The organism is Paenibacillus timonensis (genome assembly GCF_022427145.1).
In the GTDB taxonomy this organism is placed as follows: domain Bacteria; phylum Bacillota; class Bacilli; order Paenibacillales; family Paenibacillaceae; genus Fontibacillus; species Fontibacillus timonensis.
This window is the reverse complement of the sequence record NZ_JAKSXN010000002.1, coordinates 1-115,343: the sequence shown is the minus strand read 5'-3', so window position 1 is coordinate 115,343 and position 115,343 is coordinate 1. Positions and strand designations below refer to the sequence as shown.

Sequence of the window (115,343 nt, the reverse complement as noted above, 5' to 3'; positions counted from 1 at the left end):
AGCCGATGGCCGGACCGATCAGCAGTCGCAGGGCTACGCTGACGTAAACGTCGATCCGATCGAGCCGAAGCGGATATTTCACGATTTGCGCGCCAAGCGTCAGCAGCGCGATGGCGACCATCGAATCGGCGATGTAACCCAGCGGCTTGGCTACGAAATAAGGAAGCGGCCATCCGAGCAGGTGCAGCGCCATCCCGAGCACCAAGGCGTAAGGCACGGGCATCTTCATAAAACCGATCAGAGCGGCTTTCAGCGTACCGCCGGATTTGGCCCGTTGGACGGACATCACGCCGTAGGTGAACGTGACCAGACTCTGGAACGTCATCACCAGCGCTTGTACCGAGGCGGCCAACGGATCGCCTTTAAACGCCAGTTGGTTGATCGGCAGCCCGTAATTGCCGGAGTTGTCGAGAATCAGACTGTTAGTGAAGGCGGCCCGCATGCCCGGCCCGAACTTCAGGCGCTGGCTGACGAGCAGGCTGACCCCGTAGAGCAGCAGGACGTATAAAATATAAAATCCCGTAACGCTTCCCAGCAGTTCGGCGGACATCTCCGATTCGTACATGCTGACGAATACGACCGCGGGCGTCACGAAGTAGAAGTTAATCTTGGCGAGCGTGTACAAATCCAAATTAAAAGCCCGTTGCATCAATGCGCCTAATCCAATCAAGACAAAAATGGGCAAAACGACGTCCAGTACAATATCGCCGATCATCTCTGGCTGTTCACTTCTTTCTTATAGAGGTAGTTCAAAAACATGTACTTATACGCATATATTGAATACCGTTCGCAGGCAGTCGCTTGTTATTATAACACGCCCGCCGCCGCATAGAAGATGCAAAATGCATGATGCCGCCGAGTGTGCTAAAATGACTTCACAGATTAAACCGGACTTGGGGAATAAACCAACCGCGCAGCGCGCATAAGGAGCGAAAGCATATGAAAAAAAACACCCCGCAGAGCCATCCCGTCCTTCGCGACGTGGAGCGGATGATACACCTGGAGACGGAGTTGACGAGGTTCAATAACGAGCGTTCTCTGCAATTGGCGGAATCCCGTCTTACCGTGACGCCAATCGGCGGGACGACGCTGCTGTCGGACGAGCTGTCGCCGCAGTCGAGCTACTATAATCGCGTGATCGGCTTTGGGCCGTCGGATTTGGATCGGCTGCCCGAGATTCTCGGGATCTACGAGGCGGCGGGCATTGACCCGTGTTTCGACATGAGCCCGGACCGACAAACCGGCGAAGTGGCTGAAGCTTTGGCCGCGCAGGGGTTCGTGCCGAGGCTGCAGCTCGCTTTTCTCAAAAATGAACGTAACGGGGAGGACATGGGCAGGGATCTTTCGGAAGGGTTCCCCTCGCTAACGAAAATCGAAATTTCTCTGATCAGCAACGAGGAGGAAGCCATCTCTTTTATCCGGTTGATCGAGCGGTCGCGCGGCGAAGATTCTCCTGCTTTGGACGAGGCGATCGTGCAACAAAAAAGCCGGTATTTCTACCGGGAGGATTTTCGCAATTTCGTGGCCTTTATCGGGGGAGAACCAGTGGGCATGGGGTCGATGTTCATTCGCGGCGATACCGGTTATTTGGCCAACGACTTCACGTTCCCGGGTTACCGGAGGCGCGGCGTGCAAACGGCAATGATCCGGCACCGGCTGCAAGCGGCGGCGGCGCTTGGACTGAAGCGGGTTTACACCGATGTGGAGTTTGCTTCGGCCAGCCATGCGAACATGCTGAAATCCGGGTTCGAACTGGTTTATATGAACGCATTCTGGATGAAATCGGCGCTTCCGCAGTAAGCGGATCGGCGCCGATTTTTATTTTGCCGTTCGCCCGCGGAGGCGCCGCGGCACCCGCCGGATGAGGAGCTGGCCCAGCACCTCGGACAAGACGAGCCCGATCGCGATCGAGCCGGAGAGGAGGAAGGCTCTGGCGGCGAGCTCGACAGCCAGGTCGTATTCGTTCTCCACGAAGCGGCGCATGGCGTCATAGGCCAGGCCGCCGGGGACCAGCGGGATGATGCCGGCCACGCTGAAGATAATGACGGGCTTCTTGTAGATTCGAGCAAACAACTGGCTTAGCACGCCAACCAGAAAAGTCGCGGCAACGGTCGAAAATACGCTCTCCATCCGCGGCTCCAGCAGGATATAGACCATCCAGCCGACCATGCCGGACAGGCCACATTGGAGCAGCGTTCGTTTCGGGGCGTTAAAGAGGATGCCAAAGGCTCCCGAAGCGATAAAGCTAGCCAGTAAATGAACCAAGATAACCATTGGACAGCTTCGTCTCCTTCCGGTCCAGTCAAATCAAAGTAAACACGACGGCGATTCCGGCTCCGATGGCAAAGGCGGTGAGAAAGGCCTCCGCCCCGCGCGACAACCCGGACACCAGGTGCCCGGCCATCAGATCCCGGACCGCATTCGTAATCAGCAAGCCCGGGACGAGGGGCATCACGGAGCCGATAATGATCTTATCCAACTCCCGGCCCATGGATAACTGCACGAAACCGAGAGCGAGCAGGCCGATCAGCAGCGCCGCGGTAAATTCAGCGAAAAATTTCACTTTCACCAGCCGATGGAACAGCAGGTATGCGGCAAACCCTAGGCCGCCGCACAACAAGCCCGGCAGGAAATCGGCCAGTGTGCCGCGGAACATCAGGGTGAAGCAGCCGCTCGACAAGGCGGCGGCCGCCATTTGCAGCGGCATCGGATAAGCGTGCTTCACCGTCTCGATTTCAAGCAGCATCGCGTAAGCCTCCGCGGTCGTCAATTCCCCGCTGCCCAGCTTCCGGGAGATATCGTTCACCGCCGATACCTTCTGCAGATCGGTCGTCCGCTCCACGATGCGGATCAGCTTGGCCGATTCCGCTTCGCCGGATTGAAAGACGATCCCCGTCGGCGTTACATAACTATGCGAGCCGGAGAGCCCCAGTGCATCAGCCATCCGGGTCATCGTATCCTCCACGCGGTAAGTCTCCGCACCGCTTTGCAGCATGATTTTTCCCGCCAACAGGCAGACCTGTACAGGCTCGTGTCCTCGGACCGCAGCCGTGCTACTCATCACCGTCACCCTTTCATGAATCTGACGCCATTATAACACGGGAAAGAAGGCAGAGAAATTGATTCGACAATGTGTGTCGCAATATGTCGAATATAATCGAAAAATTAGCAAAAATATCTTATTTTTGTCGTTCTATTATGGTATGCTATCACTACTTGCGTCTCACAGTTTATAACTGTACCGACCATCAGAGAGGGACATTCAATGCTGCAAAGCCTATTCAATAATTTCACGTTGCTGACGACGGTGATTTTTTTTGGATATATGATTAAGAACAAAATACAGGATCGCCCGAAAAAAAACCGGACCACCCGCATGCTGCTTGGCTTTGGGCTAGGTTTGCTAGGCGTGATGCTGATGTATTACAACTTTCCGATCTCCGGGCATGCGGTGGCCGACTTCGGTCAGTTGCCCATCCTGATTTCGACGCTCATGGGGGGAGGCGTTTCGGGCATCATCGCTACCCTATTGATTGCGCTTTACCGCCTGCTGTTCCTGCACGGTTTCGGCATGCATTCCGTGATCGCCGCGATCAATTCGCCCGTGACGCTGCTGATCGGGTTATGGTTGCTGCGCGAGCGGAAAACCACGGTCCGGCGTTTAGTTCTCGCATTGGCGCTGAGCGCGTCCAGCACGGCGGTTTTTATGACGATTCTGAGCAATGGCCGTCCCTTCAAGGAGATCGGCCTTTTTATCCCCTTGCTTGTTGCGGCCGGCCTATTTACGTTTGCGATGCTGCGCTATTTGCGCAATAAGGACGATTCCATCCGCATCATGCGGGAAGCGGCGAATCGCGATTTTTTGACGAGCTTGTACAATTCTCGGGCGTTCGAAGCAAAAATGCAGCAAAAGATCGCCGCTGCGAAGCAGGACAAAATTCCGTTCACGTTGCTGATCGTCGATATCGACCATTTCAAGCTGGTAAACGATAGTCATGGCCACCCGGCCGGAGACGCGGTACTGCTGCAGATCGCCGACGTGATGAGGGAAACGTTCCGGCCGGGAGACCATATTGCCCGTAAGGGCGGCGAGGAGTTCGTGATCCTGGTCGATCATTGCGATGCGGAGCAAATCAAGGTTATTGCCGAGCGTTTGCGCAGCAACGTGGAAAACCATACCTTTATTTTGCCGGATGGAGGTGAGCTTAAGCTGACCATTTCGGCGGGGAGCGCGACGTACCCGAACGTCCATGAGGAGGAGCTGGTCGTTAAGGCGGACCAGGCGCTTTATCAAGCAAAGGAAGCGGGAAGAAACCGCGTGTATCGCTCGGATGGCTTGAATCTCGAATCAGAATTTGACATAAAACATTCATAATTTAAGAAACAACACCATTATTCGACATTGATCGACAAAACCCACAGAGATTATGTTAAGCGTGTAGTCGATATTTGCAGGTTTTAGGAGGATGCTTATGGGCCAAAGAAAAGCGTTATCTATTCGTCAAAAGCTGATTATTACGTTTGTCGTTATCCTGTTGGTTCCCAGTTTGATCATCGCCGGGACAACTTATTTGACGGCGAGTAATCGCATCGAACATGAGCTAATGTCAAGCGCGCAAGAGAGCGTGGACACTGCCGATACAGTGGTTACCAATAATATTGGGAACATGATTTCGGATCTCGATTACTTTGCCGAACAGTTGGGGACGGAGAGTGTCGATGCGGAACTGGCTTCGGGGGGAAGTTCGGTCAAAGAACGTCTCGAGCAATATTTAGTTTTACATAAAGACGTCTTGAATCTGTATGTGGGTACAAGCAAAGGTGGGACCTTGCTTGGGGTGGACCAGGAGCTGCCGCCCGACTTTGACCCGAGGACCCGGGATTGGTACGTGCTGGCGTTGAAAACTCCGAACGCGGTCGTTTCCCCGGTTTACCTCTCCGTCGATGGGAGTCCGGTCGTATCCATTTCCAAGGTGTTGAAGGATGGACAAGGGGTCGTTGCGCTCGACCTGGATTTATCGGGCATCTCCAAAATGACGGAGATGAAAGTAGGAGAAGAAGGATACATCCTGATACTCGACAATGCCAAGAAGAGGGTCGTAAATCCGGCAGGGGGAGTCGGCGAGGAGGCGAAGGAAAGCTACGTAGCTTCGATGTTTGCGGGGGACGGAGGAACCTACGACTACACCAATAATGGCCATAAATACAAGATGGCTTACACCAAAAACGAACTGACCGGATGGCGGATCGGCGGGACGATGAGTCAAAACGAGGTGCTGCGCGAAACGTCGGCAATCCGCAACACGGCCATCTTCGTCGTTTTGCTTTCGCTTGTCGGGGGAGCGATCCTGGTGATCTTGAATATCCGTTCCATTCTCATCCCGATTGGTAAATTGAAACGCGCGACCGCCATTCTCGGCCAAGGCGACCTGACGGAGAGACTGGACGGCTTTAAACGCGATGAAATCGGCGAGCTTGCCGGTAATTTCCAAGTGATGGTCGATAATTTGCGGGAGATGATCGAAGGGGTTCGGGAAATGACCGAAAACGTATCGGCTTCGGCCGAACAGCTATCCGCCGGATCGGAGCAGACCACGAAAGCGATCGAGCACGTAACGGTCGCGATTCAGGACGTTGCCGTCGGCAGCGAACAGCAGCTGCACAGCGTGGAAAGCGGCGCGGCCAGCGTCGACACGATGGCCCGGCAGGTGGAACACGTATCCGGCAACATGCAGCTCATTACCCGGACGATGTCCGAGACGGCGGATTCCGCCCAAGAAGGCACCCAGCTGGTTGCCGGCGCCGAACAGAAAATCCGCGGCGTCGAAGGGACGGTTGCAGAGCTGGCATCCGTGATCGGCTCGCTGCATCAACGGGCGGAGCAAATTGGCGGCATCGCTGCCTTGATGGCGGGCATCGCTCAGAAGACGAACAAGCTGTCGCTGAACGCTTCGATCGAGGCATCCCGGGCTGGCGAGGAAGGGCGAGGATTCGCGGTGGTTGCCGGCGAAATCCGGAAGCTGGCCGAAGGCTCGAGCCATTCCGCAGCCCAAATCCGGGATTTGATCGGGGACATCCAGGACGAAATGAATCGGGCGGCGGCCGCGATGGAAGACGTTCAAGTCAAAGTCTCGGAAGGCAGGGAAGCCGTCGACTTATCCGGTCAATCGTTTGTTACGATCAGCCAGTCGGTGGTAGAAGCGGCGGAAGCGATCGAAGCTGCCGCGGGGACGATGCAGGAGGTAACGGGAGAAACGAACGCGGCACGCGCGGCGATCGAACGTATTCGCCAGCTCTCCGAGGAGACGGCAGGCAACACCCAAACCATCTCCGCTGCGGCGGAGGAACAGCTCGCTTCCGTGGAGGAGATCGCTTCGTCTTCGGCGGATCTAAGCCGGATGGCCGAGCAGTTGCAAGCCCTGGTCGGCAAGTTTAAAGTATATAAGGACTAAATGTCCCCAACCTAAAGAAGCCTTTCGCGCCATCGGGTGCGGAAGGCTTCTTTCTTTCCTGACGGGTTATTCGGTTTCGTCGCCGTCAAAACCGTTAAGCAAATCGGTGCCGTGCATGGCATCCGGATCGGGAGCGACGGGATCGACCGGGCTGTCTTTCTGGATCGCGTCCGCATCCGGCACGTCGGGAAGCGGATCATCCCGGCCGACGGATGAGGCGTCTTGTTCACTGATGCCTTGGGCGATCCGTGTATCGTGAGGCAGCAGGTCATCGTCGGGAATATCGTTCTCCGGGCGATGTTCCTTGAGCAGCTCGTACCGCTCATATTCGAAGTCCGCGGAAGTTTTGTCGTCAAGTACGTCCACGTCAGGTCGGCTCCTTTCCTGGGATATGGGGATTGGGTGCACCTGCAGTTTGCCCCAAATCATACGTTCAAATCCAGAACCGGTGTTGACTTCCGGCAGGCCTGCGGCTACAATGGCCTGTGAATCCCGGTACGAGCGGTCTGGATCCGGGCAGAGGAGATGAGAAGTTGATTACGATTTACGATATCGCGCAAATGACCGGTTTTTCGCCGACGACGGTATCCAAGGTGTTTAACGGGTACTCTGACGTCAGCGAGAAAACGCGCCGCAAAATCCTGGACGCCGCCGATGAACTCGGCTATGTGCCGAATGCTCATGCCCGTTCTCTGACGACCAAACGTTCTTGGACGATCGGCGTGCTGTTTATCGAACCTTCCGGCGCAGGTATCCTCCATCCGTATTTCGGCGGCGTCATCGAAGGCTTCAAGCAAGTCGCCACCTCCAAAGGGTATGACCTGATGTTTATTTCCAAGGATATCGGCGGCAAGAAAAGTACCTACCTGGAGCACTGCAAGATCCGCGGCATCGACGGCGTCGTGGTGGTGTTGCCGGATGCGTCCGATCCATATTTCCAGGAGCTTCTGGATTCGGACATCCCCTGCGTATTGCTGGACCAGGAGTCTACCCTAAAGAGTACCGTATACTCGGATAATGCGGAGGGAGTCCGGCTAGCCGTCACCTATTTGCATTCCATCGGGCACCGGAAAATCGCGCATATCGGCGGCGGTCCGACGTTTGCCGGGGAGCAGCGGTTGAACGGATACCGGCAAGCGATGCAAGAGCTTGGATTGGCGATCAATCCGCAGCATATCGTGCAGGGGAGCTACGATTATACGGTAGAAAGCGGCAGCAAAGCGATGGAAGAGCTGTTGAAAGCGGACGAAAAGCCTACGGCCGTGTTTGCGGCCGGCGATAATTTGGCGGTCGGGGCCATGATGGCCATGAAACGGCATGGGCTGCGCGTTCCCGAAGACATCTCGCTGGTCGGCTTCGACGACATCGAAATGGCGAAATTTTTAACGCCCGCCTTAACGACGGTACGACAAAACACATATGTACTTGGCAGCAGGGCGGCCGACATGTTAATCTATTCGATAGAAGGCGGGGAAGACGTGCAAAAGGGCGTTATCCCGGTGGAGCTGGTCATTCGCGATTCTTGCCGATCGCTGTAGGCCGCTCGGCCTCTATTTTTTTGCAAGAGATCGAAACCGGTTTCGATGCCCGCCATTCTTCGAAGGTTGGAGGTCCGGCGCATTCCGCCGGCACTGCTCCTGCATGAATTGTAATCGATTACAGCAACATTATTTCAGGAAACCAAGGAGAGGATTTACGATGGCAAAATGGGTAAAAGTGCTCACTTCGCGCGATTCGGCCGACCGTCTGCAGACGCAGGGGGAACTGGCGGTTCAATCCGGCGCCGGCGCCGGAACGGGGCTGAAGTTGAAGGTTCTGCCGGAACAAACCTACCAAACGCTGATGGGGTTCGGCGGGGCCTTTACGGAAGCGGCCGCTTATACGTTATCCCGGATCAGCCCGCAGAAACGGGACGAAGTGATCCGCCGGTATTTCGATCCGCAGGAGGGGCTCGGCTATACATTGGGGCGCGTGCACATCCACAGCTGCGACTTCGCGCTCGAGAACTACACGTATATCGAGGACGGAGACGTTGAGTTGAAAACGTTCGATATTTCCCGCGATCACAAGTGGGTGATTCCGTTCGTTCACGATGCGGCTAGAACGGCCGGGAAGGATATCACCATGCTGGCCTCTCCTTGGAGCCCGCCGGCTTGGATGAAAACCAACGGGGACATGAACCACGGCGGCCAGTTGAAACCGGAATACCGCGAGACCTGGGCGCAATATTATACGAAGTTCATTAAAGCGTACCGCGAAGCGGGGATTCCGATCTGGGGCATCACGGTGCAAAACGAACCGGCGGCGGTGCAAACCTGGGATTCTTGCATTTACAGCGGCGAGGAGGAACGCGATTTCGTTCGCGATCACCTAGGGCCGACGATGCACCGGGAAGGTCTGGCGGACGTGGAGATCCTGATCTGGGACCACAATCGGGACATTATGATCGAACGGGCTTCCGCCGTACTGAGCGATCCCGAAGCGGCCAAATACGTTTGGGGCACCGGCTTCCACTGGTACGTCAGCGAAGCGTTCGAGAACGTCGGCAAAGTCCATGAGCTGTTCCCCGACAAGCATCTCCTGTTTACGGAGGGCTGCCAGGAAGGCGGCGTGAAGCTTGGCGAATGGTTCACCGGCGAGCGTTACGGCCGTAATATCATCGGCGACCTGAACAATTGGAACGAAGGCTTCCTGGATTGGAACCTGGTGCTGGACGAAACGGGCGGCCCGAACCATGTGGGCAACCTGTGCGACGCGCCGATCATCGCCGATACTACGACGGATACGATTCATTACAACAGCTCTTATTACTACATCGGACATTTCAGCAAATACATCAAACCGGGGGCGATTCGCCTCGGCTTGGAAACCGAGATCCCGTCGCTGCTCGCTACGGCGTTCCGCAATCCGGACGGCAGCGTCGCGGTGGTTGTGCAAAACGAAAGCGATGAAGCGCAGCCGTTTGCCCTGGAACTCGGCGGTGAAGCTGTCGGCGAGACGCTGCCGGCCCATTCGATCGCAACGTACATCATCCAAGCCTAAACATCACTTTTTACTTAACGGAGGGATAGGCCTTATGCCTAATTATGCTTTTGAGGAAAATGCGTTCGTTATAGAACAATTTGACCGGGCGAAGCCGTTCTCGAGCTTTCTCCCGGGCCTTGCCGGCTTGAAGGGGATTCCGATGTGGACGTTCTATGTGAACCGGGGGCAGGCGGTTTGCAGCTTCGGGATCCGGGACAAAAACAGCCCGATCATGGAATTCTCCCCGGCGAGCATTACGTACCAATCGGTCGCGATGAAAGGCTTCCGGACGTTTATTAAAGCCGCGGGGAAAACCGGGATCTACGAGCCCTTTCAAAGCGCCTTCCCCGATCCGTCCGCCGTTCGCCGCATGCAGATCCTGGCCAACGAGCTGACGATCGAGGAAACCAACGAAGCGCAGGGGCTTCGGGTTAAAGTGAGTTATTTTCAAGTGCCAAACGACGATTATGCGGCTCTGGTGCGCCAGGTGGAGGTCACGAATCTTTCCGGAGCTCCGCTGCAGCTGGAGATGTTGGACGGCATGCCGGAGATTCTTCCATACGGGGTGGAGAACGCCGGCTATAAAGAAATCGGCAACCTCCTGCGCAGCTGGATGGAGGTCGAAAATCTGGAGAAGGGGATCCCGTTTTACCGGGTCCGCTCCAGCACCCACGATGAGGCCGAAGTCAGCGAGGTGCAAAGCGGCCATTTCTACCTGACCTTCGGCGAGGACGGCAAACTGCTGAAGACGATTGCCGACTTTGCCGTCATTTTCGGCGACAATACGTCACTGGCCTATCCGGATCGCTTTGCCGAGCATCCGCTGACGGCGCTGACCGCTGAACCTCAATATTGCACCAATAAGGTGCCATGCGGGTTTTCGGCTTTGGCTGCCGAGCTGGCCCCGGGGGAAAGCCGCCGCATCTTTACGCTGATCGGACATATCGACAGCGTCGAACGGTTGAACCGCAAAGCTGCCGAGATCGCCAGCCCGGCCTACGTTGCCCGTAAACACGCGGAAGCCGGTCAACTGACCGAGGAGCTGACCGCGGACATCGCTACGAAAACGGCGCTGCCGCTGTTTGATGCCTACTGCCGGCAAAGTTATCTGGACAATTTTCTGCGCGGCGGGTATCCGTTTATTTTCGAAAACGGCCGGGAAGGGTTTGTCGTCCATCTTTATTCCCGTAAGCACGGGGATCTGGAGCGGGATTACAATTTCTTCTCCATCGCCCCGGAATTTTATTCGCAGGGCAACGGCAACTTCCGGGACGCCAACCAAAACCGGCGCAGCGACGTGTATTTCAATCCGCGGGTCGGAACGTTTAATATCCGCACGTTCTTCAGCCTAATCCAGGCCGACGGCTACAATCCGCTTGGCGTGGAGGGAACGACCTTCCGGGTTCCGGCCGAGCGGGCTGCGGAGCTATCCGCATTCCTGGAGAAAGTCGCCGCCGATCATCGGGAGGAGTTGGCCGCACTTTGCCGGGGTTCGTTTACTCCGGGGAAACTCATTTCGCTGGTCACCCACCGCGGCATTCGGCTTCTCGTGGAGGAGAACGAGCTGTTGACCGGCGTGCTGTCGCTTGCCGAGCAGCAAATCGAAGCGTCCTTCGGGGAAGGCTACTGGTCGGATCACTGGACGTACAATATGGACCTGATCGACAGCTATCTGGATATTTTCCCGGATCGCAAGGAGCAGTTGCTGTTCGGAGAGCGGGAGTATGCGTACTTCGACAGTCCGGCCCGCGTACTGCCGCGCAGTGAGAAATACGTGATCAGCGGCGGGCAGGTTCGCCAATATGGGGCATTGGTTCATGACGAAGAGAAAATGGCTAAGCAAGGGCTGACGCTGAAGAGCACCAACTGGCTGAAAACCGGGCACGGAAATGGAGAAATCTACCGGACGACCTTGTTCGTCAAGCTGCTGTCGTTAGGCCTGGTCAAGTTCGCCACCCTGGATCCGTTCGGAATGGGCGTGGAAATGGAAGGAAACAAACCGGGCTGGAACGATGCAATGAACGGACTGCCTGGATTGTTCGGCTCGGGCATGAGCGAAACGTTCGAATTAAAGCGGCTTCTGCGTTTCGTTCAAGAGGCTTGCGCCGAAGCCGCCGGCGACGGACGGGAAGTGTCCGTGCCGGAAGAAATCGCGGCCCTGCTCCGCGAAGTCGGGACGCTGCTGGATGCCCGCTTGGCGGGGAACCTGGAGCCGTTCGACTATTGGGATCGGGTGGCTGCGGCGCGCGAGAACTACCGGGAAGCCATTCGTTTCGGAATCAGCGGGACGGAGACCGCGCTGGAGGTCGGTGCCGTCGGCAAGCTGGCGACACGCATGCTGGAGCAAATCGAGCAGGGCGTTCAGGAAGCCATCAAGCTGGGCGACGGCGTAACGCCGACGTATTTCGCCTTCGAGGCGGTGGAATTTGAGCCGGTGACGGATGCGCAAGGCAAGCCGGTCATCAGCGGTTACGGCCTGCCGAAGGCAGTCGTGAAGAAATTTGCCGTTCGTCCGCTGCCGCATTTCCTGGAAGGCCCGGCCCGTTGGTTGAAGACGGTGGAGGATCGGGAGGAAGCCAAGCGGACGTACGAGCAAATTCGCCGCAGCGACCTATTCGACGCCCGGCTTCAAATGTACAAAACCTCCGTCAGTTTGGACGCGGAGACCCATGAAATCGGCCGGATCCGCGCCTTTACGCCAGGGTGGCTGGAACGGGAATCGGTGTTCCTGCATATGAGCTACAAGTACTTGCTGGCGCTGCTTAAGAGCGGCTTAACCGAGGAGTTCTTCTCCGAGCTTCGCACCTCGTTGATTCCGTTCCTCGATCCGGCCGTGTATGGCCGCAGCACGCTGGAGAACTCGTCCTTTATCGCCACGAGCGTGAATCCGGACCCGGATACGCATGGCCGCGGTTATGTCGCCCGTCTTAGCGGATCCACCGCCGAATTCCTCAGCATGTGGATGACGATGATGGCCGGGAAACGGATATTCCGCCTGCACGAAGGCAAGCTTCGGCTGGTGCTCCATCCGCTGCTGCCCGGGTGGCTCTTTGATGAGCGGGGCGAGGTGTCGTTCCGCTTCCTGGGCACGACCGAAGTCGTCTACCGGAATCCGCAGAAGAAAGACACGTACGGCCCGAATGCTGCGTCGATCCGCCGGCTGGTGGTACTAAGGCAGGATGGTTCAGAGCAAGTCGTCGACGGCTCCGTCATCGAGGGTCAGCTGGCGGAGGAGATCCGCAGCGGAGCGGTGCGGCGGATTGAAGCGGAGTTGGCTTAACGCTACGTAATCTGCGTCAAAATCTGCGTCACCAAAGCACTTGGAATAATACTCCGGATAGGTACCGTGCAGCGATGCCGGGTCCCTACCGGAGTTTTTTCGCTTGTGCAAAGGTCCCCTGTGGAGCGAACTGTCAGGAGTTACCGGCAGCCTCTGCTTCTAAACCGAACATATGTTTGGTATAATAAATGTCAAACAAGGTTCACGGGCCCTCGGCCCGGCTAGAGGAGGGAAAAGGATGCCGGAAACCCGTTTCGAACGAGTCCGCACCAAAGCTGCTTTAAATCGGGTAAAGGAGGAGATGATGCCCTTCGAATGGTCCATCAATCCTTATCGGGGCTGCGGGCACGGATGCCGTTTCTGTTATGCCCGGGCGTTTCAGACGTTTCTCGGAAAAAGCGCCGAGGACGAGTTTCAATTTCGGATTTCCGTCAAGGAGAATGCTCCGGAAGCGCTGGAGAAGCAACTGTCGGCCCTGGCGAGGAAATACGCCTTTGATATCGAGGCCGTAAGCCGGCAGGTTGGACGCGTTGCGATCGGCACCGCGACGGACCCTTACCAGCCGGTTGAGGCGAAGGAGCAACTGACGCGGGAGTGTCTCAAGCTGTTGGCCAAGTACCGGATCAGCACCAGCATAACCACGCGTTCCCCGCTCGTGATGCGCGATCTGGATATCCTGCGCGAAATGCGGGATGTGACCGTGAACGTCAGCATCAACACGCTGGACGCGGAACTGGTCCGCAAGCTGGAGCCGGCTTCGCCGCATCCGGCCAAACGGCTTGAAACCGTGAGCTTTTTGGCGGATCACGGGGTACGTACCGGCATTTTCGCGGCACCGGCGCTGCCTTTCCTGACCGATTCGGAGGAAGCCTTAGACGCGTTGCTTCAGGCTGCTAAGGACAGCGGCGCCCGGTTTGCCATGATCTCGCTGCTGCGCTTGTCCCCGGACGTGAAGACCGTATTCCTGCGCACGCTGCAGGAACACGCTCCCGGGCTGGTTCCGAAGTATCGCGCCCTGTATTCGGACGGGGCTTACGCCGACCGGCGCTACCGCGACGCGTTCAGCCGGTTGTCTGGCGCGCTGCTGGCCAAGCACCGGCTCACCGGCTCCGCGAAGGAATGGGAGGCCGAACGCGGGCTGGCCGCCAAATCGTCGGGAATCGTTCCGCAGCCGATCCGTCCGCTTTCCATGCGGGAAGTGACGCCGGAGATCGAGCAGCTTTCTTTTCCTATTTGAAATAGGAAATAACGTAGATTTCCCTTTAAGGGCGGAAGATACCGAAACGCAGGAGAAGATCCTGCGTTTTTTTTGATAGAAAAAGCAAACTATTCATAGATAAAACAAGATATACACGGTAAAATATCTGTTGTACTCCCATTCTAAAAATATTTATCACTATTTCCATATAATTGAAGGTTTTTGCGGCAAGGATATCGAAATGTGTATTGTTCATTCTATTTCCTGCACGAGTTCTCTTAATCATAATTGCAGAGGTGCTATATGAAGGCTTTGACAAAAAGCGTTATTGTGTTTTTTTTGCTGCTCCTTGCGGTACTTTGCTTCTTTTTATTCAAAGGTTACGATGATCCCGGTTCGGATACCATTCAAATAGATCATTGGCAAATCAATTGGACGGATCAGTTCGATCCGCAAATAAGCTTGGAGAATCTGAAGTCGCTTCATGCTTGGCAGGACGTGAAAGCAAATGACGTAATACCTGAGAAACCGAGTACCGGGATGTCACAGTGGAGCAGGTTTCAGCTCCCTGAATTGACGGACAATTCTCAAATTCTGTTTATCGATAAAATCAATGCAAGTCATGTTGTGGTTATGATTGACGGGGAACGCGTATACGAGTCCAAACGGCTATTTAATTATGCCATCAACAACATTGTGATTCCGATCACTGCCGAAAATTCCAATCAAACGGTTTATATCGGGTCAACTTCGGCGACTTATAAAATTGGTCTGTTTGCTCCAATTAAGATCGGCGATTATCAGGGGTTAATGAAAAAATTCGTTAGAGATAACGTTCCGGATCTGGTGTTGGGCAGCACTTTGATCTTTATTGCCGCGATTATGCTGGTCTGCGCGCTTTTCTTAAAACATGTACACATCCCGATGTGGTTCTCGTTATGCGGAGTCATTTTTTCAAGCGGACTCCTCGTGCTTACCTATACGTCCTTCGTCTATTGGCTGTTTGACTTTGTGATTGCCGGCAGGTTGCTCATGCTATTGTTTGACTTGGCCTTATTTAGTTTGCTTCCAGCCCTTACTTATTTCTTTGAACAAACCTTCGGTTCGGGATATAAAGGTTTAATACGGCGGTCGCGAAAGGTTGTGTTTGCGTACTCGATTCTTTGCGCTCTGATGCTGATACTTAATGAGATCTCCCCCGACCTATTCAATACGCTATACACCATCATTACCGTTCAATTCATGGGTTACATCATGGTGGCTCAATTCGTGATATTGGCAGGTACCTTAACCATTAATGTGTTTAAGGGGAATAAAGAAGCTGTCATTCTATTAGGCGGATTCTTAATTTTTGCCTTCCTCTGCGTAGGCGAATTGCTTTGGTATTACTATAATGACGGGTATTATACGTTATTCCTGTGGAAATTGGGAATTATCGGGTTTCTCGGTTCATTGATCATTATCTTAAGCCGGAGATTTGTCGCAAACCATGAACAGGTCGTTGAATATTCCAAGCAATTAGAGATGTTTAACAATGAATTGCAACGTTCGGAGAAGATGGAGATCATCAGTGAGCTTGCCGCTTCAGTCGCCCACGAGGTACGCAACCCGTTGCAGGTTACCCGCGGATTTCTGCAGTTGCTGGTCGAGAAGCAGCAGCAGGCTGATAAAGTCTATTTAAGTATGGCGTTGGAGGAGCTTGACCGCGCGTCTGGGATTATTACTGATTTTCTGACCTTTGCTAAGCCGGAAGGTGGGAAAATTACCGAATTGAACGTGCTTGATGAATTTATTCATATTGAAGGCATCCTAGTTCCGCTCGCCAATTTGCAAGGCGGGAAAATTACGACACATATCCCCAAAGACCTTTATGTAAAAGGAAATTCGTCTAAATTCAAACAAGCTTTCATCAATATTATCAAGAATAGCATCGAAGCGCTTAGGGGGGAAGGAGATATTCAAATCTGGAGTTACGAGAAAGATAACCAAGTGGTCATTCATATTAAAGATGACGGGGAAGGGATGGATGAAGATGTGCTGGCCCGACTAGGCGAACCTTACTTCTCAAACAAAACGAAGGGGACCGGTTTGGGGTTGATGGTGACATTTCGAATCATAGAGGTGATGAACGGCGAGATCCACTTTACCAGCAAAAAAGGAGCAGGAACGGAAGCGGTCATCCGGTTTCCTTCCTCGAAATAGGAGGAAGTTGTCCGGTTCCATTGCTCCTCGTGTCCTGCCCTTTCGGCTTTAACCTCTTCGCGATGTTGAGGTCGTCTTCAAAGGTTAGAACCAAGCTCCAGCTGGTTTCACTTCACTTTTCACTGCTTTTTCCGGCTGAGGTGGAAGCACAACGTAGAACTCGTCAGAGCTTTCTTCCACGGTTTTAATCTTGATGTGATCCGGGAGAATTACACCCAGTGCCTCCTGGATAGCAGCTTTAGGGTCGGCAAGCAACTTAGCTTTAAAGCTTGGGTCTTGCCATGCTTTCTCAACGACTTGCGATTGAAGGAGAGCTCCTGATGTCATAAGATCACCCTTTCTAAAAATAGTATAATTTCCCTATTACTATAACATGTTATTCGACATAACGCTAGGCGTGTGTTTGATTTTTCAACAGCCAATAGAACAAACCACCCTGTGCCAACAGTTCTCTCTCCTCTCTCAGGCTTTGTGCCCCCTGCTTGAGACTCTGCCGGAGGTATTCATGAAACTCTATCAAATGCGTAAGCATCGGTGCGGCTTGATCAAGCGCGGCAGCGTTATGATCTGTCCGTTCGGCATAGGCGAATAGGATATCGCGCACATGCAAAGCGTGTTTGATCTCCTCCGGATTCGGCCTGCGGTCCCGGGGAATTTGCAGCTCGCGCTGCACTTCGGAGATAAGGGCGTTGTAGCTGCCCTCGCGAAGATCCTTCTCCCAATCCTCCCAATCATCTAACATTTGCAGCGTAACTAATACTAGGTCTACCGCTTTTTCGAATGCAGGCAGCAGACCTTCTTGGCCGTTCAGCATCAGCATACCGGCTACCGTCAGCTTCACCGGGGAAGCCTTATGGGCAATCCGAACCGGGTCCTCCTGGAAGAAATCGGATTGGTTCTCAAAAGCCACCGCCTCCGCCCATTCCGCCGTATACTTTCGATAACTGTCCCAAAAAGGGGAGGAGGCCGGATAATAACCGCTGTAAATCTTCCAAAACTCCAGCTGCAGCAGATTCGCTAGCGGCAACTTCCTCTTATCTCCCATTTCCGGATCATCCATCACTTCGTCGATCAGATGGTAATGCATCATAACGAAAATCATGGCTACGGTAAATCGCCGGCTGTCTTCCGGTTTGGCCTTCGCGGTTTCCTGCAGCCAATAAGCCAGCAGGTAGCAAATATAATTTGTTGAACCGGCTTTGTTTAAGATGCGAAACCGATCCAGGTAATCGGCCGCTTGATTCCGGAATGTCTCCGGCATCTCTGCTATTAGGCGTTCGGCATCATCGAATGCAACGCTCAAATCCTGCTCAAAACGGGTTAACCAATTCATATAGGATGACCTCCTTTATCTGGGTCCATCCTCTTCATTATATAGGAGAATTTGTAGATAAGGTAGGTTGCTAGAAGAGCTGGTGGATGCCGATCAGGATTAGCAGCAAACCGGAAATGACGGTAGCCCGGTTTCCGAATTTTTCCGCGGCCACTTTTTCTCCGAATCCGGCGCATGCGGCCAGCAGCAAATAGCTGAACAAACCGACGGACAGCGAAGTATACCAGACGTTCAACTGGGTGATTCCGGCGTTAAAGCCGCCGGCCAACGCATTCATGGCCAAGGCGATTCCCAGGATGACCGATTCGCCGAGGCTGATGGATTTGGAACTGTCCTTGTCCGCTTCTTCAGGATTGCGCAGCAGGCGGGTCAGCGGATTCACGTCATCATCCTGAACGGAGGTGTCCTTCTTCTCCAGAAACGGCTGCAGCAACACCCAAACGCCTACCCCGACGATCACGACCGTTCCCAGCAATTGCCCGATCCAAGGATGGATCCACGAGGATAACCAGCTTCCGAAAAATCCCGACACCAGAGTGGCCAAAAAGGAGATGGTGGCGATGGCCAGATTGGAATACCATGGAATGCGGATTTTTCGTACCCCGTAAGCAATGCCGACTCCCGCATTATCCAGGTTGGACGCGAGTCCAATGGCGATGACAGCCAACAGACTGTAAGAACCCATGATGTTCGCTCCTTTGCAATACAAGATGACACAGCATATGCCCAGAGAAAGGAATTGGTTTATGGGCCAACCGGTCAACATGTCCGCAGAAAAGCCGGAACTGCCGATAAAGGGTTTCCATTACATCCAATAAAGTAGTATAATGACCACAAAGATAACGTTTGGGAGTGATAAATGTGCTTGAAAATTTGTTGCGTCCGTCCCATTTGCTGCTTCTCGTGATCGCGGCGCTTTTGCTATTTGGTCCCAGCAAGCTTCCGGAACTGGGGCGCAGTTTCGGCACGATGCTCAAGGAATTTAAGAGAGGTGCCCGCGGGGATATCCTCGAAGACGAGAAGCCGAAGGCGGCGGAAATCCAGCCTGCCGCAGAGACGAATAAATCTTCTTGACGCCAGTAGATAAGACGCCTTCGGGGGTCTTTTTTTTAGGCTTCGACGAAAAAAAAACGCGTGCTTCCGGGAAAACCCGTGCACGCGCTTTTGGCTTGAACGGCCTGGAGGCCGTTCCTTATACTTGGAGCAACAAAAGAATGATGGATGATAATCCCAGGCAAGTGCTGATCAGATACAGGAACATGACGACTTGCTTCTGATTCAACCCCGCCCGAAGGAGCCGGTAATGCACCTGGCTGGCATCCGCCACGTAAGGCGATTTGCCTTGCAGCATCCGCCGGATGACGACGAACAGATTATCGAAAATCGGTACGCCAAGGGCAAGTACCGGGATAAACAGGGACAAGACCGTCGCCTGCTTGAAGGCACCGTCCAATGCAATCACGGCCAACATAAACCCTAGGAAGGTCGCCCCGGCATCTCCCATAAATACCTTAGCCGGCGGCTTGTTGTACCGCAAGTAGGCCAGCGTCACTCCGATGAGGGCGATCGACAGCATCGCGGAGTTGGTTTGCCCTTTGGTCAAAGCCACCACAAATAACGTGACTGCAGAAATGGCGGACAATCCCCCGGCCAAGCCATCCAAGCCGTCCGAGAAGTTGATCACGGTAGTAACGCCAAAGATCCACAGGATCGTCAATACGAATTGGAGCCATGCCGGAAGCAGGACGTAATCGCCGCTAAACGGATTCACGAAGCCGCTAAAGGTGATGCCTGCCGCATAGACCAGGACAGCCGCAGATACCTGTACGATCAGCTTAGGCAGCGCCGGAAAATCCTTGCCTTTCGTTTTGTACCAGTCATCAATCGTACCGATGGCCAGCAGCAGTACACCGCCGGCAAACAACGCGCCTGTCTCCCAGGAGAAGTTACGCGTGAACAGCAGATACGAAGCGAAGAACCCGATAAATATGGCATAGCTTGCCGTCAGCGGGATCGGCTGGCGATGGATTTTGCGCTCGACGTCCGCGCGGGGTTTGTCCACGAAGTCGAGGCGGAAAGCCAACTTACCGAGCGGCGGAATCAGAAAATACACGATCAGGAACGATAACAGAAAAGTTAATAAGTATAAAATGCTACTCACCACCAGATGTTAGACTCAGCTAATGACTATTATAGAAAGAAATTCGGACATTGTCGAATACATGAATCACTCGCAGCATACCGTGAAGATGAACGGAAGGCCAAAAATGTGGTACATTATAGAAGATACGATTGCTTTTGCAAAGAAAATGCGTTTTATAACCTTTTTAGGCAGGTACGGAGGGATTTGGAATGCAAGATGAATACGCGCGCAAACTGGAGGATCAAAAAAGCCTGTTTCGGCAGCTAGGGATCAAACTGGATGCGCTCTCCATTCACGAAAAAGATTTCGACGCCAAAATGCGGGGCTACGATAAGGAGGAAGTCGACCGGTTCCTGGATGACATTATCGTCGATTACGAGCGCTTCTACGATATCATTACCGATCTGCTGGACAAATATAAAGAAATCCAGCGCCGGCAAGCTTATTGGGAAGAAGAGAAGAAAGCCCTGGCAACCCGCAAGCCGCAATTTGACTTGGAAAATGCGGTGGACCGCAGGCTGGTGGAGGACGGCATTCGTCAAATGGAACGAAGCCTGGAGCAGTTTAAGCTGCATATCCGCGGCGAGCGGTAACCCGAAAGAACCGAACCGGACGATGGAGCGCCGATTCGGTTCTTTGCATATGGAGGACGGATGAGGTGCAGAATAGAGCTGATGAAATTTGGATTTTCATAAGATGTTCATGAAGCAAATGGTTGCATCTCTGAAAGCGGAGTGGTATGATATAAACAAGATTTAGATTTAGTCTAAATTTAAGGTAATTCACTCATGAGGCATTAGACAGATAGCTTTTTCTAAATTTTGATATGGTGAATGGAGGAAATAACGATGGCAAACCAAACAATGACCCAAGCGGATCAAGAACTGCAAAAACAACTGAACCTGCAAATCGCAAACTGGACGGTGTTGTACACGAAACTGCACAATTTCCACTGGTTCGTGAAAGGCCCGAACTTCTTTACGCTTCACGAGAAATTTGAAGCTTTCTACGACGAAGCGGCAGGTTATATTGACGATATCGCCGAACGCCTGCTGACGATTGGCGGGACGCCGGTGGCAAGCCTGCGCGAAGCCCTTGCGCTTGCCAGCATTTCCGAAGCCAGCGGCAAGGAAACCGCCGATGAGATGGTAGCTGCGGTCATCGCCGATTTCGAGAAATTGGACGGCGAGCTGAAGGACGGCATGGAAGCGGCGGCTAGAGCGGAAGACGAAGCGACCAGCGACCTGCTGCTTGGCATCGTTTCCTCGCTCGAGAAACATCGCTGGATGCTGAATGCCTATCTTGGCAAATAAGGTTATCCCCGGATAAATGAGAAAGACCTTGCCCGAAGCAGAAGGGACTGACCCCCGTTTGTGAGACAGAGATCAAAACACCTTATTTACTTAAGCAGCCAGTTGCCGATATTCAATCGGTGACTGGTTGTTTAGTTTCGCTTGAATACGAATTGAGTTATAGTAATGGATGTACTCTTGTACCGTTTGTACAACGATTGCAGTCGTTGTACAAGTGAGGTTTTCTAGGTAGAACGTTTCTGACTTTAGCGTGGAATGAAACGATTCGATGAGGGCATTATCAGCGGGTGTTCCCTTACGGGACATACTCATGGTAATGCCCTTTTCCTTGATTGCCTTTTGATAATCGTTTGATGTGTAAACGGAGCCTTGATCGCTATGTAGCATCGATCCGTTCACGTCAGGCAGTTGATTTAGCGTGTCTAAGACAAACTGGACATCCTGCTTATCTCCAATACTGTAGGCGACAACTTCGCCGTTGTACAGGTCTAAAATGCTCGACAAATACATCATGGTGCTGCCGTAAGGTAGATACGTAATATCTGTGACTAGCTTTTGCAAAGGCTGTTCCGCATGAAATTGCCGCTTCAGTAAATGCTCTGCTACGTGTGCAGGTTGTCCGGTTTGCTTCCGTTTCTTTACCTTCACTCGGCATTGCCAACCGTACTGTTGCATGATCTTCTGCACTCGCTTGTGATTGACGGTCTCATGACGCCGTAATTCAGAGGTGATCTTGCGATACCCGTAACGAAAACGATGCTTCTGACACAGCTCCTGGACGCGTGAGACAAGCGAGTCGGGCGTTGTAGGGAGTCCTTGCTTTTTCCAGCGATAGTACGTTGACCGCGGCAAGCCGATCCATGCACAGGCCTGTTGTACCGTGGCCATGTTTTGAATACTCTCCATCCATGGAATTACAACTTCAGGCGACAGCTCCTCTCCAACTCCTTGAACTTTTTTAGCACTTCTACCTGCTGCTTAAGGAAACGATTTTCTAATTGTAATCTCTCAATTTCAGATTCGTACTTCGGTCCTTTACCATAACTGTATTGCTTACCTACAGGCTGCTCAAGACGGTGTAATTCACCCGCTCGATACCAGCGCATCCAAGTTTTCAGTTGCGTCTCGTTCTTTATGTTAAGTTGCTCCATGACCTCCCTTACCGGCACATTTTCTAATCTCATCTCGATAGCTTTCATTTTGATTTCAACTGGGTAACTTACTCTTGTTGCCAACGCAAAAACACCTCCAAAGTTGTCCCTAACATCTTACGATGTTTTTGGATTCTCTTGAAGGTGTTTTGATTTGTCTCACGTTACGGGGTCAGTCCCGAAGAAGTGCTTATCGGGCAAGGTCTTTTTTTATTAGCTGCATCAAACGACTTTGAATCGCTCAATCAGGGCGTGAAGCTTCTCCGACAAGCCGGACAGGAAGCTGGCCGAAGCGTCGACCTCCTGCATGGCGGCCAACTGTTCCTCGGAGGACGCCGACATGTTCTGTGCGCTGATCGCCGTATCGCCAGCAAACCGGACGATTTCATCGATGGACTGGACCAGCCTCTGCGAGCTGTCGGATAAAAGCCGGACCCCCTCGCTGACATCGGCAATCGACTCCGCCGTGAATTGCGCCGAGGCTTTGATCTCCGCAAAGGAAGCTCCGGCGCTCCGCACCAGCTCGGCCCCCCGTTTCGTTTCGCGGACGGTCTCGTCCATTGCATTGCCGGTGAGATCCACCTGCCCGACAATGAGGGCGACGAGCTCGCCGATCTGCTGCGCCGAAGCAGCGGAACGTTCCGCCAGCTTGCGGACCGAGGAAGCAACGACGGCAAAACCGCTGCCGTATTCTCCGGCACGCGCCGCTTCGATCGAAGCGTTTAACGCAAGCAGATTCGTCTCGGCAGCGATGTCGGTCATAATGTCAAGGATGCTCTGCACTTCCTTGGAATGGCTGCCCAGTTCCTCGATGATGGCGGAGAGGCGGACGATTTGGGCCTCCATGGTTGCCATCTGTTCCACGCCGGACTCGATGGCTTGTCCCCCTTGGATCGATGCAGCGGAAACCTGCTGCGCCGATGCGGAGACGCCTTCGGCATGGCGGGCAATACGTTCGATTCGTTCAGACATGTCGCGAAGCATCGATGATCCGGATTCCAGGTTTTGCAGCTGCTGCTCCGCCCCTTCGGCTAGGGATAAGGTAATTTCCACGGTCTGTTCGCTAGCCTTTCCGGTTTGCTGCGCGCTGGCGGACAGCTCCTGCGAAGAGGAAGCAACCTGCATCGACGTGTCGTTCACTTCGGCGATCAATTGCCGTAAGTTATCCACCATCTTCGCGAAATTGCGCGTCAGTTTGCCGATCTCGTCCTGGCTGTTAATGAGACCCGTCTGAACGGTCAAATCGCCGAGTGCTACCCGCTCGACCTGATTGGACAACGTTTCCAGCGGACGAATCATCCGGTGGATGAAGAAATATACGAACACGACTGCGGCGATCAGAACGCCGGCTCCGATGATGAAAGGCACGAGCAGGATGTCGCGCGTTCTTTCCCCGATAATGGAAGCGTCGAAGTTGATGACCATCAAACCGATGATTTCTTGATTCGGATCGTGATTTTTATAAATCGGGCCATATCCGCTGAGCAGCTTGGCTCCGTCAAACGAATATACCTTCGTATACACGGAATGTTTCATTTGGAGAATCATGTCCCGATCCTGCTCACTGAAGTAAAATGCGTCTCCGGCTTTGTATCCCCGGCTCTGGAGGTTCTGGTCGGCGGCGAGAATGGTGCCGTCCAGCGACATCAGGAACACTTCTTTAAACAACGGCTTGTGCTCGACCGTCCAGTTCAATCGCTTCTCGAGCTCCGCAAGGCTCGAATGATCCCCTTCGGCGAGCCGTGCGACGGCTTCCGGGTCAACGAGCCCGGTCGTGATATTGGCGCAGCCCACCGTTTCGATCCCCACGGATTTCTCGACCTGGCGATACGTCATCTGATAACCAAATAACCCGATCAGCGAACCGACCAGGATGAGTAATCCAATCAGTACGGAGGTAATTTTTTGTGCAAAGCTCATATTCCATCTCCCGTCAATTAGGTTTGATGACTGTATATGTAAGTAGCACTAAGACACATTATATAGAGAATAGATTAGCGGGATGTAATCAATCGCACTTCATATTGTCGAAAAAAATGAATAAATAGAGAAAAATATCACAGGAGATGACGGCGAATGTCAGAAAATGATGGGAAATGGCGATTGTTTATCGCGGTACCTCTTCCTCAAGAGGTCAAACAAAAGCTGGAGGCCTGGTGCAGGGAGCAGAAGGCAACGCTGCCATTCAAAAAATGGGTACATGCCGAGGATTATCATATTACCGTGCAGTTTCTGGGAGACACCTCGCCGAAACGCCTGGAGGATTTGACGGCTTCGCTGGAGCGGGCGGCGATGGGGATGGCTCCGTTTGGCTTGGAAGCGGCAGGGGTCGGTACCTTCGGACGTCCGGCGAGTCCCAGCGTGCTTTGGGCCGGCATCCGCGGTGAAGTGGCCGGGCTGGAAGGACTGCATCAGCGCGTGACAACGGAGAACCGCGACCTAGGCTTTGTACCGGAAGAGCGGCGATTTAGCCCGCATATTACGCTGGCCCGGAAGTACCCGGAAGGGGCAAGGTTGGATCCTCAGGCGCTGAAGACCATGCCGGAATTCGGCGCCTGGACGGCCGACCGCCTGGTCATCTATCGGACGCATATGCATGAGCGCCCGATGTACGAGGTGGTCGGTTCGGCGATGCTGACCTAGTTGGCCCGCTGCTCGGCCGGGCCGGCCGTCTGCAGGCGCACGCGGGCCGGTGCGGCTGAAGGATGAAGCAAGCTGATGACGGCGCCTGCGCATCGGTCGGGCCGATAGCCGTCTTGCCGGGCTGCCGGCTCCGGATCGGCCTGGCTGACGGCAGCGTGCCGGCCGTGAATGATATCAAACCAGTCGTCCAGCACGTCCGGCGAATCCAAATTCGCGCCAAAGCCGCGCTGGACGAAATATTCGCGGTTTTTCTCCTCCTGGCCGGGGATCGATTCGAAGAACAACATCGGAATGCCTTTGGCCATCCCTTCGGTGCAGGTCATCCCTCCGGGTTTAGTGATGAGAAGGTCGGAGGCATCCATCCATTTGCCGATCTCCCGCGTAAAACCGATCACTTTGATATTCGGATGCTGCAGGGCCGGGTGGGCTCGCAATTTAACGGCGAGCTTCTCGTTGCTGCCCATGCAGCAGACGATCTGAATCTTCTCGCGCCAAGCCGCCAATTTGGCCAGCAGCTCCTCGCTAATCAGCAAACCCCAGCCGCCGCCCATGACGAGGGCGGTTGGCATCTGTTTCAGCCCCAAATCTTCCCGGGCGGACGTCTTCTCCTGCTTGCTCCAAAAATCCGGGTGCACGGGAATACCCGTAACCTGTACCTTGGAAGGGGACACGCCTCGCTGTACGAGCAGGGCTTTGACTTCGGGCGCGGAGACGAGATACCGGTCCACCCCGGGACTCATCCAAGAACCGTGGGCGTCGTAGTCCGTGATGAGCGTGCACAGCGGCACGTCCAAACCTGCTGCAAGCTTCAAGTACGACACGATGGCGCTTGGGATCGGGTGCGTGCAGACGATCAGGTCGGGCTTGAGCTGTGCGATGACTTCGGCTGCGTGCTGGTAGAACATTTTATGCAGAGCCAAGCGGGCCAACCGGCCAACCGGTTTCTCGTACTTGCGCCGATAAAACAGGCCCACCAAAGCGGGACTGGCGTTCACCGTCATCCGGTACGCGGAAAGGATCAGCGGCGCCACGGTTGGATTCAGAAAAGAACCCAGTTCCAACACCTTCGTCCGGATTTGCGGGTTTTTCCGTTTTAACCCGGCCGCTAGCGCATGTCCGGCTTGCGTATGTCCGCTTCCGAAACCTTCCGATAAAATCAACACTCTTCGTTTTCGCATGATTTTTTCACCTGCTCCCAAGGATCGTTCCGTTTCATTGCTCCTGATACTAAGTTTATGTTGTTTATATGCCGGCTTAAAGAGGCTGGGGACGGGTGCGCCGACTGGACTTAGGTCGGGGAGCAGCAAGGTGCGGCGAGGCCTGGAACAAGCTAGTGAAAAAGAATGAAAAATCCTGAAAAAACATCTTGCATTTCGGATGCGGGAGGAGTAAAGTAGGGAATGACCAAATGACCGAAATTGAATTTTAGTCATTTTCGGCCGGAATGTTTATCGATGATTCCAACGCAGGGAGGTGAAAAGGATGGCTGTGGTAGATCGCCGTAAACTCGTAGTCGAAGCAGCGGAGAAGTCCTTTGCCCTATTCGGCTACAAAGCGACGACGATGGACCATGTGGCGAAAATTGCGAATGTGGCTAAAGGAACGATCTACACCTTCTTCACGAACAAAGAGGAGCTGTTCGATGAAATTTTGCGTTCCGTGATCACGGAGATGAAGCGGGTCATCGAACCGGAGATTGACGAAGAGAAGCCTTTCTTCGAGAACTTGCATCGGGCGATGGACGCGCTGCTGGAGTTCCGCAGTGAGCATGAGCTCTTGATCAAGTTGTCCCAGGAAGTGCGCGACTTCGGCACCCCCAAAGCTCGGGAGGGCCTGGAGCAGATCGAAAACGCGATACTGGAATATCTGGAGCGCCATCTGTCCCGTTCCGCCGGGAGGAAGGAGATCCGCCCGTTTGATCCGAAGCTGGTTGCCTTTGTCGTGTTTAAGCTGTATATCGCGTTAACGTCGGACTGGAACAAAAACAATAAGCCACTAAGCAAAGAACAGATCAAGGAGTTTATCCGCGATTTTCTGGCGGGAGGTTTGCTTCTTCCGCCGGAAGTTTAAACGACTTCGAACCAAAGAATAGAGAAAGAAGCCACCAAGGGGAGAGAAAGCAAAAATGAAATCATTAAGCGTATTTTTCAAGGATATGGGAGCTACCTTCAAGAATCCTAAAGTGTTTATCCCGATTCTTGTCGTGCTGTTCATTCCCGTTCTGTACAGCGGCATGTTCCTGACGGCCTTCTGGGATCCGTACGGGAAGATGAACGAGCTGCCGGTCGCGGTGGTGAACGAGGATCTGGGAGCGCAGTATGAGGGCAAGGATCTCAAAGTTGGCGAGGATCTCGTGACCGAGCTGAAGAAGAGCGACGATTTCCAATGGAAATTCGTGACCCGCGAGCAAGCGGAAACCGGGATGAAGAACAACGATTATTACATGACCATCGTCATTCCGGACAATTTCTCGTCGCAGGCGACCACGCTGATGGATGAGAATCCGTCGCCGGCACAGCTGATCTTCGAGCCGAACGAAGGATATAACTTCCTAGCTGCGCAAATCGGCGGCACGGCGGTGAAGGAGATCAAATCGAAAGTGTCCGCCAAAGTGACGGAAGCTTATACGGAAACCTTGTTCGACCAAGTGGAAAAGATCTCCGGCGGCCTCAGCGATGCCGGCAGCGGAGCCAGCACCCTGAACGACGGGGCGGCGAAGCTTGATGACGGGACGAAGAAGCTGAAGGAAAATCTGGCCAAACTGGTCGACGGCACGATGAAACTGGAGAATGGCGTTGCGCCGCTGGAGAAGGGCACGCAGTCGCTGTACCAAGGCATCAATGAGGTCAAAGCCGGGGCCGGCAGCTTGGCTGGCGGCTTGACGCAGCTGGAAGCGGCAAATCAGCAGCTGGAGAATGGGGCAAAAGAGGCGCATCAAGGCGGTACGAAGCTGCAGGCCGGCCTTCAATCGTCGCTGGAAGGCGCGAAGAAGCTGCAAGCCGGCTTAGAGGCGTCCGAGCAAGGCAGCGCCCAGCTGCAAACCGGATTGGAATCGTCGGTCCAAGGCAGCGCGAAAGTGGCCGCAGGGGCAACCGGCGTGGCGCAAGGGCTGGAGCAGCTTGCCCAAGCCAATCCGGAGCTGGCGAAGAATGCTGCGGTTCAGCAATTGATCGCCGCCAGCAAAGCGGTGGCCCAAGGCAGCGAGCAGCTGCACCAAGGGAACCAGCAACTGCTGCAAGGCAGCCAAAACCTGCATAACGCCCAGCAGCAGTTGGTCCAAGGAGGACAGCAATTGACGGCGGGCCAAGAGCAGTTGCTGCAAGGCGCGACGCAGCTGAATGCGGGCCAGGAGCAACTGGCAAGCGGCCTTGAGCTCTTCGGCGGCAAGCTGTCGGAAGCGGCAGCCGGCGGACAGAAGCTCGCGAGCGGTGCCGGTCAGCTTAGCGCCGGCGCCAAACAACTGCTTGGCGGCGTCGAGCAATTGTCTGGCGGTGTTGGCACGCTGGCTGACGGCTCGAAGCAGCTGAATGCAGGTGCGGGCGAGCTGAAGAACGGCATGGATCAACTGACGGAAGGTTTGGGCGAATTGGCCTCGAAGCTGACCGATGCGGCCGAACAAACGTCCGGCGTGAAGAAGACCGACGCGCTCGTGAACATGTATGCCGAGCCGATCGAAATCAACGAGCAAAAGGTTAACGAGGTGCCTAACTACGGCACAGGCTTTGCCCCTTACTTCTTGTCGCTTGGCCTGTTCGTCGGGGCATTGATCTCGACGCTGGTTGTACCGGTTCGGGGAACCTCGGTAGCGGAAGCCAGCGGCTGGAACCGTTTCGTCAGCCGTTCGATGGCTTTTGCGGGCATGAGCTTGATCCAGTCCTTGCTGGCGGTTGTGCTGGTTCTGTACGGACTTGGGCTTGAGGTCAAGAGCGTTCCGCTCTTCTATCTATTCGCCTTTATCACCAGCTTGTGTTACATGTTCATCATTCAAGCCCTGGTGACCTGGCTGGAGAACCCGGGACGGTTCCTGGCGATCCTGATGCTGATCTTCCAGTTGACGACCAGCGCCGGGACCTTCCCGCTTGAGCTGATTCCGAACTGGATGAAAGCCTTCAACCCGATCTTGCCGATGACGTACAGCGTCAAAGGCTTCAAAGCGGTCATCTCGACCGGCGATATGCCGATCGCTTGGGAAAACATCGGCCTCCTGGCCGCGTTCGGCGTCGTATTCCTGGCGATTACGCTGGTGTACTTCCTGCGCCACGAACGCAGCGCGGACGTCAGTCCCGAAGCCAGCCTGAGCGTCCAGTCGCATTAATCGCCTTCTTGAATAGATCTACAAGAACCGCTCTCCGAGTATCCGGAGGGCGGTTCTTTTTTTGCATCAGGCATGCTGTCCCCCAGGTAACGTTCCTGATCTTGCACCCTTAATGAAAGGGATAATGGTGCAAAGAGCCAAGCAGGACAACGGCGCCTTTTCATATGGTGACGCTTTCGTGGCAAAACCTCCCCAAGCGGGCCTAAAATTTCTAATCAATAGTGCAAAATAAAGAGAATATAATGCAAAAACAGATATGACATTTTCCGTTAGAATAGTAAGAAAGATTTGATCCGGGCTTATCCGGCATCGCGACAAGGCATGGGGACTGATCCATTTATATTTCGCTAATGAAGTTTTGAACTACCTCTAAATAGAAAGGTTGCGTCAGATGATGAAACATACCGTTATACCTCCCAAGCAGGGACTTTACGATCCCGCTTTCGAAAAAGATGCTTGCGGCATGGGCTTCGTCGCCCACATCAAAGGGAAAGCCTCCCATGAGATCGTCAGCCAGGCGCTGACCATGCTGGCGAACATGGAACACCGGGGTGGTCAGGGCAGCGAACCGAACTCGGGGGACGGCGCAGGTATTTTACTGCAAATTCCGCATCGGTTTTTTGCCGCCGAAGCGACAAAGCTTGGATTCGCTCTGCCGGATGCGGGACAGTATGGCGTCGGTATGCTGTTCCTGCCGCATGACGAATCGGCCCGAGCCGAGCAAGAGGAGGAGCTCGTACGCATCGCCGAGGCGGAAGGACAACGCGTTCTCGGTTTCCGCACAGTGCCTACTCGCGATGACATGCTGGGCCAATCGGCCAAAGCGGCGAAGCCGTTCGTCCGCCAGGTATTCATCGGACGCTCCGCGGATCTGAAGGAAGATTTGGACTTTGAACGCAAGCTGTACGTGATCCGGCGCCGGGCCGAACTCGCGATCCGCTACAGCGGCGGGGAGCATGGGGATGCTTTTTACGTATCCAGCCTGTCTTGCCGCAAGGTCGTATATAAAGGGATGCTGACCACGGAGCAGGTGGGTCAGTTCTACCTGGATTTGCGCGACGAGAAGTTGGAGTCGGCCATTGCGATGGTGCATTCGCGCTTCAGCACGAATACGTTCCCGAGCTGGGAGCGGGCGCATCCGTACCGCTTCATGATTCATAACGGCGAGATCAATACGCTGCGCGGCAACGTGAACTGGATGCATGCGCGCCAGTCGATGTTCCAGAGCGAAGCGTTTGGCGACGATTTGGAGAAGGTTAAGCCGGTGATCAATCCGGACGGCTCGGATACGGCCATGTTCGACAACACCTTCGAATTCCTGTACTTGAGCGGACGCTCCTTGCCGCATGTGGCCATGATGATGGTGCCCGAGCCATGGGTCGGCCGAGAAGACATGGCCCCCGAGAAACAAGCGTTCTACGAATATCACAGCACGATGATGGAGCCATGGGACGGGCCTGCGGCGATGGGCTTTACCGACGGGATCCAGATCGGGGCCATCCTGGACCGGAACGGCTTGCGTCCGTCGCGTTACTATGTGACGAAAGACGACTTGATCGTCCTCTCCTCGGAGGTCGGCGTCCTCGACATTCCGGCGGAGGACGTGCTTTACAAGGATCGGCTGCGCCCGGGCCGGATGCTGCTCGTCGATACGCGGGAAGGCCGGATCATTTCCGACGAGGAAGTGAAATCGGCGATCGCTAAGGAGCATCCTTACCGCGAGTGGCTGAACGAACATCTCGTCGAGTTGGAGGACCTGCCGGAAGCCAAAGAGTTGCCGCCGGAAAGCCATGAAGACATTGCCCGCCGCCAAATGGCGTTTGGTTATACGTATGAAGATCTGCGGAAGGTGCTGGAACCGATGGCCGTGACCGGCCAGGAAAATATCGCTTCGATGGGCTACGACGCGCCGCTCGCTGTATTATCGGAGCAGCCGCAGCGCTTGTACAACTACTTCAAGCAGATGTTTGCGCAGGTCACCAACCCGCCGATCGATGCGATCCGCGAGGAGTTGGTCACCTCGACCGCAACGACGATCGGGCCGGAGCGCAACCTGCTTCAGCCGGAGCCGGAGAGCTGCCGGCAAATCCGATTGGATTCGCCTATCCTGTCCAATGAGGATTTCGCGAAAATCCGCCACCTGCATCGGCCAGGCTTTAAAGCGATCACGATCCCGATTTTGTTCCCGGCTGCCGAAGGGGCGGAAGGGCTGCGCAAAGCGCTGGATACGCTATGCGAAGCGGCCGATCGGGTGATTGCCAAAGGCCATAACATCCTGATCTTGTCCGACCGCGGCATGGACGCGGAGAACGCCGCCATCCCGGCACTGTTGGCCGTGTCTTGCCTGCATCACCATCTCATCCGCGAGGAGACGCGGACCAAGGTCAGCCTCCTGCTGGAGTCGGGCGAACCGCGAGAGGTGCACCACTTTGCGCTGCTGCTCGGCTACGGCGTCAGCGCGGTCAATCCGTATCTTGCGTTCGAAACGCTGAAGGATATGATCGCCCAGCGGATGCTGCAGGGAGTTTCGCATGAGAAGGCGGTGTACAACTTCATCAAAGCGGCGACCAAAGGAGTCGTCAAAACGTTATCCAAAATGGGCATCTCGACGATCCAATCGTACCGCGGGGCGCAAATTTTCGAAGCGGTTGGCCTAGAGCCGGCGTTCGTGGACCGCTATTTCACCTGGACGCCGTCGCGGATCGGGGGCATCGGCCTGAAGGAAGTGGCGGCAGAAACGCTGGCCCATCATTTCCGGGCGTACACCGACAAGGACGGCAGCGACAAGGTGCTGGATTCCATCGGGGAATACCAGTGGCGCAGCGGCGGGGAAGAGCATCTGTTCAACCCGCAGACGGTGCATGTGCTGCAGCAGGCGGTCCGGACGGGGGATTACCCGCTGTATAAGAAGTTCGCCGCGCTTGTCCAAGGCGAACACAATAAGCATTTAACCCTGCGCTCCTTGCTGGAGCTGAAGCCGGTCGGACCGAAAGTGCCGCTTGAGGAAGTGGAATCGGCGGCGTCGATCATGCGCCGTTTCAAGACCGGGGCGATGTCCTTCGGATCGATCAGCAAGGAAGCGCACGAGACGATCGCGATCGCGATGAACCGCATCGGCGGCAAGAGCAACACCGGTGAAGGCGGCGAGGATCCGGCGCGCTACGTGCCGGACGCGAACGGCGATCTGCGCCGCAGCGCGATCAAGCAGGTGGCGTCGGGACGCTTTGGCGTCACGTCGAATTATCTGGTGAATGCCGACGAAATCCAGATCAAGATGGCGCAGGGGGCTAAACCGGGCGAAGGCGGCCAACTGCCGGGCCGCAAGGTGTATCCTTGGGTCGCGGAAGTTCGCGGATCCACGCCGGGGGTTGGCTTGATATCGCCGCCTCCGCACCATGACATCTATTCGATCGAGGACCTGGCGGAGCTGATTTACGACTTGAAGAACGCCAACCCGCGGGCCCGCATCAACGTGAAGCTGGTCTCGGAGGCCGGCGTCGGAACGATCGCTGCCGGCGTGGCCAAAGGCCGTGCGGATGTCATCCTGGTCAGCGGTTATGACGGGGGAACCGGGGCCTCGCCGCAAAGCTCGATCCGCCACGCGGGTCTGCCTTGGGAGCTGGGGCTGGCCGAAACGCATCAAACGCTGATGCTGAACAACCTGCGCGACCGCGTCGTGCTGGAAACCGACGGCAAGATCCTGAACGGCCGCGACCTCGCCGTTGCCGCTCTGCTCGGTGCCGAGGAGTACGGCTTCTCGACCGCGCCGCTGGTGGCGGTAGGCTGCATCATGATGCGCGTCTGCCAGCTGGATACCTGCCCGGTCGGCGTTGCGACGCAAAATCCGGAACTGCGCAAAAACTTCACCGGCGATCCGCAGCACGTCGTCAACTTTATGACGTTCGTGGCGGAGGACCTGCGCGAATGGATGGCGGAGCTTGGCTTCCGCACCTTGGAAGAGATGATCGGACGTACCGATTGCCTGGACACGGTCAAGGCAATCGATCATTGGAAAAAGTCGGGCGTCGATCTCAGCTCGCTGTTGCATACGCCGGAGTTACCGGAGGGCAGCAGCCGCTACTGCACGAAACAACAGAACCATGGGCTGGAAGAGACGCTGGATATGACGCAGCTGCTGAGCCTGGCTCGTCCTGCGCTGGAGCGCGGCGAAGCCGTCAGCGCCCGGCTGCCGATCTGCAACGTGAACCGGGCGACCGGGACGATCGTGGGCAGCGAAGTCACCCGCCGTTATGGGCAGCAGGGGTTGCCTGAAGATACGATTACGTTCCATTTCGAAGGCTCGGCGGGTCAAAGCTTCGGCGCCTTCGTGCCGAAGGGCATGACGCTCACCGTCGAAGGCGATGCGAACGACTACACCGGTAAAGGGCTGTCCGGCGGCAAGGTTATCGTGAAGCCGTCGCCGCGCGCCACGTTTGCCGCAGAGGAGAACATCATCATCGGCAATACGTCGTTTTACGGCGCGACGAGCGGGGAGGCTTACATCCGCGGGATCGCCGGGGAACGGTTTGCGGTGCGCAACTCCGGTGCCAACGTCGTCGTGGAAGGCGTCGGCGACCACGGATGCGAATATATGACCGGCGGACGCGTCGTCGTCCTGGGCGGAACGGGCCGGAACTTTGCGGCCGGGATGTCCGGAGGGATTGCGTACGTGCTCGACGAGAGCGGGGACTTCGCCAGCCGTTGCAACCTGGAAATGGTGCTGCTGGAAAAGGTGGAGGAGCCGGCGGAAGCGGATCAGCTGCGGACGTTCATCAGCCGTCACATCCTCTACACGGACAGTACGGTCGGACGCCGGGTGCTGGACCGGTGGAACGAGTACCTGCCGAAGTTCGTCCGCGTCATTCCGAAGGACTACAAGCGGATGCTGGAGCAAATCCGCAAAGTGGAAGACGAAGGTTTGAAGGGCGAAGCCGCGCTGTTGGCCGCCTTTGAGGCAAACGCGCGCGAGCTGGCCCGTGCCGGCAACAATTAAATTTTTATAGCGATAGCGACCGAATGAAGGAAAAGGCCGCCCCGTATGTCTTGTCAAGACAACGGGGCGGTTTTTGCATGAAATAAACGGCTTGTACGAACATATGTTTTTGTATAAAATGATTTGGAGAATATTAGTAACCGGACGTGACAGGAGGGGGTTGGCCCTTGGCAGAACAAGCTTATACGCCGCAAGGCGGCAAACGAAGGACGAGGTCGCTGGGGCATTACCGCGAGATGCTGGAGAAATACGTGTTCACGCAGCGGAAGCTGCTGTTCAAAATGACCGCGTTGCTGTTGATCTCGATTACCTTGCAACTGATCAACCCGCAGGTCATTCGTTATTTTATCGATACCGCCCAGGGGGAAGGAAGTCTGAAGCCCTTGTATATCGCGGCGGGACTCTTCATCGGCTTCTCCCTGGCGCAGCAGCTCGTATCGGTCTGCGCGTCCTACTTCAGCGAGAACCTGGGCTGGACCACGACGAACAAGCTGCGGGCGGATCTCGTCAAACATTGCCTGTCGCTGGATATGTCGTTCCATAAGTCGAACACCTCCGGCGCGTTGATCGAAAGGGTGGACGGCGACGTAAACGCGCTTGCCCATTTTTTCTCGAGCTTCTTGATCCATCTGCTGGGCAATCTGCTGTTAATGACGGGCATCCTGGTGCTGCTGTTCCGCGAGAGCGTCTGGATCGGCACGGCGATGAGTTTGTTCGTCGTTGGCGCGATCTTTATCATCCGCAAGATTCGCCAGTTTACCGTTCCGGTCTGGACCAAATGGCGGGCCCAAAATGCCGAGCTTTACGGGTTTATCGGTGAGCAGTTGGAAGGCACCGAGGATACCCGGGCGAACGGAGCCGCCGGCTATGTGCTGGAACGTTTCTATGCGATGGCCCGGCGGATGCTGCCGGTACGCATTCGCGCTTCGCTGGGCTTCGGCATGATGTGGGGGACAACGATACTGGTGTTCGCCCTGGGCAATGCCGCCGCCTTCCTGGTTTGCGCTTGGTTGTGGAGAAGGGGCGAGCTGACCATCGGTTCGATTTATCTGGTGTTCTATTATACGGAGCTGCTGGCCCAGCCGATCGAGAAGATCCGTACCCAACTGGACGATCTGCAAAAAGCCGACGCCAGCCTGATCCGCGTCCGGGACCTGCTGAACACGAAGCCGCGGATCACCGACGGTCCGGGTGCGCCGTTGCCGCCGGGAGCGTTATCCGTGAAGTTCGACCGGATGACGTTCTCCTACGAGGAAGACGGGGAGCCGACGCTGCATGATCTCGATTTGATGCTGAAGCCGGGGGAAACGCTGGGCCTGCTGGGCCGCACCGGCAGCGGCAAATCGACGCTGGCGCGGCTGCTGCTGCGCTTCTACGATCCCCAACAAGGCAAGATCGAGCTGTCTGGAGTCGACATCCGCCGCTGCAAGCTGCAGGAGCTGCGCAGCGGGGTAGCGATGGTGACCCAAAACATCGAGATTATGGAAGGCACCGTCCGCGATAATCTGGCTTTGTTTGATGAAAGCATTCGGGATGAGGACATTATCGCCGTGCTGAAGGAGTTGGGGTTGCAGGAGTGGTACGCCGCGTTGCCTGACGGGCTGGATACGGTGCTTTCCTCCGGAGGGGGCAGCCTGTCGGCCGGCGAAGCGCAGCTGCTTGCGTTCGCCCGGGTATTCCTGACCAACCCGGGGTTGGTCATTCTGGATGAAGCCAGCTCGCGTCTCGACCCGCTGACCGAAAACCGGATCGAGACGGCCATTAGCCGGCTGCTGGAGTCGCGAACGTGCATCATGATCGCGCACCGTTTATCAACCGTGCAGCGCGCCGATCAGATCCTGATTCTGGAGAACGGCCGAATCGTGGAATACGGACCGCGCAAAGAGCTGGCTGCCGACCCGGGGTCGCGGTTCAGCCGAATGCTGTCCGTCGGCCTGGAGGAGGTGTTGGCATGAATACGCGGCATTTCTTTTGGAAGCTGCTAATGTATCGTCCGGCTTATTATTTCGCGAACCTGCTCTCCTGGGCGGTCATCCACATGGTTCCGCTGCTTCCGGGGCTGATTACGAAGGCGTTTTTCGATGATTTGGAAGGCACCGCCGACTTCCCGTACGGAGTCGAGGGGCTGATGGCGCTGTTCATCGGCGTAGCGCTGGCGCGTATCATGCTGATCGCCGTAGGCTGCTGGACGGACGGCGGTTACCGCTTCCGGATCAGCATGCTGCTGCGTCGGAATATGCTGGCCCATGTACTCAGGGAACCCGGCGCCAAAGCGATTCCTTGTTCGCCGGGGGAAGCGATCAGCAATTTCCGCGACGATGTGGACCAAACCGAGGAAGCGATGAGCTGGTCGGTCGATATGTTTGGCCTGATCGGTTTTGTCGCCGTCTCCTGTTATATCCTGATTTCGATCGATGCGCAGCTGACGTTTTTCGTTTTTGGGCCGCTGATTCTGGTCGTCACGGCGGCGCAAATCGCCACGGCGCGCATCCAGAAGTACCGGGCCGCCAGCCGGGCGGCCACGGCCAAGGTCACCGGCTCGATCAGCGAGATGTTCGCGAACGTTCAGGCGATTCAGGTCGCGGGAGCGGAAGGGCGGATCGTGCGCCGGTTCGAACGCCTGAGCGACGAACGCCGGAAGATGATGGTCAAAGACAAGCTGATCACCGAGTCGCTGTCTTCCGTGTTTACGAACTCCGTCAACCTCGGAACCGGGCTGATCCTGGTGCTGGCTGGGTATAAGATGCGCAGCGGATCGTTTTCCGTCGGAGACTTGTCGCTGTTCATCTATTATTTGACCTTCGTCACCCAGTTGATTTCGAACGTCGGTAACTTTATGACGTTTTATAAGCAGATGGCCATCAGCTTCACCCGCTTGAAGCAAATGCTTCAGGGCGCGCCGGCCAAGCTGCTGACGCTTCCGGCGTACATCGGGATCGGCAAGCGCCGGGAGACGGATTCCGATCACGCGCCGAATGCCTCGTCCACCGCGGCCGACGCCATGGAACCGGAGCGACTGGGGCTCTCGGGCAGCAACCTTCCGGCGGAGCCGCTTCGTTTGCTGGAGGCGAAGGGACTGACGTACCGCTATCCGGAGACCGGCCGGGGCATCGAGAACGTCAGCCTGCGCCTCCCGCGCGGCTCGTTTACGGTCGTGACCGGCATGATCGGCTCCGGCAAGACCACGCTGCTCCGGGCGCTTCTCGGCCTGCTGCCGGCGGAAGCCGGCGAGATCCGCTGGAACGGCCGCCCCGTCCGCACGCCGGCCGACTTCTTCGTTCCGCCGCAAAGCGCGTATACGGCGCAAATTCCGCGCCTGTACAGCGACAAGCTGCGGAACAATATCCTGCTCGGGCTGCCCGAGACAGGGGACAGCCTGACGCAGGCGCTGCACGTCGCCGTCATGGAGGACGACGTGGCGCATCTGGCGCACGGCCTCGACACGATGGTCGGGCCGCGCGGGGTGAAGCTTTCCGGCGGCCAGGTCCAGCGGACCGCGGCCGCCCGGATGCTCGTGCGCGAGGCACAGCTGTACGTGTTCGACGACCTGTCAAGCGCGCTCGACGTCGAAACCGAACGTAAGCTGTGGGAGCGGTTGTTCCAAACCCGAGGTCAGGCAACCTGCCTCGTGGTATCCCACCGCAAGGCCGCGCTCTCGCACGCGGACCATATTATCGTGCTGAAGGACGGCACGATTGAAGCCGAAGGCACGGCGGACCAGCTGCTCGCCTCTAGCGCCAGCTTCCGCCAGCTCTGGTACGGCGAAGAGTCACAGGCCGGCGGAGCGTAAAACGTTAGGACGCGGCCTTTAACCAATCGCTGCGAAACTGGAGCTGGGCCGTCGCTTCGGCTCCTAGAACCGAAACCGCCCTCGGCAACTCCGGGGGCGGTTTCATGCAATCCGCGGACCCAATCGGCCCAACCCGCAGCATGAAGTAAAGATCAAGCCGGCATTTATCAGCCCTTCATCAGTTCCTCATCACTTCCGGAAGCTTTAGCCGGCGGGTGCCTTATGATAGAATAGGATAAATTATCCTGACTAAACGGGATACAGATTCAAGAGAGTGGGGAGTACCAATGGAGATAACGCAGGAACCGGTCGTGCGCATGCGGGACGTCAGCAAGCGCATCGGCGGAAAAACGCTGATCGACCGCTTAACGCTGGACATCCCGAGGGGACAGGTTTACGGCTTCCTGGGGCCGAACGGGGCCGGGAAAACGACGACGATTCGGATGATGGTCGGACTGATGTCCATTTCGGAAGGCGACATCCTGATCGAAGGCGCCAGCATCAAGGACCGTTTTGAAGAAGCGATTTCGCATGTCGGCGCCATCGTGGAGAATCCGGAGATGTACAAGTTCCTGACCGGGTATCAGAATCTGCTGCATTACGCCCGCATGTCCCCGGGGGTCACGAAACAGCGGATCTGGGAGGCGGTCGAGCGGGTCGGCATGCAGAACCGCATTCATGACAAAGTCAAAACCTATTCGCTGGGCATGCGCCAGCGGTTGGGGGTAGCGCAGGCCATCCTGCATCGGCCGAAGCTGCTGGTGCTGGACGAGCCGACCAATGGGCTCGACCCGCAGGGCATCCGCGAGCTCCGCGATTACCTGCGGGTGCTGGCGCGGGAGGAAGGCACGACCGTGTTCGTCTCCAGCCATTTGCTGTCGGAAATGGAGCTGATGTGCGACACGGTCGCGGTGATCCAGCAGGGACGGCTCGTGGACGTCAAGTCCCTGCATCCGGAGACGGAAGAAGGCCGCGAGCAGGAGATGGCCTTCGAGGTAAGCGATCCGCGGCGCGCGGCGGAGCTCGTTGGAGGCGGCCGCATCGAAGGCGACCGGCTGATCGTGTCCGCCGACCGGCAAGCCGCGGCGGGGATCAACGCGAAGCTGGTCATGGCGGGCATCGACGTGTACGCCATCCAGGCGGTGACGCGTTCGCTGGAGGATCAATTCCTGGAGCTGACGGGAGGGAAGGACATTGAATAGTTTTCTCGCGCTGGTTCAAAACGAAAACATGAAAATCTACCGGCGGGTCCGCACCTGGATTATGTTCGGGCTGCTCGTTCTGCTAACGATCCTGTTCGGGGTGCTGTTTTCGCTCGACGGGGGCAGCCGCAGAATGAGTGCCTGGGATGCCCTGGATCAATTAAGCTTCCTGTATTATCTCGTCAGCATCTATGCCGCCGTCATCGCCGCCGACATCGTGGCCGGCGAATTCACCTGGGGGACGATCAAGCTCTTGCTGATCCGTCCCTGGACGCGCACGAAGGTGCTGCTGTCCAAGCTGCTGGCGGTGCTGCTGTTTACGCTGGCGATGAGCGCGGTATTTTTCGCCGCAGCCTGGGCCGTCGCGTTCCTTATTTTCCCGAATATGCCGTCGCAAATCTTCCTGCCGGGGGATAGCCCGCTAAGCCGGATCCTGGAAAGCCTGCTATACAGCTATATCGACCTGCTGGTCATTGCGGCGTTTTCGTTTATGCTATCCACGGTCTTTCGCTCCAGCGGGATCGCGATCGGGTTGTCGATCTTTATCCTGTTTGCGGGCAACATCTTTACGATGCTGTTTAACCCCGTCCGTTATCCTTGGGCCAAATATCTGCTGTTCGCCAACATGGACCTGGGCCAATACCGCGGCGGTCAAGTCGGCCCGGCCGGCATGACGTTGGGCTTCTCCGTCACGGTGCTGACGGCGTACGTGCTGCTGTTTCTGGCGGTGGCCTGGCTGGTATTCAAGAGAAGGGACGTCGCGGCCTAAATCAACGCAAAAAAATAAAGTTCCCGTTTGCCTCGTCAGGCGGGAACTTTTTTGACTTTATTTCGCCTTACCCCGCTTCGGGGCGTGCCGCTTTCTTCATCTTTCCTTTGCCGGATGAGGCCGATGGGGTGGGGGCAGGCGCGATTCGCTCCATTTTGCTCGACCCGTTCAGCAGGCCGCCTTCGACGATAATCAGCTTGGCAACATCCACGTTGCCGTCAACCTGGCCGCTCGCGGTAATCGTTAATTTGCCGGCCGTCGATACGTCTCCGACGACTTTACCGGCGACGATGACCTCGGCGCCTTTAATGTTGGACATGGCTTCGCCCGTTTCGCCGATGATCACCTGGCCCTGGCAATCGATCTCTCCATGGATCTGGCCCTCCAGGCGCAGGTTGGACTTGCACTCGAGCTTTCCTTCGATCAGGCTGCCTTGGCCGATCAGGGTGTCGGTCAGGCGGGGGGCTTTTTTGTTGTCTTTGAACATAGCGGTTCATCCTCCTCCTTCCAAGTCTGAATTACTTCAAATAAGGCAGCGGATCAATGGCTTTGCCGCCTTTGACGATCTCGAAATGCAGATGGGGTCCGGTGCTGCGCCCGGTATTGCCCAGATTGCCGATGCTGTCGCCTTTCTTCACCTCGTCGCCGGCGGAGACGTCGATATCGCTCAGATGCATGTACCAGCTATGCAGGCCGCCCGGATGCTCGATCACGATGTACTTCCCATGAGAGCCGTCCCGTTCCGCGGTAACGACCTTGCCTGCCGCCGCGGCATAAATGGGATCTCCCACTTTGCCGGCAATGTCGATCCCCGCATGGAAGGCGGCCCGGCCGGTGAACGGATCGGTCCGGTAACCGAAATTGGAGGTCAGCCGCGTGGACAACGTGGGCCATTCCGACGGGGTGCCGGAGAGGGAATACTGCGTCTGCCTGGCCTTTTTCAAGGTGAGCGGAACGTTCTTCTCCATCTCGTCCAGCATGTCGTTCATCGCGGCAAAATCGTCCCGCGTATCCTCCGCAAGCGCCTCGATTTCGTTCTCGTGGACTGCGATAAACTCGCCGCCAACTCCGCTGTCCCCGAGGGAGTCCAGCGGATCGTCCCAGGACAACGAAGACAGCTTGCCCAGGTTCTTCGCATCGCCGTCTCCGTATTTATCGATAAATTTCTGAAGCTCCGCTTCGAGTTCGGCAACCCGTTCCATCCGATCCATCATATCCTTGGATTGGCTTGACAAGGCGATCACTTCATTCTGCAAGCGCTGAATCGCTTCGTCCTTGTTGGTCACTACCGCTTCAAAGGCCAGGGTTTGCTGTTCTAACTGATGTTCCAGGCGGGAAACAGTCTGATCCGAATGAACCTGCAGGCTGACGATCAACCCGGAAATGGACAGCAGCGCCAGCAAAGGCACGGCAACGACAAGCGGCTTGGACACTTGCACCTGTTTGACGGGCCGGCCGGCATCCCGAAGGACAAGCAGCGTCATCCGATTGGGATTCGGTACGCTTACGCTCCTCATGGCATCCCCTCCCTACGCTTCGTTGGTTCTATAATTTATCTATTCCTATGATTCTTAAATCATGTCAAAAAACTGGTCCTGTCTGATATAAATGACGGTCTGCCGCGCTTGAACCGGAGTGATGAAATGAATAAACCGCCGCCCGGATGGTTAATGATGAAAGCAGGGGAGGGTGGAAGTCATGATCTGGATGATCGGCATTTTGCTTATTTTTATCGTACATCTCGCACTGATCCTGCTGCTCGAATTCCGCAATCCCGGCAAAGCCGTCGCCTGGATGTTCATTTTGCTTCTCTGCCCCCCTTTGGGGCCGGTCCTCTATTATTTCATGGCGCGCGATTATAAGAAACGCAAGCGGCTGCTGCACCGGGGCCCCGTCCCGTTCCGAAGCCTCCGGGCATTGCTGCGCTCCCAGTCGGAAACCGCGGATACCTTGGAGGGGATGGGTAACCCCGAATTTGCGGGGCAGGAGCGGCTTTTCAGGCTGCTGACGCATCAGGCGGCCAACCCGATCACGGGCGGAAACCGGACGGAAGTGTATACCTCCGGGGAAATGGCCTTTGGCGCGATGCTGGAGCGAATGGAGCAAGCGAGGGAGCATATCCATCTTGAATTCTATATTTTCCGCAGCGATATGATCGGATCGGCTTTCGGAGAAGTGATGATCCGCAAAGCAAGGGAAGGGGTCAAGGTGCGGATGATCTGCGATGGGCTCGGGAGCATCAAGCTGGAGCATTCGTTTATCGATCGGCTGAGGGAAGCCGGGGTGGAGGTCTATTTCTTTCTCCCGCCGCGGGTCGCCGTGCGGAATCGCCGGGTCAATTACCGCAATCATCGCAAAATCGTCGTGGTCGATGGACGGGTCGGGTTCGTGGGGGGATTAAATGTAGGCGACGACTACCTTGGCCTCTATGAGAAAATGGGGTTTTGGCGTGATACGCATCTGCAGCTGGAAGGAGATTCCGTTCATTACCTGCAGCTCGCCTTCCTGGAGGATTGGCTGCTGGCATCGGGTCAGGATCTCGGGGATCCCGCCTTGTTTCCGGCCCGCGAGGGGCTTGGACGGGAGCAAGTGCAGATCCTGACCAGCGGCCCGAATATGCCGCGTAACACGATTCAGGAAATGTGCTTTAATTCTATCGCGGTGGCGAAGCGCCGGATCTGGATCGCTTCGCCTTATTTCATTCCGGACCCTAGCGTGCATTCGGCCCTCAAAACGGCGGCGCTGAGCGGGGTCGAAGTGATCGTCGTCATGCCCTACCATTCGGATAGCCGTCTGGTCAAGCTGGCCTCGTTATCTTACGTTGAAGAGCTGCTGCAGGCCGGGGTGAAGTTTGTTCAATATACGAAGGGCTTTATTCATGCCAAAGTGATGTTAATCGACGGCCTGCTTGCTTCGGTGGGGACGGCGAATATGGATATGCGCAGTTTTTTTTATAACTTCGAAATGACCGCGTTGTTGTTTGATCCGGAAACGATCGCTAGGCTGGAGAGCGATTTCGAGCAGGATTTGGCCGATTCGGTGCCGATCCTGCCGGAGGAGTTCGCCGGGCGTCCGCGGTGGCAGAAAGGGTTGGAGCTGCTGGCGCGGCTGCTGTCCCCGCTATTGTAGCGGACCTTAGCTTTTGGCGCGGACCGGAGCTTTCAAATGCTGCAAAATCAGCTTCAAGGATTGCGGGGGCACCTTCTCCAGCAAATCCCCGCGATCCTTCAGCCGCTGGCCGATATTCAGCAGGTGATAATCGGCGGGCTTGGGATTCTTCCGCACCTCGTCCCAGGTAAGCGGGGTCGACACGCTTGCCGCCGTACGGGCCCGCGGGGTATAAGGGGCTGCCAGCGTTTTGCCGCCGTAATGCTGCAAATAGTCGAAATAAATTTTGTCGCCGCGGTCTTTTTTTAACCGTTCGATGGTGAACAGGTTCGGATGCTTCTCGGTGACGTATCGGGCGACGAAATGGCCGACCATCCGCAGCTCGTCGAAGGTCACGCCGTATTCAATCGGCACGATGATCTGCACGCCGGTAGCGCCGGACGTCTTCGGCACGGATCGCAGGCCCAGCGTGGTCAAGATGTCGCCGACCAAAGCGGCGGCCTCCATGATCCGCGGCTCTTCTTCCAGCGTCGGATCGAGATCGATCATCCATTCGCACGGCAGCTGCTCCCCGACATAATGCAGGGAGGGGTGGAATTCGATGCAGGCGAGGTTGCCGAGCCACAGCAGCACCGGCAGTCGGTCGAGCACGACATAGTTGATGTTTTCGTGGAGAGCCGTGCGGACGAACGAGGGCAGCGGATCGGGCGCGTTTTTCTGGTAAAAAAACTTGCCGTGAATGCCCCCGGGATAACGAATCGTCGTCAGCAACCGGTTGCGGCAGGATTTCAGCAGATAAGGCGAGAGCTCAGCCAGCTTCTCCAAATACATCTGCTTGGTGATGCCGGCTTCGGGCCACAGCAGCTTATCGGGGTTGGAGACAGACACCTCTTCGCCTTCGACGGTGATCGTCCCTTTGATCGTTTTGGGCATGGCTGCTCCTCCTTTCGGGATCGGATTGTCGTTTCTAGGCTTGCCTGGGGACCGGGAAACTATGAGCGGCGGGATGGATGCCGGAATGGTTCGCGGGAGCCGGGGGCAAACTTGGGGGAAAGCAATGGAGCCAAGGAGGAGGCAAGCGATCGACATGGACTTGAAACCGGTCGCGCCGTTTGAACCGATTCGCAGCGATACGATTCCGCAAGGCGAAGAATGGGTGGCCCAGGTGAAGTGGGACGGCGTGCGAATGCTGACGTATAGCGACGGCCGCGAGGTCAAGCTGATCAACCGCAAGGGGAACGACCGGACGTTGCAGTACCCGGAGTTTCAGAATGTGGGGGCCTACTGCCGGTCCGAATCGGTTATTCTCGACGGGGAAATGATCGCCCTCTCGGGCGGCAAGCCGTCGTTCCACGAGATCATGCGCCGCGACAGCCTGCGCCGGGAGCAGGAGATCCGCTTTGCGGCAGGGCGGATTCATGCGATTTATATGATCTTCGACATCCTGTATCAAGACGGCATGTGGGTGACAGGGGAGCCGTTAGCGAGCCGCCAGCGGCTGCTGAAGGAGCTGGTGGTTCCCTCCGAACGGGTGCAGATCGTCCCTAACGTGGCGGACGGAGAGTTGCTGTTCGGCTTGATGAAGGAACGAGGCTGGGAAGGCATCGTCTCGAAACGGCTCGACAGTACTTATGCTATTGGAGGCAAGGATGGCCGCTGGGTCAAAAAGAAATTGGCCCGCGATCTGTACGCCGCCATCGGCGGGGTGACGTACCGCGACGGCGGGGTCAACGCCATTTTGCTGGGATTGTACGACCCGGAGGGGCGGTTCATCTATATCGGCCATGCGGGCAGCGGCAAATGGAAGGTGTCCGACTGGCGCGACCTGACGGAGAACGTGAAGCCGCTGATCGTGCCGAACCGTCCGTTCGCCAACGTCCCCGAACGCATCAAAGGGGCCGTCTGGATTCAGCCGGCCCTGACCGTAAAAATTCAGTTCCTGGAATGGACGCCCGGCGGAACGATGCGCCATCCGATCATCCAGGGATGGGCAAATGTTCCGCCCGAGGCGTGCGACATGGGGCAAAGCATGTAGGGAGAACCGGAAGGAGGGGGCCAACTGGAGCGGTGTGGCGTCCCTCTACTTGGCCTCCGGCTTGGCGGCGGTGCGGCGCTTGGGTTTCGGCTTGACCGCGACGGTTGGCGTCACGGCGCCGGCACCTGCCGTATCCGCGGCGGGAGCGGCTTCGGGCTCGGCCTTCGCTTTTTTGGCCGCCGGCTTGCGCGTGCGCTTTGCCGGGGAGGCTGCCGCGGGACCCGGGTCGGTGGCGACCGGCTTGACCGCCTCGATGCTCGCCTGCAGCGCCGCCATCAGGTCGATGACGTTGGTCTCCGGTTTGGCCGGCGCCAAGCTGATTTCTTCGCCGGCTACCTTTTGCTCGATCAAGTGGAGCAGCCCCTCGCGATAATCGTCGGTGTATTTCTCCGGCTCGAACGGGGTGGACAGCTGCTCGATCAGCATCTTCGCCATCGTCAGCTCCTTGTCGTTCACCTGAATGTTCTCCGGCAGGTTCGGCACTTGGGTAATCGGCCGGATTTCGTCGGGGTAAAAAATCGTTTCGATCGCCAGGCACCCTTCCATCACGCGGATGGCCGCCAAGCTGCTTTTGGAGCGGATGGCGATTTTGGCGATGCCGATTTTGCCCGATTGGCGCATCGCTTCCAGCAAGAGCTGGTACGCGTTCCCGCCGGCCTGGTCCGGGGACAGGTAATACGTCTTTTGAAAATAAATCGGATCGATCTCTTGCAAATCCACGAAATCGATGATGTTGATCGTTTTTTCGGCGTGGGCGGACAGCTGCTCCAGCTCGTCTTTTTCAAAGAGCACGTATTTGCCCTTCTCGTATTCGTAACCGCGCGAGATTTCCTCCCAGTTTACGTCCACCTCGCAGGCCGGGCAGCGCCGCACGTACGAAATCGGACTGCCGCATACTTGATGGATGTATTTCATGGAGATGTCCTTGTCTTCGGTGGCCGAAAACATTTTGACCGGAACATGGACCAGCCCGAAACTGATGGCTCCCTTCCAGACGGTATGCATGATGTAAACCCCTTTCTTCCTTCGGCTACTCGCCTGCAAATTTGCTATTAATTCGTAGTATGGTTTTAAACCTGGTTTCTAATTACGTGGATTCCGCTCGCTTTCATGAAAGACCGTTCCGGTGTTCTCCGGTTGCGGGGGGTGCGGCGGACCGATATAATGAGGACAGTGCCTAGCAAGTACCCTGGCGAATAATGAGCGCGCTGTTCTGGACACCAGAGGCGTTATGCGTCCGCAGATGGGGGTTCAGGTGTGGTGACGGACCGGAAAGGCCTTATTTGCCTGTATTGGGGTGTTTTTTCTGCTAGTACGGCGGAATAACGTCTCCTGAGTCCGTTAGCACGGGAAATGTCCGGGAAATGGGCGGATAAGGTCATCTCGGTCCGTTAGCGAAACTTAGTGGGATGATGCAGCGAAACTTAGCGGTACGTGGCGGGAATTAGCGGTACGTAGCAGAAATAGTGGCACGCGGGTACATAGCCGATGTTTGATTGGAACCGCGATAAAGGTGGTAAGTTAGCGTGAGTATGGATAAAGATAAGGGCAATCCCCCTGCGCAGTGGGTATACGAAGCCGAGGACCTGAAAGGGACGGAGCGGCTGGCGGCCGCTTTGGCGAAGCTGGCGCAGCCGGGAACGGTGATCGCCCTGGACGGGGATCTCGGCGCGGGGAAAACGGCGTTTTCCCAGCTGTTCGCGAAGCACCTCGGCGTGAAGGACACGGTGAACAGTCCGACCTTTACTTTGATCAAGGAATATGAAGGCAGGCTGCCTTTTTATCATATGGACGTCTACCGGCTATCGCTGGATGAGGCCGACGAGCTGGGGTTGGACGAGTATTTCTATGGAAACGGCGTCACGTTGGTGGAGTGGGCCAGCTTGATCGATGAGCTGCTTCCCGAGGGCGTGCTGCGCATCTATGTAGAGACGGTGTCGGCGACGGGGCGGCGCATGCATATCAATGGTCAGGGCGGTATCTATGAAGCGTGGGTGTCGGCCCTGAAAGAGAATGGAGTATCCTGAAAATGAACGAATACGAAAACATACGGCCACCGCAGCGGCTGCTGGCGTTTGATACCGCCACTTCCTCGCTGGCGGTGGCGGTGACGGAGGGCGGCCGCGTGCTGGCCGAACGAAATATCCATGCCGAACGGAACCATTCGGCATATCTGGTAACGGCGATCGGGGAATGCCTGGAGGCGGCAGGACTCGCCAAGCAGGATGTAGACGGGATCGCCGTCGGGATCGGGCCAGGCTCCTACACCGGGATCCGGATTGCTGTCACGACCGCCAAGACGTTGGCTTGGTCGCTTCGGCTTCCGGTCTACGGCGTTTCGAGCCTGGCCGCCTTGGCGCTGGGCGGCTGGGCCGGCGCCAGCGGGCAAGCCGCCGCCGCGCTGGGCGAGCTCGCCGCGCGGCCGGCCGCGGAAGGCCGCAGCGCTACCGCCGGCGGCCACTGGATCGCGCCGCTGATCGACGCGCGGCGCGGCCAGGCCTATTCGGCGCTGTTTGGCGTGCCAGCGCCGGGCGGATGGCCGGAGCGTCTCGAACCCGACGCGATCCGGCTCATGGACGGGTGGGCCGACGAGCTGATGCGGCAGCTGGAGCAGCTGCCGCCGGACGAACGGCCGGCCCGCCTCTGGTTCGTGGGCGAGACCGAGAAGCATGAAGCGGCGATCGCGCCGCTGATCGCCGCCTTCGGCGAGCTCGTCCAGCTCGTGCCTTACGAGCTGGAAGGCGCATGGATGGGCATCGCCGGCCTGGCGCGTACGTGTCTGCCGGCGGACGACGTTCATGCGCTGGAGCCGAATTATACGCAGCTGGCCGAAGCCGAAGCCAAGCGGCTACGGAACGCGTAAGGCGAGGGGGCGGCGAGGCTGGAACAGGATATCGTATTCCGTAACATGACGCTTGCGGATCTGCCGGACGTCATGGTGATCGAACATGAATCGTTTTCGCTCCCATGGAGCGAAGAGGCGTTTCGCAACGAGTTGACGCATAATCATTTTGCCCGTTATCAAATCATGGAAATTCAGGGCCGGCCGATCGGGTACGCAGGGATGTGGACGATCCTCGACGAGGCACACGTCACGAACATCGCCGTTCGTACCGCTTACCGCGGACGTCATCTGGGGGAGAAGCTGCTGCGCCGGATGATGGAGTGGGCGGCGGAGCTGGGGATGGTCCGGATGACGCTGGAGGTGCGGGTGTCCAATACGGTGGCCCGCGCGCTTTACGAGAAAATGGGCTTCGCCCCGGCGGGCGTGCGAAAAGGGTATTATTCCGATAATCATGAAGATGCAATCATAATGTGGTGCGAGCTGCCAAGGTCGCAGTCGGAAACCGGGGAAGGAAGCGAAAGCTTGTGGTAAAGCAAGAGCAGGATGTGTATATTTTGGCGGTGGAAACGAGCTGCGACGAAACCTCGGCCGCCGTGGTGAAGAACGGGACGGAGGTGCTGTCCAACCTGATCGCCAGCCAGATCGAAACGCATCGGGCGTTTGGCGGCGTCGTGCCGGAGGTCGCTTCGCGCAAGCATGTCGAGAGCATCACGCGGATGCTGGAGGAAGCGGTGCAGGAGGCCGGGATTCCGCCGGAATCGTTGTCGGCGATCGCCGTGACGGAGGGGCCCGGATTGGTCGGCGCGCTGCTCGTCGGGATTATGGCGGCCAAAAGCCTCGCTTTCGCGCTGGACAAGCCGTTGATCGGCGTTCATCATATCGCCGGCCATATCTACGCCAATCGCTTGGAGGCGGAGATGCTGTATCCGTCCATGGCGTTGGTCGTCTCGGGCGGCCATACGGAGTTGGTGCTGATGGAGCGGGAGGGGAGCTTTCACCTGCTCGGCCGGACACGCGACGATGCCGTCGGCGAGGCATACGACAAGGTAGCCCGAGCGCTTGGTTTCCCTTATCCCGGCGGCCCCTTCGTAGACAAGCTGGCTGCGGAGGCGGCGGAAGCCGAAGAATTGCCGCGGGCATGGCTGGAGCCGGATTCGTACGACTTCAGCTTGAGCGGACTCAAATCGGCCGTTCTGAACGCGGTGAACCAGCATAAGATGCGGGGCGAGGATGGCTACCAGCCGGCAATTGCCCGCGGGTTCCAGGAATCGGTGATCGAGGTGTTGGTGGAAAAGGCGGTCCGCGCCGTCAAGGCAACCGGCTCCCGCCAGCTGCTGCTCTGCGGCGGCGTGGCGGCCAATCGCGGTTTGCGCGCGGCGCTTGCTGAACGCTGTGAACGCGAAGGGATCGCGCTGCTGATTCCGCCGCTGAAGTACTGCACCGATAACGCCGCAATGATCGGCGCAGCCGCCTATTTGAAGTGGCGCAGCGGCGAATTTTCCAGCCTGGAGCTGAAAGCCGAACCTTCGTTGTCGCTGGAGGGTTGGTCTGTCGGCCAGGGTTAATTCCTTGCGATTTAAGGAAGCGGAAGCTTCGAAACTTATACTTTCTTAAATTTTAACAAAAGGCCGGACGATTTGTCCGGCCTTTTGTCTATGGCTCGTATCACCACGTTTTATAAACGGCATCGTTTTCCTGCTTGGCGTTGTTTTTGGCAGGAGGCGTCTCGTCGGCGGCGGCCGCCGTCTCTTTCAAAGCGGCGTTGTCGGCTTTGTCCGGGCCGCCCATTTTGCTGGTGCCTTCGAATACGCTGCCTTCTTCAATGGAGAGGGAAGCCGCAACCATGTTCCCGTATAGCTTGCCTTTGGATGTGATCGACAGCTTGTTTTTGGCGTTCACGTTGCCGTTGACGGTACCGGCGATAATGATGTTGCGCGCCAGAATGTTGGAATGGACCACGCCTTTCTCCCCGACCGTTACGTCGCCTTCGCATTCGATGTCGCCGGTAATTTGCCCTTCGATGCGCACGCCGGCGTCCGAGCGGATTTTCCCTTCGAAAATGCTGCCTTCCCCGATCAAGGTGTCGGTGGTGTTCGGGTCCAGCTTGACGGGTTTTGCATTATTCCTTAATTTCATGAATTACTCTTCCTCTCCGGGTTTTCTAAGGTAGTTGGCCGGGTCGACCGTGCTGCCGTTCCTCACGACCTCGATGTGGAGATGGGGTCCGGTGCTGCGGCCGGTGGAGCCTAACTCCGCAATGGTATCGCCTTGCTTGACGGTTTCGCCAACCTTCGTCAAAATTTCGTTCAAATGCATATAGTTCGTTTTCAATCCCGAGGGATGGGAAATCGTGATATAGTTGCCGCGCGCGCTGGTGTAACCGGTATCGACGACCTTGCCGTTGGCCGCCGCATAGACGGGATCGCCGACGCTCCCCCCGATATCCATTCCGGCGTGTTTGGTCAGCCGCCCGTTAAACGGGTCTTCCCGTTCGCCGTAGTCGGACGTGACCCTGGTGGAATCCGTTGGCCAAAAGGTCGGCAAGACGGCCATCAGCGCTTTATACTCCTGGATCGAAACTTTGGTTTGCTCCAGCCGTTGCTGCAATTCGGGCATCTCCTGCAGCGAGGAGGTGATGCTCTCTTTCGTCTCTTTGACCAGCTGCGCCACGTCCTGTTCGCTGAGCGGGATGGATTCTCCGCCAACCCCGCCTTCGGAAGCGAGGGAGTCCATCGCGGCATTTTTGTCAACGGCTGCGGTGTTGTCCTTCGCTTTGCCCGATCCGCCGTCCGTAATCGATTTCAGCTCGGCCTCGAGCTGCTCCAGCTCGCTCATCTTGGACTCGATGGTTTTCGACTTCTTCGACAGCTCCATCAGCTCGTTTAGCAGCCGGTCGATTTCCTGTTCCTTGTTCACGACGGTGTTCCTGAACTGGTCGGACGAATCGGACAGCTGCGCTTCAAGCGTCCCGATCCGGCTCGTATGGGTACGGTTGAGGGCAAATAGGATCAGCACGGAGCAGAGCAGCACGGCCGCGGTGACCAGGATGGCCAACAAATAGGAAAAGCGGAATTTAAAGCGAAACACCGGGCTGGTGCCCTCCGGCACGATCAGCAGCGTATATCGCCGGTTGACGTTTTTTTTGAATCTGAGCTTCATGACTTCCTCCTGATCATCTTGAGTTGAACATGCATTATGTAGGACCAAGGTCATTTCCTTGCAACTTGCCAATACAACTATTTCGGCAAATTGTGGCAAATCCCTTTTTCATTTAAAAAAATTTTGTAACTATTTTCACTCCTTAAGCAGGAATTTGTCGAAGGGAAGCGAAATGAGAAATAATTGGAAAAGTGTCTTCTTTCCTAATGTAAGGAGGTTATTATGATCAGAATTGCCGGAATCGACGTTGGCAACGACAGCGTCAAGGTAGTGGTAGACGGTTCACAACGACCGATCATTATTCCGAGTATCGTTTCTCCCGGATATGATAGACATGTGCTGCAAGAGGAGGACTCTCCGCTGAAGGCGCTGGATGTTCGGGTCTATAGCCCTAAATTAAAGAGAAATAACCAGCGGTATTTCGTAGGCCTGCTGGCGATGGAGGATCAGGACAATTCCGAGCTGGAGGAAACGGACAACAAGGCCACCAGCGATCAGTCCCTGGTCGTTGCGCTGACGGCGCTGGCTTATGCAGCCCTTTCCGGACAAGCGTATCCGACGACGGGAGCCGGGGTCGAAGAGGTTGAATACATAATTGGGACCGGACTGCCGGTCCGCACTTACGTGGCATTTCATCAAGCGTTCGAGGAGCGGCTGACCGGCGAGCACGAAGTGACGTTCCTGTCCACCCCGGAGCTGCGCGGGCGCACGGTACGCCTCCACATCCGCCGTACGATCGTGTCGGTGGAAGGCGCGGCCGCCCTGTTCCATTTGGCGACGAACGATACGCTGCAGGTACGGAACGAAGAACTGCATAACGGCTGTATCGGCATTTGCGAGATCGGCGCCTTGACCACCGATTTTCCGGTGGTCAAGCGGATGAACATCGATAACCAGTTCAGCACCGGCGAGCAGTTTGGGCTCGCAACCTATTTGGATTCGATTATCCGCGATGTAGAGGACCAATTCGGATACCGCTTCCCGAGCCGCACGAAGTTGATTGGGCGCATCCGCAACCGGGAATTCGTCATCCAGCGCGTGGGTGAAGGACAAGCGGACATTCGGCCGATCGTCGATATGTATTTCAGCCGGGCCGCGCAGAAGCTGGTTGACCTGATCCGCAAGCGGTGGAAGAAGTACCCGGATATCGAATGCTTCTACGTGCTTGGCGGCGGGGCCGCGGCGCTGAAATCGTATCTGATCGATGCGGCCGGCCCGATGCGTTTGCGGTTTGAAGAGAATAGCGAGATCTTGAACGTGCAGGGTTACTTGAAGCTGGCCAAGAATAAAGCTGGCCAACAACCGAACCCGGCGTAAAGCGTCCGAATGATCGTTCCGGCGGTGAATGCACCGCCGGTTTTTTTATGAGTTTAGAACAGGGCGTAACGTATACGAAAAACCGAATACAATGGGGCAATTTCGGCGTTTCCAACGAAATATAGATGAAATTTCATATATATGTGGCCATCAGGAGAGTGTAATTCTAGAATCTGTATGAAATATCGAATAGATTTCGGATTTTTCGGCTTCGGCACCGTTTTCTATGCGAAATATCGAATATAATGGGGCGGGCAAAGGCGATATTCTTTAAATTTAAAGGATCAGGTATAATAAGGAAAAAAGTGAAGGAGGCCGGGAGTCGTGAGCTACAAAAATACGTTTATTCGCGTATCGACCGATTGTCCTGTCGATCGTGCGATCGTTCCGGTGTCGACGAGATCCGCGAAGCCAGCGCATATCATTCAATACGAGCTGCTCTCGCAAGCTCCGTACCGGTACAATCATGAGGAGTTGTTATTCGAGGTATATATTCGCCACAAGCAAATCCCGGAGGAAGTGGTGCAGGAACGCCGGCAGGAGCTCTGGGAGGAGTTGTTCAGCAAACCGCACCCTTGCTTGCGGGCTTCGGCCCTTCCGAAGAAGTATGGATGGGGCGTGCATTATGACGAGCAGGGGAAAATCGCCATTTACGGCATGGATTCGCCGGAATATCAGCGGTTTACCGCATCTTCGGACGTCCAACTGCTTCATGCGATGAGGACTAGCCGCAAGAACAATTAGTTTGGCTGAAGGCTTATTCAATTAGGGAGGGATAGACTTGGGGAAAATGTTCGATTCGTTGCTGCCGGAGCATGAGGCTTTTATACGCCGGCAGCATCTCTTTTTTGTTGGCTCGGCGCCGTTAAGCGCAGAGGGGCATGTCAATCTTTCGCCGAAGGGTTACGATGCGCTGCGGATCCTCTCGCCAAACGAGGTCGCTTACCTGGATTTGACGGGCAGCGGCAATGAAACGGCAGCGCATCTCGAAGAGAATGGCCGAATCACGGTCATGTTCGCCGCCTTCGAAGGGCAGCCATTGATCCTGCGCCTGTATGGGAAAGGCCAAGTTATTCTGCCGGGATCGGCGGATTGGGAGCGGCTCGAAGGGTTGTTTCCCAAGCTGAGCGGGGCGCGACAAATCATTCTCGTCACTGTCCATGGCGTGCAGACGTCCTGCGGTTTCGGCGTCCCTTTGTACAGTTATGAGGGGGATCGCGAGACCTTGGTCAAATGGGCCGAAAATAAAGGCGATTCGGGCCTGAAGGAGTACCGCCGTCAGAAAAACGCCGTAAGCCTGGACGGATTACCGTCGTCGTACGCGGAGTAGAGAAAGTAGGGGAGATCGAAGGATGATGGACGAAATTCAAGGGGAATTGTACACGGTAGAAACATTGCAGAGAGATTTGGTGACTTTAGGGGTCCAGGAAGGGTCGATACTGCTCGTCCATTCGTCGTTTAAGTCGCTGGGTTCATGGGTTTGCGGAGGCCCATCGGCGGTCGTCTTAGCTTTGGAGGCGGCGCTGGGCGAGCAAGGCACCTTGGTGATGCCTACCCATTCGGGCGATGTTGGGGATCCGGCCAGATGGCAAAATCCGCCGGTGCCCAAGGAATGGTGGGACACCATTCGCGAGCAGATGCCGGTCTATGATCCCGAGTTGACGTCGTTATGGTACATGGGCGTGATTCCGGACACGTTCCGCAGGCAGCAGGGGACCTTGCGCAGTGGACATCCGCAGGTATCGTTTGCGGCCAGAGGACCAGAAGCCAAGATCATTACGGCGGATCACGGCCTGGGATTCGGGCTAGGCGAGCGATCTCCGCTTGCGCGAATTTACGAGTTGCGTGGGGATGTTTTGCTGCTTGGCGTGGGTCACGGCAACAATACGTCGATGCATTTGGCGGAGTGCCGTGCGGACTATCCGGGGAAGGAATATTATACTTCAAGGGCGCCGATGCTGGTGAACGGGGAAAGACAGTGGGTGGAATTTCCCGAACTCGAATACGATTCGGAGGATTTTGAACAACTGGGGGCCGACTTTGCACGGGAGACCGGCTTGGTGAAACAGGGACAAGTCGCCGGGGCAACCGCGCTGCTGATGCCCCAACGAGAATTGGTCGATTATGCAGTGAGATGGTTGGAACGCCACCGTAATCGGCAAGGTCATCTTACCGTCTGATAAACGAGACCGATGGCTCCAGTGTCAAAGGTCTTGTTTTCGATCAGTTGAATACGGATCTTCTCCTTGAGACCTTATACTCATCGGTTAATTCAAGCCAATATCCATTTCACCATTTGGACCTTCTGCAAAACCGTCAAGCGATGCGTGCAGAAAAAGAACGAGTTTTCTTATATTCTGTTCCCCTTTGTTTTCTTAACGAGAGGAATCGTCCTCCGGCCCGGACGTTACCTCGAGGTCCCAGCCAAGCATGCCGCCGAGGAAATTGTGGACCCGTCCAAAACCTTGCGCTTGCAGGTATCGAGCGACTTCGTAACTTCGGGAGCCGCTGCGGCACACCAATACGTATTCCTGCTCCGGGTCGAGCTCTTCGAGCCGGTAGGGGATTTCGCCCATCGGGATCAGCGGAACCCCGGGAATATGCGCAGCTTCGTATTCAAACGGCTCGCGGACGTCGATGACGACGGTTTCGTTGGCGGGATCCTGAAGCAAGGCGTGCAGCTCGGCCTTATCGATATGGGAGATGCCTCCGATCATTTGGGGCATGGTATCATTCCTCTTTTCCATGAGTAGTTTGGTTAACTTCTTTCGTTTATCCTTCTGCGCCTGTCGGCTCGTCAAAAATGCCCATGCTCAGGTACCTCTCTCCGGTGTCCGGCGCGATACATAATACGCGTTTGCCGGGGCCTAACCGCCGGGCCAGCTGGATTGCCGCCCAGACCGAGGCTCCGGACGACGGTCCTACCAATAATCCCTCTAGAGCAGCCAAGCGCCGCGTCGTTTCCAGTGCGGCCTCATCGCCGACTTGGACGATTTCGTCATAGACGGCGGTATTCAGCACCGGCGGGATAAAACCGGGGCTCGTGCCCACCAGCTTATGCGGGCCCGGTTCCCCGCCGGAGAGCACCGGGGAGCCCTGCGGCTCGACGACGGTGATGTGGAGGTTCGGGATCGCGCCGCGCAGATATTCGCCGGTGCCGGTCATCGTGCCGCCCGTGCCCGCCGTGGCGACAAACCCGTCGAGCCGGCCTTCCATTTGCCGCACGATTTCCGGCCCGGTTGTAAGCCGGTGAATTTCCGGGTTGGCCGGGTTCTGGAACTGCTGCGGCATAAAGCTGCCGGGAATTTCGGCCAGCAGATCCCGGGCTTTGGCAATCGCGCCGGGCATGCGCAATGCGGCCGGCGTCAACACGACCTCGGCGCCGTAGGCACGCAGCAGGATGATACGCTCTTTAGTCATGTTGTCCGGCATGACCAGGATGATCCGATATCCTTTGGCGGCGGCGTTCATGGCTAGCCCGATCCCGGTATTCCCGCTCGTCGGCTCGATGATCGTGGCCCCCGGAGCGAGGAGACCCGCCCGTTCCGCCGTCTCGAGCATATGCGCGGCGGCCCGGTCCTTAACGCTTCCGCTCGGATTGGCAAACTCCAGTTTGACGTATACGTCCGCGTCCTGCTGCGAGGCCAGCCGATTTAATTTGACGACCGGGGTTTCGCCTATTAGGTCGGTGACGCGTTGGACCGCTTTACGAGTCATGGCGGTTCGGCTCCTCTCTCTAAAATTTAAAGTTTTTATCTATTCTACTCGGGATCCTCCTATTCTTTCAAGCCGCGCCTTCCATTCGACATTTAACCGTTTCCAACCCGGGCTTCCTATGATAAAGTAGCAGTAACAACGAAGATGAGCCGAAATAGGTCTCGTCTTCTTTTTTTATGTAAATGGGTGAATTGAATCACAAATAGGATGGCGCAGAACGCAAAAGGGGTTGTTGGAATGATGAAAAAGAAAGGAAGACCGACGGCATGCGTGCTATTGATAGGATTGCAAGGGTTGCTGGGAATCGGCGCGGTATTCGGCGGGGGAGCGTTGATGCTGGACCCGTCGGGCAGCCTGCTGGGGATGCCGACGGATTTGATGCAGCTGCCGCTGTTCCCGGATTATTTGATTCCGGGACTAATCCTGTTGCTGGTCTTTGGCGTGCTTCCGCTCACGGTAACGGCCGCCCTGGTCTGGAGATGGGATTGGAGCTGGGGAGAGAAGCTGAATTTATTTAAGGACCGGCATTGGTCCTGGGCCTTTTCCTTGTATATCGGCTTTGGCTTAATCATCTGGCTTACGGTCCAAATCTACATTCTTGGCGGTTCCTCCGTCGTGCATTTGGTTTATATGGCTTGGGGATTGGCGATCCAAGCCATGACCGTGCTGCCGGTGGTTGCAGGCTACTATCGGAAGCCGTTCGGCGACAACGCCTAGGAGGGGAAACATGAGAGATAAACTAAAGCCGGACACCCCTACGCGGGGGCCCGGCGGAATACGGCTGCTTCTTGGTCTTCTGTGCGCAGTGGCGCTGCTGGCCGTTTTGGGCGGCTGCAGCCTGGCTACGGAGCGGCAAAAGAAGCTTTACGACGACGAGGCGGAGCTTGCCCAGGAAGGCGACACCTTTACTTACGTGAAGCGGGCTAGCTCTACGAACAATGAGTCGTCCACGTTTTCTTTTGCTTCTTTCTACGGGATGGAAACGATATGGACCATCCACGTCTCGGCGAAAGGCCAAGTGACCTTCCTGCATCGGCAGGAGATCGACGGAGGCCGGTTCAAGCTGGTGGCCATCGGCCCGGATCGCCAGGTGACAACCCTTGCCGAGGGAAATAGTGAAGGCAAGATGGAACTCAAGGTCAGACCGGGAACCTATCGAATCAAATTCGTAGGGAACAACGCCAAAGGCCGGGTGCAGACGGAGATTCAAGCGGATACGGGCATCCGCATCGCCTCCGCCGACGATTGATCCAGGTTACCAGCTTGATAACGCCGTCCGTTTCCAGGTGTCCTTGGCCACGCAGACGTAAATGTAGTTGTCATCCCAGGCGATGTCGCCGGGATTTCCGGGAGCCTTCGAGGACGCCGGCGTGCGGGATTCGCGGATGCGGATTCCGTCCCCGTTGATGTCCAGCGCGCTTTGCGGGTCCTCGGCTCCGATGCCAACTTGCCCGTTGTCGCGTCGGATCGTCAGGGCGCTGTCGATCGCTTCTCCTTCATCCGAGTAACGGATCAGGTTAAAATCCGCCCCGGCATTGCTGCCTTTGAGCTCCGCGCTGTTGGCGCGCAGGCTCCAAAGCGGGCTCGTAGCGTTATCCTTGCCGGTGTTGGCCAACTGCACGTCCCGATTGCCTTCGCCGGCGACCCGCAAAATGCCGTCCATGACGTTGAAGTTGGACGAATGGGTGCGAATTTCGGCAACATCGGTGTCGTAGGGAATCTCCAAACGGGTAAATAATTGATCCTTATACTCTCCGGTTGGCGACATCGTCGTTTCAATCGAAATATGCTTGTGGTCATGTTGTTCCGGATTATTCGCTTTATCATGTGAAATAATCGCCGTTTTGTCCTTTCCTTGCTCATCGGCCCAAGCGATCGCCGGTTTGGCTCGGTCTGCCGTCCATTGCAGGCGGATCAGATCGGATAAATGCCCTTCGCTTTCGATCCACTGCTTATCGGTGGACAGGTGGAGCCGTTCATTCTGAGGGAGGGCCAGCCCTCCGCCCGGCAGCTTGGATTCCGTAAAAGGGGAAGTCGTGGATGAAGCGTCTTTGGATGAGCCGAACATCTGGCATCCTCCCACGAAAATGAGGCTGACGCCTAATGCGACGATTGAAGCGTTTTTGACAAATTTCATTCCATTCTCTCCTTTTCGGTGCGTATTTGACGGCTTATCTGTTTTTCTGCCGCGGTTCTATAGAGATCATATAGATTTTAAAAAGGGCAGGGCAATAGGCATTTCGGATGGTTTAAGCGGGCGGGAGGCAGACGGAGGTACGAAATGGAAGGAAATTGGGAAAGAAGCATCATACGAGATCAAGGAGGAACCAACGATGAGTGAAGCCCCCTCTTATGAGGAGTTTACGAGGTACGTGATTCTGCTCTCCTTAAATCCGGGTCGACGTTTGGAGAAGGATTTAATCCGCGAGCACGTCGCTCATTTAAGGGAACTGGACCGGAACGGCCAGCTTGTCATGTGCGGCCCGTTCACGGATTACAAAGGCGGAATGGTCATCATTCAAGCGGCTAGTCTGGAGGAGGCGCGGGAGATCGCGGAGCGCGATCCGTTCGTGAAATCGGGAGCGGAGAACTATGAGCTTCGAACCTGGGCGATTTCCTGTGAAGAGAATCAGCATTTGGGAGCGGGTTGAGGAGTTGGACCTAAGACTAAGGTTTTGTCAAGCTGTGGACAAGGTTATCCACAGCTTGTTGGCTATCTTCATGAAAAAAGGATGAAAGCTTGTGTGCCAGCGTATGAAGCAAGGTCGGGGAAAATGGGTGTCGTGTTTTCAGAAAACTGTGGATAATGTGAATAAGTTGGTGGATAAAACGGGGTTTTGACAAAAAACGACGATATCCCCGCGAAAAAACGGCCTTGCGGGCCGTTTTTAGGTCGAATTTATTCTGCATAATGGGGATAAAACTGTGCATAACCGTGCCGGTAAAGCGAGGGGAAGTAAAAAAATATTTTGTGAATTTTATCCTTCCGCCAAAGATTCCCATTCTTCGTAGGCGGTGGATAACTGTTCTTTCCGGCGGTCGATTCCGTCCTGGCGCTCCTGAACCGCGGTATAGTCCTGATATACCTCGGGGAGGGTCAGTTCGGCTTCCAATTGGGCGATTTCGTCTTCAAGCCCAGAGATCAACTCCTCCAACTGCTCCATCCGGCGTTGACGGTTCCGTTCTTCGCGTTTCGCCTGTTTATCGGCTTCATAGGAAGCCGCCCCGGATTTAGCGGCTGCCGTGGCTTCGGGCTCGGGCAGCTTGCCCGCTGTGCTTGCGGATGCCTTTACCGCTCCGGCGTTCGTCTGCTCAGCGGCGAGTTCGGCAAGCTCCTGTTTTTTCGCCAAATAATCGTCATAATTACCCAGGAAATGATCCGCGCCGGTCGGATGCAGCTCGACGATCCGCTCCGCCATCTTGTTCAAGAAGTAACGGTCATGGGAAATGAACAGCAACGTGCCGTCGTATTCGATCAAAGCGGACTCCAGCACTTCCTTGCTGAACAAGTCCAAATGGTTGGTCGGTTCGTCCAGGATCAGCACGTTGGCTTTTTGCAGCATCAGCTTCGCCAGGGCAACCCGGGCTTTCTCTCCGCCGCTTAACGCCGCGACCTTCTTAAGTACGTCCTCGCCGCTGAACAGGAAATTGCCCAGCACGCTACGGATCCGGGCTTCCTCGATGTGAGGGAAAGCGCCCCATACTTCCTCGAGCACGGTGTTGGCTGCGTTCAGATGCGTTTGCTCCTGGTCGTAGTAGCCGACCTTCACCTTGGCCCCCCATTGAATCGTTCCTTCCGACGGCCGCAAATCTCCGGTCAGCATTTTCAGCAAAGTTGATTTACCGATCCCGTTAGGACCGATTAAGGCCACCGTTTCGCCACGGTACAGGTCGAAGTTGACGTTTTGGAATAACGGTTTTGGTTTGTCCGCGAACGTGTAGGAGAGACCGCCCACGTGCAGCACCTCTTTGCCGGTCATGACCTCGGCCTCGAAAGAGAAGGTTGCCCGTTTCAGGTCGCCGAGCGGACGGTCCAGGACCTCCATCTTCTCCAGCGCCTTGCGCCGGCTTTGCGCCCGTTTCGTTGTGGAAGCCCGAACGATGTTTTTCTGGATAAACGCCTCCATTCGGGCGATTTCATCCTGCTGTTTTTCGTATTGCTTCAACTGGCTTTCGTATTCCGCCGCCTTTAGCTCAATGAACCGGCTGTAGTTGCCAGTGTAACGGCGCGATTGATGGCGTTCGATCTCCACGATGGCCGTAACGAGCCGGTCCAGGAAGTAACGGTCATGGGAGACGACCAGCAAGGCCCCGGAATAATTGCGCAAATAGTCCTCGAGCCAGGTCAACGTTTCAATATCAAGATGGTTTGTGGGTTCGTCTAGCATCAGCAGATCTGGGGCCTGCAGCAAAATGCGGGCGAGTGCAAGCCGGGTTTTCTGACCGCCGCTTAACGTCGCGATGGGGGTGTCCGGCGCAAAATCGCCAAATCCCATACCGTGCAGCACCATGCGGATGCGGGTTTCCATCTCATATCCGCCGTGGTCTTTGAACCAGTCGGATTTCAGCGCATAGCGGTCGAGCAGTTCTTGGTGCGCTTTCTCGTCCCGGGCCAACTCCGGATCGGCGATCTGTTCTTCCATCCGCCGCAGCTCGCGCTCCGTTTCGATCAGCGGCGCGAATACGGCGAGCATCTCTTCCCAAATGGTGCGGTCCGATTGCAATCCGCTATTTTGCGCCAGGTAACCGATCGTCGTCTCTTTGGCTTTGAAGATTTGCCCTCCGTCGTAGGAGAGTTCTCCGGCCAAAATTTGCAGAAACGTCGATTTGCCCGCGCCGTTGACGCCCACGAGGCCGATCCGGTCCCGCTCGAGCACCTGCAGGTTAATCCCTTCCAGCACGGGGGTCACGCCGTATAATTTCGTAATGTTCGAAGCTTGAAGCAGCATAACCGATTCGATCCTCCATAAAAAGATTTGCAGTCTGTGCATGATAAAAGTAATAGTTCAGTGAACCGCGTACCTTCAGTTTACATGAAACCAAGGCGAAATGCATCGCTGAATGCTTGGAAAGCCGGGTTTTGCAAACCGGGTGCTTTGGTTTTCATTTTTATATAACAATGATACACTAAGGAGGAGATCAGCCGGATTCGTCCAAGCCTCGGAACGAGATCCGGCAAACGCGAGACGGGAGCGGAAGGGGAGAACGGCATGGAGCCAGCGGAGGCCAAAAGAGAGCTGAGACAGCAGATGCAGTTGGTTCGCGCCCGAATACCGGAAGCTTCCCGTGCGGAGCAATCGCTGGCCGCCAGTCGTATTGCGGAACGAGAGGTGCTGGGACCCTTGCGGGAGCGGCGCGGCGGAAGGCTGAACCTGTTCAGCTATGTTTCGTTCCGGGACGAGCCGGATACTCGGCCATTGCTGGCAAGCTGCCTGGCCCAAGGGGATCGGCTGCTCGCGCCGAAGATCGGAGCGCAGCGGAGCCTTACTTTGCACGAGCTGTCCGGAACTGCGGACCTCGTCCCCGGCACCTGGGGGATCCCGGAGCCGGCGGAGCATACGGCCGTCTGGCCTCCGGAGCGCTACCCCGAAATCGACGTCATTGTCGTTCCGGGGCTGGCGTTCGACCTGAACGGGGGGCGCATCGGATTCGGCGCAGGGTATTACGATCGTCTGATCGATGAATTGGCCCGCCGCAGCGGTGGCACCCGGCAAGTCGTCCTAGGGGCGCTCGCCCTGGAGGAACTGATCCGGGCGGATGCGATTCCGATGGAACCGCATGATTTCCGGATCGACCTGCTGTTTACGGCAAAAGGAACGATATATATGAAGGAAAGTAGTGATAAGCTTGGCGAACTCGGAATCGGGTCAAGGAATGACGCATTTTAATGAACAAGGCCGCGCCCGAATGGTGGACATTTCCGGGAAATCGGCAACTGTTCGTGTGGCGGTAGCGGAGACGAAGGTTTCCATGCTTCCGTCGACCCTTGAAGCGATCAAGGAAGGACGGATTGGCAAAGGCGATGTGCTTGCCGTGGCTCAGGTTGCGGGAATCCAGGGAGCCAAACGGACGTCCGATTGGATTCCGATGTGCCATCCGCTTGCGCTGACCGGCGTCAACATTACGTTTGGCGACAACGGTCGGGACGAGCTCTATATTGAAGCAACGGTGAAGACGGAAGGCAAAACCGGCGTGGAGATGGAGGCGCTCACCGCGGTGTCCGCCGCGGCGCTGACCGTGTACGACATGTGCAAGGCGCTGCAAAAGGACATGGTCATCGGCCCGACGCAGCTGCGCTCGAAGTCGGGCGGCAAAAGCGGGGATTACGTGCGCTCGTAACATTTGCGGCGGCTACTGGATTTTGATATAGATAAAGAAGGTAGTTTTCTATTGAATTCAGCATGAATCGACATGATCCGGCATTACGTTGGACTCCAAAGGGAGTTCCTATATGGATGAGGAGGGTGACTTCATGGTTTGGAAAACAGCGATTCTTACCGCCAGCGACAAAGGAGCCAGGGGAGAACGTGAAGATACGAGTGCCCAAGTGATCCGCGAGCTGGTGGAAGAGGAATTGGGCGGCGAAATCGTGGAATACCGCATTGTCCCCGATGAACCGGATGAAATTATCGCCGCATTGATCGAAATGACCGATTATTTTCACGCCGATTTGGTGCTTACCACCGGGGGGACGGAGCTGGCCATCCGTGACGTGACGCCGGAAGCGACTCGACGGGTCATCGAGCGCGAAGTGCCGGGCATGGCGGAAGCGATGCGGTACCGCTTGATGCAGAAGAACCCTGCGGCGATGCTGTTTCGGGGAATCGTCGGCATTCGCGGGCGGACGCTGATCGTGAATTTGCCGGGAACGCCCAAAGGCGTGCACGAAAATTTGGCGGCGATCATGGATCAGCTGCCGGAAGCGTTGCTCATGGTTACGGGTCAATTTCGTTTATAACGCGATCTCTTTTATCGGGCCTTTTTTCTCTATTTCTTTGTTAAGTTGTAAAATAAATAGACTGTAACTGTGATATTCGTTATGGTATGATGTGGGCGAGTGGATTTGTCGATTCGGATTACCCTGGTCTATTTATTTGCCGTAACGAAAGGAGAATCAACCATGAGCGCAGGCGGATTTTTGTTGATCGTCATCGCGGCGTTGCTGTTGTTTGGTCCGAATAAATTACCTGATCTGGGGCGGGCGGTTGGACGCACGTTCCGTGAATTCAAGGAGGCCACCCGGGATATCGTCGACGATCAGCCGGAAGCCAGAAGAACGGAAACCGCACCGCAGCCGCAGGTAGAGGGCCCCAAACCGGACGACCGCCGTCTTCCCGAATAAACGGTAGCGGCAGAGTCAGTTGCATAGGCGAAACCTTGATCCCTTCCTTTGCGGAGGGATTTTGCTTGAGATGGGACGGAAAGCCCGGCGGGGAAAGGAGAACCTGAGATGTCGGAGAAAGACAATGCGCAAAGTCTCGTGGATCATTTGACGGAGCTGCGGCGGCGATTGGTGGCCGTCTGCGTCGTGTTCGTCGCCGTGCTGGTGGCGGCCTTTTTCGTGGTCGATCCGATCTACCACTATTTGACGAAAAACGCCATTTCCGGCGTGACCATCGAATTAAACGCTTTTTCGTTTTGGGACGGCGTTGGCGTGTATATGAAAATCGCGATGTTGGTCGCGCTAGGGATCACGCTGCCGTTTACGTTGTACCAGGTATGGGCGTTTGTCAGCCCCGGCCTGAAGGCGCAGGAACGCAGGGCGACCGCGAGGTATATCCCGTACGTGTTCGTTTTTTTCCTGGCGGGCCTGGCCTTCGGTTATTACGTGGTGTTTCCGCTTGCAATGACGTTTACCGGTTCGCTCAACAAGGAGCTGGGACTCGTCGAGACCTACGGAATGGCCGACTATTTCAAGTTTCTGACCAATATCGTCTTGCCGATTTCGTTATTGTTCGAGCTGCCGCTGGTCATTTTGTTTTTGACGCAGCTGCGGATCTTAACGCCGCTTCGGCTCAAGAAGATGCGCCGGGTCGCGTATTTCGCGCTGGTGGTCGTGTCGGTGATGATTACGCCGGCCGACTTCTTCTCCGCCTTCCTGGTGCTGGTCCCGCTCGTTCTGCTTTATGAGCTGAGCGTGCTGCTGTCCAAGCGGGTTTATGCGAAGCAGCAGGCGGCGGACGCGGTGCGGGCGGAAATGTATAAATGAGGGAACGCGCCTTGGCGGAAGCGGGGCGCGTTTTTCTTTTGCTCGCTGGGGCTGGGCTTGGCGCGGGGGTGCCGGGGTGCAGGGTGAGCCGCATCGGGAGGGGGAATCGCCGATCAGCCGCTGTTGTCCGCCCTTTGCCCTGATTGGAACGAAGTGAAGGAGGAGGCAAAGGGCTCCCAAAGGCGGACGTAAACTCTGCCCGGCGATCTCCCCCTCTTTATGCGGCCCACGTCCCCCGGCGCCAAAGCAGCGCAAGGCTGCCCGCCCATGCCCAGCCGCGGCGAAGAAGCCGCGGGGCCCGCTTCCGCGCAAGGCGCGTTGGGGGGGGCGGCGGGGAAGGGGCTGGGCCTGGCGCGGGGGTGCCGAGGTGCAGGGTGGGCCGCAACGGGAGGGGGAATCGCCGATCAGCCGCTGTTGGCCGCCCTTTGCCCTGATTGGAACGAAGTGAAGGAGGAGGCAAAGGGCTCCCAAAGGCGGACGTAAACTCTGCCCGGCGATCTCCCCCTCTTTATGCGGCCCACGTCCCCCCGCGCCAAAGCAGCGCAAGGCTGCCCGCCCATGCCCAGCCGCGGCCGAAGAAGCCGCGGGGCCCGCTTCCGCGCAAGGCGCGTTGGGAGGTGGCGGGGAAGGGGCGGGCCTGGCGTGGCCTTGGCGGGCGGGGGTGCCGAGGTGCAGGGTGGGCCGCATCGGGAGGGGGAATCGCCGATCAGCCGCTGTTGTCCGCCCTTTGCCCTGATTGGAACGAAGTGAAGGAGGAGGCAAAGGGCTCCCAAAGGCGGACGTAAACTCTGCCCGGCGACCTCCCCCTCTTTATGAGGCCCACGTCCCCCGGCGCCAAAGCAGCGCAAGGCTGCCCGCCCATGCCCAGCCGCGCGGCCCGCTTCCGCGCAAGGCGCGTTAGGGAGGTGGCGGGGAAGGGGCTGGGCCTGGCGCGGGGGTGCCGGGGTGCCGGGGTGCCGGGGTGCGAAGTGGCGCACCGTGAGGGGGCAACCGGCTGCTTATCCGCTGCCCCTGCCTGCACATAAATGTTGTATTTCCTACAACATTTCGGGCTCGCCTCCGCCTGAGGAGCGCGAAATGTTGCATTTAGTACAACAATTGGAGCTTGATTGGCCCGTTTATCCGGAAAATGTTGCACTTTATGCAACATTTCTGCCCTACACGGGCCAAACACCGCGAAAATGTTGTACAAAATGCAGGATTTGCTGCCCCTCCCACGGTCGGTACGGCCAAAGCGGGTTAACCGATCGACGAAACGGAGGAACGTTCGCCCATGTACAAGCGGACCGGACTAGCCGGCTTTGCCGTACTCCCCATACTGCACGTACTCCCCATACTGCACGTACTCCCCATACTGCACGTACTCCCCATACTCCACATACTCCCCATACTCCACATACTCCACATACTCCACATACTCCACATACTCCACATACTCCCCGTCCATCTTCCCCGGAATATTTATCCAAGCGCAAGGATACAATGGGAAGGGCGCGGGGTAAGCCCAATGAAACAAAGAAAAAAATTTGTACAAAGGAACTTGAAATCTACTCGCAACTTGAGTAATATAAAAGTGGTTGTTAGCACTTGAGTAGATCGAGTGCTAATACATATGACAAACATCTACCCATAACACCACATATTTAAAGGAGGCTGTTTTTTCATGATCAAACCTTTAGGTGAACGCGTTCTCGTGCAACCGATCGAGCAAGAGGAGACAACGGCATTCGGCATCGTGCTTCCGGACACGGCCAAAGAAAAACCGCAGGAAGGTAAAGTTATCGCCGTTGGCAGCGGAACTTTGAAAGATGGCGTCCGCGTTCCGTTGGAAGTGAAAGAAGGCGACCGCGTTCTTTTCTCCAAATATGCAGGCACCGAAGTGAAGTATGAAGGCAAAGAATATTTGATTATGAAAGAAAGCGACATCCACGCGATCCTCGGCTAATCCGCCGACAGGTATCCGAACGGACGAACACATCCACAACTATATGGGAGGTAATTGAACAATGGCAAAAGAGATCAAATTCAGTGAAGACGCCCGCCACGCTATGCTTCGTGGGGTTGACGCTTTGGCAAACGCAGTAAAAGTAACGCTCGGTCCGAAAGGCCGCAACGTCGTGCTGGAGAAAAAATTCGGCAGCCCGCTCATCACGAATGACGGCGTGACGATCGCGAAAGAAATCGAACTGGAGAACGCTTTTGAAAACATGGGCGCCCAGCTCGTTAAAGAAGTAGCGACGAAAACGAACGACGTAGCCGGTGACGGTACGACTACCGCAACGGTTCTGGCGCAAGCACTGATCCGTGAAGGTCTGAAAAACGTAACTGCCGGCGCTAGCCCAATCGGCCTGCGCAAAGGGATCGACAAAGCGGTTCGCGCTGCAGTCGCAGAACTGAAAAGCATCTCCAAAGCAATCGAAGGCAAACAATCGATCGCTCAAGTTGCCGCTATCTCCGCCGCTGACGAAGAAGTTGGCGAATTGATCGCCGAAGCGATGGAAAAAGTGGGCAAAGACGGCGTCATCACGGTTGAAGAGTCCCGCGGCTTCGCAACGGAGCTTGAAGTGGTTGAAGGGATGCAATTCGACCGCGGTTATGTATCTCCTTACATGATTACCGATACGGACAAAATGGAAGCCGTACTCGATAACCCATATATCCTGATCACTGACAAGAAGATCAGCAGCACGCAAGAAATCCTGCCGCTTCTGGAGAAAATCGTACAACAATCCAGACCGCTGCTCATCATCGCTGAGGATATCGAAGGCGAAGCGCAAGCGATGCTGATCGTCAACAAACTGCGCGGTACGTTCAGCGCGGTAGCCGTTAAGGCTCCTGGCTTCGGCGACCGTCGTGAAGCAATGCTGCAAGACATCGCGGCTCTGACGGGCGGCCAAGTGATCACCGAGAAGCTCGGCCTTGACCTGAAGAGCACCACGGTGGATCAACTCGGTAACGCGCGTCAAGTTATCGTTACGAAAGAAAACACGACGATCGTTGATGGCAGCGGCGACAAAGCCGACATCACGGCTCGCGTGAACCAAATCCGTGCTCAACTGGAAGAAACGACTTCCGAATTCGACAAAGAAAAACTGCAAGAGCGTCTGGCTAAACTGGCTGGCGGCGTAGCGGTCATCAAAGTCGGTGCAGCAACGGAAACCGAACTGAAAGAACGCAAACTGCGCATCGAAGACGCGCTGAACGCAACGCGTGCAGCCGTTGAGGAAGGGATCGTATCCGGCGGCGGCGTAGCCCTCGTGAACGTATACGGCGCTGTAGCTGCGGTTGAAGCAACCGGCGACGAGAAAACCGGCGTTAACATCGTGCTGCGTGCCCTGGAAGAACCGGTTCGCACGATTGCAGCCAACGCGGGCGAAGAAGGCTCCGTTATCGTGGATCGCCTGAAGAAAGAAAAAGTCGGCATCGGCTACAACGCCGCTACCGGCGAATGGGTGAACATGATCGAAGCGGGGATCGTAGACCCGGCGAAAGTTACTCGTTCCGCATTGCAACATGCGGCATCCGTTGCAGGTCTGTTCCTGACAACCGAAGCGGTTATTGCCGACAAGCCAGAACCGGAAAAACCAGCTGCTCCTGACATGGGCGGAATGGGCGGCATGATGTAATTAAGGGTTCGCACCCTATGACATATAGCTAACTAGAGGAGAAGGCCTTTCATCAGTTGTTAAACTGATGGGAGGCCTTTTTTTCATATAGGCAGTCTTTTTGTTAAACGATGCTTTATAAATAGTTTTTTATCTTGAGATGGGAACCCTACTAAGTTACTCTCTTATTAGGATTAGTCATTATTGGGGAGAGCGAATAACATGAAGAAGCAGCATTTTTACATTGATGGAATACCCACGATTTATTGGGGCAATCCCACCGAGAAAATCTTCATTTTAATTCATGGCGCAGGTTCTAATAAAGAGGAGGCCGAATTATTTGCGAATATCGTTAAAACTAAGGGCTACGGGGTAATCAGTTTCGATATGCCGGAACATGGAGAAAGAATCAACGAAGCAAAACCTTTGCGGCCCTGGAACTGCATAGAAGAAATCGTCAAAGTATACCGATATGCCCAGAGTATTTCTCCCCACATCAGCGTTTTTGCGACAAGTCTGGGGGCATATATGTGCCTATTAACATTTCCGGAGATCAAACTGGAAAGAGCCCTGTTTCTTTCGCCGATTCTTGATCTTCAGCGGCTCATCCGGAATCTGATGTCTGCATATGACATTACGGAGACCCAAATTATGGAGAAAAGGGAGATCGCCACTCCGGCAGGAATTACGCTGTACGACGATTACTATAACTATGTCATGGCGCATCCAATAGCAAAATGGGAAACACCGACGGAAATTCTGTATGGCGAATACGATAATTTAACCGAATACGAGATTGTCACCGGCTTTGCAGAACGTTACGGCTGCGGCTTGGAAGTGATGGAGAATGGAGAACATTGGTTTCATACGGAAGATCAGCTTGCCTACTTTTCGGACTGGGTAGATAAGGTTATAACGAATTGATATCGGTACCATTAATTACCGTGAGGTCAACCTTGCCTCCCGGAGATGCACGGTAGGTATAGGAATTGGGGAGAAAGGCTACTGGGACAAAGGCTACGGGTCGGATGCGATGAAGGCGCTGATCCACTACTTGTTTCAAACGATGAATCTGAACCGGATTCAACTTGAAACTTGGAGCGGAAATGAACGGGCGATTCGGTCCTACGAGAAAAACGGTTTTGTGGTGGAAGGGCGTTTGCGCAACGAAACCTATATCGATGGGAAGTATTACGATACCATCGTGATGGGGTTATTAAGAGAAGATTATCAACCCGAATAGCTAGATTGGTTGTATCACGCGATAAGCAAGAGAGCTGTCCCGAAGGGTCATCCATTCATGACCCAGGGATAGCTCTCTTTTTCTAACATGCCATGAACGTTTATGGAAATTTTACATTTTAAATTTCAAATTCCAGCTTACGGTAGTCTTGTTGTGTGATAGAATGAATGACAAATTTCATTCCATCCGGAGGAGGACGAAGATGTGGGCTTATCTGATCCGCCGCGGGATTCATTCATTGATTGTATTGTTTATCGTCATGAGCGCGTGCTTTTGCGTCATGCGCTTGATGCCGGGGAACTTCTGGTCACTAAGCATAGGGATGACGGAAGAGCAGATCCGGATAGCGAACGAACAGATGCATCTCTTCGGCCTGGACTTGCCGATCTACCAGCAATATTTTCGGTGGATAAGTGAACTTCTGCATGGAAATTTTGGCCTTGATTATTATCGTACTCCGATTAATAGCTACATTTGGGAATATGTACGGAACAGCTTTATCCTGCTCGGTACGTCGTTTCTCATCGCCTTGATCATTGCCATCCCATGGGGGATCTATACCAGCAAAAGGCAGGACGGAATATCGGACAAACTCGGCCTCATCCTGAGCCTGATCGGGTACTCCATCCCCGTATTTGTGTTGGGACACTGGCTGCAGGACATCTTTGCCTTCCGATTGTTTTGGTTCCCGCCTAGCAGTATGCATACCCCGTCCAAAACCGGGGAGCTGGGCGATCTCATCTACCATATGGTTCTCCCGGTAACTACGATAACGATCGGCCTCATTGCATACTACTTAAAAATGATCCGTGCCAGCATGATCGAGGTTCTGCCTGCCGAATTTCTAAACCTGGCCCGTGCCAAAGGGGTTTCTGAAAGAAGGGTCACCTACCGACATGCGCTGAGAATGGCTTTGGTCCCCATGATTACGATCATCATGCTGGATTTGCCAACCCTGATTTCCGGCGCAGCGGTGGTCGAGAACGTATTTAACTGGAACGGTCTTGGAAGCTTGGCGGTAAGCGCCGCGCGAACCCGGAACTATCCCGTGCTGCTCATGAGCATCTTGATTATCTCTTCCTTCGTGGTGGTTGCCAATTTTTTGGCGGACCTGCTCTACACGATCGTGGACCCTCGCGTGAAACTTCACCGGAAGGGCATCCTGCGGCGATGATCAGCCGGAAGGAATCGAGTTGCCTTTGCGCTGCATGAACTCCCGGGGGGAGATGCCCTCCACTTTTTTGAACACTTTGCTGAAATAAAAAGCACTTTCATACCCCAGCTTTTGCGAGATTTCATAGATTCGTCCCTCGCCGCGAACCATCATTTCCTTGGCCGCCGCGATTTTGGTCTCCGTGACGTATTCCACGAAATTGATTTTGGCGGTTTTGGAGAAAAGATGGCTAAGGTAATTCGGACTAAAATTGAACACGTCGGCGACCTGGTTGAGGGATAGCTTGCTGCTCAAATTGCGTTTGACGTAATCCTGCACGTTTCGGACGATTTGTTCCTTGTAGCTCTGTTTGCGCGACGACAGGATCTCGCAGCACCCGTCCCGGAATTGAACCAGCCAGTCGATGACGCCCTGGGTCGTTTGCTTTTTATAAATCGCGCGGTAGCCCTCCGGCTCGTTCTCGAAAATCTGCTCCACTACGTTTTCGCCGTCCGCCAGCAAAGAAGTGGCCATGTATAAAATATTGCAGGCCGCATCGGTGGCCGGGACAAGCTGCTCGGGCCTGCCGTCTAACCGGTTGATCACCTTCGTGATCATGGCGTACAAGGCGCCGATGTCCAGCTCCTCGAAGGCGCGGCGGATGTCCGAACGGGACGCAGAAACGACGTCTTCCCCCGGGGAAGGCAGCTCGGCTTCGTTGCTTGGGGCAAAAAAGACGAACGCTTGCCGTACGAGCGCCATCGGCAGAGCCCGGCGGGCGGCCAGGTAACTCTCGTGCAGCATATAGGGATCTTCCACGGCATAACCGACGGCGCCGATGATGTTCACATTGAAATAGGAATGCAGCACGGATGCCATATCGTGAAGCAGCCCTTCGATCTCCGGCATCCATCGCTCCGGATCTTTGTCGGAGAGGGGCAGCACAATGGCGAAGTTCCGCAAATCCAGGCTGGTGACGAAGCAAGGCCGTGCCGAGGCAAGCGTATCCTTGGCCATTTGCACCGTGCTGGAGCATAAAGCGACCAGCTTATCCCCGCGGGGGGGCACGCTATCGGGTCCTTGAATCCGGCAGGTACAGACCAGATAGGCGGGAGCCGATAAATCCAGCTCGAGATCGTCTCTTTGCAGAAGGTATTGGTTCTTGTTCTCGAATAGCTGGTTGAAAAGACGGATAAAGAACTTATCCCGCAGCGCATGCAGATTGCTGCGATAGAGCATGTTGGGATAACTCTCCACGGTTTTGTGATCCTCCAGCAGGGTGACGGCCTTCCGCACGGATTCGGCTAACGTCTGCGGAGTCAGCTCGAGCTTCACCAAATAATCCGCGGCCTGCAGGTGAATCGCGCTGCGCGCATACTCGAATTCCTCATAGCTCGTCAGGAAGATGAACAGCGGAATCCGCCCATATTTGCGGCGTACGGATTCGGCGACCTGCAGGCCGGTTTTGACCGGCATTTTGATGTCGGTAATGACGAGGTCGGGACGCAGAGCTTCAATCATCTCCTCGGCCTGAGCACCGTTATGGGCGATGCCGACGACCTCGATCTGATAATCCTCCCATTTCAGCATCGACTGCAGGCCGATGCAGACCAGGGCCTCGTCATCGGCGATTAACAATTTCATCATACCATCACTTCCTTGCGTGGTTTACGTTAGCGAAAGGCAGAAGGGACGGAGCTCACATCTTCCGGTAAGGCAACAACAGGTTCATTCTCGTATATTCGCCCAGCTTGCTTTCAATGGACAAGCCGTACCGCTCCCCAAAGGTCAGGCGCAGCCGATCATGTACGCTGCGTAATCCGACATTTTCGAACAGGCCCTTGGAGCCGGGTTCCTGCTGGGACAAGATAGCGGCGATTTGTTCCTCGCTCATCCCGACCCCGTTATCCTCAATCGTGATCAGCATGTCGTAGCCGCCGCTTGAGGCCACCGTAACCGCAATTTCTCCCCGCCCCTTCGGTTCGATCCCGTGGAAAATTGCATTTTCCACCAGCGGCTGGAGCGTGAAGCGGGGAATCAGGCCGGAAAGCAGCGCCTCCTCCTCGATGTTCTGCTCCATCGTAATCGTGCTGCCGTACCGATATTTCTGGATGAGGAAATAATCGTCCATCAAGCTGAGCTCTTCCCGCAGCGGAACCAGCTTACGTTGATCCTTGGCGATGCTGCGCAGCAGCCGGGACAAGGAGGTCGTCATTTCCGCGATGCCCGTGGCGTTCTGGATCGTCGCCATCCATTTGATGGAGTTCAGCGTGTTGTAGAGGAAATGGGGGCTGATCTGGCTTTGCAGCATCCGGTATTCCAGCTCCTGCTTCTGCTTCTCGTCCGCCACGCGGGAATCCATCAGCGTCAGGATATCATGGGACAACCGGTTGATGCCTCGTCCCACATCGCCCAGTTCGCTGTTCCATTCGATGTTCCGGTCGATGAGGAAGTTGCCTTGCGCGATTTTATCGATCCGCTTGCGTAATTTCTCCACGGGCAAGCTGATCGTCCGGGTTAAATAGAGCGTAATAAAGCCGCTTAACGCGATGACCAGCAGGGATACGCCGATCATCAACAGCAGCCAGGCGTTCAACTGCGGGGCGAATTGCTTCTCGTCCAGCGTTTGGGATAGCACGACGCCTTCCTTCACCGGATAGGACACGGAGATCCGGCGTTTCCCGTCCTGTTCCATCCACGCCAGCTGCGTCAGGGCGCCGGTGGCTTCATTCTTGTCGTACGGAAGCATGGCGTAGGGACTGGAGAGCGGCTGCACCTTGTCCCCCACGATCCGGTACTTGTGGCTGCCGAGCGTGAGCAGCAGTTCAGAGCCCTCCGGCAGGCCATACCCCTTCAACTTATCGGTAATGACCGAGGTATTGGCGAGCAGATAGACGGTTCCGATCTGGGCGGCCCGATCTCCATAGATCGGCAACACGAACGGGATGCCGCTCGAACGGGATAAGGGGTCCTGAATGACCCTTTCCCACGCTTCCTTCGCGTCGGCGGACAGTCCGGGGAATTGGCTGATATTATGGATATTCAATGGAACTGAAGCGCTTCCAGAATTGTCGACTTGAATAAATTTCGCTTGGTTGTCGGTGATGATCAGCCGACGCACGTAGCTGTTGGAACGGTTGACCCGAAAGTCCTCCTGCATGGATGCGAAGACGTTCAGCCCGTCCTTGGCGGTGGCGTCCGGCGAGACGAAATAGTCTTGAATCAATTGATTGGTGGGGGAGTTCGTGCTGCTGGACATGGCCAAGGCGGACAGGTTATTGAGATCCTGGTCGATGATGTGGGAGACCAGCTGCAAATTGAATTCCGTCGCCTGAATCGTCGTTTTGCGCTGGAAATACGAGATGAGCTCATAGCTGAAAAAAGACAACATTCCCGCGATCAGCAAAGCAAACAAGGTCATGATCATAATAATGCGGCTTTTGATGGTGGCTTTTCTTTGGCGCGTGTCGATCACCTCGTCGGAAGCAAGATCACTGCGGGTATGAACCGATTATAAACTACAATACCATGAGTTGGCCTGACTGGCAGCGGCTTGAATCATAAACAACCATTTTTACATCTTTTGAGTATGATTTTACAGCTTTCCGCCGGTTTGTTGAAGAAGCGAATAGAAAAGTGTAGGAAAAGAACGCAAAAATGTATGCCCTTTCATTCGGAATTTCGTTACCATGTACCTAAGGATTTGGCGATGCCGATCCGGGCGTTCAAAACAGGAGGAAAAGGGGTTTGAAGATGAGACGAAAGAAAGTATTCGGTTTTACCTTGGCGGCAGTTCTCCTCATAGGTCTGCTCGCGGGATGTTCCGGCAATAACGGAAATTCGGGCAAAACGTCTACGGCCGATCCTCAGACGAGCAATTCTGCAAGCGTTTCCACCGAGAAGAGCGATGAACCCGTCACGCTGAAATGGGCGTTATGGGACTGGGAAGCGACCGCTTATTATCAGCCATTGATCGATGCTTATAAGAAAGACCATCCGAACGTAACGATCGAATATGTCGACCTGGGCTCCACCGACTACATGACGATGCTCAGCACGCAGCTCTCCGGCGGCGCGGACCTGGATATTCTGACGATCAAGGATATTCCGGGTTATGCCAACCTGGTGAAGCAGAACCATTTGGAACCGCTGAAGGGGTTCATCGACGGGCAAGGGATCGACACTTCCCTTTACGGCGGGACCGTAGAGCAGATCCAAATGAACGGCGACGTGTACGCCCTGCCTTTCCGCAGCGACTTCTGGATCGTTTACTACAACAAGGATTTGTTCGATAAAGCGGGCGTACCTTATCCGACCAACGATATGACGCTGGATCAATACGACGAGTTGGCCCGTAAAATGACGTCCGGCAGCGGCTCGGAAAAAGTATACGGTGCCCATTACCACACTTGGCGCAGCGCGGTACAACTGTTCGGCATCCTGGACGGGCAGAACACTATCGTCGATGGGAAATATGCCTTCCTGAAGCCGGTTTATGAACGCATTCTGAAGGAGCAGGACGACGGCATCGTGATGGATTACGCCACGCTGAAGACTTCCAGCACCCACTATTCCGGCGTCTTCTACAATAACTCCGTTGCCATGATGAACATGGGCAGCTGGTTTATCGCCACGCAAATCGATAAGGTGAAGAGCGGCGAGTCCCAGGCCAAAAACTGGGGAATCGTGAAATATCCGCATCCGGACGGCGTGAAAGCCGGTACGACGCTGGGCACGATCACTTCCCTGGCCGTGAACCAAAAGTCCGCCAACAAAGAAGCCGCCTTGGATTTCCTGAAATTCGTCACGGGAGAAGATGGCGCAGCGGTGATTGCTTCGACAGGCACGATTCCGGCGATCAAAAACGATGAAGTCGTCAACTCCATCGCATCCATCGATGGGTTCCCGACGGACGAGAACAGCAAAGCGGCTTTGACGACGGAAAGAACCTACCTGGAAATGCCGTTGCACGAGAAGAGCGCGGATATCGAGGTCATCCTGAACGAGGCGCACGATAATATCATGACGAAAAATGCCACCATCGACGAAGGTCTGGCGGATATGGAGAAACGGGTCCAAGAGGCGCTCGATAACTAATGGCTGAACTTGCATAACATTCCGATGCTGCCAGGGGCGGGCTTAAGAGCCCGCTCTTTTTTCCGAATTCTCTAGCACATGTAGGTTTGGAGGAGAGATCATGCAGAATGAACCCGTGTTAGGAAACGAAGCGGTAAAAAGAAGCGCGATGACCAAAAGCGTGAAGGATCATTTGGTGGCGTACAGCTTTATCGCCCCCAACTTCATCGGCTTTGCCGTATTTACGTTGGTGCCGATGATTTATGCGTTTGTTCTCGCCTTCGTGAAATGGGACGGGGCTAATCCGATGGAGTACGTGGGGCTGCGCAACTTTGCCCGGCTGCTCCAGGACAGCACCTTCCACAAAGCTTTTTGGAACACCATTCTTTATACGGTCGGCGTCGTGCCGGTGACCATGATCTGCGCGTTGGGGCTGGCGATTCTGCTAAATCAGAAGCTGCTCGGGCGCAACTTGATGCGGACCGTGTTCTTCTTTCCGTATGTCGCCTCGCTGGTCGCGGTGGCGGCCGTTTGGAATTTCGTATTCAGCCCGACCATGGGGCCGATCAACAACATCTTGCATACCATTACCGGCGTTCCGATCGAGGATTTGCCCCGCTGGGCCGCAGACAAAGACTGGGCGATGTTTACGGTCGTCCTGTTCACCGTATGGAAAAATATGGGTTACTATATGGTGATTTATTTGGCGGGGCTGCAGGGCGTGAATCCCGAGCTGTACGAAGCCGCCGAGCTGGACGGGGCCGGCCCGTGGAAGAGATTTGTCAACGTGACCATTCCGCAGCTCGCGCCGACGACGTTCTTTGTGCTGATGATCCTGATCATCAACTCGTTTAAGGTGTACGACGTGTTCATCAACCTGTTTGCCGGTGCCGATAACCAGCTGAACGACTCGACCCGGGTACTTGTCTATCAAATCTACAACACCGCGTTCCGCTCGCTGGATTACGGGTACGCCAGCGCCATGGCGATCGTGTTGTTCCTGCTCGTTCTGGGCATTACCCTGATTCAGTTCCAGGGCGAGAAGAAGTACGGACAATAGGAGGATGCCCAAATGACAGGAGCCAACAAACAAGCCAAAACCGTCGCCAAGATTTTTGCGTACCTGGTGCTCGCGGTGGTCGTTCTGTGTATGCTCGTTCCCTACGCGTGGATGCTCTCGTCCTCGCTGAAGCTGAATAAGGACGTCTTTTCGTTCCCGATGCAGTGGATCCCGGATGCGCCCCGATGGCTCAACTATTCGGAAATTTGGACGCGGATTCCGCTCGGCCGATTTATCTATAACACGGCAAAGCTGTCCATTATTGTCACCGTGCTGCAACTGCTGACTTCCAGTTTCGCCGCCTATGCTTTTTCGAAGCTGCGGTTCAAAGGGAGAAACCTGCTGTTTCTCGGCTATATCGCGACGATCGCCATTCCGTGGCAAGCTTACATGGTTCCGCAGTTTATCATGATGCGTTCCATGGGGCTGAACAACACCCATCTCGCGATCATTTTTCTGCAAGCCTTCTCGGCGTTTGGCGTCTTCTTGATGCGTCAGTTCTACCAGAGCATTCCCGATGAGCTATGCGAAGCGGCTCGTATCGACGGACTTAGCGAATACGGCATCTGGGGGAGAATCATGCTTCCGCTCTCCAAGCCGGCGTTGTCTACGCTGACGATTTTTACATTCGTGAATACGTGGAACGATTTTCTCGGACCGATGATTTATTTGACCAAGACGGAACTCAAAACGATCCAAATCGGGCTGCGGATGTTCATTACGCAGTATTCCGCCGAATATGGCTTAATCATGGCGGCCAGCGTCGTATCCATCATTCCCGTGCTGATCGTTTTCCTCGCACTGCAGAAGTATTTCGTACAGGGCGTGGCCTCGTCTGGCATCAAGGGGTAGTTATCTCGGAAAGAAGGAGCTGACGAAATGAAAACGACCGTCGATTTTCCGCTCCAAACGCGAAGCGACATGGCAAACGTTTTGGAGCGGCTGGTGAGTCCTCTCCGGCCGTTCTACAGCCGGGGCGGCGCCCGGCTCCCGCTTGGGGGGAGCGGGGTATCCTACCCGGCGACCGTGGCGGGGTTGGAAGGATTCTCCCGGGTGCTGTGGGGAATGGTTCCTCTGCTGGCAGGGGGAGGTTCCAGTGAGTTATGGGAGATCGTTCTGGACGGCATTCGCTCCGGCACGAACCCGGAGCATGAGGAGTATTGGGGCGAGGTGAGCGATTATGATCAGCGGCTCGTCGAGATGGCGGTCTTCGGCTACGCGCTGGCGCTGATCCCGGAGCAGATCTGGGAACCGCTCCGCCCGGAGGAGCGCGAGAGGCTGTACCGTTGGCTGAATCAAATCAACCGACACCCGTGTTACGACTGCAATTGGTTATTCTTTCACGTGCTGGTGAACGTGGGATTCCGCAAAACCGGCTTGCCTTACGATGCGAAGCAGCTGGAGCGGAACTTGGACCGGCTGGACGCCTTCTATCTGGAAGACGGCTGGTACAGCGACGGCATCGGGGGACATAGCGACTATTACGTTCCGTTTGCGTTCCACTATTATGGGCTGCTCTATGCGAGTATGATGGAAGAAGAGGATCCCAAGCGTTCGCGCGTGTTTAAGGAGCGCGCCGCGGCGTTCGCCGGCGATTTCCTGGCTTGGTTCGCGCCGGACGGCGCAGCGCTGCCGTACGGGCGCAGCCTGGCGTACCGCTTCGCCCAATCCGCCTTCTGGAGCGCGCTGGCCTACGCCGGTGTGGAGGGAGTCCCGGCCGGCGTGCTGAAGGGGCTTGTGCTGCGCAATTTGCGCTGGTGGTTAAACCAGCCGATTCGGAGCTCCGACGGACTCCTTACGGTGGGTTACGCCTATCCGAATCTGGTGATGGCGGAGAACTACAATTCGCCGGGCTCGCCGTATTGGGCGCTCAAGGCGTTTCTGCCGCTGGCTTTGCCGGAGGATCATCCGTTCTGGACGGCGGAGGAGCTGCCGCTGCCGGAGCTTCCGGCGCTGTCGATCCAGCGCCCGGCCCATCTCGTGCTGGCCCGCGATCCGGGGTCCGGCCATGTGGCGGCCTTCAACACCGGCCATCGCGGCACGAACGAGCATACCCATACCTCGGCCAAATACGAGAAGTTCGTATATTCCACCGGGTTCGGGTTCAGCGTCCCGCGCGGGGAATGGGGCTTGGCCCAAGGTGCGTTCGACTCCATGCTCGCGCTCAGCGAACGGGGTGATAACCTGTACCGGGTCAGACGACGCAACCTGGATACGTCGATCCGGGATAACGTGCTGGTTGCGTTATGGAAGCCTTGGTCCGACGTGGAGGTACGCACCTGGATCGTGGCCGGACTCCCCTGGCATGTACGGATTCACCGGATCTGGACGGGACGTCCGCTCGAAGCGGCGGAGGGCGGATTCGCGCTGGGGATGGAAACGGAGCTGGCGGAGTGGACGGAAGCGGGCCGGGCGGGGGCCGGGGCGGCAAGCTCTTATGGTGCGAGCGGGGTGCTGAATCTGCTGGGCTACCGCACGGCCGAACTGATCCGCCCGAACGCCAATACCAATGTGCTGCATCCGCGCACCGTCCTGCCGACGCTTCAGACTTCCCTGGAGCCGGGAGTCCATCTGCTTGCGGCGGCCGTTTATGGCGACCCGTCGCCGGGAGCGTCCTGGCAGCCGGTTACGCCCGAATCGCTGGGCGTCGTGATCGGGGAGCGGGAGATCGTCTTAACCACCTGCCAGGGGAATGAAACACGCATCGAGTTGGAGTAGTTCGCGCCGCTTCATATTGCGGCGGAAGGAGGAGAGTCGATGACAGATCTAGACGGATGGGAGAAACTGGTCGAAGGCCTGTCCCCCTTGAGGGCGGACGATTATTATCCGGCAGGCGGCGGGGCGGCGTTCTGGAAGTCGCTGCGCGAGGCGCCGGACGCCGGAGCTGAGCTGGAAGCGATCCGGGCCGAGGGGGAACGCCTGTTAACCTCCCCGGCGGAGGAGCTGACCTATTCGCTGTTTTCCTTATTTGCCGTGCAGGGATCGCGGTTGGAGTATGAGCGGGTTTATTTTGAGAAGAGGCGGCGGCTCAACACCTTCGCCTTTCTGTCGCTGCTCGAACCGGAGTCGGCGACGTACGAAGCGGCATTGTGGGATGCCGTCTGGGCGATATGCAGCGAGTTCACCTGGTGCCTGCCCGCGCACGTGGACGCAAAACGTCCGGTCTCGGAGACGATCGACCTGTTCTCGGCGGAGACGGGGTTTGCATTAGCCGAGTTGTCCCTGCTCTTTGCGGAGCGCCTGCCGGAACTGTTGCGCGTGCGGATCGCCGAGCTGATCGAGGAGCGGCTGTTCCGTCCTTTTCTCGAGAAAGGCCCTTTTCACTGGGAGGAGCTCACGAACAACTGGTCGGCCGTCTGTGCCGGCTCGATCGGTTCGGCTGCGCTGTTGTTGATGGAAGAGAAGCGGGATCATGTCCGGCTGGCGCGCATTTTGGAGAGAACCGAGCGCAGCATGACCTTCTATTTGCAGGGCTTCGGCGAGGATGGGGCTTGTCCGGAAGGGCTGGGATACTGGAATTACGGGTTTGGCTATTTCGTTTATTATGCCGACCTGCTGCTTACGCGAAGCGGGGGCCAGCGAGACTGGTTCCGGGAGGACAAGGTGCGGCGAATTGCCGGCTTTCAGCAAAAAAGCTTTCTAGGCGGCCGGCTGGTCGCCAACTTCTCCGATACGCAGCCGCATGGCAGCGTCCACCCGGGGTTATCGCATTACCTCGCGGCGCGGTACGCGGAGGTGGAAGCACCGCCCGCTGCGCTCCATGCGGACTACCGCGAGGATCATTGCAGCCGGTGGGCGCCGGCGCTGCGCAACCTGATCTGGAGGGACCGCGCTGCGGCGGGGGCGGCGGAGTGGAGGAACGGCGACTTTGTGTTTGAGGACGCCGGTTGGCTGATCTCGCGATTCACCGCCGCGGGGAGAACGTTTGGTTTTGCCGCGAAGGGCGGACATAACGGCGAATCGCATAACCACAACGACCTGGGCCATTTCATGCTGGCGGGCGGGGGAACTTTTTTTCTGTCCGATCTCGGGTGCGGGGAATATACGCGGGATTATTTTGGCGAGGCCAGGTATGGGTATGACTGCAACGGTTCGCAAGGGCATTCCGTTCCGATCATCGATGGCCGCTTGCAGCAGGTTGGCAGCGAAAGAACCGCTACGGTGATCCGGTGCGAGACGTCGGAGGAAGCGTGCGGTTTGGAACTGGAGCTGTCCAGGGCTTATGGAGACGACAATCTGCTTTCCTTCAAGAGAAAGTGGGATTGGAACAAAACGGACCTGCCCAGCCTATCGCTGCGGGACGACTTCCGGTTTGCGAAAGCGCCGGGAAGCCTGACGGAGCGGTTGGTAAGCCCGATTCGGCCGGAGGTTGCCGGCTTGGGGCTGCTGCGTTGGTCTGGCGGCGATGCGCTGAATGCGCTGACGCTGGAGCTGCATTACGATCCGCAGCGGCTGGACTTCGAGGTTGCGGAACGGACCTACCGGGATCATTACGGGAACGACACGGTCTGGTACGCGCTGGATTTCCGGGTGCGACAGCCGGAGGCCGGGGTTGAGCTGGAGTTTCTTTTTCAATTCGTCACGCATGAGAAGTAGGGGATGGAGGAGCGAAGTCATATGGAGAACGGAAGGGCATGGGTAGATGAAGCCTGGGGGAAGTCGCTGGACAAAACGCTGCGGAATGCGGCCAGAATCGGCTCCGGATTTCCGCACGCCAGTAAGGGCGGGGTTTATGAGCTGGCCGAGCCGGCCTGGTGGACGGCGGGATTCTGGCCGGGGCTGCTGTGGCTGCTGTACGAGGGAAGCGGCAAGGAGGAGCTGAAGGCGCTGGCGCAAGCCTGCGAGACCCGGCTGGACGCGGTGCTGGACGGCTATGTGCGGCTGGATCACGATCTGGGATTTATGTGGACGTTGACCAGCATTGCTTCCTATAAGCTGACAGGGAGCGGCGACTCGCGGATTCGCGCGCTGAAGGCCGCAAACTATTTGGCGGCGCGTTTCAATCTGAAGGGGTGTTATATTCGGGCCTGGAATCCGTGGAAGGACGGGGAGCGGAACGAAGGGTGGGCGATCATCGATTGCTGCATGAACCTGCCGCTATTATTCTGGGCGTCCCGCGAGAGCGGCGATCCCCGTTTCGCCCATGTGGCCGAAGCGCATCTCGATACGGTGCTCGAGCAGTTTGTCCGCGAAGACGGCTCGGTTTATCATATCGTGGTCTTTGACCCGGTAACGGGCGAGGTGGTTGGGCCGCAAGGCGGCCAAGGTTACGCGCCGGAATCGGCGTGGTCGCGCGGCGCGGCCTGGGCGATTTACGGCTTGACGCTGGGCTACCACCACACCGGCAAGCGGGAGTATCTGTCCGCCGCGCAGCGGGTGGCGGACTTCTTCCTGAGCCAGCTGCCGGAAGACGAGGTGCCGGCTTGGGATTTCCGCGCGCCGGAAGCGCTGCGCCAGCTGCGGGACTCGTCCGCCGGAGCCTGCGCGGCCAGCGGGCTGCTGCTGCTGGCGGAGAAGCTCGGCGGCACAGACGGGGCCGCGGGCACGACCGCAAACGCGGCGAAGTACCGCGAGGGCGGCGAACGCATCCTGAAGTCGCTGTACGATCATTATGGCGCCTGGGACGATCCGGCCGAAGAAGGCCTGATCCTGCACGGGACCAGCAACTACCCGCAGGGGACCAACATCGACGTGCCGCTGATTTACGGCGACTATTTCTTCGTGGAAGGCCTCGCCCGGCTGAAGGGCGGGAGGCCATCGTATTGGGAATAGCGGGGACGCGGAAGGTCCATGGCCATCCCAATTGATAGAAGGGGCTGCTCCTAAACCATTAGTTGATGGCTTTGGGGGCAGCCCATTTATGTTTTTTAAGTTTAGTGCGCCGTCTTCTCTTTTTCTTGCTTCTCTACGTAAAACACTTCCGCGCTTGGATGCTCGCCGTAATTGCCGAATCCTTTGCCGAACAGGGTCAAGCCGCCGGGATAGCGGGCGTCCGGTTCAACCGATAAGCGGAACGTCCACTGCTTCTGTCGGATGTCGATGTCACGAAGCGTGACGTCCGACATTTTCAAGCCGTCCATATACGTCCCGTCTTCCGTAAGGCGCAGCCGTTTCAATAGTCCATATTGATTCGCCTGTCTTGGCCACCAATCGGGGGTATATTTGCCTAGCTGATCCCCGTAGTCGCCGGGACTCGTCCAGGTGCCGAGCTGCTTCCCGTTCAGGGTGAACGTAATGTCGGAAGGATAATCGTCCCTCGTTCCCGGGGCCTCGGACGCGATTTCCATCGTAAAGACCAGTTCCTCGGGCTCTTGGCTGGACAGCAGGTAATTGGGCGTTTTGTATTCGATAAACCCCGTGCCGAACCAAAGAATGGCGGCGTGGATCCGCTCCGGATCCCAAAAATACCGGGGATCGTCAAAGCTTCCGATGATCTTGCCGGTCGTCGCGATCCCGCAGGTCGGTTCGATGTGGAAATCGGAGTAATGCCCGACCGGGATTTCAACCCGGTGGCTCTTGCGCTCGGCGGCCGCCTGCGCCGGAAAACGGATTTCCGCGCCGGAGACGGCGAGCGAGCATATTTTCTGAAGGCCGCTCTTGCCGGGCGCCATTTGGGTGGCGACCAGGCCGCATTCGGACAGCTTGCGCACGTGCATGGTCATGATCGCGCTGGATAACCCGACCGCTGCGGCCAATTCCTTAATGTTCATCGGGCGGTTGGCCAACAGCCGCAGAATGCGCAGTCGAACCGGACTCGAGAGCGCTTCGTACACGGGCAGCGATTGTTCGGTTAAATCAAGTTTCACGGTTTTCCCACCTTACCCGAAGTTTGATTAATCATTATATTAACGAAAAGTCCTGGATTTGACAAGCATAGTCAGCTCCTGGCCCGCGCGAAAATCGTTTGACGAACCTACAGGGAGCCGCCTATAATATTAGTGATATAGTTATTTAATTAACAATTATATTAACTAAGGAGTGAAACGACGGATGCCACTACAAGGTGTGCTGAACGCCGATTCCGGCAAAGGAACGATCAACCGCAATATTTACGGACATTTCTCCGAGCACCTGGGCCGATGCATTTATGAAGGGATTTGGGTGGGCGAGGATTCGCCGATCCCGAACACGAACGGAATTCGCAACGACGTCGTGGAAGCGCTTAAACAGATTCGGATTCCGGTGCTGCGTTGGCCGGGCGGCTGTTTTGCCGATGAATACCACTGGAAGGACGGCATTGGGGCAAAAGAAACGCGCAAACGGATGGTCAACACCCATTGGGGCGGCGTGGTGGAGAACAACCATTTCGGGACTCACGAGTTCATGGAGTTATGCCGGCAGCTGGGCTGCGAGCCTTATATCAACGGCAATCTCGGTAGCGGTACGGTCCAGGAAATGTCAGAATGGGTCGAATATCTGACCTTCGACGGCGTGTCGCCGATGGCGGAGCTTCGGGCCCAGAACGGGCGCAAGGAGCCGTGGAAAGTCACGTACTTCGGCGTCGGTAACGAAAACTGGGGCTGCGGCGGCAATATGCGCCCGGAATATTATGCCGACGAGTACCGCCGGTATCAGACCTACGTTCGCAATTATGGCGACAACCGGATTCACCGAATTGCCTGCGGCCCGAATTCGGACGACTACAATTGGATGGACGTGCTGATGCGGGAAGCCGGCCGGTTCATGGATTCCATCACGCTGCATTACTATACGCTGCCGACCGATAACTGGCAGGATAAAGGGCCGGCGACCGGGTTCGACGAGCATGCCTGGTTCTCCACGCTGCAAAAAGCGCTTCGGATGGATGACCTGATTACCCGCCACCGTACGATCATGGATAAATACGATCCGGAAGGCCGGGTGGGATTGATCGTCGATGAATGGGGGACCTGGTACAACGTGGAGCCGGGGACGAATCCGGGATTCCTGTACCAGCAAAATACGATGCGCGACGCGCTTGTCGCCGGCCTCACGCTGAACATCTTCCATAAGCATAACCAGCGCGTACGCATGGCGAATATCGCTCAGACCGTCAACGTGCTCCAGGCCGTCATCCTGACGGAAGGCGAGAAGATGATCGTGACGCCAACGTATCATGTGTTCGACATGTATAAGGTTCACCAGGATGCCGAGCTGCTGGATCTGTCGCTGGATACAGGCAGCTACCAGCTGGACGGCGGGGACATTCCAGCGGTGACAGCCACGGCATCGCGCGATGCGAAAGGGAAGATCCATCTCAGCTTCTGTCACTTGCAGCCTCAGGCGGAAGCGCAGGTGACGATCGACGTTCGGGGCTTGGCTGGCAGCAGCTTCACGGTGACGGGCTCGACGCTGACGAGTGGTCGGATTGATGCTCATAATACATTTGCACAACCGGACGCGGTGAAACCGCAGCCGTTCGAGTCGTTTCAGCTTGAGGGCGGCAAGCTGACCGTCAACCTGCCGACCATGTCGGTCACGACGCTCGAACTGGCGGCGAAGGCTTAACCGAGATGGCGGATACCTCATGTAAAGCGTGCCGGGACGATTACCGGGTCACGGACGAGCAAATCCAGCGCTTGATGAAGACGACGGCGTTTGCGCCGGAGCGAAGAGTCAGCGAGGAGGAGTATCAGGACAGGCTGCGCGTTTGCGGAGCCTGCACCAAGCTGATGGACGGGATGACCTGCACGGCTTGCGGCTGCATCATCCCGGTGGTCGCCTGGTTGAAGGAGCGGACTTGTCCGCTGCCGGGCGGCGGGTTGTGGCAGGGAACAAAGAGTGAATGAGGAATAGGGCTTCGACTTTTTCGCGGGGCAGGGCGAGGAACCTTGCGCGCGTAAAGGCGAAGCCCTTTTTTTCGGAGTGGGACCCTTCGATTCGGATTATTTGGCCTCCTCCAGCAGTTCCTTCGTATTATTCCTGACGTTTCCGACGGCCGACGATACCGGGTATGCCCGCATCTTCGCGGCGTCATAAGGCTGGAGCAGTTTGAGCAATGACGGGGCGTCCACGTGGTCCCGCGCCAGCCATTCGGCCTCATGCTCCGGACGAAGGATGGCGGGCATCCGGGTATGGATTTCGGCCATAAGCGAATTGGGTTCCGTGGTGATGATGGTGCAGGTCGCCAGCTTGTTTCCTTGCGGGTCGATCCAAATGTCGTACAATCCCGCAAAGGAGAAAAGGTTCCCGTCTTTCATGACGATCCGATACGTCTGCTTGCCGCCGTCCCGCTGCTGCCATTCATAGAAGCCGTCGGCCGGGATGAGGCAGCGCCGGGACGTCAGCAGCTTGCGAAACGCCGGCTTTTCCGAGAGCGACTCGGCGCGGGCGTTGATCATGCTGCCGCCGATTTTCTCCTCCTTGGCCCAGGACGGCACCAACCCCCAGCGCAACTCGCCAAGACGGTTGCCCTCCTTGCCCGAAATCACGGCCGGGATGAATTGCATCGGCGCTACGTTATAGTTCGGGGCGAACTTTGCCAGCCGGTGTTCAAAGATCAGATACCGGACGATCAGTTCGTCCAGGGGAAGCGTAATCGTAAAACGGCCGCACATGGGGAAACCCTCCATCGTAGGGATGTATTGATGTAACCATTGTAATCGATATGCTTGCAGGCATACTAGTCCCTCGGGTGGCCCCGATTCCGTTAACGTCAGCCAGCCAGATGCAAAAGTGCAGTTCATTTTGTTTACGTTCGTAGCCAATCCATCAAGCATCTGGCCTATAAGCCCCCATGTATTCCAAACCAGACCCTGAACCCTTACTCCAATTAAGTCATGCAACTTTTTCAAACCGGTATTCGTTAAACCAGTGAATCGAAGTTGTTGGTGAACCCGACCAGAAAGGAATCATACACGATGAATAAACTGAATAAATGGATGACTTTCGCTCTTGCCGCAGCTCTGGTGGCTGCACCCTTGGCAATGTCATTGCCCGCGCAACAGGTTGAAGCCGCAACCAAAGCCAAATATGCGGTGTTGCCTCAAGCGTTCAGCATAGAAGGCGCCAAGAAAACGATCAAAACGATCAATCTCAACGGCACGACGTATATCGCATTACGTGATTTGAGCAACGGACTGGGGCTGGGCATCGGCTTCGACAAAGCAACGCAGGTAGCGAAAGTCAGCGGAAAACACCGGGTGCTGGAGGTCAATCTGAACGCCTCCTCTTTTAAGCTGAATGAGCAGCTTCTTTGGGGACCGCAGCTTGTGGTCCAGGATCACGCGACCTATTTGCCGATGCGCTTCATTCTCGAACAGATGGGTTATGTCGTAGGTTATGATAATTCCACGAAGCTGATTGCCCTTCAAGCTGTTCAAGAGAATGACGTGAAGATTGGCGCTAAGGAGATTGGAGCGGACGGGGACGGAAAATCGCTGTTGGTGTATTATCCGGTCCTTTCCGGGTTGGCGGACAGCGGAGTGCAGCAGAAAATCAATGCCTTCCTCAAGGAAGAAGCAGATAAGCACGTTGCTGCGGCGGCGAAGGAAATTGGCCTGGCCGCGGAGGAAAACAATAAAATTCTCGACAAGGAGCCGAACGCGTCGGTACGTCAGCCCAGCGTTGACGGACGTTTTACGGTGACCTATAACGAAAAAGGCCGGTTAAGCCTCTATGTGGATTATTACGTGGATCTCGGAGGAGCGCATGGAACGACGGCCCGCGTTCCGTATACGTTTGATTTGTCGACCGGGAAGGTGCTGACCTTGAAAGAGGTAGCGAACAATCATGCGAATTATGTATCGATCATCAACGGCAAAATGAAGGAGCAAATTAAAGAGCGCAAACTCGGACTGCTCTACCCGTTTGAATCGATCGAAGCGGATCGTGACTTTTTCCTGAACCGGAACGGGGTCGTCATCTACTTTACGGAATATGAATATATGCCTTATGTGGCGGGCATGCCGGAATTCGTGATTCCTTACGCCGACTTCCAATCCTAACTCCATATGAGCTCTGTTCGCCCCGGATCGATCCCCATCGATGCGGGGCGCTTTGTTTGGGAGAGAAGGAACTTTCATCCATGCTGAAGAATATGTATTTTTAGTAAAAGGACGACAAACGGGGAGATTTTGCCATGGAACAAGTGGGTTTGGTGTTAGGCGGCGGGGCCGTACGGGGACTCGCTCACTTGGGCGTGTTGAAGGCGTTCGAACGGCACGGGATCCCGGTGGACGCGATTGTAGGCACCAGCATGGGCGGCGCGATCGGGGGCTTATATGCCGCGGGCATTCCGGCGGAGGACATTGAGGACCTGCTGTACCACACGCCGAAATACCGGTTGATGGATCTAGGAATCCGCCACAGGGGCTTGATCGGCGGGAATAAAATCTACCAAACCATCAATGATCTGCTGAGACAGCATGGCAAGGACGAGCTGAAGATCGAGGATTTTCCCATTCGGTTTAAGGCGGTTGCCGTCGACTTGATGCAGGGCAAGCAGGTGATTCTGGATCGGGGCGATTTGGGCACGGCGTTGCGGGCAACGACGGCGTTTCCCGGGGTATTTGCTCCGTTGGTACGGGAGGATCAGGTGCTGGTCGACGGCGGGGTACTGAACAATTTGCCCGTTCAGGAGCTGAAGCGGAAGGACGTAGGGTTGATTATCGCGGTGGATGTCACCCGAGAACATGAGAAGAAGCCGCCCCGCAACATGATCGAAGTCGTTTACCGCTCCTACAGTCTAATGACCGCCGAACGGAAGCATACCAGCCTGCGGTTGGCCGATATCGTCATCCGGCCGGACGTGGGGCATGTGTCCGCGTTTGATTTCTCCAAAATGCCCGACTGCATCAAGGCGGGCGAGGAGGCGGCCGAAATCATGATGGATGAGTTGAAGGCGGAGGTAGGGCGGGTGAAGCCGGGTTTTCGGTGAGGCAGGCTAGGCCGCTGATAGCAGTAGTTAATGTAGCAGAAATGAGAACGTTTCTGCCGCACAAATCCGAAGAAGAACAAAATGGAGGAGTCACATGCATTGCATCACGATACGACAACCTTGGGCAACGCTGATTGCGATTGGGGCTAAACGGTTGGAAACGAGAAGCTGGAAAACGAATTACCGGGGCGAGCTTGGTATTCATGCCGGCAAGCAGGTGGATCGAAAGGCCTGCGAAACAGAGCCGATTCGGTCCCTCTTAGCGGCACACGGTTATTCGTCTGCCGATCGGTTGCCGGTTGGGGCCATTATCGCCGTTTGCCGGTTGAATGACTGCCTTCCCGTGTTGCACGACGACGGACAGGCAGCATGGCTGGGAGGAGGGGAAAGACGGTTGGAAGCCGCAGGGCAGGAATACCGGTTCGGCGACTTCGCACCGGGCCGGTACGCTTGGGAATTGACCGAGCTGCGCCGGCTTTCGGAACCGATTCCTGCCCTCGGCAAACAAGGATTATGGAATCATTGAACCGTTAAACTTTGATATCCAGGTTTTTCCCGAGCGTCGGGTGAACTTGGCTTTGAGACAACATTTGCACGAGATTCTGGCCTTGGATTTCGGCTTGGTTTTTGGCCATGCTGAGCACGCGGATGCCGACGGCTTGAGAAAGCGCGCTTTGGCTCATGGCTACGGACGTTGCGGCAATATCCATCCTGTCACCTCCTATTCATTTTGTATCGGCTTTTCGGCGGAAAACGATAAATTTTACCATAGAGTCAAGTGATTTACAGGACTGTCTGGCGCCGCTTATAATGAAACGACCTACATTTTATCACGGATCAGGGAGAGCATCATGAATCGCAACTACGACGATCCCAAACGCATCTACATATCGGTGCAACAGAAATTTTGGATCAGCCATGCGGCGGCGAGCCTGTGGATGCTTTTTTCCATCGGGGTGTCAATGCCTTGGCTGCGTGACTTTGCGGGATTCGTCTCGCTGCCTGTAGCTATTCTGATCATCGCGGGGATTTCGTATATTCCCGGATACATGAACGCCTTTATGGTCGTCAGCCTGCTGCTGGACCGTCAGCCGCCGCTTCCGGAGGGCTCCCCCGAACGGCCCGTGACCGTGTTGATCGCTTGTCATAACGAGGAGCGAGGGATCCGGACCACGCTCGCCTATTTGGGCGAACAGGAGTATTCGGGGCATCTGAAGGTCATCGTCATCGACAACAATTGCTCCGACCAGACGGCGGAGCGGGCCAAGGCTGCCGGCAGGGAGCTTGGACTGGATCTGCTGGTGATCGAGGAGAATACGCCGGGCAAAAATCATGCGCTCAACGCCGCACTGAATCTGGTGGAGACGGAGCTGATGATCACGCTGGATGCGGATACGCTGCTGCATAAGCTGGCGATCAAGCATATCGTGTCCCGCATGGAAGCGGCGCCGCCGGATGTTTGCGCGGTCGCGGGAGCGGTGCTCGTCCGCAATAGCCGCCACAATTTCTGGGCCAAGCTGCAGGAATGGGATTATTTTCTCGGGATAGCGAGCATCAAAAGGCTGCAGGGCATGTTTCAGGGGACGCTGGTGGCGCAAGGGGCCTTTTCTCTCTATAAAACGGAAGCCGTGCGCGCCGTACAAGGCTGGCCGGATGCGATCGGCGAGGATATCGTGCTGACGTGGAAGTTCTTGGCCCAGCGTTGGCGGGTGTATTTTGAACCGCTGGCGGTCGCTTTTACGGACGTTCCGGAGTCGTTCCGCCATCTCGTCAGGCAAAGGAGCCGTTGGGCCCGGGGGATGATCGAGGCTCTAAAAATGCTGAAGCCGTGGAATCACCCTTCCGTGTATGCCAAGTATTTGACCGGCTGCAATTTGTTGATGCCGTATTTGGATTTGGTTTATACCTTCTGTTGGCTGCCGGGTTTGGTTCTCGCCTTTTTCGGCATCTACTGGATCGTTGGGCCGGCTACGCTGCTGGTGCTTCCGCTAACGTTTTTTCAGAACTTTATTCTGTACCGTTATCAAAAAAAGGTATTCCGTTCACTTCATCTGCGCATCCGCAAAAACCTGTTTGGCTTTGTCGCCTACGTGCTGCTGTACCAAATGGTGATGAGCCCGGTTTCCGTTTATGGCTACGTGCAGGAGGCGCTGCAGCGCAAACGGATTTGGAAATGAAATTTTAAGCTGATCTTCAGGTTTCCGTAATGTTCCTTTAAGGAACCGGTGTTATTCTTTAGATACTCCCTCTTCTTAATTGATATATACGTGAAGAAGCCACCCCGAACAGGGGTGGCTTCTTCCTTTCTTAATAGGTCGTTCAAAAAGTGAGCTTCCGATCACGAAGTGGTTCATCCAAGCTTCTCGGTGCTCGAAACCTAACTTTTTGAACCTTCATTAGCTAACGGAACTAGGAGACGTTATTTCTACACTTTATAGGTGTTCTTCGCTGCTAACGGAACGAGATGACCTTATTTGGGGTAAAAGCAGCCAATTTGCGGGCATTCGGGCCAAATAAGGTCTTTGGGTTCCGTTACAGCGGGAAATAACCGGGAAATGGATAAATAAGGTCTCTGAGTTCCGTTATTTAGAGAATGGGTCCAGAGATTCGATCCAAGATTTACTTCAAATCCTCGATCGAGTTGATGTTCATGTAGGCCGGGACGACCAGGCCGGTTTTGACGCCGGTCATGTTGGCACCAAGGTCCTCGAGCTGTTCGCCGTATTTGTCCCAGTAATCCGCATGGGTGAGCGGCAGCCAAGCGGCCGCGGTCGCATCGACGTCACCGCTGGCTACGCCGGTCCACATCGGGCCGGCTTCGACCTGCAAGGACTCGACGTCATACCCAAGTTTGCTCTCCAGTACATATTCCAGCAGGTTCGTGCTGGCGATCTCCGAATCCCAGGCTACATAACTCAGCTTGAGCTTATCGCCATCCACCGGTGTCAAGCCCTCGGTCCAGCTGCCGACGCGGTCCGCATGGGCGTCTGCCCAGGTTTTAGCTGCTTCCGCCGGGTCCTGGCCTTCCTGAATGGCCGTCATGATCTCTCCCATTTCGTCCGATGTCCACTCGAAGCGGTCGAGGAATTCGTAAGCCGTCGGATGATCTTCCTTCAAGCCTTTCCGAGCCAACGTATGAATTTCTTCGGCTTCCCCGTACACCTTCTGCGGATCCTCCAAATATTTCAGATCGTATTTCGCGAACATCCAGTGGGGCGTCCAGCCGGTGATGATGATCGGTTTTTCGGTTTTGACCGCTTTATCCAGCATCGCCGTCATCGCCGCGCCGGAGCCCTCAATCAGCTTCCAGTCCGTCAAGCCGTAGGTTTCGATCGCTTGGCTGGTTGCCTTCATAATCCCGGCGCCGGGGTCGATGCCGATGATTTCGTAGTCGACTTGCTCGCCGATCGCTCCGGCGGAGGCGTTGCCAGCCCCGTTCGCCGAGGCCTCAGGCGCGCTGTTTCCGTTGCCGGCCGTGGAATTGTTCGCTTGCCCGCAGGCGGACAACGCCAATAGGCTCACCAATCCCGCCAGCACCATCAACTTCCTCGTCTTCTTCATGTTCATCTTAATCTCCCCTTTGTGGTTTGGATTTAAACAGGTTTTGCGTAAAGCGGTCAAGCACGATGGCCAGGACAACCACGGCCAATCCGGCTTCAAACCCTTGCCCGATTTTCAACTGGGTCACCGCCCGGTAGACGGTAGCCCCGATGCCCTGCGCACCGATCATCGAGGCGATGACGACCATCGACAACGACAGCATGATCGTCTGATTCACCCCGGCCATCAACGTAGGCATGGCGAGCGGCAGCTCCACCTTGAACAGCTTCTGCCAGGACGTGGAACCGAAGGCGTTAGCCGCCTCCGTCAACTCGCCGGACACTTGCTTGATCCCCAGATAAGTGAGCCGGATCGTCGGCGGGATGGCGAAGATCACCGAAGCGATCACCCCCGGAACGACGCCGAGGCTGAAGAAAGTGACGGCCGGAAGCAGATAAACGAACGCCGGCATCGTCTGCATGAAATCCAGCAACGGCGAAACGATCCGGTGGACCAGTTTGCTGTAGGCGCTCCAAATGCCGATCGGAATCCCCAGCAGGATCGAAAACAGGCCGGAGGTAATGACCAGGCCTAACGTATTCATCGTTTCGTCCCAATAACCGAGATTGTCGATCAACAGAAAACCGATGACGGTGAAGAGGGCCAGCTGCCATTTTCCGATTAAATAAGCGAGGAGGCCGATGATGGCAATAAAGAGCAGGGGGTGCGGCAGCAAAAACACTCCGGCGAAGAAGTCGACGATCGATTCGATCACCATGGACAGTCCGTCGAAAAATCCGCCAAGCGTCCGTTCCATTCCGTCGACTAGCGATTCAATCCACTCGGCCAACGGCAATTTCGGTATTGACTTCATCTGTGCGCACCTCCTCTGGATCATGATGGGTTTCTCCGGCGAGGGCGCCCAGCACGGCGCCGCGGATGATGACACCTAGCAAGCGCTCTTGTTCGTCAACGACCGCCACCGGAACCTTGGAAGAACTGGTGACTTCAAAGAGGTCGCTTAATACGGTGTCCGGGGCCACGCGGGGGCCGTCCGTCATCAGGATTTCCTCCAGGCCGGTGCCGGTCTTGGCAGCGCGGGAGGCATCTTCGGCCGTAATCACGCCGAGCAGGCGCTTGCCGCGTCCGATGACGAACAGATTGGAGATCCCCCGTTCGCGCATTAATTCGAGGGCCACGCGCGGGCCCCGATCCAACGTGACCGTCTCCGGCCGGCGCATCACGCGGGCCGCGGTCAACACCTTAGACAGATCCACGTCCTCGATGAACCGTTCGACATAACGGTTGGCCGGGTTCATCAGCATTTCCTCCGGCGTGCCGATCTGGACGAGCGCACCATCCTTCATCAAGGCGATCCGGTCGCCGAGGCGAAGCGCCTCGTCCAGATCATGCGTAATGAAGACGATCGTTTTCTTCATCTTCTCCTGAAGCTCCAACAGTTCGTCTTGCATGTCGCGGCGAATGAGCGGGTCAAGCGCGCTAAACGCTTCGTCCATCAGCAGGATTTCCGGGTCATTGGCGAGCGCGCGGGCCAAGCCGACCCGTTGCTGCATGCCGCCGCTCAGCTGATCCGGCATCTTGTGCTCCCAGCCCTTCAAGCCGACAAGCTCTAGGGCTTGCATCGCTTTGTCGCGGCGTTCATTTTTCGCCACCTTCTGGATTTCCAGTCCGTATTCCACGTTCTGGAGGACGGTCCGGTGCGGGAATAAGGCGAACTTCTGGAACACCATGCTAATCGATTTGCGGCGTACCTCGCGTAACTCGGCTTTGTTCATTTTGCGGAGGTCGCGGCCATGCAGCAGGATCTCTCCGGCCGTCGGTTCAATCAATCGATTGAGCATGCGAACCAGCGTCGATTTGCCGCTTCCGGACAAGCCCATGATGACGAAAATCTCGCCTTCCCGGATATCCAGGCTGACCTGTCCGACGCCGACGGTGATGCCTTTTTCTTTAAGCAGGCGCTCTTTGGCGTAACCTTCCTTCAATAATGGAATGCCCGACTCGGCATGTGGGCCAAATAATTTACTGACTTCACGAACTTGCAATAATGGCTGATTCATAGATTCACTCCTTTTCTAGATCCTCGAGTTCCCCCTTCGATACGGCTTCGCTGCAACCAATAACTTGGCGAGACGGTATCGCATCAATCCGTGATGTAAGTGTAACAAAGCCCGCGTCGATAGTGCAAAGACCAAAACCGTACGTAAGGAACGTACAGAAAAAACTGAACATAACGAACCTCCGGATAACTCCGAAATCCTCCTAAATGCTCCCTAGGCTGCTTCTTTACATTTGGGCTTGACTTTCTTAAGATAGAATAAGCGTTGAGCCGCATAGCGATTTAGAGGTTTTGCGGGATCGACGCGTGACAGCCGGAGAGGTCTTTTTTGCAAATGGATAGGAGGTTACAAGCATGAGCTTGGACCAGCTCACCGATGAGCAACAGGCATTATTAATGAAGGTTCGCAAGCGGGTGATCGAGGCGATCGGCCGAAACATGGATTTGTACGGAGTTTCCTTATCGACAGGGCACTTGTACGGTCTGCTCTTCTTTGCCGACAAGCCGATGACTCTTGACGAGATGGGCATGGAAATGAAAATGAGCAAAACCAGTATGAGTACGGGAGTCCGCACCCTGCTGGATCTCAAAATGGTCAATAAAGTGTGGGAGAAAGGCTCCCGCAAGGACTTATATGAAGTGGAGTACGACTGGTACCAGACGTTTACGGACTTTTTCGCGATTAAATGGAGAAAGGCGGTGGAGAGCAATATTCTGGTTCTGCGCCGCTCGATTGAGGAATTGTCCAAAGCGATGACGGAGGAGACGGAGGGACCGCTTCGCCGGGTGCTGGAGGAAGACGTGCGCAAGATGAAAGAAACGGTGAAGTATTACGAATGGCTGGACCGGCTGATCGATACGATGGAAAGCGGAGAGATTTACAAGCTGGTACCGAAAGAAACCGAATCCTAATGTTCGTCATAAAAAAACGCTTATCCCAATGCGCGGCCAGGTGGCTGCAGGGATAAGCGTTTTTTTGCGTGTCAGTAGACCCCGATGTCGTCCAGCATCAGCTTGGCGGAGCCGCCGCTCAAACGGAAGGAGAGTCCCTGGATTCCGGTCTCCGGAGCGAAATCCGGTTGGGCCGCCGCGAAATCCGCCAGGGACAGCCGGTACGTCTGGAACACCGCTTCCGTCGGATGCTTGTATTTGCCTCCCGACAGATGGCGATCCAGCCAAGGGTGGATCGTAAACGAGGTAACCGGGAGCGGCTCGGTATCCATGAACCATGCCAGAGGCAAGCGGACGGAGGTGCCATTGCCGTCGGTCAGCTCGACCTCCAGCGCTACGGTTCCCGAGGCCAACGCCGCGTTTGGCGTATCGTCGTCCTCCAGCTCGAAGCTGCGGTCGGTCAACGAGAACGCCAGCTCCTCCAGCTTGCCGCCGGCCGGCAAGGGAGCACCGTGTTCCCAGGTCAGCGCGTAAACGGAAGGCTCGTCGCCGTCGCCGTTTTGCCGGCGTTCCAGGACGATTCCGCGGGACGGCTTGCCGCCGTTTTGACGGTTTTTCGCATCTTCTTCCTTCCAGGACAACGCGCTGGCCTCCGCTTTGCCGCCGCCGGGCAGCGTTATGCGGTTCGAATCCTCGTCGTAGCGGGCCCAAGCGGTAAACGCGTCGCTCTCGAACCGGTTGTAATACGCGGTGTCCGGGAGCCAGGCCAACCCGGTGCGGTAATCTTGCAGCAGCGGGAGGTACCGGCCGGGCTCTCCGCTTTGCAGCGTTTCCTCGAAGAAAGCCGAGAGGTACACCTTGGCGATACCTCGTTGCTCGGCAGGCGACAGCATCCCGTCGCGGCTCAGCAGGATGCCCTTCGGATAGCTAACGTCGCGGCCGCCCCAACTGCTGTTGAATTGGCTGTGATTGGCGTCCCCGATGTACAGCGAGGCCTTGAACCGGCCCCCGCCTTGCGAATAACTCGTCCGCATATACTGCCGGTCGCCGTCAAAATCGCTCACGTCGCCGTCCCGCGCGCCTTGCAGCGTCAGATAGCTGACATCCTTCAACTGGGTAAACTTCCCGTCCACCTTCCTGTCGGTGGGAGCAATGGCGGCGACCGCTTCGATCCGGCAGGAGGCCAAGCGTTGCATCAACTCGGCGTCGTCCCCGAACCAATCCTTGTAATCCGCGGCCATCGCGACCGCCTGCCCGCCGCGGGAATGGCCGACCAGGCCGATGCGGGTGAAGTCGATTTTGCCGTACAACGGGTTGCCGGGTTCGGCGGCGAAATCGCCGATCTGCTGCAAATGCTTCAGCAGGATCCAGGCCCGGACCTTCATATCGTTATCGGGAATCCCCGTCCACACGGAATAATTCAGAAAATTCTCGTCAACGGAGACGGCGATGAACCCGCGGCTGGCCAGCAGCTCCCCGAGATAGGCGTACCCGTCGTCGGAGAAATCCTCCATCAGGTGATTGCCGTGTACGATCAGGACGAGCGGGAAACGTCCCGGGCCCTCGGCGTCGGCGCTTCCTTCGGCCGCCGCCGGCATCCAGACCCTCCCGTTCAGCGGCAAAGCGCGCTGATTAAATCCCCAATAAGCGGTCCGGTAGACCGACCACTTCTTGATATAAGCCGAGGCATCCACCGCCTCGGAGGTGATGTCGACCGCTTCGCCGAATTCAGGCTGCCAGGCGTCATTCCCGCTGCCGTACGTCAAGGTCGACACTTCATAGGGCCCGGGCTCGGCGGGGCTGCCGAGCTGGTCGGCAAGACTCGGCACGGCCGCAGCGGGAGCTCCATCGACGTCGCCGGCTTCCTGCATCCCGGCGCTTTGCGCCCTTGGAAGGCCGGCACGGCGGAGTCGTTCCCGGCCGCGAACGGCCAGATCGCGGCCGCCGTAACGAGCAGCGCCGCCATCAGGGCGGCTGCGGCTTTGTGGCGCAGCCGGAGGCGACGGCTGGCGAGCGTTCCCCCGAACAGCCCGGCGGCGATCCCCGCCAGGCTGATGATCCCGGCCACGACCGCAGCCGCGGCCGGGGATACTTCGTTATAGTTGAATATGACGAAAACGGCGGCAAAATCAAACAGGACCGCCCCCGTGAACAAGCGGGGGATCGGTACGCCGATCAAGGCCAGCAACAGCGCGACAACGTGGGCGGTCAGGTACAGGCCCATCGTTCCGGCCAGCAGGAACAGCAGCAGGTCGACCGCGGTGCCAAGTCCCGTCGGCATGCCCAACGCCAGCAGGCCAAACGCGAACATGCCGGCCCCCCAGGGGCCGGCAACGGCGGATCGCCAAAAGGCGGTATCGTATCGGTAAGCATTCCGGATGCGGCGAACGATCCGGGAGCGCAATTTCGGTTGACTCTGCAACAGTTCGGTAACAACCTGAAGTTCCATGGTTTCCCCCAAAATCGTATTCTCTCCTCTACCCTTATTGTATCATGGGCGGGGGAACGGGAGAAACAGGGGAATGTAGGGTTCGAACCGACGGATTACCCTCTTTCGCCGGTACGCTTGCGAAAACGGACGGTCGACCAAACGATCAACACGGCCAGCACGGCCAAGCAAACGCCGATGCTGATCCGGTTTTGCGCATCGAACAGGAACAGCAGGGCAATGACGGCCAGGCCGATCACGGTCAGTACCGTAATATAGGGAAAGCCCCAGACCTTAAAGCTAGGCACCGCCGGATAACGCTTGCGCAGCTTCAACTGGGACAAGCAAATCGCGATCCACACGAGCAGCACGACAAAGCCGGGTACGGCCATCAACAGACGGAACAATCCCGCTTGATTAAAAACGGCGAGCATGGAGCCGAGGATCAGGACGATGCCGCTGAGGATCAGGCTGTTGACCGGAACGCCCTTCGCCGAAATCCGTCCTAGCTTAGCTGGCGCTTCGCCCCCCGTAGCCATCGAATGGAGCATCCGGGTCGCGCCGTAAATGCCGGAATTGGCCGCGGACAAGACGGCCGTAATCAGGATGAAGTTCATCAGATGCGCCGCGCCTTGCAAACCTGCCGACGTCAGCACCTGCACGAACGGACTGGTCTGCTCGCTGAGGCTGTTCCACGGAACCAACCCGCAGATGATCAAGATCGGCAAGGTATAGAACAGAATGACGCGCAAAATAAAGTTTTTGACGACCCGGGGCAGCACCTTTTCCGCGTCCTTGGCTTCCGACAAGGTGAGTCCGATCAGCTCGGAGCCGCCGTAGGAGAACATGACGACCAGCAGCGCCGAGAAGATCGCCGTCCAGCCGTTCGGGAAAAAGCCGCCATAGTCGCTGTAGTTGCGCGGGAACGGAGCTTCCGCGCCGGGAATGAGGCCAAACAGCATGGCTGCGCCAAGCAGGATAAAGACGATGATCATCGCGATTTTGACCCCGGCCAGCCAAAATTCAAATTCCCCGTAGCCGCCCACACTCATCATATTCACAGCCAGGATAAAGACGGCGCTGGCCAGGCTGAGCACCCACAGCGGCGCGCCGGGCAGCCAGAACTGCAGGAAGCTGCCGGCGGCGATCACTTCGATGACGCAGACGGCCAACCACATGAAGCAATAAAGCCAGCCCAGGATGAAGGAGACGCGTTCGCCAAACGCTTCACGGATGAAGTCCTTCATGTTTCGGCCAGGATATACGGTCGCCATCTCGGCAATGGCGCCCATGACGACAAGCAGCAGCAGCCCAGCGAAGACGTAAGAGAAGATGACGCCGGGACCGGCCAGGCTGACCGTCTCGGCGCTGCCCTTGAAAATGCCGGTGCCGATGACGCCGCCCATGGCCATGAAGCTGATGTGGCGGGGCAGCAGTTTTTTCTGCAGCGTAGAAGAATCGGATTTCACGTAGAGAAGCCCCCTAAACTTAAGTAGAATCAACTGGATGATTGGAATCGCAATACGGACTAATATTACACTAATTCCCCGCTTGGAGGAAATGAAATCATACCCGGTTGATTTTTATCACATTTCGTTGATTGGTCAGGTAGGCAAGCGCCCGACGGCCAATATACAATAACTTGCAAGATGAATAAAGCGCAAAGGGGAGAAGCGTTATGGCCCGGCTGTCCGCCGATCGGCAAATGAAACCTGCCCTGCCGCCCATGCCGTACAAGAGAAGGAGTAACGGATTCGCGCGTTTTTTCAGGCAAATCGACCTGCAACTGATGGTGCTCCCGGCGCTCGCCTTGATTATCGTGTTCAGCTACATCCCGATGTACGGCGTCCTGATCGCTTTCCAGGATTACAAAATCGGACATAGCTTCACCGGCAGCCCTTGGGTAGGCTGGAAGCACTTTGCCTATTTCTTCAACTCGCCGGAGTTTTACACCGTCATGCGCAATACGATCGTCATCAGCCTGCTGAAGTTCTGCATCGGGTTTCCGGCGCCCATTCTGCTGGCCTTGATGCTGAATGAGGTACGGAAAATGGCGTTCAAGCGTGTGGTGCAGACGATTACCTACTTGCCGCATTTCATGTCCTGGGTCATTCTCGGCGGCCTGGTCGCCTCGATGCTCGCGACGGACAACGGCAGCTTGAACATGCTGCTGGAGCGGCTTAACCTCATTCGGGAACCCATCAATTTTCTCTCGTTGCCCGAATATTTCTGGGGCATTCTCATCACGACCAACGTCTGGAAGGAGATCGGCTTCGGTTCGATCGTTTATCTTGCGGCGATCGCCGGCGTCGATCCGCATACGTACGAGGCGGCCTCCATCGATGGAGCCAGCCGTTTCAAGCAGATTTATTTGATAACGCTTCCATCGATTATGCCGGTGATCTCGATCTTTATGATATTGGCGATCGGCAATTTGCTTAGCGCCGGCTTCGAGGACATCCTCGTGCTGGCGGTAAACCCGGCCCTGCGGGATGTATCCGACGTCATCGATACGTACGTGATCCGCGTCGGGATCAACAATTACCGTTATTCCTACGCCACCGCCGTCGGATTGTTCAAAGCGGTCGTCAGCGTCGGGCTGCTGACCATCGCCAACTATGTGGCCCGCAAATCCGGCAACAGCTTATGGTAAGCAGGAGGAGGTGATCGCGATGTACAGCAGCAGAGGCGACCGGGTCATGGTTGGATTCATCTATACGTTTTTGACGCTTTTTGCCCTCTCCACGTTATATCCGTTCTTGAATGCGATCGCGATATCGCTGAATGAGGGACTGGATACCGCCAAAGGCGGGATCACGCTTTGGCCGCGCGCTTTCACCTTGGAGAACTACGAGGTGGTCTTCCAGGACGAACGGCTGATGTCGGGTTTCGTGGTCTCCGTGGCAAGGACGGTCGTCGGGACGGTCAGCGCCATTTTAGCGACGGCGATCTTTTCCTACGGCATGACGAAACGCGAGTTGATGGGACGTAAGGGTTACATGCTGCTATGTATCTTTACGATGTATTTTTCCGGCGGCTTGATTCCGACCTTCCTGCTGATCCGCAATTTGGGCTTGTTCAATTCGTTTTGGGTTTACATCATCCCATCGCTCATCGGGGTTTGGAATATGATCATCTTTCGGACCTTCTTCCAGGGGCTCCCGCAGGGGCTGGAAGAATCGGCGAAAATCGACGGCTGCGGCAATTGGGGCACTTTGTTCCGCATCGTCCTGCCGCTGTCGGGACCGGTCATCGCCACCTTATCCTTGTTCACGGCGGTTGGGCATTGGAATGAGTGGTTCGTGGCCAGCATCTACATTTCCAAAGAGGAACTTCTGCCGATTCAGACCATTCTCAAGCAAATTCTCGCCTCTAACATCGTCTCGGAGCAGACGGCCAATTTGGACGCGGCGGCGCAGGCGCATCTGGCACAGGCCAAAACCGTCACCAGCAAGTCGCTGTCGATGGCCACGATGATGGTGGCAACGCTCCCGATCGTGCTGGTCTATCCGTTCGTGCAGAAGTATTTCGTCAAAGGGGTTCTGGTCGGATCCCTGAAGGAATAGCGGATGGCGTTTGAAGCAGAACGTTTTGCTTTGAACATAAATATGGAAATGGAAAGGGGATAAATCGTCGCATGGAAAAAAGGGGAACACGTTTTAGCTGGCTCGTGACCGCAGGATTGGTGCTCATCCTGCTCGTCGCCGGGTGCTCCGGGGGCGGCGGGGGGAATAACGGCGGCAATGCTGCCGAGACGCCAACCGGCAACGAAGGGAATACGGGCACGAACCAGGCGGAAACCGCGGAACCGCAGCTTTACGAGCTTGGCAAGGAGCCGCTGGAATTCACGTTCTACGGCAACTACGACTGGTACACGATGCCGAAATGGGGCGTCGACGAGACGACCGCATGGGTGAAAGACAACAAGCAGGTGAATATTACCGAGATCCCGAATGGCGGGAACACGGTGCAAAAGCTGAACACGATGATCGCTTCGGGAGATTTGCCCGACGTGATCTGGGGGGAACGCGGCGCTGACGTGGAACGGCTGCGCGAAGCGGGCCTGCTGGTGCCATTGGACGATTACATCGAGAAGTATCCCAATTTGAAGAAATGGCTGGATCCGAAAGCGATGAACATGCTGCGTTCTCCGGACGGCAAGCTGTACCAGTTCCCGAACTGGTATACGAATCGCCCGAATGGCAACGCCGGCTGGGTCGTGAACAAGAAGATTTATGCGGAGCTGGGTTCGCCCAAGCTGGAAACGACCGAAGATCTGTACGCTTACCTGAAAATGGTGAAGGAGAAGTATCCGGACGTGGTTCCGATGGAAACGGACTTGGCCAGCGAAGGCCACGGCCTGGATCAGATTTATTCTGCATTTAAAGAAGATAATTTAAGTTTTACGCGTTATTTCGCCGTTCCGAACGGCGACGCCATGACGTCCATTTACAAGGATGAAGCCTACCGCGAGTCGGTCGTTTACGCGGCGAAGCTGTTCCGCGAGAAGCTCATCACGCAGGATGCCATGACGCAAACGCGGGATCAGGTGCAGGAGAAGCTGATGAACGGCAAGGTGGCGGTATACACTTCCTCCAACCCGACCCTGTACGCAATGCAGGCGCATGCGGCCTTGACGCAGCAGGATCCGGAAGCCGGTTATTTCATGGTGTGGCCGATCCATAAGGAAGGGTTAGACAAAAACAAAATTTATCCCGGCACCTACAACATGCTCGGCTGGAATGCCGCGGTTATCACGACCAGCGCCAAAAACCCCGAAGCGATCTTCGCCTTTCTAGACTGGTGGACAGGTCCCGAGGGGATGCGATTGCAAATGTGGGGCGTTGAAGGCGAGTTCTGGCAAGGGCTGGAAGCCGACGGGATGACGCCGAAGTTTACGGAAAACTATACGAAAAACAAAGAGAAGCTCGCCGATTACCAGGCGAAGATGGACCCGGTCATGTGGGTCGGCAACACCGTGTACGTTGACGACATCAAGGGGAAATTCGAAGCGACGTTGCCTGAGAACGAGCGGAACTGGTCGACCTACTGGCAATATGAAATCACTTGGAAAACGCAAGGGGATGCCACGGAGTTCATCAATCTGTCTCCGCTCCCGGATACCGAAGAGGGCATCGCGTTCCAGAGCGCCAAGGACATCTGGCAGAAAGCCAGAGCGCAAGCCCTTTACGCCAAATCGGACGAGGAAGCGCTGGCCATCCTGGACAAAGCGCATGACGATACGATGTCCATCGGGTTCCAGAAGGTGTTGGATCATTACACCAAGCGCTGGCACGAGAATTTGGAGATCATCCAAGGCAAGTAACGGGAAGGCAGAGTAGTCGGTGAGGGGACCCGGTTTTCCGGGCTCCCCTTTCTTGCATCCGCACCGACGCCGAGGACATCCAATCTTATGCTGCCCAAGGTCAATAGAGAATTTTCTCCGTTCTCAACCGCCCGGGGAGACGGGTATACTTAGGGATAAACGAAGCTTGTAACCGAACTTTCCGCAAGGGAAAAGGGGGCTGACACGATCGTGTACAAGGTACTGCTTGCCGATGACGAGCATCTCGACCTGGAGGGCATGAGGACGTTTATTCCCTGGTCCGAGCTGGGCATGGAGGTGGTGGGTGCCGTAAGCAACGGCTTCTCGGCCTGCGAGCTGATGGAGCGCCAGGCGGTGGACATTTTGGTGACGGACGTCAATATGCCGCATATGTCGGGGCTGGAGCTGGCGCGCCGGGCGATGGACCGGAGGCCGGACGTTCGCGTCGTTTTCGTCAGCGGACACCAGGATTTTCATTATGTGAAGCAAGCGCTCTCATTAAAAGCGTGCAGTTACGTGCTGAAGCCGATGGACGACGACGAGCTGGTCGCCTCGCTGCGGCAAATCACCCTCGAGCTGGAGTACGAAGCCCATCGCAAACGGACGGAGGAACAGTATCTGAAAATGATGCAGGCACTTGAGGCGCAGGAAAGCGGCAAGCCGGAAGACGCCCGAGGACGGCTAAGCGAACCGGAGCCGTCTCAGCTGCGGCACGCGCCGGGCAGCAGCCGATTGATCCGTGAAATCGTGGCTACGATGCAGGCACGACTCCATGAGAACCTCACCCTGAAGAATATCGCCCAGCAGTTTGCTTTTTCGCCGAACTATCTCGGGCATTTGTTTAAGGAAGAAACCGGCCAAGGCTTTAGCGAAATGCTGACCGAGTTGCGTATGAAGCGGGCTCGTGAGCTGCTGAAGGACCCAAAGGTGAAAATCTACGAGGTCGCCGGTCAGGTCGGGTATCGCTATATGCCTTATTTCAGCCGGCAATTCAAGGAAACCTTCGGGATGACGCCGATGGAATTCCGCAAACGGGAGTGAGCCGCCTTGATGAAAATTCTCCGCGTTTCGCCCAATCGGTCGCCCCGATACCTTCCGTTCGGTTACAAGCTGATGTTGACGTACCTCGTATTTATCCTGATTCCGGTCCTTGCGATCGGCTACTTCTCCCATACCCTCTACCAGGAATCGATCCGCAAGCAAACCCGCAGCAACATTCAGGGCACGCTGCTGCAAATCCGCGATAACCTCGAATACAAAATCGCAGACGTGGAGCGCGTCTCCTCCATGCTGTATCACGATTATACGCTGGTGATGCAGCTGCGCAGCTATGAGGAGGGCTGGAGCAGCTATGAGCGCACGACGACGGTGCTCCAGCCGAAGCTCCATATCGCCATGAACGCGACCGGTCTGCATATGGCCATGTACGTATTTCTGGAGAACGATACATTGCCTGAAATCTATCACGGTTCATTTGTTCATGAGAATCCGGATGCGCTCGAGGGACAATACAACATCTATCATCTTCGGAGGATTCAGGACAAACCGTGGTACCTGGAGTTTCCGGAAGAAGAATACGGGGAAACGCTCGTTTGGCGCGAGGTGGAGAAGGACCGGGAGTATGGCAGGATTTCGCTGCTGCGCCGGCTGGTCGACAGCGATAAGCCGCTTGATTTGCAGGAAATCGGCTTTCTGCGGCTGAGCGTGCGGATCGGCGAGTTGTTCGAAACGCTGGACTATCGCAAAATCGGCGAGGGCAGCCAACTGCTGATCCAGGATGAGTCGGGGAGGACGTTGTACCAATCCAGCGGAATCAAAGAGACCGGCGTTACCGGAAATCGGGAGAAGGCTGCGGAGTATTTGACGATTCGCGAGGAAGTCGCCGGTCCGGGATGGGTGCTGACGGCCCGGGTTCCGCTGACGATCATGGAACAGGATTCGGCGAAAGTGCGCTGGTTCGTGACCTTGATCTGCGTGTTGTGCCTGTTCGTGTTTACGTTTGCCGGCATGTTCATCTCCCGGTATTTCTCGATCCGGGTGACGAAAATCGTGTCGGTCTTGAACGCATTCCGCGAAGGCGATCTCCACAAACGGATGCGTTACCGGGGGAAAGACGAGTTCTCCCAGATCGCTTCGGCCCTAAACGAGATGGGGCACAATATCGAGCGGCTGATTGAGCAGGTCTATTTGACCCAGTTGGAGAAGAAGGAAGCCGAGCTGGAGACGCTGCAGGCGCAAATCAATCCGCATTTCCTTTATAATACGCTGTCTTCGATCAGCCGGCTGGCCAAGTTCGGAGAGATCGACAAGTTGCAACGCATGGTGCTCGACCTGGCGAAGTTTTACCGTTTGTCGCTCAGCGACGGGCGGACGATGATTCCGATCCGCAGCGAGCTGGCCCAAGCCGAAGCCTATATCAACATCCAGCGCACGAAATTCGGTGAGGCGGTGTCCTTCGGTTTCGAGATCGACCCGACGATTTTGTCTTTAACCACGGTCAAGCTGGTCCTGCAGCCGTTCATCGAAAACGCGTTGGAGCATGCCTGGTTCGGAGACCCGATCCACGTTCGGATTCAGGGCTATACGGAAGGGCGGGACGTTTGCTTCAAAATCATCGACGACGGCATCGGCATGCCGCGGGAACGGCATCGGCAAATTTTCGACCCCGCTCCCGGGGCGGAAGCGGGCTTCGGCATTCGCAACGTGCATAGCCGCATTCAGCTGCATTTCGGCACGGATTACGGGGTGAGGATCTACAGCCGCCCCGGGATCGGCACGACGGTGCTGATCCGGTTTCCGGCAGTCCCCGCTGCCGGTAGAATGCCGGGGAGCACTAGGACTTCCGATTCGTCAGGCAGCACGGAACCTATCACGCCTTGACAATTTTTTACTTCGCGGGTTTAATAGGGAGATAGTTTTGAACAACTCGTGAATAAAGAAGGCGAAAACCGTATGAACGCACATCTCAGGAATATCCACCCCTTATCGTGGACCATTATCGTGGGGACGATTTTCGGACGCATGGCCTCGTCCATGAGCATTCCGTTCTTATCCATTTACCTCATCAAATCGCTTGGCGCGTCCCCGTCCGAAACCGGGATCGTCGTCGCGGTCAGCTCGCTGATCGGAGTGTTCGCCAGCTTCTACGGCGGGTACATCTCGGACGTTATCGGACGCAAAAGCGTGCTGTATATTTCCATTTTCGGCTGGGTGCTCGTATTCATCGGCTTTGGCTTGGCGAATCAAGTGTGGCTCTTTTTTATCATGAATGCCCTAAACGGGTTGTGCCGCGCGTTGTTCGAGCCGACCTCCCGGGCGCTGCTGGCTGATATCACACCGCAGGAAAGCAAGATGCTGGTATTTAATCTGCGTTACGCCGCGATTAATCTCGGCGTTGTGGTCGGACCGATCCTCGGTTTGCAAATGGGGGCTTCGGAGTCGGGGCTGGCTTTCTATTTCGCCGGTCTCGTGTATTTGGTGTACGGGCTGGTCCTGGTATTCCAGTTCATGCTGCACAAGGAAATCGGGACGGCGGATCACGGAGCGGGCGAACGCTTGTCGCTGAAGGGCGCAATGCAGGTGACCGGACAGGACCGCACCTTCTTGTACGTGCTGGTCGGCATGATTTTCTGCGTGCTCGGGTATGGCCATTTCAGCTCTACGCTGGCACAGTACCTGGAGATGACGCCGGATATCCAAGACGGGGCTACGCTGTTCGGCTACATGCTCTCGCTGAACGCCGTTGTCGTGCTGGCGGTGCAGTTCCCGATCGTCAAGTTCGCCGGCCGCTTCTCGCCGGTTGTGCCGCTAATCGCGGGCAATTTGTTCGTGTCCGGCAGCCTGCTGCTGTTCGGCTCGGTGCATGCCGTGTGGGCGTTTCTGCTGGGCGTTGTCATCTTTACGATCGGCGAGGTGCTGATGTTTACGATGACCGACGTGCTGGTCGACCGCATTGCCCCCGCCTCGCTGCGCGGCACGTATTTCGGCATGTTCGGCTTCAACCAATTAGGCAACGTGCTGGCGCCGCTGGTGGGCGGTTTCCTGCTGGACGCCTTCGGCGTCTCGCAGTCTCTGCTCGTTTTTGCGATCATCGCGCTGACGACCGCCTTCGGCGTGCCGTTCCTCTTGTTGGCGAAACGCCATTTGGCCGCGCAGGAAGCGGCGGCCGGGAAGGCGGAAGCCCAGGCGGGGGTGCCAAGCTAGTTTGCAGGGCTGCCTGCAAGCTAGCTTCCTGGGCTGACCAGTAACGGGGCTCTGCGCACATATCCACCAGCATATTGGAGTGAATTACCCGGCCTTTTAGAAGCCATACAGAGCATAGCCGGGTCAACTAACTGGATTTTCTACCGTTATTTAAGGACAATCTGGCGGTTCGGAGTCAATTAACTGGAAATCCTACTGTTAATTGGCCGGAAGTGGCGCCATTGAGCGGTTTCGGGCGAAATTAACGTCAGAATTTCCATCTAATTCGAAAAAAACGCTGCATTCATCGAAACTAACGGTACATTTTACAGTTAAACGCAACTTTCGCGTTATCGACTATAGCTGGCCAGGGGACGCCAAAAGAACCGGATCGGGCAACTCATGCCCGGTCCGGTTTTTGTTTCGGCTGCTTCGGCCAGACGAACGCGGAGATCATGACAAGACCATCGATGCCGAGCACCAGGCCCCAGACCCGCAAAATCCCGCCCAGCGCTTCGGTCCGGCCCGGATCGTCGATGAAGGTGATCATGCCGAGGAGCAGGGCTCCGCCAATCAGGAATGAGAGCGCATGGCGAAGAAAACCCCTTAACTCCTGCTTGGCAAACTCCAGGCCATACCGTCTGGGCGGCCTAGCCTCCTTCTCCCCGGCGATCAGGTAACGATACCAGCGGTCGGCCCAGTCGATCATGCTTTTGCCGAAAGCAATCGACACGCCGATATAAACGGCCGCGATCCCATGGGCTGTCGTCGCTGCGGCACCGTTGTACAAGTCTACGCCGGTAATGACGAACAGCAGCAAATCGATCACCGGCGTTAAGGCCAACAGCGCCAACCCCAGCTTTGGCCGCTTCAGCCCATAACGGACGGATAATCCCGCGATAATGACGATCCAAAAGGCGATTTCACAGGCGACGATCAACCAAGCGACAAAGTTCATAATGCCCCCCTTAACGCAATGAATGTGAAAATGTCGAGTGTATTGTAACATCCCGTTTTAATTAATACAACTGTGCTAAATAAATTGTGTGATCGGCCATGGAGGTGGTAAACTAGAGACATGCCAAAACAAGTAGATCATGAACAAAGAAAACAAGTTATAGCCGAAGCAACCTGGCGGGTGATTTTGGAGCAGGGGATGGAAGGGGCAACGGTTCGCAATATCGCCAGGGCGGCGGGACTTTCGCCGGGGGCGCTGCGCCATGATTTCAGCTCGCAGGAGGAGCTGCTGCTCTATGCGATGAACCTGGTGAAGGAGAGGGCGGCAGGACGAATCCTTGACATTTCTGCGTTGGACCTTCCGCCGAAGGAGAAGGTGCTTAGAATTTTGCTGGAGGTCGTGCCAACCCGCGAGGAGACCCGGGCGGAAATGGAGGTGTGGATGGCGTTTACCGCCTATTTCCGGCACAAACCCAAAGGGTTCGATGCACGCCATGACGGGTTGTACGACTTGATGCAGCGTTTGATCGCATCCATGGATCAGCATGGGCTGCTGCAAGCGGGGGCAGATCGGGAGCTGGAAACGGAGCGGCTCTACGCTTTGATCGACGGCATTGCCCTGCATGCGTTGCTCGATCCGGTACGGCTTGATCCTAAGAAAATCCGCCGCATTCTGACGGCCCATCTGGACTCATTCTCGAACGCGGCGGCGGACGCTTGATTATTTGTTTTTACGCGATACGCTAAGCAGGGATAAGCCGAAGAATAACACCGTTGTCGCCAGCAAAACGACGATGCTTACCCAAGGCTCCACCTGGTAGCTGCCGAAGTGATAGACAACGCCCATATTTTCCGTAAACTCCGCTTGCGCGCCGGCCGGTGCGCCGTGAAAAGAGACTTCCATCGGGCGCTCGAGCATCACGTTGCGGATCAACACGCCGGCATGGGAGATCGGGAAGACTTTAATGACCCACTGCACGGCTTCGGGCAGGCTGCCCATCGGCACGTATATGCCGGTCAGGAAGCCGATCAACGTTCCGATCACCGTACTGGCCGCCGAGAAGGCGTTCTGGCTGCGCAGGAACGTGGTGATGAAGAAGACGATCGAGCTGCTGGCGAGGACGGATAACACGATGAGTCCAAGCACTTTCAGGATACTGAGCAGCGGCAGCAGCTCCCCGTCCAGCACCAGGATATACAGCTCCCCGAGGATAAAGGTGACTACGCTCATGATGACGCCCACGGAGCAAGCGCTGAGGATGTAGCCGCCGGTTAGCCGGCTTCTCCGGAGGGGGGACGTCGTAAAATCCTTGAGGATTTTACGCGAGCGGTCTTCGACCATGATCCCGAAAGCCCCCATCGTAGAAGTAACGGAGGTGACGGCTAGAATGCCGGCGAGCACCCAACTGTTGATCAGAACAGACGCCCCGTCGATCACCGGCAGGCTGTCCGCGATCGTATCCCCGAGAAAGACGACATAAAGCCCAAGAATGATGAACACGGCCAGCAGGGAGAACAATACCGCGGCGCGGTCCCTGAAGAAGATCTTCAAATTCCGGTTTGCAATGCTTAACATCAGCTTCTGACCTCCGTTCCCGTCAGGTTGATAAACACGTCGTCCATCGTTCCGTTGACGACTTCCAGGTTGGCAATATTGTCCCGGCACCGGTCCAGGATTCCGAGCGCTTCGACGGTATGGTTTAGCGCAATGCGATAAATGCCCGCGGCATCCCGGTTGAAGGCAAGTCCCAATTCCTCCAGCAGAGCGGCCAACTTGCCGTCATCCACCGGTTTGATTCTCAGCATGTCGGAAGCGTACCGGTTTTTGAGTTCCAGCGGCGTGCCTTGGGCCAATACTTCGCCGTGGTCGATGATCGTGATATCGTCGGCTTGGGCGGCTTCCTCCATATAATGCGTGGTCAAAAACACCGTCATGCCCTGTTCCCGCTGCAGCTTCAAAACCATTTCCCACACTCTTTTGCGCGTTTGCGGGTCCAGTCCCGTCGTCGGTTCGTCGAGAAACAATACCTTTGGCGTGTGGATTAAAGCCCGGGCGATGTCGGCCCGCCGGCGTTGGCCGCCGGACAGCTTGCCGTAAGGCCGCTTCAGAAATTCAGCGACGCCCGCCGTTTCCGCCGCCGCTTCGATCGCCGCTTTGAGTTCCGGGCGAGATCGCCCGTACAGGCGGCCCCGGGTTTGCAAATTTTCCTCGACCGTCAGCAGCGGATCAAGCAGGCTGTCCTGAAACACGATCCCGATGGAGGAGCGAATCCGATCATCGTCTTGCCCCAAGCGGTACCCGTCGATGACCACTTCGCCGCCGTCGGGCTGAAGCTGGGTTGAAATGATATCGATCGTCGTTGATTTGCCCGCTCCGTTGGGCCCGAGGAAGGCAAACAAGCTGCCCTCCTTCACCGTAAAGTCCACCTTCTTCACGGCCTGCAATGAACCAAACGATTTTTTTAGGCCGTTAACCTCAATGATATTCCCCATGAGTTACTCCCCCTCCGTCTTTCGTGACGGGTTCTTCTGTTTGGATTGAATATGCTGGTTGATCTTATCCGCATCTACGCGGTCTTTGATGATCAGAACGCCGTATACGCCAAAGTACACCGCCACGGACATTCCGCTGATCACCGCAAAATTAGGCCCGTTCATTGGGAACACGCGAAACAGCCAACCGATGGTAAATACCGAAAACAGCACGATCCCAATTTCGACGGCCATCGAAGGCCACAGGCTCTTCCAGGGAATCCGGTCGGTGAAGTTCATCAAGAGCGCGATGCACGACGTCATCGCGAAGATTTGCAAGGCTATCCGGGTAGATAAGGGAGGGAGCACATCCAGCAGCGACAGACCCGAGAAAATCAAGATCACGAACGTAAACGAGATGCAGTCGATGGTAAGGTAGGTTTTCAATTTGGTCATCCTTCGGCCCTCCTAAAAATTGAATTTTTCCTTAAATCCCTGGACGTAATGGCGGTTAATGATCAGCTTCTCCCCGTTTTGGAGGCGGGCCTCGAACCGTCCGTTAATCAAAGCCTTGACACTGGACAGCTTGGCGATATTCAGGATGCAGCTTTTGCTGATCCGCACGAAATCGGCTTTGGCCAACTGCTGCTCCAACTCATAGAGCTTGAGGCTGCAGTCGAAGACGTCCTTTTCGCAATAAGCAAAGGTCTTGTCGTCGATGGATTCGAAATAGAAGATATCTTCCGGCCGCAAGGGGTGGACGGCTCCGTCCTTTTTGCCGGTAATGGCAAAGCCGTACAACCGGATCTGGGCGATCAGTTTCTCCAAATCGGCGTCGATCAACCGGCATTTGATCGTGATTTCTACGTCCTCGTGGTCGAGGGATTGATCGATGATCAGTTTCAAAGAATTCACTCCTCGGTACCTGGATAAGCGGCATCAACTGTTAGCTTGGTTGGTGAGTTAACCATATCACGCCGTTTTTTAAGGACGCAATACCGTAATCGGTCAACTGCATTTGCGGCAGGGTAACCTGCATCCCGCAACTTGTCTTCGCCGGGCAGGGGCTAGTCTGCATAATCGGCCAAGTTCCCTCATAGACATGTATCAGTTTAGGAAATCAAACTGCAGAGGGGATGATCTCATGCGCCGTTTCACGTGGATGCTGACCATCGTGATAGCCTTAAGCTTCGTGCTGGCTGCATGCGGGAAAAAGGACGCCGACGGCGTCGTCAAGGATTTGGACAAAGTGGTTGCCCAGTTGGAGAGTTATCAGGGTTCCGGCACGATGACGCTTTATACGGGTGACAAGCCTCAGGAGTACAAGGTGGAAGTCTGGTACCAAAACCCGTCGTTCTACCGGATCGCGCTCACCAATGCGCAGAAGGACGTCACGCAAATCGTGCTCCGTAACGAACAAGGGGTGTTTGTGCTGACGCCAAGCCTAAACAAGAGCTTCCGATTCCAAAGCGACTGGCCGGAAAACCAGGGTCAGGTGTATCTGTACCAAACGCTGGCCCGCAGCATCTTGAGCGACAGCTCGCGGCAATTTGAAAGCGACAAGGAGAGCTACATCTTCGAGGTCGCGGCCAATTACAACACGCACGCCTTAGTACGGCAAAAAATCTGGCTGGCCAAGGACAACTATGCGCCGAAGCAAGTTCAGGTTTCCGATGCCGAAGCCAAAGTCGTCGTCGAAGTGAAATTCGATAAATTCGACTTCGATGCCAAGTTCGACAAGAACTCGTTCGACATGCAGCACAATCTGGATACGGCGGCCCAGGATTCCCAAGGCACGCTGCTTGAAGTCGACGAGAACGGCATGCTCGTGGAGAAGACGCCGGCCGATGAAGCTGCTGGCGCTAACGGCGATGCTGCATCCAATGATGCGGAAGGCGGGACAACGGCAACACCGGCCACGCCGGCATTAACGGAACCCTTTGGCGTCATTATCCCGACCTATTTGCCGGATGGGGTTCTGTACCAGGACGACCAAGCCGTGGAAGGCGCCGATCGTACGACCGTGCTGCTGCGGTATGACGGTACATATCCATTCACGCTGTCGGAGACGCGTTCGCCGGACCGTACCGCTTCGCTTGTACCGGGCGAACTGGTTGACATGGGCTTTACGTGGGGGCTTCTGACCGGGGATGCGCTGCAGACGCTCACCTGGACCGTAGACGGTCTGGAATTCCGGATTACGAGCGAGAACTTACCGGTGACCGAAATGGTCAAGATCGCCGCTTCGATGCAGGATCAAACGGGTAAATAAGAAGGAACAGGCGGATAACGGCTGTGTCGGCGGGAGGCTTCTCCCGCCGAACCTGTCGATTCGCCTCTTTATTATATAGAGGGATCCATTGAAAACGGCCCTTCTCGGCAATTGGGTTCTTTTGCAGAATTGACAGTCGCATCCATGAACATTACCATTAGGTTATTGCTCAGATATTTGAACTCTCAATCTTTGGAGAAGGTGACCCGAAAGTGCAAGTGATGTATCGACCAACCCGTGCGGAAATTGATTTGGACGCGCTGCGCGGCAATTTCGAGGAATTGCGGAGAAGACAACCCGCGGACATGAAAATGCTGGCATGTGTAAAAGCTAATGCTTATGGGCACGGTGCCGTGCCTGTAGCGAAGGAATTGGAGCGGATCGGCGCGGATTACCTCAGCGTCGCGTTCCTGGACGAAGCGCTGGAGCTCCGGAAGGCCGGCATCAAGCTGCCGATTCTGGTGCTCGGATATACGCCGCCCCATGGTGTTCGTCCCGCGTGGGAGCATGACATCACGCTGAACGTATTCAGCAAGGAAGTGCTGGAGGCGATCGAAGCGCTGGATCCTGCCGAATTCCCGCATAAGCTGAAAGTCCATATCAAAATCGATTCCGGCATGGGACGCGTCGGACTGCTGCCTGGAGATGAGGCGGTCGCCTTCGTACGCAAGGCCATGCAAGCGCCGCAGGTGGAAGTGGAAGGCTTGTTCACTCACTACGCCACGGCGGACGAGGAAGACAAAAGCTATACATTGGAACAATTTCGCCGGTTTCAGGGTGTGGTGGACGCGCTGCGGGAGCATGAAATTCGTATCCCGATCATACATACGGGGAACAGCGCAATCGCCATTGATATGCCGGAATTGTCGGTGCAAATGGTTCGCATCGGCATCGCTTTGTACGGCTTGTATCCGTCCGATGAGGTGCGCCGTGATCAAGTGCGGCTAACCCCGGTCCTTTCGCTGAAAACCGAAACGGTACGGGTCAAGACGCTACCGCCCCATTCCGCCGTTAGTTACGGAGCGAAATACGTCACCGGGCAGGAGGAGCGGATCGCCACCCTTCCGATCGGGTATGCCGACGGATATTCGCGAATGCTGAACGGCAAGGCACAAGTTCTGATACGCGGACGCCGCGTCCCTGTAGCAGGCGTAATTTGTATGGACCAATGTATGGTATCGCTTCAAGCTTTGGCTGAGGAAGCCGAAGAAATTCAAGTCGGCGAAGAGGTTGTACTCATCGGCCGGCAAGTCGGCGAGGAAATTACCGCCGGGGAGCTGGCATCCGCCATGGGAACGATCCATTACGAGTTGATTTGCATGCTGGCCCACCGGGTGCCCCGGGTTTACGTGCGGAAAGGCGAACCTGACGTATTGCTGAACCCGCTGCTGTGACAGAATGGAGCGGCAGACAAAATTCAACAAAACTTTACCCTGAGGGAGGAATTTATGCCGGGTCTATCGAATACTAAACATGGAAATGATCAGGTATGTACGGCGTTGGCGTTTTTGTTTATAATGAAATGCAGCATACTTGATATACTCTCGGCATATATTTCTTTTGTATAAATTTCCTTGAATAATGCTATACTGATATCAGGAAACAGGGTCGAGTAGGTTTTGGGGGTGGAAGTTTTAAGATGGCCAATATGCACAACACCAAAAGAATTATGATCAGTTTGCCGGATCATCTTTTGCAGGAAGTCGATGGAATCGTGGCGATGGAGAATTCCAACCGCAGCGAGTTGATCAGGCAGGCCATGAAGCTGTATCTGAACGAGCGGAAGAAACGTTTTATCCGGGAATCGATGCAGCGCGGCTATATGGAAATGGCAAAAATCAATTTGTCCATGGCCTCCGAAGCGTTCCACGCGGAAGAAGATGCAGACATCACTCTGGACCGCCTAGTAAGCGGGGTGTAAACATTGATCGTAAAGCGCGGCGACGTTTTTTTTGCAGACCTTTCCCCTGTGGTGGGTTCCGAGCAGGGCGGGGTCAGACCGGTGCTTATCATCCAGAATGATATCGGAAATCGATTCAGCCCGACGGCCATTGTTGCCGCTATTACGGCGCAAATCCAAAAGGCGAAATTGCCAACCCATGTTGAGATTGACGCGGCTACGCACGGATTTGACAGGGATTCCGTCATCTTGCTGGAGCAAATTCGAACGATCGACAAACAAAGATTAACGGATAAAATTACGCATTTGGACGATGAGACGATGAAGAAAGTGAACGATTCGCTGCTCATCAGCCTCGGTTTAATCGATTTTTGAGTATTCCTAAACTAATGCGTTTTCAGGTTGACATCAAACGCTCCGGACACGGCTCCGGGGCGTTTTTGGTTTTGCCGATAATTTTGATACTAGAATCTTATGATTTTGCTATTTCGAGCGGGGGCAATTCGAGTACGATGAAGGTAATCACGGATAAAGGAGAGGTTGCCGTTTGAGCGCTCAATATGAAATCTATGACGATCCTTTCAAAATGTTGATTTTGTTGGCAACATTCGTTGCGGAGCAGGAAGGCAGCAAGCTGGATTACGAACACGTGACTTCCTTCGAAAACGACAAGTTTTCGCTTGCGAACGGCCGGTTCCTGTACAAAAAGGATCAGGTCGAGATCACCTGGTACCAGTTTCTGGGGCGCGATATCCAGTGCAACAAGGACCTGACCCGGCAGGAATACAACCGGATGTTCGTCGATTGCATGGCCTCGGTCTACGGGGTAAACTAAGCGTCCAAACCAACCCGAAAGTGCAAGCGCAAGGGAGTCCCTTGGCGGCTTGCACTTTTTTGGTTTGATGGAGGGGCTGGGGGCTCGCACCGTATAGTTATAGTGCGGCAACGGCGGAATGTATTCGATTTTTCATATATATTATGCGGTTTCGGTACCTGGAAGGTGTATTGTATATGAAATTCCATATACATTTCGCCTAAACCGCGGGATTTGGAGCATTCTATTCGGTTTTTCATATAGAATCTCGGATTCTGGTGCCCGAAGG

General features: G+C 55.9%; 106 protein-coding genes and 1 pseudogene (1 of these 107 running past the window's edge). 68 read left to right on the top strand and 39 right to left on the bottom strand.

The features are described 5' to 3' along the window. On the bottom strand, positions 1-715 hold the 5' portion of the coding sequence (locus tag MJ257_RS01415; protein ID WP_240267595.1) for an AEC family transporter. 209 nt of this gene lie to the left of the window's left edge; the window shows 715 of its 924 coding nt (coding positions 1-715); its start codon is at positions 713-715; its stop codon lies off the left edge, out of view. Positions 716-939: 224 nt separating this feature from the next. Here MJ257_RS01415 and MJ257_RS01410 point away from each other — a divergent pair, with 224 nt between their 5' ends. After that, positions 940-1,800: a GNAT family N-acetyltransferase gene (locus MJ257_RS01410; RefSeq protein ID WP_240267594.1), complete on the top strand. Its 861-nt coding sequence runs from the start codon at positions 940-942 to the stop codon at positions 1,798-1,800. An 18-nt stretch (positions 1,801-1,818) separates the two neighbouring features. On the opposite strand, the gene MJ257_RS01405 is transcribed toward MJ257_RS01410, so the two are convergent. Together MJ257_RS01405 and MJ257_RS01400 are read right to left on the bottom strand one after the other, a co-directional pair. Beyond that, positions 1,819-2,274: a threonine/serine exporter family protein gene (locus MJ257_RS01405; RefSeq protein WP_240267593.1), complete on the bottom strand. Its 456-nt coding sequence runs from the start codon at positions 2,272-2,274 to the stop codon at positions 1,819-1,821. Between the two features lie 28 nt (positions 2,275-2,302). Continuing rightward, positions 2,303-3,061 carry a threonine/serine exporter family protein gene (locus MJ257_RS01400; RefSeq protein ID WP_240267592.1) on the bottom strand — a complete coding sequence of 253 codons (759 nt, stop codon included), beginning with the start codon at positions 3,059-3,061 and terminating at the stop codon, positions 2,303-2,305. Positions 3,062-3,265: 204 nt separating this feature from the next. Between MJ257_RS01400 and MJ257_RS01395 the strand changes: the two genes are divergently transcribed. Together MJ257_RS01395 and MJ257_RS01390 are read left to right on the top strand one after the other, a co-directional pair. Further along, positions 3,266-4,375: a GGDEF domain-containing protein gene (locus tag MJ257_RS01395; RefSeq protein ID WP_240267591.1), complete on the top strand. Its 1,110-nt coding sequence runs from the start codon at positions 3,266-3,268 to the stop codon at positions 4,373-4,375. Between the two features lie 97 nt (positions 4,376-4,472). After that, positions 4,473-6,452 carry a methyl-accepting chemotaxis protein gene (locus MJ257_RS01390; RefSeq protein WP_240267590.1) on the top strand — a complete coding sequence of 660 codons (1,980 nt, stop codon included), beginning with the start codon at positions 4,473-4,475 and terminating at the stop codon, positions 6,450-6,452. A 66-nt stretch (positions 6,453-6,518) separates the two neighbouring features. On the opposite strand, the gene MJ257_RS01385 is transcribed toward MJ257_RS01390, so the two are convergent. After that, complete coding sequence (locus tag MJ257_RS01385) at positions 6,519-6,818, bottom strand: hypothetical protein (RefSeq protein ID WP_240267589.1); 300 nt, start codon at positions 6,816-6,818, stop codon at positions 6,519-6,521. Positions 6,819-6,985: 167 nt separating this feature from the next. Here MJ257_RS01385 and MJ257_RS01380 point away from each other — a divergent pair, with 167 nt between their 5' ends. The 5 genes from MJ257_RS01380 (at position 6,986) to MJ257_RS01360 (ending at position 16,156) form a co-directional block, all read left to right on the top strand. Next, entirely contained in the window at positions 6,986-7,990 is a 1,005-nt protein-coding gene (locus MJ257_RS01380) for a LacI family DNA-binding transcriptional regulator (protein ID WP_240267588.1), read from the top strand. A 160-nt stretch (positions 7,991-8,150) separates the two neighbouring features. Continuing rightward, entirely contained in the window at positions 8,151-9,494 is a 1,344-nt protein-coding gene (locus MJ257_RS01375; RefSeq protein WP_240267587.1) for a glycoside hydrolase family 30 protein, read from the top strand. 34 nt (positions 9,495-9,528) lie between these two features. Continuing rightward, positions 9,529-12,756, top strand: a complete 3,228-nt coding sequence (locus MJ257_RS01370; RefSeq protein WP_240267586.1) for a cellobiose phosphorylase — start codon at positions 9,529-9,531, stop codon at positions 12,754-12,756. A 238-nt stretch (positions 12,757-12,994) separates the two neighbouring features. Then, complete coding sequence (locus MJ257_RS01365; RefSeq protein ID WP_240267585.1) at positions 12,995-13,993, top strand: SPL family radical SAM protein; 999 nt, start codon at positions 12,995-12,997, stop codon at positions 13,991-13,993. A 264-nt stretch (positions 13,994-14,257) separates the two neighbouring features. Then, complete coding sequence (locus tag MJ257_RS01360) at positions 14,258-16,156, top strand: sensor histidine kinase (RefSeq protein ID WP_240267584.1); 1,899 nt, start codon at positions 14,258-14,260, stop codon at positions 16,154-16,156. 84 nt (positions 16,157-16,240) lie between these two features. On the opposite strand, the gene MJ257_RS01355 is transcribed toward MJ257_RS01360, so the two are convergent. The 3 genes from MJ257_RS01355 to ytaF all read right to left on the bottom strand — a co-directional run bounded on the left by MJ257_RS01355 (position 16,241) and on the right by ytaF (position 18,174). Continuing rightward, positions 16,241-16,483, bottom strand: a complete 243-nt coding sequence (locus MJ257_RS01355; protein ID WP_155606408.1) for an NHLP leader peptide family RiPP precursor — start codon at positions 16,481-16,483, stop codon at positions 16,241-16,243. Positions 16,484-16,547: 64 nt separating this feature from the next. Next, entirely contained in the window at positions 16,548-17,489 is a 942-nt protein-coding gene (locus MJ257_RS01350; protein WP_240267583.1) for a hypothetical protein, read from the bottom strand. A gap of 70 nt (positions 17,490-17,559) precedes the next feature. Further along, a complete protein-coding gene (gene ytaF / locus MJ257_RS01345; protein WP_240267582.1) occupies positions 17,560-18,174 on the bottom strand; it encodes a sporulation membrane protein YtaF in 615 nt (204 codons plus the stop codon). A gap of 176 nt (positions 18,175-18,350) precedes the next feature. On the opposite strand from ytaF, the gene MJ257_RS01340 reads away from it, so the two are divergent. Further along, the gene (locus MJ257_RS01340; protein ID WP_240267581.1) at positions 18,351-18,563 is read left to right on the top strand and encodes a twin-arginine translocase TatA/TatE family subunit; all 213 of its coding nucleotides are present in this window, start codon (positions 18,351-18,353) and stop codon (positions 18,561-18,563) included. Positions 18,564-18,681: 118 nt separating this feature from the next. On the opposite strand, the gene MJ257_RS01335 is transcribed toward MJ257_RS01340, so the two are convergent. Next, the gene (locus MJ257_RS01335; protein WP_275693628.1) at positions 18,682-19,656 is read right to left on the bottom strand and encodes an MraY family glycosyltransferase; all 975 of its coding nucleotides are present in this window, start codon (positions 19,654-19,656) and stop codon (positions 18,682-18,684) included. 185 nt (positions 19,657-19,841) lie between these two features. On the opposite strand from MJ257_RS01335, the gene MJ257_RS01330 reads away from it, so the two are divergent. Next, the gene (locus tag MJ257_RS01330; RefSeq protein WP_240267579.1) at positions 19,842-20,225 is read left to right on the top strand and encodes a DivIVA domain-containing protein; all 384 of its coding nucleotides are present in this window, start codon (positions 19,842-19,844) and stop codon (positions 20,223-20,225) included. Between the two features lie 255 nt (positions 20,226-20,480). Beyond that, the gene (locus MJ257_RS01325; protein WP_240267578.1) at positions 20,481-20,945 is read left to right on the top strand and encodes a Dps family protein; all 465 of its coding nucleotides are present in this window, start codon (positions 20,481-20,483) and stop codon (positions 20,943-20,945) included. 90 nt (positions 20,946-21,035) lie between these two features. On the opposite strand, the gene MJ257_RS01320 is transcribed toward MJ257_RS01325, so the two are convergent. After that, a protein-coding gene (locus MJ257_RS01320) for an IS3 family transposase (protein ID WP_240267577.1) occupies positions 21,036-22,180 on the bottom strand; the annotation gives its coding sequence in 2 pieces (ribosomal slippage) (positions 21,036-21,907 and positions 21,907-22,180; 1,146 coding nt in all). A 138-nt stretch (positions 22,181-22,318) separates the two neighbouring features. Continuing rightward, a complete protein-coding gene (locus MJ257_RS01315; protein WP_240267576.1) occupies positions 22,319-24,016 on the bottom strand; it encodes a methyl-accepting chemotaxis protein in 1,698 nt (565 codons plus the stop codon). A gap of 156 nt (positions 24,017-24,172) precedes the next feature. On the opposite strand from MJ257_RS01315, the gene thpR reads away from it, so the two are divergent. Beyond that, positions 24,173-24,739, top strand: coding sequence for an RNA 2',3'-cyclic phosphodiesterase (gene thpR, locus MJ257_RS01310; RefSeq protein ID WP_240267575.1), 567 nt, complete (start codon positions 24,173-24,175; stop codon positions 24,737-24,739). Here thpR and MJ257_RS01305 read toward each other — a convergent pair. Further along, positions 24,736-25,917, bottom strand: coding sequence for an MGDG synthase family glycosyltransferase (locus MJ257_RS01305; protein WP_240267574.1), 1,182 nt, complete (start codon positions 25,915-25,917; stop codon positions 24,736-24,738). The genes thpR and MJ257_RS01305 overlap by 4 nt on opposite strands. A 304-nt stretch (positions 25,918-26,221) precedes the next feature. Here MJ257_RS01305 and MJ257_RS01300 point away from each other — a divergent pair, with 304 nt between their 5' ends. The 7 genes from MJ257_RS01300 (at position 26,222) to MJ257_RS01270 (ending at position 39,808) form a co-directional block, all read left to right on the top strand. After that, complete coding sequence (locus tag MJ257_RS01300; RefSeq protein WP_240267573.1) at positions 26,222-26,809, top strand: TetR/AcrR family transcriptional regulator; 588 nt, start codon at positions 26,222-26,224, stop codon at positions 26,807-26,809. Between the two features lie 55 nt (positions 26,810-26,864). Continuing rightward, the gene (locus tag MJ257_RS01295) at positions 26,865-29,054 is read left to right on the top strand and encodes a YhgE/Pip domain-containing protein (RefSeq protein WP_240267572.1); all 2,190 of its coding nucleotides are present in this window, start codon (positions 26,865-26,867) and stop codon (positions 29,052-29,054) included. 394 nt (positions 29,055-29,448) lie between these two features. Beyond that, positions 29,449-34,047, top strand: coding sequence for a glutamate synthase large subunit (gene gltB, locus MJ257_RS01290; RefSeq protein WP_240267571.1), 4,599 nt, complete (start codon positions 29,449-29,451; stop codon positions 34,045-34,047). Positions 34,048-34,283: 236 nt separating this feature from the next. Further along, on the top strand, positions 34,284-36,002 hold the full coding sequence (locus MJ257_RS01285; RefSeq protein ID WP_240267615.1) for an ABC transporter ATP-binding protein: 1,719 nt from the start codon (positions 34,284-34,286) through the stop codon (positions 36,000-36,002). Beyond that, positions 35,999-37,837 (top strand): ABC transporter ATP-binding protein, encoded by a 1,839-nt coding sequence (locus MJ257_RS01280; protein WP_240267570.1) that lies wholly within the window; start codon positions 35,999-36,001, stop codon positions 37,835-37,837. The genes MJ257_RS01285 and MJ257_RS01280 overlap by 4 nt, the downstream gene beginning before the upstream one ends. Before the next feature lie 287 nt (positions 37,838-38,124). After that, a complete protein-coding gene (locus MJ257_RS01275) occupies positions 38,125-39,039 on the top strand; it encodes an ABC transporter ATP-binding protein (RefSeq protein ID WP_240267569.1) in 915 nt (304 codons plus the stop codon). Next, positions 39,032-39,808: a DUF2705 family protein gene (locus tag MJ257_RS01270; RefSeq protein WP_240267568.1), complete on the top strand. Its 777-nt coding sequence runs from the start codon at positions 39,032-39,034 to the stop codon at positions 39,806-39,808. Before MJ257_RS01275 ends, MJ257_RS01270 begins: the two co-directional genes overlap by 8 nt. A gap of 67 nt (positions 39,809-39,875) precedes the next feature. On the opposite strand, the gene MJ257_RS01265 is transcribed toward MJ257_RS01270, so the two are convergent. Next, complete coding sequence (locus MJ257_RS01265) at positions 39,876-40,295, bottom strand: bactofilin family protein (RefSeq protein WP_240267567.1); 420 nt, start codon at positions 40,293-40,295, stop codon at positions 39,876-39,878. Between the two features lie 31 nt (positions 40,296-40,326). Then, positions 40,327-41,325 carry a M23 family metallopeptidase gene (locus MJ257_RS01260; RefSeq protein ID WP_240267566.1) on the bottom strand — a complete coding sequence of 333 codons (999 nt, stop codon included), beginning with the start codon at positions 41,323-41,325 and terminating at the stop codon, positions 40,327-40,329. A 181-nt stretch (positions 41,326-41,506) separates the two neighbouring features. On the opposite strand from MJ257_RS01260, the gene cls reads away from it, so the two are divergent. After that, on the top strand, positions 41,507-42,937 hold the full coding sequence (cls, locus tag MJ257_RS01255; protein WP_240267565.1) for a cardiolipin synthase: 1,431 nt from the start codon (positions 41,507-41,509) through the stop codon (positions 42,935-42,937). Between the two features lie 6 nt (positions 42,938-42,943). On the opposite strand, the gene ligD is transcribed toward cls, so the two are convergent. Further along, complete coding sequence (ligD, locus tag MJ257_RS01250; protein ID WP_240267564.1) at positions 42,944-43,849, bottom strand: non-homologous end-joining DNA ligase; 906 nt, start codon at positions 43,847-43,849, stop codon at positions 42,944-42,946. 154 nt (positions 43,850-44,003) lie between these two features. Here ligD and MJ257_RS01245 point away from each other — a divergent pair, with 154 nt between their 5' ends. Continuing rightward, complete coding sequence (locus MJ257_RS01245) at positions 44,004-44,951, top strand: ATP-dependent DNA ligase (protein ID WP_240267563.1); 948 nt, start codon at positions 44,004-44,006, stop codon at positions 44,949-44,951. A gap of 45 nt (positions 44,952-44,996) precedes the next feature. Here the strand turns inward: MJ257_RS01245 and ku are convergent, their stop codons facing one another. Beyond that, complete coding sequence (ku, locus tag MJ257_RS01240; protein WP_240267562.1) at positions 44,997-45,956, bottom strand: non-homologous end joining protein Ku; 960 nt, start codon at positions 45,954-45,956, stop codon at positions 44,997-44,999. A gap of 527 nt (positions 45,957-46,483) precedes the next feature. On the opposite strand from ku, the gene tsaE reads away from it, so the two are divergent. The 4 genes from tsaE to tsaD are packed head-to-tail and all read left to right on the top strand — an operon-like array spanning position 46,484 to position 49,361. Further along, positions 46,484-46,978 (top strand): tRNA (adenosine(37)-N6)-threonylcarbamoyltransferase complex ATPase subunit type 1 TsaE, encoded by a 495-nt coding sequence (gene tsaE, locus MJ257_RS01235; protein ID WP_240267614.1) that lies wholly within the window; start codon positions 46,484-46,486, stop codon positions 46,976-46,978. A gap of 2 nt (positions 46,979-46,980) precedes the next feature. Then, positions 46,981-47,814, top strand: coding sequence for a tRNA (adenosine(37)-N6)-threonylcarbamoyltransferase complex dimerization subunit type 1 TsaB (gene tsaB, locus MJ257_RS01230; protein WP_240267613.1), 834 nt, complete (start codon positions 46,981-46,983; stop codon positions 47,812-47,814). Positions 47,815-47,832: 18 nt separating this feature from the next. After that, positions 47,833-48,327: a ribosomal protein S18-alanine N-acetyltransferase gene (rimI, locus tag MJ257_RS01225; RefSeq protein ID WP_333492556.1), complete on the top strand. Its 495-nt coding sequence runs from the start codon at positions 47,833-47,835 to the stop codon at positions 48,325-48,327. Beyond that, positions 48,321-49,361 (top strand): tRNA (adenosine(37)-N6)-threonylcarbamoyltransferase complex transferase subunit TsaD, encoded by a 1,041-nt coding sequence (gene tsaD, locus MJ257_RS01220; RefSeq protein ID WP_240267560.1) that lies wholly within the window; start codon positions 48,321-48,323, stop codon positions 49,359-49,361. Before rimI ends, tsaD begins: the two co-directional genes overlap by 7 nt. Positions 49,362-49,461: 100 nt before the next feature. Here tsaD and MJ257_RS01215 read toward each other — a convergent pair whose 3' ends face one another. Next, entirely contained in the window at positions 49,462-49,932 is a 471-nt protein-coding gene (locus tag MJ257_RS01215) for a bactofilin family protein (RefSeq protein ID WP_240267559.1), read from the bottom strand. Between the two features lie 3 nt (positions 49,933-49,935). After that, positions 49,936-50,955: a M23 family metallopeptidase gene (locus MJ257_RS01210; RefSeq protein WP_240267558.1), complete on the bottom strand. Its 1,020-nt coding sequence runs from the start codon at positions 50,953-50,955 to the stop codon at positions 49,936-49,938. A gap of 222 nt (positions 50,956-51,177) precedes the next feature. On the opposite strand from MJ257_RS01210, the gene MJ257_RS01205 reads away from it, so the two are divergent. The 4 genes from MJ257_RS01205 (at position 51,178) to MJ257_RS01190 (ending at position 54,452) form a co-directional block, all read left to right on the top strand. Continuing rightward, entirely contained in the window at positions 51,178-52,272 is a 1,095-nt protein-coding gene (locus MJ257_RS01205; protein WP_240267557.1) for a ParM/StbA family protein, read from the top strand. Positions 52,273-52,596: 324 nt separating this feature from the next. Then, positions 52,597-53,016 carry a DUF6157 family protein gene (locus tag MJ257_RS01200; RefSeq protein ID WP_240267556.1) on the top strand — a complete coding sequence of 140 codons (420 nt, stop codon included), beginning with the start codon at positions 52,597-52,599 and terminating at the stop codon, positions 53,014-53,016. A 37-nt stretch (positions 53,017-53,053) separates the two neighbouring features. Next, positions 53,054-53,602, top strand: coding sequence for a pyridoxamine 5'-phosphate oxidase family protein (locus tag MJ257_RS01195; protein ID WP_240267555.1), 549 nt, complete (start codon positions 53,054-53,056; stop codon positions 53,600-53,602). Positions 53,603-53,627: 25 nt separating this feature from the next. After that, a complete protein-coding gene (locus MJ257_RS01190; protein WP_240267554.1) occupies positions 53,628-54,452 on the top strand; it encodes an AAC(3) family N-acetyltransferase in 825 nt (274 codons plus the stop codon). A gap of 195 nt (positions 54,453-54,647) precedes the next feature. On the opposite strand, the gene MJ257_RS01185 is transcribed toward MJ257_RS01190, so the two are convergent. Then, positions 54,648-54,989: a rhodanese-like domain-containing protein gene (locus MJ257_RS01185; RefSeq protein ID WP_308193135.1), complete on the bottom strand. Its 342-nt coding sequence runs from the start codon at positions 54,987-54,989 to the stop codon at positions 54,648-54,650. Positions 54,990-55,044: 55 nt separating this feature from the next. Then, the gene (cysK, locus tag MJ257_RS01180; RefSeq protein WP_240267552.1) at positions 55,045-55,989 is read right to left on the bottom strand and encodes a cysteine synthase A; all 945 of its coding nucleotides are present in this window, start codon (positions 55,987-55,989) and stop codon (positions 55,045-55,047) included. A 237-nt stretch (positions 55,990-56,226) separates the two neighbouring features. On the opposite strand from cysK, the gene MJ257_RS01175 reads away from it, so the two are divergent. Together MJ257_RS01175 and MJ257_RS01170 are read left to right on the top strand one after the other, a co-directional pair. Beyond that, positions 56,227-56,706 carry a hypothetical protein gene (locus tag MJ257_RS01175; protein WP_240267551.1) on the top strand — a complete coding sequence of 160 codons (480 nt, stop codon included), beginning with the start codon at positions 56,227-56,229 and terminating at the stop codon, positions 56,704-56,706. 10 nt (positions 56,707-56,716) lie between these two features. Beyond that, positions 56,717-57,238: a hypothetical protein gene (locus MJ257_RS01170; protein ID WP_240267550.1), complete on the top strand. Its 522-nt coding sequence runs from the start codon at positions 56,717-56,719 to the stop codon at positions 57,236-57,238. Positions 57,239-57,244: 6 nt separating this feature from the next. Here the strand turns inward: MJ257_RS01170 and MJ257_RS01165 are convergent, their stop codons facing one another. Further along, the gene (locus tag MJ257_RS01165; protein WP_240267549.1) at positions 57,245-58,126 is read right to left on the bottom strand and encodes a hypothetical protein; all 882 of its coding nucleotides are present in this window, start codon (positions 58,124-58,126) and stop codon (positions 57,245-57,247) included. 196 nt (positions 58,127-58,322) lie between these two features. On the opposite strand from MJ257_RS01165, the gene MJ257_RS01160 reads away from it, so the two are divergent. Next, a complete protein-coding gene (locus MJ257_RS01160; RefSeq protein ID WP_240267548.1) occupies positions 58,323-58,640 on the top strand; it encodes a YciI family protein in 318 nt (105 codons plus the stop codon). Between the two features lie 16 nt (positions 58,641-58,656). On the opposite strand, the gene MJ257_RS01155 is transcribed toward MJ257_RS01160, so the two are convergent. Beyond that, positions 58,657-58,992 (bottom strand): hypothetical protein, encoded by a 336-nt coding sequence (locus MJ257_RS01155; protein ID WP_240267547.1) that lies wholly within the window; start codon positions 58,990-58,992, stop codon positions 58,657-58,659. Beyond that, a complete protein-coding gene (locus tag MJ257_RS01150; RefSeq protein WP_240267612.1) occupies positions 58,968-60,938 on the bottom strand; it encodes an ABC-F family ATP-binding cassette domain-containing protein in 1,971 nt (656 codons plus the stop codon). The genes MJ257_RS01155 and MJ257_RS01150 overlap by 25 nt, the downstream gene beginning before the upstream one ends. A gap of 261 nt (positions 60,939-61,199) precedes the next feature. Here MJ257_RS01150 and MJ257_RS01145 point away from each other — a divergent pair, with 261 nt between their 5' ends. From MJ257_RS01145 to MJ257_RS01120, 6 genes are all read left to right on the top strand, one after another. Further along, positions 61,200-61,877, top strand: a complete 678-nt coding sequence (locus MJ257_RS01145) for a 5-formyltetrahydrofolate cyclo-ligase (RefSeq protein ID WP_240267546.1) — start codon at positions 61,200-61,202, stop codon at positions 61,875-61,877. Further along, positions 61,864-62,328: a cyclic pyranopterin monophosphate synthase MoaC gene (moaC, locus tag MJ257_RS01140; RefSeq protein WP_240267545.1), complete on the top strand. Its 465-nt coding sequence runs from the start codon at positions 61,864-61,866 to the stop codon at positions 62,326-62,328. Before MJ257_RS01145 ends, moaC begins: the two co-directional genes overlap by 14 nt. Before the next feature lie 133 nt (positions 62,329-62,461). Beyond that, a complete protein-coding gene (locus tag MJ257_RS01135) occupies positions 62,462-62,947 on the top strand; it encodes a MogA/MoaB family molybdenum cofactor biosynthesis protein (RefSeq protein WP_009226288.1) in 486 nt (161 codons plus the stop codon). 162 nt (positions 62,948-63,109) lie between these two features. Then, entirely contained in the window at positions 63,110-63,331 is a 222-nt protein-coding gene (locus MJ257_RS01130) for a twin-arginine translocase TatA/TatE family subunit (RefSeq protein WP_240267544.1), read from the top strand. Between the two features lie 108 nt (positions 63,332-63,439). Further along, a complete protein-coding gene (tatC, locus tag MJ257_RS01125) occupies positions 63,440-64,198 on the top strand; it encodes a twin-arginine translocase subunit TatC (RefSeq protein ID WP_240267543.1) in 759 nt (252 codons plus the stop codon). Positions 64,199-64,417: 219 nt separating this feature from the next. Further along, the gene (locus MJ257_RS01120) at positions 64,418-64,681 is read left to right on the top strand and encodes a hypothetical protein (RefSeq protein WP_240267542.1); all 264 of its coding nucleotides are present in this window, start codon (positions 64,418-64,420) and stop codon (positions 64,679-64,681) included. Positions 64,682-65,489: 808 nt separating this feature from the next. Here MJ257_RS01120 and MJ257_RS24760 read toward each other — a convergent pair. Continuing rightward, on the bottom strand, positions 65,490-65,621 hold the full coding sequence (locus MJ257_RS24760; RefSeq protein ID WP_275693622.1) for a hypothetical protein: 132 nt from the start codon (positions 65,619-65,621) through the stop codon (positions 65,490-65,492). 240 nt (positions 65,622-65,861) lie between these two features. On the opposite strand from MJ257_RS24760, the gene groES reads away from it, so the two are divergent. The 5 genes from groES to MJ257_RS01095 all read left to right on the top strand — a co-directional run bounded on the left by groES (position 65,862) and on the right by MJ257_RS01095 (position 70,220). Further along, positions 65,862-66,143 carry a co-chaperone GroES gene (groES, locus tag MJ257_RS01115; protein ID WP_155606444.1) on the top strand — a complete coding sequence of 94 codons (282 nt, stop codon included), beginning with the start codon at positions 65,862-65,864 and terminating at the stop codon, positions 66,141-66,143. A gap of 61 nt (positions 66,144-66,204) precedes the next feature. Continuing rightward, entirely contained in the window at positions 66,205-67,824 is a 1,620-nt protein-coding gene (gene groL, locus MJ257_RS01110) for a chaperonin GroEL (RefSeq protein WP_240267541.1), read from the top strand. A gap of 201 nt (positions 67,825-68,025) precedes the next feature. Further along, positions 68,026-68,727 (top strand): alpha/beta hydrolase, encoded by a 702-nt coding sequence (locus tag MJ257_RS01105; RefSeq protein ID WP_240267540.1) that lies wholly within the window; start codon positions 68,026-68,028, stop codon positions 68,725-68,727. Beyond that, positions 68,723-69,046 (top strand): GNAT family N-acetyltransferase, encoded by a 324-nt coding sequence (locus MJ257_RS01100; RefSeq protein ID WP_308193140.1) that lies wholly within the window; start codon positions 68,723-68,725, stop codon positions 69,044-69,046. Before MJ257_RS01105 ends, MJ257_RS01100 begins: the two co-directional genes overlap by 5 nt. Positions 69,047-69,248: 202 nt before the next feature. Further along, entirely contained in the window at positions 69,249-70,220 is a 972-nt protein-coding gene (locus tag MJ257_RS01095; protein ID WP_240267539.1) for an ABC transporter permease, read from the top strand. Here the strand turns inward: MJ257_RS01095 and MJ257_RS01090 are convergent, their stop codons facing one another. Beyond that, complete coding sequence (locus tag MJ257_RS01090; protein WP_240267538.1) at positions 70,221-71,846, bottom strand: response regulator; 1,626 nt, start codon at positions 71,844-71,846, stop codon at positions 70,221-70,223. A gap of 52 nt (positions 71,847-71,898) precedes the next feature. Next, positions 71,899-73,626, bottom strand: coding sequence for a cache domain-containing sensor histidine kinase (locus MJ257_RS01085; RefSeq protein WP_240267537.1), 1,728 nt, complete (start codon positions 73,624-73,626; stop codon positions 71,899-71,901). A 326-nt stretch (positions 73,627-73,952) separates the two neighbouring features. Here MJ257_RS01085 and MJ257_RS01080 point away from each other — a divergent pair, with 326 nt between their 5' ends. The 6 genes from MJ257_RS01080 (at position 73,953) to MJ257_RS01055 (ending at position 82,107) form a co-directional block, all read left to right on the top strand. After that, on the top strand, positions 73,953-75,296 hold the full coding sequence (locus MJ257_RS01080; protein WP_178024050.1) for an ABC transporter substrate-binding protein: 1,344 nt from the start codon (positions 73,953-73,955) through the stop codon (positions 75,294-75,296). A 100-nt stretch (positions 75,297-75,396) separates the two neighbouring features. After that, positions 75,397-76,335: a carbohydrate ABC transporter permease gene (locus tag MJ257_RS01075; RefSeq protein WP_240267536.1), complete on the top strand. Its 939-nt coding sequence runs from the start codon at positions 75,397-75,399 to the stop codon at positions 76,333-76,335. Between the two features lie 12 nt (positions 76,336-76,347). Continuing rightward, a complete protein-coding gene (locus MJ257_RS01070) occupies positions 76,348-77,187 on the top strand; it encodes a carbohydrate ABC transporter permease (protein WP_240267535.1) in 840 nt (279 codons plus the stop codon). A gap of 27 nt (positions 77,188-77,214) precedes the next feature. Then, positions 77,215-79,053 (top strand): DUF2264 domain-containing protein, encoded by a 1,839-nt coding sequence (locus MJ257_RS01065; RefSeq protein ID WP_240267534.1) that lies wholly within the window; start codon positions 77,215-77,217, stop codon positions 79,051-79,053. Between the two features lie 39 nt (positions 79,054-79,092). Further along, the gene (locus MJ257_RS01060; RefSeq protein ID WP_240267533.1) at positions 79,093-80,931 is read left to right on the top strand and encodes a heparinase II/III family protein; all 1,839 of its coding nucleotides are present in this window, start codon (positions 79,093-79,095) and stop codon (positions 80,929-80,931) included. Positions 80,932-80,952: 21 nt separating this feature from the next. Continuing rightward, positions 80,953-82,107 (top strand): glycoside hydrolase family 88 protein, encoded by a 1,155-nt coding sequence (locus MJ257_RS01055; protein WP_240267532.1) that lies wholly within the window; start codon positions 80,953-80,955, stop codon positions 82,105-82,107. Between the two features lie 101 nt (positions 82,108-82,208). On the opposite strand, the gene MJ257_RS01050 is transcribed toward MJ257_RS01055, so the two are convergent. Continuing rightward, positions 82,209-83,141 (bottom strand): ArsR/SmtB family transcription factor, encoded by a 933-nt coding sequence (locus MJ257_RS01050; protein ID WP_178023927.1) that lies wholly within the window; start codon positions 83,139-83,141, stop codon positions 82,209-82,211. A gap of 184 nt (positions 83,142-83,325) precedes the next feature. Here MJ257_RS01050 and MJ257_RS01045 point away from each other — a divergent pair, with 184 nt between their 5' ends. Then, the gene (locus MJ257_RS01045; protein ID WP_240267531.1) at positions 83,326-84,822 is read left to right on the top strand and encodes an alpha-N-arabinofuranosidase; all 1,497 of its coding nucleotides are present in this window, start codon (positions 83,326-83,328) and stop codon (positions 84,820-84,822) included. 5 nt (positions 84,823-84,827) lie between these two features. Then, entirely contained in the window at positions 84,828-85,103 is a 276-nt protein-coding gene (locus MJ257_RS01040) for a DUF6171 family protein (protein WP_240267530.1), read from the top strand. A 96-nt stretch (positions 85,104-85,199) separates the two neighbouring features. Here MJ257_RS01040 and MJ257_RS01035 read toward each other — a convergent pair whose 3' ends face one another. Further along, complete coding sequence (locus MJ257_RS01035; protein ID WP_240267529.1) at positions 85,200-85,871, bottom strand: SOS response-associated peptidase; 672 nt, start codon at positions 85,869-85,871, stop codon at positions 85,200-85,202. A 303-nt stretch (positions 85,872-86,174) separates the two neighbouring features. Between MJ257_RS01035 and MJ257_RS01030 the strand changes: the two genes are divergently transcribed. The 3 genes from MJ257_RS01030 (at position 86,175) to MJ257_RS01020 (ending at position 88,718) form a co-directional block, all read left to right on the top strand. Then, the gene (locus tag MJ257_RS01030) at positions 86,175-87,260 is read left to right on the top strand and encodes a DUF3298 domain-containing protein (protein WP_240267528.1); all 1,086 of its coding nucleotides are present in this window, start codon (positions 86,175-86,177) and stop codon (positions 87,258-87,260) included. A 134-nt stretch (positions 87,261-87,394) separates the two neighbouring features. Further along, positions 87,395-88,192, top strand: a complete 798-nt coding sequence (locus MJ257_RS01025) for a patatin-like phospholipase family protein (protein ID WP_240267527.1) — start codon at positions 87,395-87,397, stop codon at positions 88,190-88,192. A 94-nt stretch (positions 88,193-88,286) separates the two neighbouring features. Next, entirely contained in the window at positions 88,287-88,718 is a 432-nt protein-coding gene (locus MJ257_RS01020) for an ASCH domain-containing protein (RefSeq protein WP_240267526.1), read from the top strand. Between the two features lie 4 nt (positions 88,719-88,722). On the opposite strand, the gene MJ257_RS01015 is transcribed toward MJ257_RS01020, so the two are convergent. Then, on the bottom strand, positions 88,723-88,902 hold the full coding sequence (locus tag MJ257_RS01015) for a YjfB family protein (RefSeq protein WP_178023919.1): 180 nt from the start codon (positions 88,900-88,902) through the stop codon (positions 88,723-88,725). Between the two features lie 141 nt (positions 88,903-89,043). Between MJ257_RS01015 and MJ257_RS01010 the strand changes: the two genes are divergently transcribed. Further along, positions 89,044-90,369: a glycosyltransferase family 2 protein gene (locus MJ257_RS01010; RefSeq protein ID WP_240267525.1), complete on the top strand. Its 1,326-nt coding sequence runs from the start codon at positions 89,044-89,046 to the stop codon at positions 90,367-90,369. Between the two features lie 442 nt (positions 90,370-90,811). Here MJ257_RS01010 and MJ257_RS01005 read toward each other — a convergent pair whose 3' ends face one another. The 3 genes and pseudogenes from MJ257_RS01005 to MJ257_RS00995 form a co-directional block, all read right to left on the bottom strand. Then, positions 90,812-91,759, bottom strand: coding sequence for a glycine betaine ABC transporter substrate-binding protein (locus MJ257_RS01005; RefSeq protein WP_372489728.1), 948 nt, complete (start codon positions 91,757-91,759; stop codon positions 90,812-90,814). Between the two features lie 15 nt (positions 91,760-91,774). Beyond that, a pseudogene (locus MJ257_RS01000) lies at positions 91,775-92,606 on the bottom strand (ABC transporter permease); the annotation flags it as partial. Beyond that, positions 92,566-93,813, bottom strand: a complete 1,248-nt coding sequence (locus tag MJ257_RS00995; protein ID WP_240267522.1) for a quaternary amine ABC transporter ATP-binding protein — start codon at positions 93,811-93,813, stop codon at positions 92,566-92,568. The pseudogene MJ257_RS01000 and the gene MJ257_RS00995, both read right to left, overlap by 41 nt. Positions 93,814-94,166: 353 nt before the next feature. Here MJ257_RS00995 and MJ257_RS00990 point away from each other — a divergent pair, with 353 nt between their 5' ends. Further along, positions 94,167-94,724: a GbsR/MarR family transcriptional regulator gene (locus tag MJ257_RS00990; RefSeq protein WP_178023914.1), complete on the top strand. Its 558-nt coding sequence runs from the start codon at positions 94,167-94,169 to the stop codon at positions 94,722-94,724. A 71-nt stretch (positions 94,725-94,795) separates the two neighbouring features. Here MJ257_RS00990 and MJ257_RS00985 read toward each other — a convergent pair whose 3' ends face one another. The 3 genes from MJ257_RS00985 to MJ257_RS00975 form a co-directional block, all read right to left on the bottom strand. Continuing rightward, the gene (locus MJ257_RS00985) at positions 94,796-96,574 is read right to left on the bottom strand and encodes an alpha/beta hydrolase family protein (RefSeq protein WP_240267521.1); all 1,779 of its coding nucleotides are present in this window, start codon (positions 96,572-96,574) and stop codon (positions 94,796-94,798) included. After that, a complete protein-coding gene (locus tag MJ257_RS00980; protein WP_240267520.1) occupies positions 96,466-97,164 on the bottom strand; it encodes a hypothetical protein in 699 nt (232 codons plus the stop codon). The genes MJ257_RS00985 and MJ257_RS00980 overlap by 109 nt, the downstream gene beginning before the upstream one ends. Positions 97,165-97,247: 83 nt before the next feature. Further along, positions 97,248-98,600, bottom strand: a complete 1,353-nt coding sequence (locus MJ257_RS00975; protein ID WP_178023912.1) for an amino acid permease — start codon at positions 98,598-98,600, stop codon at positions 97,248-97,250. A 209-nt stretch (positions 98,601-98,809) separates the two neighbouring features. Here MJ257_RS00975 and MJ257_RS00970 point away from each other — a divergent pair, with 209 nt between their 5' ends. The 6 genes from MJ257_RS00970 to MJ257_RS00945 all read left to right on the top strand — a co-directional run bounded on the left by MJ257_RS00970 (position 98,810) and on the right by MJ257_RS00945 (position 106,660). Then, positions 98,810-99,784: an ABC transporter permease gene (locus MJ257_RS00970; RefSeq protein WP_178023911.1), complete on the top strand. Its 975-nt coding sequence runs from the start codon at positions 98,810-98,812 to the stop codon at positions 99,782-99,784. Positions 99,785-99,803: 19 nt separating this feature from the next. Then, the gene (locus tag MJ257_RS00965; protein WP_178023910.1) at positions 99,804-100,697 is read left to right on the top strand and encodes a carbohydrate ABC transporter permease; all 894 of its coding nucleotides are present in this window, start codon (positions 99,804-99,806) and stop codon (positions 100,695-100,697) included. Between the two features lie 71 nt (positions 100,698-100,768). Then, complete coding sequence (locus MJ257_RS00960; RefSeq protein WP_240267519.1) at positions 100,769-102,457, top strand: extracellular solute-binding protein; 1,689 nt, start codon at positions 100,769-100,771, stop codon at positions 102,455-102,457. Positions 102,458-102,667: 210 nt separating this feature from the next. Further along, positions 102,668-103,498 (top strand): response regulator transcription factor, encoded by an 831-nt coding sequence (locus MJ257_RS00955; protein ID WP_240267518.1) that lies wholly within the window; start codon positions 102,668-102,670, stop codon positions 103,496-103,498. Positions 103,499-103,507: 9 nt separating this feature from the next. After that, entirely contained in the window at positions 103,508-105,337 is a 1,830-nt protein-coding gene (locus MJ257_RS00950; RefSeq protein WP_240267610.1) for a cache domain-containing sensor histidine kinase, read from the top strand. 72 nt (positions 105,338-105,409) lie between these two features. Then, the gene (locus MJ257_RS00945) at positions 105,410-106,660 is read left to right on the top strand and encodes an MDR family MFS transporter (RefSeq protein ID WP_240267517.1); all 1,251 of its coding nucleotides are present in this window, start codon (positions 105,410-105,412) and stop codon (positions 106,658-106,660) included. A gap of 379 nt (positions 106,661-107,039) precedes the next feature. On the opposite strand, the gene MJ257_RS00940 is transcribed toward MJ257_RS00945, so the two are convergent. Next, entirely contained in the window at positions 107,040-107,597 is a 558-nt protein-coding gene (locus tag MJ257_RS00940; protein WP_240267516.1) for a hypothetical protein, read from the bottom strand. Positions 107,598-107,717: 120 nt separating this feature from the next. Between MJ257_RS00940 and MJ257_RS00935 the strand changes: the two genes are divergently transcribed. After that, the gene (locus MJ257_RS00935; RefSeq protein WP_240267515.1) at positions 107,718-108,317 is read left to right on the top strand and encodes a TetR/AcrR family transcriptional regulator; all 600 of its coding nucleotides are present in this window, start codon (positions 107,718-107,720) and stop codon (positions 108,315-108,317) included. Here the strand turns inward: MJ257_RS00935 and MJ257_RS00930 are convergent, their stop codons facing one another. The 4 genes from MJ257_RS00930 to MJ257_RS00915 are packed head-to-tail and all read right to left on the bottom strand — an operon-like array spanning position 108,318 to position 110,974. Further along, positions 108,318-109,172 carry an ABC transporter permease gene (locus tag MJ257_RS00930; protein WP_240267514.1) on the bottom strand — a complete coding sequence of 285 codons (855 nt, stop codon included), beginning with the start codon at positions 109,170-109,172 and terminating at the stop codon, positions 108,318-108,320. Next, entirely contained in the window at positions 109,172-110,089 is a 918-nt protein-coding gene (locus tag MJ257_RS00925) for an ABC transporter ATP-binding protein (RefSeq protein ID WP_240267513.1), read from the bottom strand. Before MJ257_RS00925 ends, MJ257_RS00930 begins: the two co-directional genes overlap by 1 nt. Positions 110,090-110,092: 3 nt before the next feature. Next, a complete protein-coding gene (locus MJ257_RS00920; RefSeq protein WP_240267512.1) occupies positions 110,093-110,524 on the bottom strand; it encodes a DUF3021 family protein in 432 nt (143 codons plus the stop codon). A 12-nt stretch (positions 110,525-110,536) separates the two neighbouring features. Then, positions 110,537-110,974 (bottom strand): LytTR family DNA-binding domain-containing protein, encoded by a 438-nt coding sequence (locus MJ257_RS00915; protein WP_240267511.1) that lies wholly within the window; start codon positions 110,972-110,974, stop codon positions 110,537-110,539. A 238-nt stretch (positions 110,975-111,212) separates the two neighbouring features. Between MJ257_RS00915 and MJ257_RS00910 the strand changes: the two genes are divergently transcribed. From MJ257_RS00910 to MJ257_RS00890, 5 genes are all read left to right on the top strand, one after another. Next, a complete protein-coding gene (locus MJ257_RS00910; RefSeq protein ID WP_240267510.1) occupies positions 111,213-112,340 on the top strand; it encodes a LolA family protein in 1,128 nt (375 codons plus the stop codon). A gap of 212 nt (positions 112,341-112,552) precedes the next feature. After that, positions 112,553-113,734: an alanine racemase gene (gene alr, locus MJ257_RS00905; protein ID WP_240267509.1), complete on the top strand. Its 1,182-nt coding sequence runs from the start codon at positions 112,553-112,555 to the stop codon at positions 113,732-113,734. 245 nt (positions 113,735-113,979) lie between these two features. Next, the gene (locus MJ257_RS00900) at positions 113,980-114,261 is read left to right on the top strand and encodes a CopG family ribbon-helix-helix protein (protein ID WP_018750966.1); all 282 of its coding nucleotides are present in this window, start codon (positions 113,980-113,982) and stop codon (positions 114,259-114,261) included. A 3-nt stretch (positions 114,262-114,264) separates the two neighbouring features. Beyond that, a complete protein-coding gene (locus MJ257_RS00895) occupies positions 114,265-114,615 on the top strand; it encodes a type II toxin-antitoxin system PemK/MazF family toxin (RefSeq protein ID WP_059046614.1) in 351 nt (116 codons plus the stop codon). Positions 114,616-114,787: 172 nt separating this feature from the next. Beyond that, positions 114,788-115,075 carry a hypothetical protein gene (locus MJ257_RS00890; protein WP_240267508.1) on the top strand — a complete coding sequence of 96 codons (288 nt, stop codon included), beginning with the start codon at positions 114,788-114,790 and terminating at the stop codon, positions 115,073-115,075. The last annotated feature ends 268 nt before the right edge of the window (positions 115,076-115,343 follow it).

What these genes read in the sequence shown, in the direction of transcription:
- MJ257_RS01410 (WP_240267594.1), top strand. Translation starts at nt 940, where the DNA reads ATGAAAAAAAACACCCCGCAGAGCCATCCCGTCCTTCGCGACGTGGAG.
- MJ257_RS01405 (WP_240267593.1), bottom strand. Translation starts at nt 2,274, where the DNA reads ATGGTTATCTTGGTTCATTTACTGGCTAGCTTTATCGCTTCGGGAGCC.
- MJ257_RS01400 (WP_240267592.1), bottom strand. Translation starts at nt 3,061, where the DNA reads ATGAGTAGCACGGCTGCGGTCCGAGGACACGAGCCTGTACAGGTCTGC.
- MJ257_RS01395 (WP_240267591.1), top strand. Translation starts at nt 3,266, where the DNA reads ATGCTGCAAAGCCTATTCAATAATTTCACGTTGCTGACGACGGTGATT.
- MJ257_RS01390 (WP_240267590.1), top strand. Translation starts at nt 4,473, where the DNA reads ATGGGCCAAAGAAAAGCGTTATCTATTCGTCAAAAGCTGATTATTACG.
- MJ257_RS01375 (WP_240267587.1), top strand. Translation starts at nt 8,151, where the DNA reads ATGGCAAAATGGGTAAAAGTGCTCACTTCGCGCGATTCGGCCGACCGT.
- MJ257_RS01370 (WP_240267586.1), top strand. Translation starts at nt 9,529, where the DNA reads ATGCCTAATTATGCTTTTGAGGAAAATGCGTTCGTTATAGAACAATTT.
- MJ257_RS01365 (WP_240267585.1), top strand. Translation starts at nt 12,995, where the DNA reads ATGCCGGAAACCCGTTTCGAACGAGTCCGCACCAAAGCTGCTTTAAAT.
- MJ257_RS01360 (WP_240267584.1), top strand. Translation starts at nt 14,258, where the DNA reads ATGAAGGCTTTGACAAAAAGCGTTATTGTGTTTTTTTTGCTGCTCCTT.
- MJ257_RS01355 (WP_155606408.1), bottom strand. Translation starts at nt 16,483, where the DNA reads ATGACATCAGGAGCTCTCCTTCAATCGCAAGTCGTTGAGAAAGCATGG.
- MJ257_RS01350 (WP_240267583.1), bottom strand. Translation starts at nt 17,489, where the DNA reads ATGAATTGGTTAACCCGTTTTGAGCAGGATTTGAGCGTTGCATTCGAT.
- ytaF (WP_240267582.1), bottom strand. Translation starts at nt 18,174, where the DNA reads ATGGGTTCTTACAGTCTGTTGGCTGTCATCGCCATTGGACTCGCGTCC.
- MJ257_RS01330 (WP_240267579.1), top strand. Translation starts at nt 19,842, where the DNA reads ATGCAAGATGAATACGCGCGCAAACTGGAGGATCAAAAAAGCCTGTTT.
- MJ257_RS01325 (WP_240267578.1), top strand. Translation starts at nt 20,481, where the DNA reads ATGGCAAACCAAACAATGACCCAAGCGGATCAAGAACTGCAAAAACAA.
- MJ257_RS01315 (WP_240267576.1), bottom strand. Translation starts at nt 24,016, where the DNA reads ATGAGCTTTGCACAAAAAATTACCTCCGTACTGATTGGATTACTCATC.
- thpR (WP_240267575.1), top strand. Translation starts at nt 24,173, where the DNA reads ATGTCAGAAAATGATGGGAAATGGCGATTGTTTATCGCGGTACCTCTT.
- MJ257_RS01305 (WP_240267574.1), bottom strand. Translation starts at nt 25,917, where the DNA reads ATGCGAAAACGAAGAGTGTTGATTTTATCGGAAGGTTTCGGAAGCGGA.
- MJ257_RS01300 (WP_240267573.1), top strand. Translation starts at nt 26,222, where the DNA reads ATGGCTGTGGTAGATCGCCGTAAACTCGTAGTCGAAGCAGCGGAGAAG.
- MJ257_RS01295 (WP_240267572.1), top strand. Translation starts at nt 26,865, where the DNA reads ATGAAATCATTAAGCGTATTTTTCAAGGATATGGGAGCTACCTTCAAG.
- gltB (WP_240267571.1), top strand. Translation starts at nt 29,449, where the DNA reads ATGAAACATACCGTTATACCTCCCAAGCAGGGACTTTACGATCCCGCT.
- MJ257_RS01285 (WP_240267615.1), top strand. Translation starts at nt 34,284, where the DNA reads ATGCTGGAGAAATACGTGTTCACGCAGCGGAAGCTGCTGTTCAAAATG.
- MJ257_RS01280 (WP_240267570.1), top strand. Translation starts at nt 35,999, where the DNA reads ATGAATACGCGGCATTTCTTTTGGAAGCTGCTAATGTATCGTCCGGCT.
- MJ257_RS01275 (WP_240267569.1), top strand. Translation starts at nt 38,125, where the DNA reads ATGGAGATAACGCAGGAACCGGTCGTGCGCATGCGGGACGTCAGCAAG.
- MJ257_RS01265 (WP_240267567.1), bottom strand. Translation starts at nt 40,295, where the DNA reads ATGTTCAAAGACAACAAAAAAGCCCCCCGCCTGACCGACACCCTGATC.
- MJ257_RS01260 (WP_240267566.1), bottom strand. Translation starts at nt 41,325, where the DNA reads ATGAGGAGCGTAAGCGTACCGAATCCCAATCGGATGACGCTGCTTGTC.
- cls (WP_240267565.1), top strand. Translation starts at nt 41,507, where the DNA reads ATGATCTGGATGATCGGCATTTTGCTTATTTTTATCGTACATCTCGCA.
- ligD (WP_240267564.1), bottom strand. Translation starts at nt 43,849, where the DNA reads ATGCCCAAAACGATCAAAGGGACGATCACCGTCGAAGGCGAAGAGGTG.
- MJ257_RS01245 (WP_240267563.1), top strand. Translation starts at nt 44,004, where the DNA reads ATGGACTTGAAACCGGTCGCGCCGTTTGAACCGATTCGCAGCGATACG.
- ku (WP_240267562.1), bottom strand. Translation starts at nt 45,956, where the DNA reads ATGCATACCGTCTGGAAGGGAGCCATCAGTTTCGGGCTGGTCCATGTT.
- tsaE (WP_240267614.1), top strand. Translation starts at nt 46,484, where the DNA reads ATGGATAAAGATAAGGGCAATCCCCCTGCGCAGTGGGTATACGAAGCC.
- tsaB (WP_240267613.1), top strand. Translation starts at nt 46,981, where the DNA reads ATGAACGAATACGAAAACATACGGCCACCGCAGCGGCTGCTGGCGTTT.
- MJ257_RS01215 (WP_240267559.1), bottom strand. Translation starts at nt 49,932, where the DNA reads ATGAAATTAAGGAATAATGCAAAACCCGTCAAGCTGGACCCGAACACC.
- MJ257_RS01210 (WP_240267558.1), bottom strand. Translation starts at nt 50,955, where the DNA reads ATGAAGCTCAGATTCAAAAAAAACGTCAACCGGCGATATACGCTGCTG.
- MJ257_RS01205 (WP_240267557.1), top strand. Translation starts at nt 51,178, where the DNA reads ATGATCAGAATTGCCGGAATCGACGTTGGCAACGACAGCGTCAAGGTA.
- MJ257_RS01190 (WP_240267554.1), top strand. Translation starts at nt 53,628, where the DNA reads ATGGACGAAATTCAAGGGGAATTGTACACGGTAGAAACATTGCAGAGA.
- MJ257_RS01185 (WP_308193135.1), bottom strand. Translation starts at nt 54,989, where the DNA reads ATGATCGGAGGCATCTCCCATATCGATAAGGCCGAGCTGCACGCCTTG.
- cysK (WP_240267552.1), bottom strand. Translation starts at nt 55,989, where the DNA reads ATGACTCGTAAAGCGGTCCAACGCGTCACCGACCTAATAGGCGAAACC.
- MJ257_RS01175 (WP_240267551.1), top strand. Translation starts at nt 56,227, where the DNA reads ATGATGAAAAAGAAAGGAAGACCGACGGCATGCGTGCTATTGATAGGA.
- MJ257_RS01170 (WP_240267550.1), top strand. Translation starts at nt 56,717, where the DNA reads ATGAGAGATAAACTAAAGCCGGACACCCCTACGCGGGGGCCCGGCGGA.
- MJ257_RS01165 (WP_240267549.1), bottom strand. Translation starts at nt 58,126, where the DNA reads ATGAAATTTGTCAAAAACGCTTCAATCGTCGCATTAGGCGTCAGCCTC.
- MJ257_RS01160 (WP_240267548.1), top strand. Translation starts at nt 58,323, where the DNA reads ATGAGTGAAGCCCCCTCTTATGAGGAGTTTACGAGGTACGTGATTCTG.
- MJ257_RS01155 (WP_240267547.1), bottom strand. Translation starts at nt 58,992, where the DNA reads ATGGGAATCTTTGGCGGAAGGATAAAATTCACAAAATATTTTTTTACT.
- MJ257_RS01150 (WP_240267612.1), bottom strand. Translation starts at nt 60,938, where the DNA reads ATGCTGCTTCAAGCTTCGAACATTACGAAATTATACGGCGTGACCCCC.
- MJ257_RS01145 (WP_240267546.1), top strand. Translation starts at nt 61,200, where the DNA reads ATGGAGCCAGCGGAGGCCAAAAGAGAGCTGAGACAGCAGATGCAGTTG.
- moaC (WP_240267545.1), top strand. Translation starts at nt 61,864, where the DNA reads ATGACGCATTTTAATGAACAAGGCCGCGCCCGAATGGTGGACATTTCC.
- MJ257_RS01135 (WP_009226288.1), top strand. Translation starts at nt 62,462, where the DNA reads ATGGTTTGGAAAACAGCGATTCTTACCGCCAGCGACAAAGGAGCCAGG.
- MJ257_RS01130 (WP_240267544.1), top strand. Translation starts at nt 63,110, where the DNA reads ATGAGCGCAGGCGGATTTTTGTTGATCGTCATCGCGGCGTTGCTGTTG.
- tatC (WP_240267543.1), top strand. Translation starts at nt 63,440, where the DNA reads ATGTCGGAGAAAGACAATGCGCAAAGTCTCGTGGATCATTTGACGGAG.
- MJ257_RS01120 (WP_240267542.1), top strand. Translation starts at nt 64,418, where the DNA reads ATGCGGCCCACGTCCCCCGGCGCCAAAGCAGCGCAAGGCTGCCCGCCC.
- groES (WP_155606444.1), top strand. Translation starts at nt 65,862, where the DNA reads ATGATCAAACCTTTAGGTGAACGCGTTCTCGTGCAACCGATCGAGCAA.
- groL (WP_240267541.1), top strand. Translation starts at nt 66,205, where the DNA reads ATGGCAAAAGAGATCAAATTCAGTGAAGACGCCCGCCACGCTATGCTT.
- MJ257_RS01105 (WP_240267540.1), top strand. Translation starts at nt 68,026, where the DNA reads ATGAAGAAGCAGCATTTTTACATTGATGGAATACCCACGATTTATTGG.
- MJ257_RS01095 (WP_240267539.1), top strand. Translation starts at nt 69,249, where the DNA reads ATGTGGGCTTATCTGATCCGCCGCGGGATTCATTCATTGATTGTATTG.
- MJ257_RS01090 (WP_240267538.1), bottom strand. Translation starts at nt 71,846, where the DNA reads ATGATGAAATTGTTAATCGCCGATGACGAGGCCCTGGTCTGCATCGGC.
- MJ257_RS01085 (WP_240267537.1), bottom strand. Translation starts at nt 73,626, where the DNA reads ATGATCATGACCTTGTTTGCTTTGCTGATCGCGGGAATGTTGTCTTTT.
- MJ257_RS01080 (WP_178024050.1), top strand. Translation starts at nt 73,953, where the DNA reads ATGAGACGAAAGAAAGTATTCGGTTTTACCTTGGCGGCAGTTCTCCTC.
- MJ257_RS01075 (WP_240267536.1), top strand. Translation starts at nt 75,397, where the DNA reads ATGCAGAATGAACCCGTGTTAGGAAACGAAGCGGTAAAAAGAAGCGCG.
- MJ257_RS01070 (WP_240267535.1), top strand. Translation starts at nt 76,348, where the DNA reads ATGACAGGAGCCAACAAACAAGCCAAAACCGTCGCCAAGATTTTTGCG.
- MJ257_RS01065 (WP_240267534.1), top strand. Translation starts at nt 77,215, where the DNA reads ATGAAAACGACCGTCGATTTTCCGCTCCAAACGCGAAGCGACATGGCA.
- MJ257_RS01060 (WP_240267533.1), top strand. Translation starts at nt 79,093, where the DNA reads ATGACAGATCTAGACGGATGGGAGAAACTGGTCGAAGGCCTGTCCCCC.
- MJ257_RS01055 (WP_240267532.1), top strand. Translation starts at nt 80,953, where the DNA reads ATGGAGAACGGAAGGGCATGGGTAGATGAAGCCTGGGGGAAGTCGCTG.
- MJ257_RS01045 (WP_240267531.1), top strand. Translation starts at nt 83,326, where the DNA reads ATGCCACTACAAGGTGTGCTGAACGCCGATTCCGGCAAAGGAACGATC.
- MJ257_RS01040 (WP_240267530.1), top strand. Translation starts at nt 84,828, where the DNA reads ATGGCGGATACCTCATGTAAAGCGTGCCGGGACGATTACCGGGTCACG.
- MJ257_RS01035 (WP_240267529.1), bottom strand. Translation starts at nt 85,871, where the DNA reads ATGTGCGGCCGTTTTACGATTACGCTTCCCCTGGACGAACTGATCGTC.
- MJ257_RS01030 (WP_240267528.1), top strand. Translation starts at nt 86,175, where the DNA reads ATGAATAAACTGAATAAATGGATGACTTTCGCTCTTGCCGCAGCTCTG.
- MJ257_RS01025 (WP_240267527.1), top strand. Translation starts at nt 87,395, where the DNA reads ATGGAACAAGTGGGTTTGGTGTTAGGCGGCGGGGCCGTACGGGGACTC.
- MJ257_RS01020 (WP_240267526.1), top strand. Translation starts at nt 88,287, where the DNA reads ATGCATTGCATCACGATACGACAACCTTGGGCAACGCTGATTGCGATT.
- MJ257_RS01015 (WP_178023919.1), bottom strand. Translation starts at nt 88,902, where the DNA reads ATGGATATTGCCGCAACGTCCGTAGCCATGAGCCAAAGCGCGCTTTCT.
- MJ257_RS01010 (WP_240267525.1), top strand. Translation starts at nt 89,044, where the DNA reads ATGAATCGCAACTACGACGATCCCAAACGCATCTACATATCGGTGCAA.
- MJ257_RS01005 (WP_372489728.1), bottom strand. Translation starts at nt 91,759, where the DNA reads ATGAACATGAAGAAGACGAGGAAGTTGATGGTGCTGGCGGGATTGGTG.
- MJ257_RS00995 (WP_240267522.1), bottom strand. Translation starts at nt 93,813, where the DNA reads ATGAATCAGCCATTATTGCAAGTTCGTGAAGTCAGTAAATTATTTGGC.
- MJ257_RS00990 (WP_178023914.1), top strand. Translation starts at nt 94,167, where the DNA reads ATGAGCTTGGACCAGCTCACCGATGAGCAACAGGCATTATTAATGAAG.
- MJ257_RS00985 (WP_240267521.1), bottom strand. Translation starts at nt 96,574, where the DNA reads ATGCAGGAAGCCGGCGACGTCGATGGAGCTCCCGCTGCGGCCGTGCCG.
- MJ257_RS00970 (WP_178023911.1), top strand. Translation starts at nt 98,810, where the DNA reads ATGGCCCGGCTGTCCGCCGATCGGCAAATGAAACCTGCCCTGCCGCCC.
- MJ257_RS00965 (WP_178023910.1), top strand. Translation starts at nt 99,804, where the DNA reads ATGTACAGCAGCAGAGGCGACCGGGTCATGGTTGGATTCATCTATACG.
- MJ257_RS00960 (WP_240267519.1), top strand. Translation starts at nt 100,769, where the DNA reads ATGGAAAAAAGGGGAACACGTTTTAGCTGGCTCGTGACCGCAGGATTG.
- MJ257_RS00950 (WP_240267610.1), top strand. Translation starts at nt 103,508, where the DNA reads ATGAAAATTCTCCGCGTTTCGCCCAATCGGTCGCCCCGATACCTTCCG.
- MJ257_RS00945 (WP_240267517.1), top strand. Translation starts at nt 105,410, where the DNA reads ATGAACGCACATCTCAGGAATATCCACCCCTTATCGTGGACCATTATC.
- MJ257_RS00940 (WP_240267516.1), bottom strand. Translation starts at nt 107,597, where the DNA reads ATGAACTTTGTCGCTTGGTTGATCGTCGCCTGTGAAATCGCCTTTTGG.
- MJ257_RS00935 (WP_240267515.1), top strand. Translation starts at nt 107,718, where the DNA reads ATGCCAAAACAAGTAGATCATGAACAAAGAAAACAAGTTATAGCCGAA.
- MJ257_RS00930 (WP_240267514.1), bottom strand. Translation starts at nt 109,172, where the DNA reads ATGTTAAGCATTGCAAACCGGAATTTGAAGATCTTCTTCAGGGACCGC.
- MJ257_RS00925 (WP_240267513.1), bottom strand. Translation starts at nt 110,089, where the DNA reads ATGGGGAATATCATTGAGGTTAACGGCCTAAAAAAATCGTTTGGTTCA.
- MJ257_RS00920 (WP_240267512.1), bottom strand. Translation starts at nt 110,524, where the DNA reads ATGACCAAATTGAAAACCTACCTTACCATCGACTGCATCTCGTTTACG.
- MJ257_RS00910 (WP_240267510.1), top strand. Translation starts at nt 111,213, where the DNA reads ATGCGCCGTTTCACGTGGATGCTGACCATCGTGATAGCCTTAAGCTTC.
- MJ257_RS00900 (WP_018750966.1), top strand. Translation starts at nt 113,980, where the DNA reads ATGGCCAATATGCACAACACCAAAAGAATTATGATCAGTTTGCCGGAT.